Source organism: Paracoccus zhejiangensis (assembly GCF_002847445.1).
Lineage (GTDB): Bacteria > Pseudomonadota > Alphaproteobacteria > Rhodobacterales > Rhodobacteraceae > Paracoccus > Paracoccus zhejiangensis.
The window spans coordinates 2,357,960-2,471,172 of sequence record NZ_CP025430.1 but is presented as its reverse complement, the minus strand read 5'-3'; the positions used below and the strand labels follow the sequence as shown (position 1 = coordinate 2,471,172).

Sequence of the window (113,213 nt, the reverse complement as noted above, 5' to 3'; positions counted from 1 at the left end):
GCCATCGGCGATCTGCCCGATTTCTCCTGCGCCGATGGCGTGCCGGTGCCGGTCACGCAGGACGGACAGCCGGTCACCGATCCGGTGCCGGGCATGACCTGCGACCGACCCTCGCTTCTGGACAACGGACTGGGCTCCGATGGCCAATGCGTGCCGCATTCCCGCATCCTGAACCTTTCGACCGAGCGGATGATGGTCTCGGTCATGTGCCGCCAGAAGGTCATTCGCGCGGCGGACAGTCTGGACTTCGACGAGATCGACGTGATCGCCCACAACCCCGCGACCGGGGCGACCTGCTGGTTCCAGGCCTCGGGGCGTGACGGGCAACCGGTGTCGGGCCGGGCGGTGCGCTCGCCCGTGGCGGAACAGGATAACGGATTCTGGACCGCGCCGGAGGACGTGGCCACGGATGGCTGCGGCACCTGCCACGACAACGACCCCTTCATGTATTCGCCCTTCGTCGGGCAGGTCATCTCGGAACTGCCGGCTGCGCCCTTCGGCCCCTATTTCCATGTCGGCCCGGAATTCGGCTTTGACGCATGGCCGACCCGGACCTTTGATCTCGCGGACAACACCTGCCTCTCGTGCCACCGCATCGGCACCGACCAGACCTGCGGCGCGCTGACCCGGGTAATGACCGGCCAGACTGTCCCGACCGGGGCGGATGCGCTGGCCCGCAGCTATGCCTTTACCCACGCCATGCCACCGGATTTCAATCAGGATATAGAAACTTGGACGACAATCTACGGCCCTGCCATCGACCAGATCCGCTCTTGCTGCCTCGATCCCGATCAGGCCGCCTGCCGACCGACCTTGCTGCCACGGGCCGATCGGTGAGGAACAGCACGGCCTTTCCCAATCTCCTGCGGGCGAACATCCTGGCGAACCTGCCCGACGAGACCAGAACCAGTTTCATCGACCAGTGCCTCGTCCGCAGCCACAGCTCGCCAGTCGAGATCCTGACGCAAGGCGTGCCCGCGGCGGGGCTGTTTCTCGTCGCCCACGGACGGGTTGAGGTCAGCCATTGCGATGAGGACGGAAACAGCTCTCTGATCTATATCGCCGGGGCCGGTGAGGTTCTGGGCGAGGTCGAGGCGCTGACCGACAATCCCTGCGCGGCAAGCTGCACCACGCTTCCGAACACCACGCTTCTGTTCTGCCCGACCGCCCAGATCATCGAGCGCATCGGCTCGGTCCAGTTCTTCCGCAACATTCTGTCGACCATGTATGAACGGCTGATGCGCGACAACCGGCTGCTGATCATCAACCAGTTCTATACGCTGGATCAGCGGCTTTGCATCTACCTGGGTCAGCTGAGCAGTCCGAAGCGGCCGGATGTGGAAATCAGTCAGGCGCAGCTGGCCGGGATGATCGGCTGCTCGCGTCAGGCGATCAATCGCAAGCTGGCGAAGCTGCAGGACGAGGGCCTGATCGGGCTTGGCAAGGGAAAGATCCGCGTGCTGGACCGCGAAGGGCTGGAGCGGATGGGTGACGTGGTACGCTAGGGCGCGCGGTGTCATCTCGCGTGTTGCATCGGCCCGTGCCTTCGCCACAGCATGACCGGGGAAGCCGCGCCGGAGGATTCGCGTGATCGACAAGCTGGAAATGTTCCTCGCCGTCGCCAAGGAAGGCCATTTCGGCCGCGCGGCGCAAAGCCTCGGGATCACCCAGCCCTCGCTGTCCGCCGGGATCAAGCAGCTTGAGGGGCAGCTGGGCGTTCTGTTGATCCTGCGCGGCTCGCGCTATGGCGGGCTGACGCCCGAGGGCGAGACGGCGCTGCTTTGGGCCAAGCGCATCGTCGGCGATGCCCGGCAGTTGCGCGAGGAAATGCGGGTCGCGCGGCATGGTCTGGCCGGCCGTTTGCGCATCGCCGTGATCCCGACCGCGCTGCCCTGGGCCGCCCGCATCTCGGCGCATTTCCGCAAGGCGCATCCCCATGTGGAATTCACCTTCCTGTCGCGGACCTCGATCGAGATCCTGCAGATGCTGGACGGGCTCGAGGTGGATGCCGGGATCTCCTACCTGGACAACGAACCCCTGGGAAAGGTGACGTCGGTCAGGCTCTACAACGAGCGTTACATGATCATCGCCCGCGAGGATCATCCCTTTGCGAAGGCCGATTCGCTGCCCTGGTCGGCGCTGGACGGGCAGCCCCTATGCCTCTTGACCGCCGACATGCAGAACCGCCGGATCATCAATCGCGCCTTTGCCGAGGCCGGGATCGTGCCCCGGGTGGCGGTCGAGGCGAACTCGACCATCGTCATGGTCTCGCAGGTCCTGGCCGAGAACGCGCTGACCATCCTGCCCGAGGGCATCGCCGCGTTCCTGACCGAGGGAAAACCCTTGAAACTGATCGCCTTGGAGGGCGCGACGCCCAATCACGCCGTTGGCCTGATCGCCCCCTGGCGCGACCCCGAACCGCCGGCGATCAAGGCGCTGCTGACCGAGACAAGGCGTCTGGTCAGGGCTTCGGACGATAGCTGATCCCTATCGATTAACGGATCATCGATATTGATTTGGCGTGCGACTAACGGCTTAGCTGCCCCATCCATTTCGATGAAAGGCCAGCTATGCTTGATCGAGCGCAAGCCCCATCCACCGAGGAGATCCGCGAGGTCGTGATGCCGCTCGCCGGGCTCGAGGGTCCGCTGCTGCCGATGCTGCACGCCTTGCAGGACACCTATGGCCTGATCCCCGAGGGCGCCGTGCCGGTGCTGGCCGATCTCCTGAACCTTGGCCGGGCAGAGGTGCATGGCGTCATCAGCTTCTACCACGATTTCCGCGATCACCCGACCGGGCGGCATGTGCTGAAGATCTGTCGGGCCGAGGCCTGCCAGTCGATGGGCGGCAATGCGCTGGCCGCCGCGACGCTGAAGAAGCTGGGGGTCGACTGGCATGGGACCACCGCCGATGGCGCGGTGACGGTCGAGCCGATCTATTGCCTTGGCCTCTGCGCCTGCGCACCGGCGGCGATGCTGGATGGCCGCGTGGTCGGGCGGCTGGACGAGGATCGGATGGGCAAGCTGCTGGCGGAGGTCCGGGCATGAAGATCTATGTTCCGATGGACAGCGCCGCCACGGCGCTTGGTGCCGACGAGGTGGCCGAGGTGCTGGCGCGCGAGATCGCGGCGCGGGGCATCGACGCCCAGATCATCCGCAACGGCACGCGCGGCATGATCTGGCTGGAGCCGCTGGTCGAGATCGACCGGGGCGATGGACGTATCGGCTATGGCCCGGTGACGCCCGCCGATGTGCCGGCGATCCTTGACGGTAGCGCGGAGAGCCTTGGACGGGTCGAAGAGATCCCCTTCTTCGCCAACCAGACCCGGCTGACCTTTGCCCGCTGCGGGGTGATCGATCCGCTGGACCTGGATGACTACGCGGCCCATGGCGGGCTGGCGGGTCTGACCCGTGCCATTGCCATGAGCTCGGCAGAAATCGTGCAGGAGGTTGCCGATAGCGGGCTTCGCGGGCGCGGCGGGGCGGGGTTCCCGACCGGCATCAAGTGGAAGACCGTCGCCGAGGCCGCAGCCGATCAGAAATACATCGTCTGCAATGCCGACGAGGGCGACAGTGGCACCTTTGCCGACCGGATGATCATGGAGGGCGATCCCTTCACGCTGATCGAGGGCATGGCCATCGCCGGTCTCGGCGTCGGCGCGACGCGCGGCTATGTCTATTTGCGCAGCGAATATCCCGATGCCATCCGGGTGATGCGCGCGGCGGTGAAGATCGCCCGCCAGCGCGGCATGCTGGGCGCGGATGTGCTGGGTTCGGGCCGGGCCTTCGACATGGAGATCCGGCAGGGCGCCGGGGCCTATGTCTGCGGCGAGGAAACCAGCCTGCTGAACAGCCTCGAGGGCAAGCGCGGCGTGGTCCGTGCCAAGCCGCCGCTGCCGGCGCTGGAAGGGTTTCTGGGCAAGCCCACGGTCGTCAACAACGTCATCAGCCTCGCCACCGTGCCGGTCATCTTCGAGAAGGGCGCGAAGCACTATGCCGATTTCGGCCTTGGCCGGTCGCGCGGCACGGTGACGCTGCAGATCGCCGGGAACGTCAAGCATGGCGGGCTCTATGAAACGGCCTTCGGCTTGACGCTTGGCGAGGTGGTGAATGGCATCGGCGGCGGCACGGCCACGGGCCGGCCGGTCAAGGCGGTGCAGGTCGGCGGGCCGCTGGGCGCCTATATGCCGGTCAGCAAGTTCGACACGCCGGTCGGATATGAGGAATTCGACAAGAACGGCGGGCTCATCGGCCATGCCGGGCTGGTGGTCTTTGACGACAGCGCCGACATGCTGCAGATGGCCCGCTTCGCCATGGAGTTCTGTGCCGTGGAAAGCTGCGGCAAATGCACCCCCTGCCGCATCGGCGCGGTGCGCGGGGTCGAGACCATCGACCGCATCGCCGCCGGCGATCCCGGTGCCGCCGACCTCTTGACCGACCTTTGCGAAACGATGAAGGACGGCTCGCTTTGCGCCTTGGGGGGCTTCACCCCCTTCCCGGTCATGTCGGCGCTGACGCAATTCCCCGATGACTTCGCCTGCCAGAAGGAAGCCGCCGAATGAAGGATTTCATCATCCCCCAATTCGCCCCCGGCGATGATCGCGACATGGGCACCCCCGCCCGCACCGGCGCGCCCGTCACCCTGCTGATCGACGGCTTCCCCGTCACCGTGGCCGAGGGCACATCGGTGATGCGCGCCGCCTTCGAGGCCGGGATCGAGGTTCCGAAGCTGTGCGCCAGCGACAACCTAGAAGCCTTCGGCTCCTGCAGGCTCTGCGTGGTCGAGATCGAGGGGCGGCGCGGGCTGCCGGCCTCCTGCACCACGCCTGTCAGCGAGGGCATGGTGGTCCATACCCAGTCCGAGAAGGTCCGCAAGATCCGCCGCGGGGTGATGGAGCTGTATATCAGCGATCATCCGCTGGACTGCCTGACCTGCTCGGCCAATGGCGATTGCGAGTTGCAGGACGCGGCGGGTCAGGTGGGTCTGCGCGATGTGCGCTATACGCCGGGCGAGAACCATTTCGACCCTTCGGGAACCGGCGCGCGTAGCCAGTCCGAGGCGCGTCTCAGGATGCCCACGGGCGAGGCCAATCCGCTGTTCACCCCCAAGGATAACAGCAACCCCTATTTCAGCTTCGATTCCTCGAAATGCATCGTCTGCTCGCGTTGCGTTCGGGCCTGCGAAGAGGTGCAGGGCACCTTTGCCCTGACCATCGAGGGAAGGGGCTTTGACAGTCGGGTCAAGGCCGGGGCGGTCGGGGATGATTTCCTCAGCTCGGATTGCGTCAGCTGCGGCGCTTGCGTGCAGGCTTGCCCGACCGCGACCCTGCAGGAGAAATCGGTCATCAGCATGGGCACGCCCACGCGCTCGATCATCACGACCTGCGCCTATTGCGGGGTCGGCTGCTCGTTCAAGGCAGAGCTGAACGGCGATCAGCTGGTGCGCATGGTGCCTTACAAGCACGGCAAGGCCAATCGCGGGCATAGCTGCGTCAAGGGCCGCTTTGCCTATGGCTATGCCGCGCACAAGGACCGCATCCTGAAGCCGATGATCCGCGAGACCATCGACCAGCCCTGGCGCGAGGTCAGCTGGGACGAGGCGCTGAGCTTTGCCGCCAACCGGATGAAGGGGTTGCAGGAACAATACGGGCGCCAGTCGATCGGCGTCATCACCTCGTCGCGCTGCACTAATGAAGAAACCTACCTGGTGCAGAAGCTGACCCGCGCGGTCTTCAAGAACAACAACACCGATACCTGCGCCCGCGTCTGCCATTCGCCCACCGGCTATGGCCTCGGCAAGACCTATGGCACCTCGGCCGGCACGCAGGATTTCGACAGCGTCGAAGAGACCGATGTGGTCGTCATCATCGGCGCAAACCCGACCGATGGTCACCCGGTCTTTGCCAGCCGGCTGAAGAAGCGGCTGCGCGCCGGGGCGAAACTGATCGTCATCGACCCGCGCCGCACCGATATCGTCCGCTCGGCCCATATCGAGGCGCAGTATCATCTGCCGCTGCGCCCCGGCACCAATGTCGCCGTGGTCTCGGCCATCGCCCATGTGATCGTGACCGAGGGCCTCTTCAACGAGGATTTCATCCGCACGCGCTGTGACTGGGAAGAGTTCCAGTTCTATGCCGAGTTCATCAGCGACCCGCGCCACAGCCCCGAAGCGACCCAGCTGCTGACCGGGGTGCCGGCCGCTGATCTGCGCGCCGCCGCGCGGCTCTATGCCACCGGCGGGAACGGCTCGATCTATTACGGCCTCGGCGTGACCGAGCACAGCCAGGGCTCGACCACGGTCATGGGCATCGCCAACCTTGCCATGCTGACCGGCAATATCGGCCGGCCCGGCGTGGGGGTGAACCCGCTGCGCGGCCAGAACAACGTGCAGGGCTCCTGCGACATGGGGTCCTTCCCGCACGAACTGCCGGGCTATCGCCATGTGAAGCTGCCCGATGTGCGGGCGATCTTCGAGAAGGCCTGGGGCGTCGAGATCGATCCCGAACCGGGCCTGCGCATCCCCAACATGCTGGACGCCGCCGTCGAGGGCCGGTTCAAGGGTCTCTACTGCCAGGGCGAAGACATCCTGCAATCGGACCCCGACACCCATCACGTCGCGGCGGGGCTTGCGGCCATGGACTGTGTCATCGTCCATGACCTGTTCCTGAACGAGACGGCGAATTACGCGCATGTCTTCCTGCCGGGTTCCTCTTTCCTTGAAAAGGACGGCACCTTCACCAATGCCGAGCGCCGGATCAACCGCGTGCGCAAGGTCATGGCACCGCTGAACGGTTACGAGGACTGGGAGGTGACACAGCTTCTGGCCAATGCCATGGGTGCGGACTGGCATTACACCCATCCGAGCCAGATCATGGACGAGATCGCGGCGACCACGCCCAGCTTTGCCGGGGTGAATTACGAGATGCTCGAGGAAAAGGGCTCGGTGCAATGGCCCTGCAACGAGGCGGTGCCCGATGGCACGCCGCTGATGCATGTCGATGGCTTCGTCTCGGGCAAGGGCCGGTTCATGGTCACCGAATATGTCGCCACCGATGAACGTACCGGCCCGCGCTTCCCGCTGTTGCTGACCACCGGGCGGATCCTGTCGCATTACAATGTCGGCGCGCAGACGCGGCGCACGGATAACGTGGCCTGGCATCCCGAGGATCTTCTGGAGATCCATCCCCATGATGCCGAGGTGCGCGGCGTGAAAGAGGGCGACTGGGTGCGGCTGGCCAGTCGGGCGGGCGAAACCACCCTGCGCGCCACCCTGACCGACCGGGTCAGCCCGGGCGTGGTCTATACCACCTTCCACCACCCGACGACGCAGGCCAATGTCATCACCACCGATTTCTCGGACTGGGCGACCAATTGCCCGGAATACAAGGTGACGGCAGTGCAGATCAGTCCGTCGAACGGGCCGTCCGAATGGCAGGAACGCTATAACGAGCAGGCCGAGCGCTCGCGCCGCATCCTGCCGGCGGCGGAATGACCATGATCCCCGCCGCCGCCACTACCTCGTTCGCCACGCATTTTCGCGCGGGCCGCCAGGCGCAGATGGTTCATGCCCTGCCCGAAGAGACCGCCATTTCGATGGTCTATGACGGCAGCGCCCATGCGGTGATGATGGCCAGCCCCGCCGATCTCGAGGATTTCGCCACCGGCTTCACCCTGACCGAAGGCATCATCGAGAGCGCCGACCAGATCAGCAAGATCGACCTTGTTGCCCATGACAAGGGTGTCGAGGTGCAGATGTGGCTGGAGGGTGATCGTGGGCTGCAACTGGCGGCGCGGCGCCGAACCATGGCCGGGCCGGTCGGCTGCGGGCTGTGCGGCATTGAGAGCCTCGATCAGGCGGTGCGCGAGCTGCCCGATTGTTCGGATGTCGGGGCGCAGTTCAGCGTCGACGAGGTGACGGCGGCGACCGCCGCGCTGCGTGACTGGCAGCCGCTGCATGACCGCACCCGCGCGGTGCACGCGGCGGGCTTCCTGCTGCCCGGTCAGGGGATCGTTCTGGCCCGCGAGGATGTCGGTCGCCACAACGCACTGGACAAGCTGATCGGCGCACTGGCCCGTCAGGGCATCGATGCGGGCGCTGGCGCGATCGTCCTGACCAGCCGGGTCTCCGTCGAGATGGTACAGAAGACCGCCATGGCGCGCTGCGGCACGCTGATCGCCGTTTCGGCCCCCACCGCCCATGCCCTGCGTCTTGCCGCCGGCGCGGGCCTTACCCTTGCCGCCTATGCCCGCGCCGAGGGCTTCGACCTGTTTTCCAACCCGCACCGCCTGTCGCACGAGGTCGCCGATGTCGCCTGAAAAGATGGTCATGATGGCCAACCAGATCGCCACCTTCTTCGACAGCCAGCCGGGCGATCCGGCCACCGCCATCGCCGGCCATCTCAGCGATTACTGGGACCCGCACATGCGGCGGCAATTGGCGGATTATGTCGGCGAGGGCGGTGACCGCTTGCTGCCGACCGTGCGCGAGGCAGTGGCACGGCTGGTCGAGACGGCACGGGCGTGACGCCGGGCCGGCCCCGGCAGGGTCAGGCCGAGACTTCAACAATCAACTGCAGGTGAAGGGCCAGCGGGCCGTATCGCCTTGGGTTGACCTTATCGGCTGGAGGTTTCAGGCTGACATTTGAGCGAAAATTGTTCGCTCTGGCCTGACATCCAGACCCGATAAGGAGCATTTCATGACCAGTGAACCGGTCCGCGATCCGAAAGCCGACGCGCTGCTGACGCCGCAGAACGCCACCTTTGTCATCATCGATTACCAGCCCGTCCAGGTGAATTCGATCGCCTCGATGGACCGACAGCTTTTGATCAACAACATCGTCGGTTGCGCGCGGGCGGCCGTGGTCTATGGTCTGCCGATCGTCCATTCGACGGTGAACGTGAAGACCGGCCTGAACAAGCCGCCGATCCCGCAGATCCGCAAGGCACTGGACGGCGTGCCGACCATCGATCGCACCACGATCAACTCGTGGGAGGATGTGGAATTCCGGAAGGCGGTAAAGGATGCAGGCCGCAAGAAGCTGATCATGACCGCGCTCTGGACCGAGGCCTGCCTGACCTTCCCGGCGTTGGATGCGCTCAGCGAGGGATACGAGGTCTATGTGCCGATCGATGCCGTCGGCGGCACCTCGTCTGCCGCGCATGAGGCCGGGCTGCGCCGGATCGAACAGGCGGGCGGCAAGATGATCAGCGTGCCGCAGCTGTTCTGCGAATTGCAGCGCGACTGGAACCGGGCCGAGACCGTGCCCGCCTTCATGGACCTGTTCATCCAGACCGGCGGCACGGCGGGCATCCAGTTCTCCTACGACCGCACCGAATAGATCGGCAATGGCCCGCCCCGGATCGGGGCGGGCCCTCTGGCTTAGAGGAACTTGCCCGGCAGTTTAGGCCGGTACATGAACAGCGTCAGCAGCGCGGTCAGCGCCAGCGCGATCCCCAGCAGCAGGAACATGTCGGCATAGGCCAGCACGAAGGCCTCGCGCTGAACCGTCCCGGCCAGCATCGCCGTCGCCTGATCTGCGGCCAGCGCCGGATCGATCGCCTGCGCCTCGAGTGTGGCGGCGGTGGCATCGATCCGCCCCTGCACCAGCGCCGAACCGCTTTCGACATGCTGCCCCAGCAGGGCCGAATGCAGCTGCTCCTGCTTGCGGGTGAAGGTTGCGACCAGCGCCAGACCGGCCGCCGAGGCGACCGTGCGGGTGATGTGGACCAGCGAGGCGATCCAGGGGATCTCGCGGATGGTGATCTCTTCGGTCATCAGCACCATCAGCGGCACGGCGATGAAGGGCGCCGCGAGCGACTGCACCAACAGCGCCGGCAGCAACTGCTCGCCCGCCTACAGATGCGTCAGGTCGGTCAGCATCAAGGTGCCGGCGGCGAAGACCAGAAGCCCAAAGGCCACCAGGTTGCGCGGATCGAGGCGATAGACCAGCCAGGCGACAAAGGGCGTCAGCACCAGCTGCGGCAGGGCCGAGACCCAGAACACCGTGCCACTTTCCAGCGCCCGGAACCCCTGAACGCGGATCAGGTATTGCGGGATCAGGTAGGCCGAGCTCATCAGCCCGATCCGCATGACGAACATCACGAGAAGGCTCAGCCCGATATTGTCGCGGGCCAGCAGCCGCGGGCTGACCACCGGGTCGCGGTGGCGCAGGGCATGGACCAGGTAGATGACCAGCAAGAAGGCAGCCGAGGCGAGCAGCCCGTTGATCAGCCCAGAACCCAGCCAGTCGAGCCGGTTGCCCTGATCCAGTGCCGTGACCAGCGCGGCCAGACCCAGCGACAGGGCCAGAAGGCCGAACCCGTCATGACGGCGGAAGCGCAGGAACTTGATCGGATCATTTGCCAGGCCATAGGCCCCGGCCAGCAGCGTCAGGCTGCCCGGAATGACGTTGATCCAGAACAGGTATTCCCAGCTGAAATGGACCATGATCCAGCCTTCGATACTTGCGGCCAGTGCCGGCGTCAGCGACGAGACCAGCGCATAGAAGGACAGCGCGTAAAGCCTCAGCGGCTGCGGCATGTGGCGCATGACCACGGCATAGGCCATCGGCATCAGGATCCCGGCGCTGAGGCCGCGAATGGCCTGAAAGGCGATCAGCACCTGAAGGTTCGGGCTGAAGGGCGCAAGGAACGAGGCCACGGTGAAGATCAGCGAACCGATCAGCACGCCACGCGCCGGCGACAGGATCGAGCGCAGCCAGACCGCCGAGGGGATCGCCGCGACCTCGGCCACGACATAGGCGGTGGTCAGCCAGCTGGCCTCGTCCATGCCGACGCCAAGGGCGCCGCGGATGTCGGCGAGCCCGATATCGGTCAGGCGGGAGTTCAGAAGCGAGGTCAAGGTGCCCAGAAGAACCGCGCCCACACCGATCAGGGCGCGCAGGTCAGGCAGCTTGACGGCAGGTGCCGCAGGGGCGGCTGTCGTGGTGGACATGACACAAACTCCATCCCTGGGCCGCCTGTCACCCGGACAGGCGGCGGCTTCGGGTCAGCGGGTCGGGTTCAGCGGATTTGGGCCAGCTTGGTCTCGTCTGCGGCGTCGCGGTCGGTATGCACCGTCGCCTCGACCGACATGCCGGGGCGCAACAGGCCCTCGAGCCCGGCCTCGTCATCCAGCGCGATGCGGACACTGACCCGCTGCGCGATCTTGGTGAAATTGCCGGTGGCATTGTCAGCCGGCAGCAGACTGAAGATCGAGCCGGTGGCGGGGGCCAGCCGTTCGACATGGCCGGTTAGGCTCTTGCCCGGGAAACTGTCGACCGAGACGCTGACCGCCTGGCCGGGCCGAAGCTTGGCCAGCTGGGTTTCCTTGAAATTCGCGGTCACATAGAGATCGGCCATCGGCACGACCGACACGAGTTGCGAACCGGCGCGGACATATTGCCCCGCGCGCACGCCGCTGGTGCCGACGATGCCATCGACCGGCGCGGTGATCCGGGTGCGGCCCAGTTCGATCTCGGCCACCTTCAGCGCGGCGGAGCGGCTGCCACGCTCGGCCTCGGCCTGTTCGGCCTCGCTGGCCAGCACGTTCAGCTGTTCGCGCTCGGCGGCGATGGCCGCCTGTTGCTCGATGATCGAGGCGGCGATGCGTTTCTGATCGGCGATGGCGGCCTCGACCTTCTGGCCGCTGGCCCAGCCCCCTTCCTTCAGCGTTGCCTGCCGCTGGTTCTCGCTGTCGATCCGCTCGCGGTCGGCCTCCAGCGCGGCCAGACCGGCCTCGGCCTGTTCGATCACCCGATGCTGCAACGCGATGCGGCTTTCGATATTGTGAATCGCCGCCTCGGCCGCGACGGCGCCTGCACGGGCCTGATCAACGCGCGCTTGGTATTCGGTCGGATCGATTTCCATCAGCAGCGTCCCGGCCCTGACCTCCTGGTAGTCGTCGACCAGAAGCCGGGTGATCCGGCCCTCGACCTCGGCGCTGACCGGGGTGGTATCGGCGCGCAGCGAGGCGTTGTTGGTGCTCTGGTTGGTCAGACCCGCGACCCAGCTGCCCCAGCCAAGCGGCACGACCACCGCAAGACCGATCCCGGCCACGATGACCGAGGCGCGGGCCAGCGTCAGCATGGCACGTTTGCGCGGCTTCTTTGCCGCCACAGGAATGGCGGTGGGGGCTTCGGGTTTGGGTACGATTTGGACGACCGGCTTATTCATCGGATCGGCTCCCTCGATCGGTTGTCTGGGATAGGGCGGCATCTCGACCGGCCCCGGTTGAGGCAGATATAGGGCTGGCCTTGACATGAGTGAAATGAATTGGTCGAATTTGAAGCATGAACGGCATTCATACAACTGACCTGAACCTCATCCGTGTCTTCGATGCCCTGATGGAAGAAAGGTCCGTGACCCGTGCTGGCGAGCGGCTGGGGCTCAGCCAGTCGGCGGTCAGCCATGCGCTGGCCAAGCTGCGCCTACTTCTGTCGGACGAGCTGTTCGTGCGCGGACCCGACGGGATGCATCCGACACCGCGGGCGATGGAGCTGGCCGATCCGCTGCGGTCGGCCCTGGCCCAGATTTCGACTGCTCTGTCTGCGCCGCGCTTTGACCCGGCCACATCGGACATGACCTTCGTCGTCGCCACCTCGGATTATTACATCGGCGCGTTGTTTCCCAAGGTCATGGCCCGCATCCGGCGCGAGGCGCCGCGCATCCGGCTGTGGCTCAGGATGTTCAACGACATCAACCTGGTCGAGGAACTGGATCGCGGCACGCTGCACCTGGTCGTGGGGGCTTTCGGCCGCATCCCCGGGCGCTTCCGCCGCGAGACGCTGGCCCCGGTCGAGATGGTCTGGATCATGCGCCGCGACCACCCCGCCGCCGGATCACCCCTGACGCTGGAAACACTCGGCCACTGGCCACATGTCGATATTCTGCTGTCGGGACGCGCGACACCCGAGGCGCCGGGGATGCAGGATCAGGAGGGGCTGGAGCGGTCCTTCGTGACCAGCAACCCCACGCATCTCGAGGCGCTGCTGCGCGAGGCCGGGTTGACCCGGCAGGTCGGCGCCACGGTGCCGCTGATCCTCGCCGTGCCGCCGCTGGTCGCTGCCAGTGACATGGTCGCCATGGTCCCGCGCGAGGTGGCCGAGACCCATCGCGACAGCTATGGACTTGCGATCTTCGACAGCCCCTATGCGCGCCCGCCGACGCAGATCGACATGCTGTCCCATAACAGCCATGGCGCGCATCCGGCCGTTCTCTGGCTGCGCCGGATCCTCGACGAGGTCGGGCGCGCCTGACGCCCAACCACGACCCGCCCCCCCGCGCCGGTCCGGCTCAGGCCTGCAGGCTGCGAACCCCGACCTCGCCCTCGCCGCGCGACTTGATCGCGGCCACGGCGGCGATGCTGCCTGCCGCCGTCGTGTAATAGGGGATCTTGTCATAAAGCGCGACGGCCCGGATCTCGCGCGAGTCCTGGATCGCCTGCGCGCCCTCGGTGGTGTTCAGTACCATCGCGATCTCGCCGTTCTTCAGCCGGTCGACGATGTTGGGACGGCCCTCATAGACCTTGTTCACGCGCTGGCTTTCCACCCCGTTGGCGGCAAGGAAATCGGCCGTGCCGCTGGTGGCGACAATGGTGAAGCCCATGGCGATCAGGTCGCGCGCGGCGGCGGCCAGTTCGGCGCTCTTGTCGGCATCCTTGATCGAGATGAAGACCAGACCCTCCTGCGGCAGGGTGGTGCCGGCGCCCAGCTGCGCCTTCAGGAAGGCGCGGGGGAAGTTGCGGTCCCAGCCCATGACCTCGCCGGTCGAGCGCATTTCCGGCCCCAGCAGCGTGTCGACACCGGGGAAGCGCGCGAAGGGCATCACCGCCTCCTTGACCGAGAACCACGGGGTTTTCGGATCGGCAAGGGTCAGCGGATCGGCGAAGGGCAGGTCATCTTCGGGACCGACCCCCTCGGGATAGGGCGGACGCGCGGGGAAGTTCGACATCGGCTCACCCGCCATCAGCCGGGCGGCGATGCTGGCAATGGCGCTGTCGGTGGCCTTGGCGACGAAGGGCACGGTGCGCGAGGCGCGCGGGTTCACCTCGAGCACGAAGATCTGCCCGTCCTTCAGCGCGAATTGCACGTTCATCAGCCCGACGACGCGCAGCGCGCGCGCCATGGCAACCGTCTGGCGCTTCAACTCCTCGACGGTCGCGGCATCCAGCGTATGCGGCGGCAGCGAGCAGGCCGAGTCGCCCGAATGGACGCCGGCTTCCTCGATATGCTCCATGATCCCGGCGACATGGACGGTTTCGCCATCGCTCAGCGCATCGACATCGACCTCGATCGCGCCCGAGAGATAGCTGTCGAGCAGCACCGGGTTCTTGCCCGAGACCTTCACCGCCTCGGTGATATAGCGGTTCAGATGGTCCATATCGCGCACGATCTCCATCGCGCGGCCGCCCAGCACATAGGAGGGGCGGATGACCAGCGGGAAGCCGATCCGCTCGGCGATCTCGATCGCCTCGGCCGGGCTGTGGGCGATGCCGTTGATCGGCTGTTTCAGGTTCAGGTCGTTCAGGAGCTTCTGGAACCGCTCGCGATCCTCGGCCAGATCGATGGCATCGGGGGTGGTGCCGAGGATCGGAATGCCCTCGGCCTCCAGCGCGTCGGCCAGTTTCAGCGGCGTCTGGCCGCCGAACTGCACGATCACGCCGTGTAGCGTGCCGTTCTCCTGTTCGACCCGCAGGATCTCCAGCACATGTTCCAGCGTCAGCGGCTCGAAATAGAGCCGGTCCGAGGTGTCATAATCGGTGCTGACCGTTTCCGGGTTGCAGTTGATCATGATCGTCTCATAGCCGGCTTTGGTCAGCGCAAAGCAGGCATGGCAGCAGCAATAGTCGAACTCGATCCCCTGGCCGATCCGGTTCGGGCCACCCCCAAGGATGACCACCTTTTTGGCATTGCTGGGCCGCGCCTCGTTTTCCACATCGCCCATCGCCGGGGCTTCATAGGTGGAATACATGTAGGGGGTCTGGGCCTCGAACTCGGCGGCGCAGGTGTCGATGCGCTTGAAGACCGGGCGGATCTCCAGCGCGGCGCGGGCACGGCGGATCTCGGCCTCGTCACGCCCGGTCAGGGTGGCCAGACGCGCATCGGTGAAGCCCATCATCTTCAGCGCGCGCAGCCCCTTGGCATCCGTCGGCAGACCATCCGCGCGGACGGTGTTCTCGGCATCGACGATCTCGCGGATGCGGCTGAGGAACCACGGATCGAAGCTGGTGACGCGCTGGATCTCGTCATCCGTCAGACCAAAGCGCATGGCCTCGGCGATGACCCGCAGCCGGTCGGGCGTCTGTTTCGACAGCGCGGCGATGACGGCAGGCTTGCCCTGGTCGGACGCGCCCTCGATGGCGATCTCGTCGAGCCCGGTCAGCCCGTTCTCCATCGAGGTCAGCGCCTTTTGCAGAGATTCGTGGAAGCTGCGGCCGATGGCCATGACCTCGCCCACCGATTTCATCGCCGTGGTCAGCTCGGGCTTCGAGCCGGGGAATTTCTCGAAGGCAAAGCGCGGGATCTTGGTCACGACATAATCGATCGACGGCTCGAACGAGGCCGGCGTGACCTTGGTGATGTCATTGTCCAGCTCGTCCAGCGTATAGCCGACGGCCAGTTTCGCGGCGATCTTGGCGATCGGGAAGCCCGTGGCCTTCGAGGCCAGTGCCGAGGAGCGGCTGACCCGCGGGTTCATCTCGATCACCACCATGCGGCCGTCCGCCGGGTTGATCGCCCATTGCACGTTCGAGCCACCGGTCTCGACCCCGATCTCGCGCAGCACCGCGATCGAGCCGTTGCGCATGATCTGGTATTCGCGGTCAGTCAGCGTCAGGGCCGGGGCGACGGTGATCGAATCGCCGGTATGCACGCCCATCGGATCGACGTTCTCGATGGCGCAGACGATGATGGCATTGTCGTTGCGATCCCGCACGACCTCCATCTCGAATTCCTTCCAGCCGAGCAGGCTTTCATCAACCAGCACCTGTGCGACCGGCGAGGCATCGAGGCCCGAACGCACGATGCGTTCGTAATCGTCGCGGTTATAGGCAACGCCGCCGCCGGTCCCGCCGAGGGTGAAGGCCGGACGGATGATCGCCGGCAGGCCGATCTCTTCCAGCGCCTCCATCGCCTGCGCAACACCGGCCGAGATGTCGTATTTGCCATTGGCGTGTTTCGGGGCCGAAACGATGGTGGCGCGCGGGTTTTCCAGACCGATCCGGTCCATCGCCTCGCGGAACAGCTTGCGGTCCTCGGCCATCTCGATGGCCGAGCGCTGCGCCCCGATCAGTTCGACGCCATAGCGGTTCAGCACCCCGGCATCGGCCAGCGCCAGGGCCGTGTTCAGCCCGGTCTGTCCGCCCATGGTCGGCAGCAGCGCGTCGGGGCGTTCCTTGGCGATGATCTTTTCGACGATCTCGGGCGTGATCGGCTCGATATAGGTGGCGTCGGCCATTTCCGGATCGGTCATGATCGTCGCCGGGTTCGAGTTCACCAGCACGACCCGATAACCTTCCTCGCGCAGGGCCTTGCAGGCCTGGGCGCCGGAATAGTCGAATTCACAGGCCTGACCGATAACGATGGGCCCGGCACCGATGATCAGAATGGATTTGATATCGGTTCTCTTCGGCATGGTGACCCCGGCTTGTCATGGATTGGCGCAAATCGTCCGGGGTTATAGCCATGCAGGGCCGGGGCGCAAGGCGCGTTGGTGGGTGCCGGGTGCGAATCTCTGCGGCACCGGTGCGCCGCCAGACCGGGGCGCCGCGCGGGGATGCTGGCAGAGTGGTCGTGCTGCACCGGGACCCCAGCAAGGCTCAGCCCCCTCTGCGCAGCAAGGTCAGGGCGGTGGCAAAGGGCGATGTCGCCGCGCTGTCGGATATTTGCGCGCGCAGAAGAAAGCGCTGAACCAGCTTCTCGATCCCGGCTTCTGACGCGATCACCTTGAAAGAGGAACTGCCAAAGAGCGATGTCGCGCCGGCGGTGAATTCCGCCAGCTGCCGGTCGATCGGCAGTCTCCCGTAGGCCTGGCCAAAGCCGAAGGCCTGTTCGAACACCTTGCGTAGCTGCGTGTTGCCCAGAACCTCGTACCAGAGGGTCGCCTCGGTTGACGCGCGGTCGGTCATCTGGCGAAGTTCGCGCTGGGCATTGAGCGCGAGACGCAGGTTCGGGTCGCCTTCACCCACGCGGCGCTCGAATTCCCTCTCGAGGTAGAGCGCCGAGATCTGCTCGCCAAACCCGGAGGAGGAGACCATCTGGTTGCCCTGGTCATAACCGAAGGCGGCGGCGAGCTTCTGATAGCGCTTGTCCACCATCCGGTTGGCCAGCGACCTGTCATCGCCGCGCGGCTCGTCCAGGACCTTGCGAATGAAGGCCTTGCTGGCGATCTGGCTCTCCAACCCGTAGGCGCCAAGGGCGACGGTCATCAGCCGATGGTCCGAAACGAGATCATCGGCCCCCGCCGTGCGCCCGATCGTCTCGCGGAAATAGCGGGTCGTGCGTGCCACGACCGGATCGGCCGCCAGCATTTCCTTTTGCCGGGACGCGGTGCGCTGCAGGAGCTTCCACCCCGCGAGGCCACCCGTGCCCAAGTGAATCGCCGCCGTCATTGTGGTCGTGCCGACAGCATGCGCGCCTCACGCGGGAGCAGATCGCGCAACCGCCGCAGCGCCTGATAGGCATTGCCGGACAGCGCGCTTTGGCTGGCCGCGGCCAGCAGCCGGCGGCTGTCGGGATCGTCGAAGACCTGCGACAGCTGTTCGATCCCGCGCAACAGCTGTCTGCCGCCCTCGTCAGGCTCGGTGTCCCCGGAGAGGATCAACTGGGCGACGTAGCAGACCCGGGCGACAGGGCTGCGGACTGCCTCGGGGTGGATGGCGTCCTTCAGGCGCAGCACATTGGCATTGGGGGTCTTGATGGCGATCTTCGAGCGCTTGTCGCCATTCTCGATGACGGCACCATTGATCAGGATCCGTTCCTTCGGTGCCAGCTTGATGACCAGCCCGCTCATTCCGGCACCGTGCCGCGCAGGCCTTTCATGATGGCAACGTTCACGTCGATCAGCGGATCGATGTCGCCGGTACCGTTCAGAACCGCATGGCCCTGACGAATTGCGAAGCCGGCCAGCGAGATCAGCCCCGCCCGGGTTTCCACCGGCAGCTGGTTCCCGGGCTGCGCCAGATCCGTGGCGAGCGTGGTCCAGAGCTCGTTATTCCTGTGGATGGCCATGACCTGGACGGGTTCGAGCGGACCTTGGCTTGCGGCCCGCATCATCCGGGTGATCTGCGAGAACGCCTCGTATTCAATGTCGCGTTCGGTGCGAATCCCGTGGGATCGATAGGGGCCATAGTCGTTCATAGGCGTAACCGCGTTCAACGTGTTCATTCCCGGTTGCTAGGAGGAGGGGACGCTGGCGGCGGGGTGTCGAGTTGGCACCCCGCCTCCGATATCACGAAGACTTCGTCAGCCGCGAAACAGTGCCAGGATCGACTGCGGCGCCTGGTTGGCGATCGACAGCGACTGGATGCCCAACTGCTGCTGGGTCTGCAGCGCCTGCAGGCGGGCCGAGGCTTCCTCCATGTTGGCGTCGACCAGCGAACCGATGCCGAGTTTCAGCGAATCGGCCAGCAGCCCCATGAAGTCCGACTGGTTGGCAATGCGCTTGCCGAAGGAACCGAGTTCTGCCGCGGCATCGACCACGGTATTCAGATACCCTTCGATCTCGCCAAGCGCGGTCGCCGCCGTGGCCGCGTCGGTGATCGCCGTGACCCCGGCGGTAAGGGCGGCCTCGAGATCCTGTCCGGTCACGTCGATGGACACCATGGTCGTGGTGCCGCCGGCGCCCGAGCGATTCAGCGACGAGATGACCGAGAAATCCGTGCCGCCATTGCCGTCGACGTCGGTTGCCAGCAGGTTGATGCCGTTCATCTGCGTGGCCGAAATGATGTCGTTGATTTCCGTCATCTTCGCCTGGATATCGGTATCGATCTTGGCGAAATCAGCGGTGTCGCTGGAGCCGCCGACGGCCAGGTTCTTCATTTCCTTCAGCAGCCCGCTGATACGCTCGGCTCCCGCGCGCGAGGTTGCCACCGTCGCGTCGGCGACGTTCAGCTGGGACTGGATGCTCTGGAAGGACGAAACGTCGGTGTCCATGATCTGGGCGATGGCCCAGATGGCCGCATTGTCCTTGGCGTTGGCGATGGACTTGCCGGTCGAGATTTCACTCTGGGCCTTGGCGAGGCCGGCATTGGTCCCTTTCAGGGTCTGCAGCGCGACGATGGCGCTGCTGTTGGTCAGAATGCTGGACATGGTGTCCTCCTGTTCATCGAACGATTTGCGTTCGGGGGTTGTGAGAGACCGGCCATTCTGAACCGTCGGGTCCTGCGACCCCGCATCTTCGCTGCGATCCCCCTTTTATCGGGGGATGATTGATGATCGGTGAAATCGCGCTGCGCTTCAAAGCTTAAGCCCCGCGCATTTGAGTCAATATCGCCGGATTTGCGGGGCGGCCGTATCGGTGACTCTGCGCGCGCCCTGATTGTCATAGGTTTCGAGCGACTGCGCGGCGTGAAGAATCTCCCGTATCTGTTCGGCGGCACCTTTTGCGCCCTGAAGCGCGGCCTCGGCCAGAAGGCGCAATTCGGCCAGCTTGGCCTCGATCAGGTCGCGATCTTCCGCTACCGGCGGGTCGTTCCGGATCAGATCCGTAAGATGCTCGACATCTTCCTGGGCGTCCCATGCCCGGCCTGCCATGATCAGCGTCCTGATGCGCTTGATCTGCCGCAGAATCACCTGTCGGCTCATTCGGTGCCCGCCCCCTCGACGCGCAGGCCGAAATCCAGGTCCTGCGACAGGATTACTGCATATTCGCGGGTCAAGAAGCTCGAGAACTGGTCTTCTCCTGCGCCGCCGCCAAACCCGTCATACGAGGGCTTCGGGCCAGCGTATTTCAGCATTTCTTCAAGGAAGGCCTTTTCAAGCTGGTCACTCGCCCGGGTCGAGGATGACGGATCAGGCCGGGTCGCGGGGGTAATCGGGGTGCTGAGCATTTTTACCTTTCCCATGGGAGATCGGGCCATCTTCGCTTCGGGCGGTAAATATTCCGTAACCCGATGCCGCTATCCTGACCCGGTCAGACGAAGGGCAGGGGATATGGAGAACGTGATGAATCCTGCGACGACTTTCCTGCCACAGGGCGGCGCGCGGCCAGAGGGGACAGGTTTGCCGATCGAAGCCGGGGCAGGGACCGGTGCCGGTTTCGAGGCCCTGATGGCTGGGGATCAGGTGCGATTGCCGGGTCAGCCCGTCCTGCTGCCCGAGGGCAGCGACGGTTCTAATGCGGCTGTCCCGGACCTGCGCAACGCGGAACCCGAACCGGTTCTGCTGTCTGTGGACGAATCGGCTTCGGCGGATGACGAGCTGATGACAGGCGCAGGAACGGACGAGGCCCTGCTGGTCGAAGAGGCGGATGAAGGGTACGCCGTCCTGCAAGGTGACGCGCCCGTGGAAGATCCGGTACGGGATGCAAGGGACGAATGCGGTGTTGACGCGCCCGGCCTGCCTTTGGCGGTGAACGTTCATTCTCCGCAGGCCCCGCAGCCGCAGGAGGCAGCGGCGGCGCAACGGCCGGGACCGGCGCTGGTCGCGCGTCCGGTGCAGGCCGGGACGGAGGGCCCGACGGCCTACACCGCCGGCACCTTGGGCGAGGCGAAGACAGACGCGCCAGATCCATCGCCGGCAGCGATCGAGCCTCGGGCCGTCGCCTCCGGGGCGGATCAGCCTGTCCGCCGCGAAACTGTCCCCGTCGCGATCCCGCTACCCGATGCCGGAAGCCCAGGAGCGCGCGAGATAGAGCCGAGCATCACGCCGAGCGTCAGCTCCGGTCTGGCACGCCCGGTCCTCGCGGAAGGCCGGTTGTTGGCCTTTCCGCCGACGCTGCAGCCGCTTTTTCCGGGTCAGGTCCCGACTGGGGGCGACACGAGCGGCGCATTTGACCTGCTGGAAAGAATGGGTGCTTTGCCGCCCTTTGTGCTGACGGCCGCCGCCGAAGCATCCCACCCCGTCGCGCATGGGATCGGCCCCATCCCGGTTTCGGCCGAGACGCTGTGCCGCCAGGTGGGTGAAGCGGCGCTGAGGATGCAGGATGACCGGATCGAGATCGCGCTCAGCCCCGAAGAACTTGGCTCGGTACGGCTGGTCCTGTCGCGCGGCGAGGCCGGCGCGGCCCTGACGGTCTGGGTCGAGCGGCCCGAGGTGCTGGAGATGCTGCGCCGACATGCCGATCTGCTGATGGGCGATCTGCGCAACAGCGGTCTGGGCGAGGCGAGCCTGTCCTTTCGGGATGGGACCGGTGGTCAGTCCGGAAGTGGCGCCTATTCGGCACCCGGGGGACCTTGGGCAGCGAACATGCGCAATGCCGACGCGGTGGGTATCAATGCTGGCGACAGGCTGTCGTCGCGCGGCCAGCGCAGCCTTGCCGATGGCGGCAGGCTGGATATTCGCGTTTAGAACGGAAGGAGATGATCATGGTCGATCCGGTATCGGGCGGCATGGCGGCGCGAGGCGCTGCGCGCCAGACGAGCGCGGCGCAGGACGGGGCAGGTGGTCAGCAGATGTTTGCAAAGGGGGATTTCCAGACCTTCCTGCGCATGCTGACGGCGCAGCTGAAGAACCAGGATCCGATGAACCCGATGCAGGGCTCTGATTTCGCGGTCCAGTTGGCGACCTTCTCGGGGGTGGAGCAGCAGGCGCAGACGAACAAGCTGCTGACGCAACTCACCCAGCAGATGGGCGGTGGGCTGGGCCAGCTGTCGGACTGGCTGGGTCGCGAAGTGCGGGTGGCCGGACCGGTCTGGTTCGGCGAGAAACCCCTGACGCTGGATGTCGCGCCGGACCCGCGGGCCGACAGCGTGCAGCTGGTGGTCCTGACCGCCAACGGGCGCGAGCTGTCACGCGAGGAGATCGGCGCGGGCAGGGGGCAGGTTGACTGGTTCGGGCGCGACGCGCTGGAGGCGAAACTGCCCGACGGGCTCTACCAGTTCCGGGTGGAAAGTCGGCAGGATGGCACGCTGATCGGGCAGGATGAGGTTGGCGCCTATTCCCGGGTGGTCGAGGCCGAACTGGTGCCGGGCGGGGTGCAGCTGGTGCTGGAAGGCGGGGTCACCGCCGGAAGCGACCAGATCGAAGCGGTGCGCGAGGGTGTCATGAAGTGACCGCTGCCGCCTGGCTCTGGTGCCTTCAGCCATCACAGATGACCGAGCGAGGGCCTGACCGTTCTGGTCGTTTCCGCAGCGAGATGGTCTGACGGGGCAAACGGAGCGACAGACATGCGGCACCCTTCGGACGCCAGTGCCTTAGGGCCGCATCGGGGTCAAGCCCGGCTCAGGAGAGCAGCGGCTTGCGGTTCTGCAGGTGACGGTTGGCCAGCTTGCGTGCCTGCCGACCCGAGGCCAGCATCCGGGCCGCGATAACGTCACTGGGGTCGATGTCGCGCAGATGCGGGAAGAGCGTATAGATTTCCCTCCGCGCGGCACGACCGACCGAGCGCAGAGCCTCGGGACCGGGATAGAGCGATTCGCTGAGCGCACCGTTGGAGCGGATCACCTCGTGCTGGTCGAAGACCAGGTGGTAGTACCGGAACTCATCGAGGTCAGAGGCAATGTCGATGCCCTCGAGCTGCAGAAGCTGCTTGGCGGCAACCAGCACCTCGTCGGTGCCGAACATTCGCTGCGCGATCTTCGAGCGGATCAGGATGCGATGCTGGGGTGACACCAAGAGGTCGCGGTCGGGCAGGTCAGCGCCGAGGGCTCCGACCGAAATGCGGATCGGGCGCAGCTCGGGCTGGCGCGCAAGCTGGGCCGGGGTGACTTCGGAATAGAGCGACAGGCGCAAGGGAATGGCGCCGCGATCGGCCGAGTTGATCAGGTCTCCGGCCGCAAGGGTTTCAACCGCACGCGGCCCTGCAACGGTCTCGATCATGGTGCCGCTGACGAAACAGATCGGGTTCGGGCCAAGCGTTCCGGGGAAATAGGGGCTGAAATTGCCGACGCCACCCTTGTACCCGGGGATGGCGAGGATCTCGAATGACGGATCGCTTGGGACCAGCGGGACAGGCTCGTGGAGAGAGATGAGGACGGCCGAAGTGCTCGACTCGATGCCCTGGCCAGAGGTTGAATAGCCCGCCGTGTCTTCGAGGCCATGGTCGTCGTAGTCGGTCTGGGAGGTGCCCAGGTAACCCTGGTTGTTCGAGGGGGCGAAGGCGGAAGTTAGCGTGCCATCGCTGATCGCCTGGTTCAGCGCAGTGCGAAGCTCCTGCGCACCGACCTTGTCATCGGTCGGGTTGTTATCGATGATCTTGAGATCATAGATGCTCGGGTCAAGAAGAGCGTTGAATTCAGCCTGAGTGCCGAAAAAAACCAGAACCTCAACTGTCTGCGAACTATCGACGGTCCATATCTCGGTGTTTCCGGCGGTCCGTGTCATTGGTGTCAGATACCAGGTAACAGTGCCCATCGTAAAAACTCCCATATCACGCGCGGTGAAGCAGCGGCGGTAGAGTAAAGACTACGATCGAACGGCTAGCCTCCTAAGAAAAAAATCTTGAAAGGCCGCGAAATCTGTCCAATTGGACAGATGTTTCGCGGTAGCGTTTGCGTCAGTCAACTGAAACTTCACGGAAATCCGGGCATGGAATCGCAGGTGCCCGGCCATGCCGCGACAGATTGCCGCTCAGTTCAGAAGCAGCCCCACGGCCATACCCACGGCCAGGCAGGTCGCGGCAATCCACCCAAGCGGTGCGCGGAGCGGCGGGGGTGCGGCCTCGATCTCGGCCCGGTGGATGCGGTTCCACAGCGCCTGATCGACCACCTGCGGCAAGAGCGGCGCATAGCGGCTGATGGTCTGGGCGATGCGCCGGGCATCCTGCGCCATGGCGCGGGGGCCAAGATTGTCGCGGATGTAATCGGTCACCACCGGCCGCGCCGATTCCCACATGTTCAATTGCGGATCAAGCGAGCGGGCGACGCCCTCGACCACCACCATGGTACGCTGCAACAGGATCAGCTCGGTCCGCGTCTGCATCCCGAACCGCTCGGTCACCTCGAAGAGATAGGAGAGCAGCCCGGCCATCGAGATCTGGCTGGCATCGGCGCCGAAGATCGGCTCGCCCACCACCCGCAAGGCGCGGGCGAATTCGGCCTCGTCGCGGTCGCGGGGGACATAGCCGGCCTCGAAATGCACCCGGGCGACGCGGCGGTAATCGCGCTGGATGAAGCCCATCAGGATCTCGGCATAGACCCGGCGGGTATATTCGTCGATCTCGCCCATGATGCCGAAATCATAGACGATCAGGTCGCCATTGGCGGCGACCTTCAGGTTGCCGTGATGCATGTCGGCATGGAAGAAGCCGTCGCGCAGCGCGTGCTGCAGGAACAACTGGATCACCCGGCGGCCCAGGTCGACGGTGTCGTGACCGGCCTCCATGATCGCCCGGCGGTCGCCAAGCGGAATGCCCTCGGCCCAATCGGCGGTCAGCACCCGGCGCGAACTCAGGTGCCAGTCGGGCAAGGGCAGCGCGAGGCCGGCATCTTCCTTGGTGTTCTCGTAGAATTCCGAGGCAGATGCCGCCTCGAGCCGCAGGTCCAGCTCGCCCGAGACCACCGATTCGAAATGGCTGACCACGTCGCGCGGTCGCAACCGGCGAGTGGCGGGCAGCAACCGCTCGATCAGGTTGGCGCCGAAATGGAAGGCGTCGATGTCGCGGCGAAAGGCGGCCTCGATGCCGGGACGCAGCACCTTGACCGCCACGTCCTTGCCGTTGCCGCGCAGCGTGGCGCGGTGGACCTGCGCGATCGAGGCGGCGGCGACCGGCTCGGAGAACTCGCTGAAGATGAGATCGACGGGTTGGTGCAGCTCGACCTCGACGATCTGCCGCGCCGCCTCGGTCGGGAAGGGCGGCAGCTTGTCCTGCAACATGCGCAGCTGGTCGGCCAGTTCGGTGCCGACCACATCGGCGCGGGTCGAGAGGATCTGGCCGAACTTGATATAGGCCGGCCCCAGCGCGGTAATGGCGCGGGTGACCGGCGGCAGGTTCGGATCGCCCTTGTAGCCCAGCCAGCGGAAGGGCCAGCCCAGCATCCGCGCCGCCATGCGCAGCCGCGGCGGCGCGTCCACCGCATCCAGCGCGACGCCCATCGCGCCCGTGCGTTCGAAGGTGGCGCCGGTCCGGATCAGGCGCCAGATATTGTGCGGGCCGCGCATGGTTACAGCTTCCAGCCCGAATGCAGGGCGGCAATGCCCATGGAGATGTTGCGGAATTTCACCCGCTCGAACCCGGCCTGCCGGATCATCGTGGCGAAAGCCTCCTGATCGGGGAAGCGACGGATCGATTCGACCAGATACTGATAGCTGTCGCGGTCGCCGGTCACCGCCTTGCCCATGGCCGGGATGACGTTGAAGGAATAGCGGTCATAGGCCCATTGCAGCGCCGGGCTGGGCAGCTGCGAGAATTCCAGCACCATCAGCCGGCCACCCGGGCGCAGCACGCGGAAGGCCTCGGCCAGCGCGTCGGGGATGCGGGTCACGTTGCGGATGCCGAAGCTGATCGTGTAGCGGTCAAAGCTGTTGTCAGCGAAGGGCAGGGCCATGGCGTCGCCGGTGACCCAGCCAAGCCGGTCGGCCAAACGCGCGGCCTCGGCCCGCTTGCGGCCCTCGATCAGCATCGACTCGGTCATATCGCAGACCACGACCTCGGCTTCTGGTGCGCGTTCGAGGAAGCGGAAGGCGACATCGCCGGTGCCGCCGGCCACATCCAGCAGGCGTTGACCATTACGCGGCGCCAGCCAGTCCATCATCGCCGCTTTCCAGACCCGGTGAATGCCCACGCTCATCAGGTCGTTCATCACGTCATAGCGCGAGGCGACGCTGGTGAAGACCTCGTGGACCTTGCCGGCCTTCTGGTCCTCGTCCACCGTCTGAAAGCCGAAATGCGTGGTTTTCTTGTCACTCATGCGCTTGCCGTTCTGTGTCTGCACCGCCAGATAAAGGCCGCGCGCCGCCGGCACAATGCGTCGAAAGGTAATCAATTGCCAGAACTGCCCGAAGTCGAGACCGTCCGCCGTGGCCTGATCCCGCATCTCGAGGGCCGGGTGATCGCCCGGGCCGAGGCGCGCCGACCGGATCTGCGCTGGCCGCTGCCGGTCGATCTGGTACAGGTTCTGACCGGCGCGCGGGTGACGGCGCTGCGTCGCCGTTCGAAATACCTGCTTCTGGATCTGGACCGGGGCGGGGTGCTGTTGATGCATCTGGGCATGTCGGGCCGGCTGCTGGTCGAAGGCGCGGGGCTGGCCGGGTTTCACCGCGATCCTTCGATCCTGTCGCGGCACGATCATGTCGTGCTGACCACCGACGAAGGCACCAGCATCACCTTCAACGATGCCCGCCGCTTCGGCATGGTCGATCTGATCCGCGAGGGCGAGGCGCATCCGCTCTTGGGCCATCTCGGCCCCGAGCCGCTGGAACCCGATTTCAGCGCCGCCTATCTGCAGGCGTCCTTCGGCGGCAAGAAGGCCCCCGTGAAACAGGCGCTTCTTGATCAGCGCATCGTGGCGGGGCTTGGCAATATCTATGTCAGCGAGGCGCTGTATCGCGCCGGGATCGATCCGCGCCGGCAGGCCGGGCGGATCGGTGCTGCCCGCATCGAGGCACTGGTCGGCCATGTCCGCGAGGTGCTGGCCGAGGCGATCGCGGCGGGCGGCAGCAGCCTGCGCGATCACCGGCAGGCGACCGGGGAACTGGGCTATTTCCAGCACAGTTTTCGCGTCTATGACCGCGAGGGCGCGCCCTGTCCGACATCGGGCTGCAGCGGCACCATTCGGCGGGTGGTGCAATCGGGGCGATCCAGCTTCTATTGCCCGACCTGCCAGCACTGAGGGCAGACAGCCAGAATTGAACAGATGCGTCTGTTACTGGTCACCGCGGGCCGAGCCTGTTAGGACTCGCCCGAAATCGCACTATCACAGGGGTTGAGCCCATGGCTTATGACTGCATCATCGTCGAGATCGAAGACGAGGTCGCGCTGATCCGCCTGAACCGTCCCGAGGCGCTGAACGCGCTGAACAAGCAATTGCTGGAAGAGCTGGCTCAGGCACTGACCGAGGCCGACCAGAACGACAAGGTGCGCTGCATCGTGCTGACCGGCAGCGAAAAGGCCTTCGCCGCCGGCGCTGACATCAAGGAAATGGCCGAGAAGAGCTTTGTCGATGTCTTCGTGGGCGATCTCTTCACCGCTCCGACCGAGGCGATCCTGCGCGTGCGCAAGCCGATCATCGCGGCGGTCAGCGGCTATGCGCTGGGGGGCGGCTGCGAGCTGGCGATGACCTGCGATTTCATCATCGCCGCAGAAAATGCCAAGTTCGGCCAGCCCGAGATCAACCTGGGCGTCATCGCCGGCATCGGCGGCACGCAGCGCCTGACCCGCTTTGTCGGCAAGTCCAAGGCCATGGACATGAACCTGACCGGTCGTTTCATGGATGCGGCCGAGGCCGAGCGTTCGGGGCTGGTCAGCCGTGTAGTGCCCACCGCCAAGCTGATCCCCGAGGCCATGGCCATCGCCGGCAAGATCGCCGAGAAGTCGCAGGTCGCCGTCCGTGCCGCCAAGGAGGCGGTGAACCGCTCTTACGAGACCACCCTGCGTGAGGGGCTGCTGTATGAGCGCCGGCTGTTCCACTCGCTGTTTGCGACCGAGGACCAGACCGAGGGCATGGCCGCCTTCCTCGAGAAGCGCGAGCCGCAATTCCGCGACAAATAGGGGTTTTCTTCAGCACCGGCTTGCCTTATAGGCCGGTGCCACATGCGCGTGGGCCCGCTTAGGCAAGAATCATGTCCGTTTCCTTTCGGGGAATGGCGGCCTTGGGTCCTTTGCGCAACCGAGATGCAGATAGACCGATAGGACCGAAGACATGGCCAATACCCTCCAATCCAAGAAGCGCGCCCGCCAGACCGAGCGCGTCACCGCCATCAACAAGGCGCGCCGTTCGCGCATCCGCACCTTCCTGCGCAAGGTCGAGGAAGCGATCGCCGGCGGCAATGCCGAGGCGGCTGCCGAGGCCCTGAAAGTGGCCCAGCCCGAACTGATGCGCGGCGTCACCAAGGGCGTCTACCACAAGAACACCGCCTCGCGGAAAATCTCGCGCTTGGCCTCGCGCGTGAAGGCGCTGTCCAAGGCCTGAGTCGGCCTCCGCGTCCTTCTGACGCGGCGTTATTTGCGCAGCCTGCAGAGGTTTCGCGGAGAGAGATCAGAACAGGGGCGCGGGCGTGAAGCTCGCGCCCCTGTTTCGTTCTCGGATTCATATCTGGCTGATAAGAAACACTTAATTGGGTCGTTTGGATTTTATCCTTGCCCGTCAGGGGGCTGCGCAGATTCGTCCGGTGGCGGATGCTGTCAAGCGCATTGATCTGTTGCGCGCCTGCAAGCGGGGTTGCTAACTTCCCTTCAGCGATTCACCTCGCGCCTGGGGGATTGTCGCGAAAAGTGACCTTGGCTGCCGCTTCGGGTCATCATCGAGACAAGGCAAACGGGATGGCAACATCCCTGCATGAGTTCCCGTTGGCGGGCTGCCACCTGCCGTTGGGAAGACTTGTGATCTGGTACGGCCTGACGGCTTCGGCTGCGACATATTCTGTCGCCGGCCTTTCCTGTCTGCTGCCAGAGGCTGAGACCATGGCGCGTCGGCAAGGATCGCGGCTGTCACCCCGAACGGGGGGCAGAACCGGGGCAGAAGAAACGACAAGGCGTTGGCTAATGGACAGTATCTGGGGGCAGGCATGCGGAAATTTGAAGAATTCCGTCGGCGCAAATAACTATAATCACTGGATCAAGCCGCTGCGTCTGGTCAGCCTTGACGACGGCATCGCCGAATTCGCGGCGCCGACCCGATTCATGTCGGACTGGGTCAACCGCCATTTCGCCACCGCGATCCTGGGCGAATTGCAGCGCAGCGGCCACCGGGCCGAGCGTCTGCGCTTCACCATCTCGGCCAATCGCCCGACCAGCCCGGCTGCGGCCGCGCCGGCCGCCGCGCCCGCGCGTGCAGGGCGGATGACCGCCTCGGCGGTCGAGCCGGCCAGCGCCGAGGCCGCCGCCAGCGCCGCCACCCGCACCGTCGATCTGGGCGCGCCGCTGGATGCGCGCTTCACCTTCGAGAATTTCGTCGTCGGCAAGCCGAACGAGCTGGCCCATGCCGCCGCGCGCCGGGTGGCCGAGGGAGGGCCGGTCAGCTTCAACCCGCTGTTCCTCTATGGCGGCGTCGGTCTGGGCAAGACCCACCTGATGCACGCCATCGCCAGCGAATACATTGCCCGTCATCCCGATGCGAAAGTGATGTATCTCTCGGCCGAACAGTTCATGTACCGCTTTGTCCAGGCGCTGAAGGACAAGAGCATCCTCGATTTCAAGGAGATGTTCCGTTCGGTCAATCTCCTGATGGTCGATGATGTGCATTTCATCGCCGGCAAGGAATCGACACAGGAGGAATTCTTCCACACCTTCAACGCGCTGGTCGATCAGGGCAAGCAGATCGTCATCTCGGCCGATCGCGCGCCGGGCGAGATCAAGGGGCTGGAGGAGCGCATCAAGTCGCGCCTCAGCTGCGGGCTTCTGGCCGATGTCCACCCGACCACCTACGAGCTGCGCCTTGGCATCCTGCAGTCCAAGACCGAGGCGTTCCGCCAGCAATATCCCGGCCTCGAGATGGCGCCCGGCGTGCTGGAATTTCTCGCCCACCGCATCACCTCGAACGTCCGGGTGCTGGAAGGCGCGCTGCAGCGTCTCTTCGCCTTCGCCAGCCTGATCGGGCGCGAGATCACGCTCGACATGACGCAGGAATGCCTGACCGACATCCTGCGCGCCTCGGATCGCCGGGTCTCGATCGAAGAGATCCAGCGCAAGGTGGCCGAGCATTACAACATCCGTCTGGCCGACCTGATCGGGCCCAAGCGCGTGCGCAATGTCGCCCGGCCGCGCCAGATCGCCATGTACCTGTCCAAGCAGCTGACCAACCGCTCGCTGCCCGAGATCGGCCGCCGCTTTGGCGGGCGGGATCACACCACCATCATGCATGGGGTGAAGAAGATCGAGGAACTGGCTGCCAGCGACGAGGCGCTGTCCGAGGATCTGGACCTGTTGAAGCGCCTGCTCGAGGCTTGACCGCCCCCGCTTTTGAATTGAAATTCTTGTGACCGCCCGCAAGGGCGGCTACAAAGCGGGTCCGGGCAAGGGGTCCGGCAAGGTGAGGGACGGACATGAAATTCTCGATCGAGCGCGCGGTTCTGGTCAAGGCCGTCTCACAGGCCCAATCCGTCGTCGAACGCCGCAACACCATCCCGATCCTCGCCAATGTGCTGATCGAGGCGACGGCCGAGGGCGTCAGCTTCCGCGCCACCGATCTGGATACCGAGGTGGTCGATCGCGCCCCCGCGCAGGTCGAACGTCCCGGTGCCACCACGGTCAGCGCCGCCATGCTGAACGAGATTGCCCGCAAGCTGCCCGATGGGTCGCTGGTCAACATCGCCTCGGATGACGCGGCGGGCCGGCTGACGGTGCAGGCGGGCAAGTCGAATTTCAGCCTCGCGACCCTGCCGCGCGAGGATTTCCCGGTCATGGCCTCGACCGAATATGCCGCCAATTTCAGCGCCCCGGCGGGTGTGCTGCGGCGACTGTTCGACAAGTCGAAATTCGCCATCTCGACCGAGGAGACGCGCTATTATCTGAACGGCGTCTACATGCATGTGGCACAGTCCGAGGAGGGTCCGGTGCTTCGCTGCGTGGCGACCGATGGCCACCGTCTGGCCCGGATCGATGCGCCCCTGCCCGAGGGCGCGGCGAACATGCCCGGCGTCATCGTACCGCGGAAGACCGTGGCCGAGCTGCGCAAGCTGCTGGATGAAGACGATGCCGCCATCGCGGTCTCGGTCAGCGAGACCAAGGTGCGTTTCGCCACCGCCACCATTACCCTGACCTCCAAGGTCATCGACGGCACCTTCCCCGATTACAGCCGCGTCATTCCCTCGGGCAATACCCGCAAGCTCGAGGTCGATGCCGGCGATTTCGCCAAGGCCGTGGACCGCGTGGCCACCGTCAGCAGCGAACGCTCGCGCGCGGTCAAGCTGGCGCTGGACGAGGACCGGCTGATCCTGTCGGTCAACGCCCCCGATGCCGGTGCTGCGGATGAGGAGCTGGCCGTGGCCTATGCCGATGACCCGCTGGAAATCGGCTTCAACGCCAAGTACCTGCAGGAGATCGCCAGCCAGGTGGACCGCGAGAATGCCGTCTTCCTGTTCAACGGCTCGGGCGATGCCGCGCTGATCCGCGAGGGCGGCGATACCAGCGCCGTCTATGTCGTCATGCCGATGCGGGTGTGACGCTCAGCCACCTGTCCCTGGCGCAGTTCCGGTCATGGCCGCGCCTCGCCCTCGACCTGGATCACCGCCCCGTTGCGATCTATGGCGCGAACGGATCGGGCAAGACCAATATTCTTGAAGCCCTGTCGATGCTGGCCCCGGGCCGTGGTCTGCGCAATGCTGCGCCGGGCGATCAGGCGCGGCAGGGAGTGGACGCCGGCTGGCGCATTCGCGCCGGGATCGGGGACCAGCAGGTCGGGACCGAGGCGCTCCCGGGGCAAAGCCGTTCCGTCCTAATCGACGACAAGCCCGCGCCGCAGGTGGCGCTTGGCCGGCTGATCCGGGTGATCTGGCTGGTGCCGGCGATGGACCGGCTGTGGTCGGACGCGCCCGAGACGCGGCGGCGCTTTCTTGACAGGGTGACGCTGAGCCTGATCCCCGACCATGCCGAGATCGCCCTGGCCTATGACAAGGCGATGCGCGAGCGGAACCGACTGCTCCGTGACCAGATCGGCGATCCGGGCTGGTATCGGGCGCTCGAGGCGCAGATGGCAGAATCGGGCGCGGCGCTGACCCGCAACCGCCTGTCGGCCATCGCCGCGATCAGCGCCGCGCAGGGCGAGGGGGCGACACAGTTTCCCGCCGCCACCCTGACGCTGCTGTCGGGCGAGGGCTTTGCCGATGATGCCGATCCGTCCAGCATCGCCGCGCGCATGGCCACGATGCGCCCCCGCGATCTGGCCGCCGGGCGCAGCCTGACCGGCCCGCACCGCGCCGATCTGGGTGCGCATTGGGGGCCGCAGGACATGCCGGCCGCCCTGTCCTCGACCGGAGAGCAGAAGGCGCTGCTGCTGTCGCTGATCCTCGCCAATGCGCGCGCGCTGACGGATCAGCCGGTCGTGCTGCTGCTCGACGAGGTTGCGGCGCATCTTGACGCCGACCGCCGCGCCGCGCTTTACGCCGAGATTGCCGCGCTGCCGGCACAATCCCTGCTGACCGGAACCGGGGCCGAGTTGTTCGAGGCCTTCGGTCCCGAGGCGAGGCGGCTCAATGTGACGAAGACGGGCGGTGCCTCTGCCGCCGAGGAGACCGAATGACTCTCTCTGCCGAATCGATCTGGCTCTATGCCGGGGCCATGGTGGCGATCTGGCTGACCCCCGGCCCGGTCTGGGTGGCGATCATGGCGCGGGCGCTGTCCTCGGGCTTTGCCGGGGTCTGGCCGCTGGCGATCGGCGTGGCGATTGGGGACATGATCTGGCCGCTTGTGGCGATCTTCGGTCTGTCGGTGATCGTGGCGCAAAGCGCCTTTCTGCTCGAGGCGCTGCGCTGGGTCGCCGCCGCCGTCTTCATCGGCATGGGCATCCTGCTGATCCGCAGCGCCAGCCAGCCCGTGGGCAGCGACAGCAGGCTGACCAAGCGCGGGCGTTGGGCGGGATTTACAGCGGGCCTGCTGGCCATTGCGGGAAATCCCAAGGCGGCGCTGTTCTATATCGGCGTGCTGCCGGGTTTCTTCGGCCTGGCGCAGATCACGGCGGGTGACGTTGTGCTGATCGTCGCCATGTCGGCGGCAATTCCGTTTGTCCTGAACATGGGCATGGGGGCCGCCGTGGCGGCAGCGCGGCAGAGGCTGGCGACACCCTCGGGGATGCGGATGATGAACATGGTTTCGGGCGGTCTGTTGATCGCCGTCGGCAGCGTCATCGGGCTGAGCCAGTTGCTCGCCGGCTGAGGCGCGCTACAGCAGCCACTCGATCGGCAGCACGTTCAGCACATAGACCGCCACCCGATCTAGGAAATCCAGATCGGGTTCGTGCTCAAGGGTGATCACGCTGCCATCGGGCTGCGGATCGCGCCAGACCATCTTGTTCCCGTCCAGCTCCGGCTGGAAGCTGCGCTTGGACAGCCCGTCGGTCAGGGCGGTGCTGCCGGCCTTCGCGATGGCGGGGCTGTCGATCAGAAAGCCCATCTCGCAATTCAGCGCGGCCGAGCGGGGATCGAAATTGAACGAGCCGATGAAGACCCGCGCATCATCGGCCGAAAATGTCTTGGCGTGCAGGCTCGAGCCCGAGAAGCCGCTGGGGCGCAACTCGGCTCGACCCTGCGCGATGCCCTCGATCGGCTTCAATTCATAAAGGGTAACGCCCGATTCCAGCAGTTCGCGCCGGTATTTCACATAGCCCGCATGGACCATCGGCACATCGGTCGCCTGCCAGGAATTGGTCATGATGCGGACATCCACGCCCGATTCCGCCAGTTTCGCAAAGAAGCCGCTGCCCGCCTTGCCCGGCACGAAATAGGCCGAGATCAGGTCAAGCCGCGCGGTCACGCTGCCAAGGATCGCGCCGAGCCGCGACATCATCAGATCCTCGCGCGAATGCGTGCCCATCCCCTTGATCGGGTCATCTGCGACCACCTGCACTTCGGTCCATTCCATCGGCGGCGCGTTGCGGCGGACCATCCGCTCGCCGGCGCTGGCCTCGGCCTTGATCACCGTCTGCGCCTCGGGCGTCGCCTCGGCCTCGGCCACAGCCTTGTCAAAGGCCGCCATGTCGCCCGGACCCGCGATCACCTGCTCCAGCGCCAGAACAGGTTGGCTGTTCCAGTACTGGTCGAAGATCGCGGCGGTGTCGGTGACCACGTCGCCCACGCCCAGCACATCCAGGTCCAGGTAGGCCGGCACATCGCCGATGGCGAAATACTCGTCGCCGATATTCCTGCCGCCGACGATCGCCACCGCGCCATCCACGAGAAACGCCTTGTTGTGCATCCGCCGGTTCATCCTGAGCGGATAGAGCACATAGCCCAGACCCTTCGGATTGCGCACCGTCGAGGGGTTGAACAGCCGCACCGAGAAATTCGGCAGGGCATCCAGTGCCGCCAGCATCTGATCCATCCCGGCAATGCCGTTGTCGTCCAGAAGCAGCCGCACCCGCACGCCCCGTTCGGCGGCATCGCGCAGCGCGTCCAGCAGCAGCAGTCCCGAGGTGTCGTCGTGCCAGATGTAATACATCGCATCGATCGAGCGTTCCGCCCCCTCGGCCAGCTTCATCCGGCTCATCAGCGCGCCTTGGCCGTCGGGCAGCGGCACCACGCCGCTTTTCCCGGCATGGGCCGACATCGCCTCGACCGCCTGCGGACCAAGCGTGGTGGTCGGGTCAAAGGGAATGGCCCTTTCGACCGCGCGCCCTTCAGTCGAGGGCACGGCAAAGATCATCCGTCCCGCGACCCAGACCAGCAGCAGGGCCAGAAGGATGACCAGTAAAATCCGAATCCAGCGCATCATTGGCACCCGTTCCCGTCCCCTGTCCGGCCCTTTTAGACGCCGATCCGCAGGCTTGCGCAAGAATTCGCGTTTAAGCCGCCAAATACCCCGAAATACAGTGCCTTTCCCGTGACTTTACCCCGGCGAATGACTATATCGGGCGCAGATGAACAGGAATTTTCTCGCATGACCGACACCGCCCCCCAGCCCGTTGAATACGGCGCCGATTCGATCAAGGTTCTCAAGGGGTTGGAAGCCGTCCGCAAACGCCCCGGCATGTATATCGGCGATACGGATGACGGCTCGGGCCTGCATCACATGGTCTACGAGGTCGTGGATAACGGCATCGACGAGGCGCTGGCGGGACATGCCGACTTCGTCAAGGTCAAGATCCATGCCGATAACAGCGTCTCGGTGCGCGACAATGGCCGCGGCATCCCGGTGGACCTGCACCCGACCGAGGGCGTTTCGGCGGCCGAGGTCATCATGACCCAGCTGCACGCCGGGGGGAAATTCGACCAGAACAGCTACAAGGTCTCGGGCGGGTTGCACGGGGTCGGCGTCTCGGTGGTGAACGCGCTCAGCGACTGGCTGGAACTGCGCGTCTGGCGCAATGGCCGCGAACATTACGCTCGCTTCGAGAAGGGCGAGACGGTCGAGCATCTGCGCGTGGTGGGCGATGCCCAACCGGGCGAGAAGGGGACCGAGGTGCGCTTTCTCGCCTCGAACCGCCAGACCGATCCGAACGGCACCTTCAGCAATCTCGATTACGTCTTCAAGACGCTGGAAAACCGGTTGCGCGAACTGGCCTTCCTGAACAGCGGTGTGAAGATCATCCTCGAGGATGACCGCCCGGCCGAGCCGCTGCACACCGAACTGTTCTACGAGGGCGGCGTGCGCGAATTCGTGCGCTATCTCGACCGCTCGAAAACCTCGGTCATGCCCGACCCGATCTTCATGACCGGCGAGAAGAACGGCATCGGCGTCGAAGTGGCGATGTGGTGGAACGACAGCTACCACGAAACCGTGCTGCCCTTTACCAACAACATCCCGCAGCGCGACGGTGGCACCCATCTGGCGGGTTTCCGTGGCGCGCTGACCCGGGTGATCACCAAATACGCGCAGGACAGCGGCATCGCCAAGCGCGAGAAGATCGACTTCACCGGCGATGACGCCCGCGAGGGCCTGACCTGCGTCTTGTCGGTCAAGGTGCCCGATCCGAAATTCTCCAGCCAGACCAAGGACAAGCTGGTGTCCTCGGAAGTCCGTCCGGCGGTCGAGGGTCTGGTGGGCGAGAAGCTGTCGGAATGGTTCGAGGAGAACCCGGCCGAGGCGCGCCAGATCATCGGCAAGATCGTCGAAGCGGCGCTGGCCCGCGAGGCGGCGCGCAAGGCCCGCGAACTGACCCGGCGCAAGACCGCGATGGACGTGGCCAGCCTGCCGGGCAAGCTGGCCGACTGCCAGGAAAAGGACCCGGCGCTTTCGGAACTGTTCATCGTCGAGGGTGACTCGGCCGGCGGCTCGGCCAAGCAGGGTCGCTCGCGCAAGAACCAGGCGGTCCTGCCCCTGCGCGGCAAGATCCTGAACGTCGAGCGCGCGCGCTTCGACCGGATGCTCTCAAGCGAACAGATCGGCACGCTGATCACCGCGCTAGGCACCGGCATTGGCCGCGACGAGTTCAACCTGGACAAGCTGCGCTACCACAAGATCGTCATCATGACCGATGCCGACGTGGACGGCGCACATATCCGGACGCTGCTTCTGACCTTCTTCTTCCGGCAGATGCCCGAGCTGATCGAGGCCGGCCATCTCTACATCGCGCAGCCGCCGCTCTATAAGGTCGGTCGCGGCCGCTCCGAGGTCTATCTGAAGAACGAGGCGGCGCTGGAAGATTACCTGATCGAGCAGGGTCTCGATGGCGCGTCGCTGGTTCTGGCCGGGGGCGAGCAGCTGACCGGCAACGACCTGCGCCGCGTGGTCGAAGAGGCGCGGCTGGTGCGGCGCATCCTGCGCACCTACCCGACCCATTACCCGCCCCATATCACCGAACAGGCGGCCATCGCCGGCGCGCTGCTGCCGGGCCGGGTCGATGCCGATGCGCAGGGCGTGGCCAATGCCGTCGCCGCGCGGCTCGATCTGATCGGGGCGGAATACGAGCGCGGCTGGTCGGGCCGTCCAACGCAGGATGGCGGCATCCGCTTGTCGCGGATGCTGCGCGGGGTCGAGGAAAACCGCACGCTGGACGGGCCGATGCTGCGCAGCGGGGAAAGCCGCCGTCTGGGTGAGATGACCAAGGCGCTGCAGGATGTCTATGGTGCGACCGCGCATCTGGTGCGCAAGGACCGCGACCTGCCGATCCACGGCCCGCTTGGGCTGTTGCAGGCGATCTTCCTCGAAGGCGAGAAGGGCCTGTCGCTGCAGCGCTACAAGGGTCTGGGCGAGATGAACCCGGAACAGCTGTGGGAAACCACGCTGGACCCCGATGCCCGCACCATGCTGCAGGTGAAGATCGAGGATCTGGCCGAGGCCGAGGATCTCTTCACCAAGCTGATGGGTGACGTGGTCGAACCGCGGCGCGAGTTCATCCAGCAGAATGCGCTGAGCGTTGAGAACCTGGATATCTAGATCTACCGGGGCGCGAAAATCCGCGCATTTCCTGTGTCGAATATGCCGCGATCTGCCGTAAAATCCGGCGGATCGCAAAAGGTGCTGGCCGCGAGCCGGCGCAAAGGTGCATCCTAACGGCAGCTTTCCCGCCGCAGGGCGCCGCCTATTTCGCATGCGCCGGCCAGACCTGAAGGAGCAGTTTCATGTTCACGATTTCCAAAACCCCCTTTGCCGCCGCCGCCGCTCTCGCGCTGCTGGCACCCGTTGCCCATGCCGGCGGTTATACCGCCCCGGTCGAGCCCGCGCCGGTCATCGCCCCGGTGACCGCTGCGCCCGCACCCTGGGCCGGTGCCTATGCCGGGCTGGGTCTGGGCTATGCCTTCGGCGCCGATGACGTGGTTGGGGTCAGCGACGCCACCGATACCCTGCTGGGCAGCCCCGGCTCGGTCGATCTCAAGGGCATGACCTACGGCCTGCATCTGGGTTACCGCTGGCAGCGGGATGTCGGCGGTCGCCAGGTCGTCTTCGGTCCCGAACTGGCCTATGAGGCCAGCAATGCCGACGCCTCCTTCGATACCGGCACCGCCAACGCGATGGCCGAGATGGACAATTTCGTCGCCCTGCGGATGAAGACTGGCGTGCTGAACGCTGCCGGCGACACGCTGTTCTACGGCATCGCCGGTATCGGCCGTGGCGATTTCAACTATGCCGTCGAAGGCCTCGGCATGGATTACGACGGCAGCTACAAGGACAATGCCTGGATCCTCGGCCTCGGTGCCGAGCGCCGTCTGTCCGAGCGGATGTCGATCTTCGGCGAATGGGAATTCCGCGGTTTCGGCAAGACCACGCTGACCGATGCCAATGGCTTCATGACCGAAGCCACGCCCGAGCATCATCACGTCAAGCTGGGCGTGAACTTCAGCTTCTGATCGATCACGACACGTCATCGGTGAAGGCCGGCCGCCATCAGGCGCGCCGGCCTTTCTCATGTGCGGTTCCTACGCCCGATGGCGTTGCCCGATCGGCATTGCCAGCGCCCGCGCACCGCAGGCCACGGCCAGCCCCTCGGGCACCAGCGCCGCCAGTGCCGGATGATCGGCGATCAGCCCGCCAGTATAGGCACCGAAGGCCGGCAGGATCAGGTGGTCCTGCCCGATCAGGAAACAGCGCCGCCTTTGCCCGGCCAGCCTGATGCAGGGGTGGAAATGCCCGGACATGTCCGGCCCCGCGCCCGCCTCGTGGCGCAGGGTGATACCGGCGTCCAGCTCGGGCAGGGTCCGGCCCGGCATTCGCTTCGGCACCGCTCCGGGATCGTGGTTGCCGGTGATCCAGACCCAGTCGCGTCCCTCGGCCAGCCGGTGCAGCCGGTCGCACAGCCCATCGGGCAACTCCCGCCCCGCCGCATCATCATCGAACCCGTCGCCTAGGCTGATGACCGCCGCCGGTTCCAGCGCAGCGATTTCGGCCTCGAGCCGGTCCAGCGTCGCCGCGACCTCGTAGGGGGGCAGCAAGGCACCGCCCCGCCGGGCCATGCGTTCGGATTTCCCGAGATGCAGGTCAGCCACGACCAGCCAGCGGCGGTCCGGCCACCACAGCGCGCCCGAGGCCCGGGCCTCCAGCCGCTGCCCGGCAAAGTTGAATCCATATCCCGTCACGCCAGTCCCGCCTCTGCCATCAGCGCCGCAGCCTCGGCCTCGGCCAGCCGCTCGCGCCCCTGACCGGCGATCGGCACGCGGCCCACCTCCAGCAGCAAGGGTGCAGCCAGTGGCGAGACCCGATCCAGCATCCGGTGATCCAGCCGGGGCGAGCGGTCCAGCATCTCCTCGATCCGGTCGAAATCCACAAGGCCCCGCCGCGCCTCGTCGGTGGTGATGCGCAGCATCAGGTGATCCGGGTCGTATTTCCTCAACGTGTCGTAGAGGATATCGCTGGAAAAGGTCGCCTGCCGCCCGGTCTTGCGCAGTCCCGGCAGGTTGCGCTGGATCAGCCCGGCAATGGTGGCGACGGTCCGAAAGGTCCGCTTCATTACCGCATTGCTGCCGAGCCAATCACCCAGACCCGCCCGCAGCCCCGCGCGGTCCAGCAGCGGCGCGGGATCGGTCACAGGGTCCAAGGACCAGATCAGCAGCGCGTAATCGGTGGACAGGAACCCCAGCGGCCCCAGCCCGGCCTCTTCCATCATCCGGGTCATCAAGAGGCCAAGCGTCTGCAGCGCGTTGCGCCCGGCAAAGCCGTAAAGCGCAAAATGCCACATGCCGTCATGGCGAAAGCTCTCGCTTTGCAGCACGCCGGGACGGGGCAGGGCGCTGACCTCGGCCTGCAGCGCCAGCCAGTCGCGGGTGTTGCCGGGCAGGGCGTGGTGGCGCGATGGATCGCCGATCAGTGCCTGAACCCGATGCGACAACTGCGTCGAGGTCGCCAGCTTCACCCCCGAAAAGACGGCAATCTTTGGCTTGCGAGTCGGCTGCTTCGTCACCTCGACCACCATCTCGCGCAGGCCCTCATAGCGCACGGTCTGGCCGCCGATCAGGAAGGTGTCGCCGGGTTCGAGACTGGCGGCAAAGGCCTCCTCGACCTCGCCCAGTGGCGCGCCGCCGCGCCCGCGAAAGCGCACCTTCAGCATCTCGGCCTCGACGATGGTGCCGATGTTCATGCGCAGATCGCGCGCCGCGCGCGGATCGCGCAACCGCCACAGCCCGTCGCGCAGCATCAGCCGCTGCCAGCGGTCATAGGCCCGAAGCGCATAGCCCCCGGTCGCGGCGAAATCGAGGCAGGCATCGAAATCGGCGCGGCTCAGGGCGCGATAGGGGCCGGCGGTGATCACCTCGGCGTAAAGCACATCGGCCTCGAACGGCCCGGCGCAGGCGGTCAGCAGGATGTGCTGGCAGAGCACGTCCAACGGCCCCGGCCCGCGCGGGTCGCCGTCGAGATCGCGTTCGGCGACCGCCTCCAGCGCCGCGACGCATTCGATCACCTCGAAGCGGTTCGCCGGCACGATCCGGGCGCGCGAGGGGGCGTTGTAGCGGTGGTTCGCCCGCCCGATCCGCTGCACCAGCCGCTTCACGTTCTTCGGCGCGCCGACCTGGATCACCAGGTCGACCGCGCCCCAGTCGATGCCCAGATCCAGGCTGCCCGTCGCCACCACCGCCCTCAACTGCCCCGCCGCCATCGCCGCCTCGACCCGCTGCCTTGCCTCGCGCGCCAAGCTGCCGTGATGCAACCCGATGGGCAGGTTTTCGTCATTGGCGGCCCAGAGTGCCTGGAAGAACAGCTCGGCCTGTGCGCGGGTATTGATGAAGATGATGGTGGTGTTGGCCTGCCGCACCTGCTCCAGCACCTCGGGAATGGCGTGATGCCCGCCACCCCCTGCCCATGGCGCGGGGCTGGCGGTGGGAAGCATGGCAATGTCGGGAGCGGGGCCAGGATCGGCCTCGAGCACCCGCGCGCCGCCCATGAACCCGGCCAGCGCCTGCGGGTCCTCGACCGTTGCCGAAAGGCCGGTGACCTGCAGGCCGGGCGCAAGGCTGCGCAGCCGCGCCAGGCCCAGCATCAGCTGATCGCCGCGCTTGTTCTCGGTCAGTGCGTGGAGTTCGTCCAGCACGACACGGCGAAGCCCGCCAAAGATTGCCGGTGCCTCGGGATAGGACAGCATCAGCGCCAGCGATTCCGGCGTGGTCAGCAGGATATCGGGCGGATCGACCCGCTGCCGCGCCCGTTGCGCCGGGCGGGTGTCGCCGGTGCGATCCTCGATGCGGATCGCCAGCCCCAGGTCGGCGACAGGCCGGGCGAGGTTGCGCGCGATATCCGCCGTCAGCGCCTTCAGCGGCGAGACGTAAAGCGTGTGCATCCCCCGATGCGCCCCACCGGCCAGATCGACAAGGCTGGGCAGGAACCCCGCCAGCGTCTTGCCGCCCCCGGTCGGCGCGATCAGCAGCGTGTCACCTTGCGCCTCGAGCAGCGCCAGCTGATGCGGATGCGGCTGCCAGCCCTGCCGGGCGAACCAGTCCTGAAAGCGCGGCGGCAGCGTCATCTTGACCTACCCCCTGCATGCGCCCCTGTCGCGGTTCTCGCCTCCATGCTAATCTGGTGGTGAACGACCACAGGTCTGATTTGACGGAGTTTTCTGCGGCGATGACGTGGCGTCTGCTGCTGTGCCTGCTGGCCCTGACCGCCTGCATGTCCGCCCCGCCCGGCGCCGGCACGGGCCCGGCGCGCATCCTCGTGATCGGCGATTCGCTGATGGCCTGGAACCGCCTGCGCGGCGCCTCGGTCGCCGAGGCGCTGGCGGCAGAGCTGGGCGAGCCGGTCAAGGACAATTCGGTCTCGGGTGCGGTCCATGATCTCGGTGGCAAGCCCGCGGCGCAGGGCAGTCACGCCACCATCGCGCGGCAATACCGGCGCGGAAACTGGGACTGGGTGGTGATGGATGGCGGCGGCAACAACCTGCTGTTCGGCTGTGGTTGCAGGGGTTGCGGGCCGCAGCTTGACGCGCTGATCTCGGCCGATGCGACGCAGGGTGCAATCCCCATGCTGGTGGCGCAGATCAGGGCAGATGGCGCGCAGGTCATCCATACCGGCTACCTGCGCAGCCCCGGCTTTACCTCGCCGATCGAGCATTGCGGCCCGATCGGGGACGAGCTTGATCGCCGCCTTGCGCGGCTGGATGCCCGCGATCCGGGCATGGTCTTCCTCAGGCTGTTGGACCTGGTGCCGACGCCCGGCGACACCTCCTACCACGCGCTCGACCGCATCCACCCCTCGGCCAAGGGCAGCGCGGCGATTGCCGCGCGCATCGCCGCGATCATCCGGCCCTGACGGGAAAAGGCGCCGGCTCATCCGATCATCGCCTTCAGGGTCTCCAGCCGGTCGGCCTCGGCGGCCGGCTTGTCCAACCGGATGCGGCTGATCCGGGGAAAGCGCATGGCGACGCCGGATTTGTGGCGGGTCGAGGCGTTCACGCCCTCGAAGGCTACCTCCAGCACCAGTTTCGGTTCAAGCGCTCGCACCGGGCCGAAGCGGTCGATGGTGTGATTGCGCACGAAGCGGTCAAGTTCGCGCAGCTCCTCGTCGGTAAAGCCGAAATAGGCCTTGCCGACCGGCAGCAACTGATCGCCCGACCACAGGCCAAAGGTGAAATCGCTGTAAAAGCCCGAGCGTTTGCCATGCCCGCGTTGCGCGTAAAGCAGCACCGCATCGACCACCATCGGATCGCGCTTCCACTTGAACCACGGCCCGCGCGGACGCCCGCCGACATAGGCAGAATCGCGGCGCTTGATCATCACCCCCTCGATCACCGCATCTGGCGGCGCGGCCCGCAGCGCCGCCAGATCGTCCCATGTGGCAAAGTCCAGCCGGGGCGAGATGTCGATGCAGTCGCTGCCGAAATCCGCGCCTTCCAGCACCGCCCTGCGCCCGGATAGCGGCAGGTCGCGCAGGTCGCGTCCCTGCCAGATCATCAGGTCATAGAGGCGCAACCCCGCCGGGTGGCTGGCCAGCATCGCCTTGCTGACCGCCTTGCGGCCAAGGCGCTTCTGCAGGTCGCCGAAGGGCGCGACCTCGGCCCCGCGCCGCACCAAGAGCTCGCCATCCGCCGCGCCATCGAAATTCAGCGCCGCGATCACATCGGGAAAGCTGGCCGAGATCTCTTCGCCGGTGCGCGAGAACAGCCGCCGCACGCCGCCGTCATTGATCGCCTGCACCCGGATGCCGTCCCATTTCCATTCGGCCAGATAGTCGCCGGGATCGAGCGCGCGAAGCTGATCCAGATCAATGGGTGTCGACAGCATCACCGGGCGGAACGGCGCCAACGCCGCCTGTTCCGGGCGCACCCCGCCGCCGATCCAGTCGAAAAGCGGCTGATAGGGCGGGGTCAACCCGTGCCAGATCTCCTCGATCTCGGCCACCTCCGGCCCGCCCATCTGCGCCAGCGCCATCCGCGCCATCCGCGCCGACAGGCCGACGCGCATATTGCCGGTGGCAAGTTTCAGGAAGGCCAGACGCTGCGACGGCCCGAGCTGGTCGAGCATGGCGGCGATGGCGGCGGGCAGGGCGGCTTTCCCGGTGCCCTGCAACAGGTCCACGGCCGCGTGCAGCGGCACATCCTCGTCGCGGTCGCTGTCCCATAGCAGGGCGATCGTCTCGGCCAGATCGCCGACGAAATCGTAACTCAAGGCGAAAAGCTGGGCGTCCACCCGTTCCGCCACCAAACCGCGCAACAGGCTGGGCGTCACCGCGCGCAGGCTCAGATCGCCGGTCAGCGCCGCCAGCGCATAGCCGCGATCCGGGTCGGGCGTGACCTCGAGGTAATGCCGCAGCAGCCGCAGCTTGGCATTCCGCGCCGGGGTAAAGGCCAGCCGTTCCAGCAGGGCCGCGAAAGCCCTCATTCCGGCTCGTCCTCATAGCCCACCAGCCGCAGCGGGCGGGCGGCAAAGCCCTCGAGCTCGCACCAGCGCATCAGCCCGTCCTCGGTGCCGTGGGTGATCCAGACCTCTTCGGGGGCAAGCTCGCGGATGGTTGCCGTCACCTGCGGCCAGTCGACATGATCGCTGATGACCAGCGGCAGTTCGACGCCCCGCTGCCGCGCACGGGCGCGCACCGCCATCCAGCCCGAGGCGAAGCCGATGACCGGGTCGGCGAAACGCTGAACCCAGGAGCTGGCGAAGGCCGAGGGCGGGGCGATGACCAGTTGCGCATCCACCTGATCCGCCGTCGCCGGGACCAGCGGGCCAAGTTCGATCCCCTGTTCCACATGATAATCACAGAGACGCTGCATCGCACCGTGGATGGCAATCGACCCGTCGATCCCCGCCGCCCGCGCCAGCGCGATGACCCGCTGCGCCTTGCCAAGTGCATAGGCGCCGATCAGATGCGGGCGCTCGGGAAACTCCGCCATGCTGGCCCGCAGCCGGGCCATCTCGTCCATCGGATCGGGATGGCGAAAGACCGGCAGGCCAAAGGTCGCCTCGGTCACGAAGATGTCGCAGGCCACCGGCTCGAAGGGGGCGCAGGTTGGGTTCGGGGTGCGGCAGTAATCGCCCGAAACCACGATCTTCGGCCCCTTGTCGGGCATGACGGCGATCTGGGCCGAGCCGAGGATATGGCCGGCCGGGTGAAAGCTGACGGTCACATCGCCGATGCGGATCGCGCCCTCGGCCGCCTGCCGCTGCCCGGCGAAATCATCGCCATAGCGGATCGCCATGATGTCCAGCGTCTGCCGCGTCGCCAGCACCGACCCATGCCCGGCCCGCGCATGGTCGCCATGTCCATGCGTGATCAGCGCGCGCGGCACCGGCCGCAGCGGATCGATGTAGAAATCCCCTTGCGGGCAATAGAGGCCCGCCGGCGTGGGGCGCAGGATCTGGTCGGCGCGCATAGGGGAAATATGCGGAACATTTCGTGAAAATCAACGCGGGATGCGCAGGGGCCGGGCGTCGAAGATGGTTTCCATCGAGAAAACCCCGGTCACGCGCTCCAGATCCATGTCCGCGATCAGCGCCTTATAGCAACGGTCATAGCCTGCCATCGAGGTCGTCACCAGTTTCGCCATGTAGTCCCATTCGCCGCCGATGCGGTGAAACTCGGTGATCTCGGGGATCGATTCGACCCGTGCGCGGAACTTGCGCGCCCAGGCATCGTCATGGTGACGGGTGCGGATCATCACGAAGACGGTCAGGTGCAGGCCGACGCGGCCCGCATCGATCACCGCGCGGCTGCCTTGCAGAACCCCGGCCTCGGTCAGCCGCTGCAACCGCCGCCAGCAGGCGTTTTGCGACAGTCCGATGCGCTCGGCCAGCGCACGTTGCGACAGAGTGGCATCCTGTTGCAGCGCGGCAAGGATGCGGTGGTCAATATCGTCTAGTGAAGTAGAATTGTCGTTCATTTGATCGATAATATGACAAATCATCCGAAAGAAAGGAACATCTGATCGCCGCGCCACGGGTCATGATGCGGAAAATCAGCGAGGACGGCATGACATTCTTTGATCGGTTTCGGGCGGGGCTGGGCGGCATCGAGATGCTGCACCACGGTATCATCGGCCGCGATGCGGTGATCGAGGGACCGTTCGGGCCGAAACGGATGATCTATGCTGATTACGTCGCCTCGGGCCGGGCGCTGCGGCAGGTCGAAACCACGATCATGGAAGAGGTGCTGCCCTGGTATGCCAACAGCCATACCGAGGCCAGCCATTGCGGCGGGATGATGACCCGTCTGCGCCGCGCCGCGCGGGCCGAGATCCTGCGCTGCGTGGGCGGCGGTGCGGATCATGCGGTGGTTTTCACCGGCTCGGGCGCGACGGCAGGGCTGAACCGGCTGGTGCATCTTTTCGGGGTCGGGCCGGGCTGGACCGTGCTGATCGGGCCCTATGAGCATCATTCGAACATCCTGCCCTGGCGCGAAAGCGGGGCAAGGGTGATCGAGATCCCCGAGGCGGCGACGGGTGGGCCGGACATGGGCGCGCTGCAAGCGGCGCTGGCGGCGGCTGACGGGCCGGTGCTCGGCTCGTTCTCTGCGGCCTCGAACGTCACCGGGACGCTGACCGATGTTGCCGCGGTGACGCGCATTCTGAAACAGGCCGGGGCGCTGTCGGTCTGGGACTATGCCGGCGGCGCGCCCTATCTGCCGATCGACATGGGGCTGGGCATGGATGCCGTCGTCGCCTCTCCGCACAAGTTCATCGGCGGACCGGGCGCCTCGGGCGTGATGATCCTGCGCCGTGCATCGGTGGTGGCCGATCGGCCCACGCTGCCCGGTGGCGGCACGGTGCGCTTCGTCAATGACAGCGGCCATGACTATGCGCTCAATGTCGAGGCGCGCGAGGAGGCCGGGACGCCGAACGTGGTCGGCGATATCCGCGCCTCGCTGGTCTTTGCGCTGAAGGATGCAATCGGTCAGGCGGCCATCGACGCCCGCCATGCCGACTGGCTGGCCCGGGCCGAACGGCTGCGCGCCGTGCCGAACCTGCATCTCCTGGGCAATCCTGAGGCCGCGCATCTGCCGATCCTCGCCTTCCGCATTGGCGACGGGCAGGGCGGATTCATTCATCAGCAGTTGGCGACGCGGATGCTGTCGGACCTCTACGGCGTGCAGGCACGCGGCGGCTGCGCCTGCGCCGGCCCCTATGTCCATCGCCTGCTGGGCATCGGTGAGGGTGAATCGCAGCGGTTGCGCAGCGCGATCTTGGCTGGCGAGGAAATCGAGAAACCCGGATTCGTCCGCCTGAACCTCTGCTGGGCCGCCCCGGCGACCGAGATCGAGGCGATCCTTGATGCCATCACCGATCTGGCCGCCCATGCCGGCCGGCATCTGGACCGCTATCGCGTCGATCCGGCAACGGCGATCTTTACCCCTGTGGCGGCGTGAGATGCGATTCCTCGCGGCGGGCCTGGCGATAGTCACGCAGTAAGGCCACCCGCCGCGGCCGGAAGCTTTCGCCCGATTGCCGCAGCGCGGTGATCCGGTTGATATGGAACATGCGGAAATCCATCCGCAGTCGACAATGCGCCAGAACCAGCAGCGAGCGTTCGGAATAGCTGAGCCCCAGCGGCCAGATCACCCGCGTGCTGGTCGCGCCGTTGAGGTCGGTATAGTCGATCTCGATCGCCTGTTCCTGCCAGCAGGCCTCGCGGATCGCCGCAAGATCGACCTGCGGCGGCGCGCGGTCGGGCTGGGGGGCGAAACTGTGCATGATCGCGTGCAGCGCCTGCTGTGACTGGCGCTCGGGCAGGGTGGCGATGATCCGCGCCAGCGCCGCAGCGCCGGCATCGGTCAGATCGTCATCGCCGATCCGGCCAAGTGCCATCATCGCCAGATGCAGCGCTTCAATCTCGAGCCGCGAGAAACTTTGCGGCGGCAAGGCCGGGTCTTCGGTCAGGCGATAACCCAGCCCTGCCTCGCCATCGATCAGCGCGCCGCCCGCGCGCAGCGTGGCGATGTCGCGGTAAAGCTGGCGCGGCGAGACGCCGGTTTCCTCGGCCAGCCGCGCGGCGGTCACCGGGGCGGGCAGGCGGCGCATGGTGTCCATCAGCCGCATCAGCCGGTCGGTCCGGGCCATCCTGTCACCTTCTGTCAGCAGAACCGGGCTAGACCATGCGCATCAAAGGCGAAGGAGACAAGCCATGCTGACATTTTATCACGCCCCGAACAGCCGCTCGACCAGCATCCGGCAGCTGATCCACGAGCTGGGCGCGGGCGATGAGATCAAGACGGTCGAGGTCACGATCCCGCGTCAGGACGGCTCGGGCGGGCGCGATCCGGCGAACCCGCATCCGGAAGGCAAGGTGCCCTATCTGGTGGAGGACGAGGATTTCGTGCGCGAACGGGCGGCGATCGTCCTCTACTTGACCGACCGCTTTCCCGCTGCCGGTCTCGGCCGCCCGGTCGGCGATCCCAAGCGCGGGCGCTATCTCTCGTGGCTGACCTGGTATCAGGGCGTGTTCGAGCCGGTGGCGATCCTCAGTTGGGCAGAGGTGGATCATCCGGCAATCAAGGCGAGCCTGCGCGACTATGACACCGCCATCCAGCGGCTGGACGAGGTGCTGTCGCAGCAGCCGTATCTGTTGGGCGACGACTACAGCGCCGCCGACCTGCTTTGCGCCGGACCTTTCGCGTGGTTCGGCGACCAGCTGCCCTCGACACCGGCGATCAGGGACTGGGTGGCGCGCTGCCTCGACCGCGACTCGGTGCGAGCCACCGGCGAACGCTAAGGTCTATACTCGGTCCAGCACAATGTCCGCGCCCCGCCAGCCCATCAGGATGGCCGGGGCGTTGGTATTGCCGCCGGGCAGGCTGGGGAAGGCCGAGGCATCGCAGACGCGAAGCCCCTCGACCCCGCGCACCCGCAATTGCGCATCCAGCACCGACAAGACCGGATCGCCGCCCATCCGCGCAGTGCAACTGGGGTGATAGACGGTCCCCGAGCGCGAGCGCAGGTCGTCGATCAGCGCGTCGTCGTCCTGCTTTTCTGGACCGGGCCGCAATTCCTCGGCGATCAGCGCACGCATGGCGGGTTGCGCGGCGATGACCCGCAGGAACTTCACCGCCGCCAGCATCTCGGCCACGTCCTCGGCATGGGAATAGGCATTGGCGGTGATGCGGGGCGCGGCCAAGGGATCAGGCGAGGCGAGCGTGATCGCACCCCGCGAACGGGGGCGGCAGTTCGACAGACCGATGGAAAAGCCCGAGAACGGGTCCGGCGACAGGATCGGCCGCTCGCCCGCGCGCGGCAACAGCGTCGAGAAGGCCTGGAAATACAGCTGCATATTCGGCCGCGCCTGACCCGGATCGGTGCGAAAGAACCCGCCCGCATGGTTGATCGAGCGCGCCAGCACCCCCCGCCGCAGCGCCAGCCATTCGGCCCCCACCCGCAGCTTGCCCCACCACGGGCGCAACAAGTCGTTCAGGCTGGGGATCGTCGCGCGCCAGGTATAGTTGATGCCCTGATGATCGCTCAGATGCGCGCCGACATTGGCATTCTCCACGCGCACCGGCAGGCCCATCGCCCGCAGCGCCGCCCCCGGCCCGATGCCCGAGAGCATCAGCAGTTGCGGCGTGTTGATCGCCCCGCCCGACAGGATCACCTCGCCGCCGCGTGCCTGATGCAGCGCGCCGCCCTGCCGGTATTCCACCCCGACCGCCCGCGACCCCTCGAAGACCACCCGCGTGACCTGCGCGCCGGTCGTCACCTTCAGCCCCCGGTGTTTCAGCGCCGGGCGCAGAAAGGCGCGGGCCGCGCTGTTCCGGCGCCCGCCCTTGACCGTCTGCTGATAGGGGCCGACCCCTTCCATCGCGCGACCATTGAAATCGGGGTTCTGCGGCAGCCCGGCCTGACCGGCCGCCGCCAGAAAGGCCCGGGTCAGCGGGTGCATCCCGTCACGGCAGGCGGCGATGTGCAAGGGGCCGCCGGTGCCGCGCCAGTCATCCGCGCCAGCCTCGTTATCCTCCAGCGCGCGGAAGGCCGGAAGGACATCCGACCAGCCCCAGCCGGTCGCCCCCGCCGCCGCCCAATCGTCGTAATCGCCGGGATGGCCGCGGATCCAGACCATGGCGTTGATCGAGGATGACCCGCCCAGCACCTTCCCGCGCGGCCAGTGGTCGCGGATACCGTTCAGCCCCGGATCGGGCTCGGCGGCGTAATTCCAGTTGACGCCGGGGTCCATGAACAGCTTGCCATAGCCAAGCGGCATCTCAACGAACAGCCGCCGGTCGCTGCCCCCGGCCTCGATCAGCAGCACCCGCCGCCCGGCCTCGGCCAGACGCGCGGCCAGCACCGAGCCGGACGAGCCGGCGCCGACGATGATGTGATCCCAGTCGCCTTGCACGCTGGCTCAGAAATCCGTGGGCGCGCCGCCCTCGGCCTTCCGCCTGGCGACGAAATCCGACAGTTCCTCGCGGATCCCCTCATCCATCGGAGGCGGGGTGAAATTCTCGATGATCTCGCGGGAAATGCGATGGCCGCGGGCAATGCTGTCCTCGGCCCCGGCCAGTTCCCAGGCCTCGTAATTGCGCCAGTCCGAGGCGATGGGCGAATAGAAGGCCTTGGTATAGCGTTCCTGTGTATGGGCGCAGCCGAAGTAATGGCCGTTCGGCCCGACCTCGGCGATGGCATCCAGCGCGATATCCTCGGGCGCGGTCTGCCACAGCGGCGGCTCCATATAGCGCTGGATCATCTGCAGCACCTCGCAATCCAGCACGAATTTCTCGGGGCTGGCGATCAGCCCGCCCTCGAGCCAGCCGGCCGCGTGATAGACGAGGTTCGAGCCAGATTGCACCGCCGCCCAAAGCGAATTCGAGGTTTCCCACATCGCCTGTGCATCGGGGATATTGGAGGTGCAGGTGCCCGAGGAGCGCAGGGGCAGGCCATAGAAGCGCGCCATCTGGCCGCTGATCTGGGTGGCGCGCATGTATTCCGGCGTGCCAAAGGCCGGCGCGCCGGATTTCATGTCGACATTCGAGGTGAAGGTGCCGAAACCCACCGGACAGCCGGGCGCCGCATATTGCAGAAGCGCGATCGCCGACAGCCCCTCGGCCAAGGACAGGGCCACCGCACCCGCCAGCGTCACCGGCGCCATGGCACCCGCCAGCGTGAAGGGGGTGACGATCACCGCCTGCCCGGCACGGGCGCAGCGCAGCGCGCCGTCGATCATCGGGAAGTCATGCTTCAGCGGGCTGACCGAGTTGATGTTCGTATACATGCGCGGGGTGTCGCGAAAAGCCTCGTCGGACAGGCCACCGGCGATGCGCACCATCTCCATCACATCCTCGACCCGCTCGCGCCCCAGCGAATAGGCATGGACCACCTTGTCGGTCAGCGTCAGCTTTTCGTAGAGGCAATCGAGATGGCGGACCGAGGGGTGGATGTCGATCGGTTCCACCGGATAGCCGCCGGCGACATGGATGCAGTTGAAATACTGCGTCAGCTTCATGAAGTCGCGGAAGGTGTCGAAATCGCCCGAGCGCTTGCCCCGGATCATGTCCCAGCTGTTCGGCGGCGAGCTGACATTGACGAAAACGATATGCTTGCCGCCGATGATGATCTGGCGGTCGGGATTGCGCGGGGTGATGGGGAAGGGTCCGGGCGCCCGGTCCAGCATCTCCATCACGAAATCCTCGTCCATGCGGACGTTCTGGCCCTCGACCTTGCAGCCGGCCTGCCGGAACAGGGCCAGCGCCTCGTCGTTCAGGAATTCGATGCCGATATCGCGCAGGATCGCCATCACCCCGCGATGGATCGCCTCTACTCCGTCGGGTCCGATGGGTTCGGTCGGCGCGTCGGTGTTCAGCGGAATGCGCCAGGGCATCTGCTCGAGTGCACCGGCCTGACGCGGAGCGCGGCGGCCACGGCGGGCATGGGAGGTCTCGTTCATCGGCGGCCGTCCTGATCTGATGGCGCGATGATCGGCCTGTGCCGGCTTTCGCGCAATCGGGTAAGTTGGAACACCATTGTTGACCAAAGTCACAGTTTGCGCAGAAAGTCCCCGACCTCATGCGCCTGAACCGTGGCGGCGCGCACCTGCCCGTCAAAGCCGTGGACCAGGTCGCGGATGGTCTGGCGGGCGCGGATCATCAGGTAGATGTCACCGGCAAAGATCGCCGCGCGCTGGTAGCCGAACAGCAGCTGCGGCAGCAGGAAGCCCCGAAGCCCGTCATAGAGATAGAGCCGAAAGCTGGGATAGAGCTCGTCGAGGATATCGGCCATATGCGTCAGCTGAGCCCGTCGCTGGTCGCGGCTGAGCCCGCGCCAAAGGCCCGCGCCCACGGCGAATTCCTGCATCCGCTGGACCGAAAGGCACATCTCCAGATCGGATTCCGCCTGCCGGACATGGCCCAGTTGTAGGGCGGTCAGCGCCTCGGCCCTTTCACGGGCGTCGGGCGCGCCGGCGGTCTCGAAGGCGATGACATCGGCAGTGCGCAGCATGGCGGGCAGGCGCGAGGGGACCGAGCGCACCTTTTGGCCGAGCGTTTCCTGGTGCCATTGCTGGATCAGCGCCGGATCGGCATGGCCGTCGCTGGGTTGGACCTCCATCCGGTCGGTGGTTTCGGTTGCGATGGCCGGATCGGCGGCAAGGCCCAGCAGCCAGTCGGTCGAGACATTGAAGCCTGCCGACAGTGCCACCAGCGTCTCGGCACGCGGCAACCGCACCTCGCGGCCTGACAGAAGCTGTGACAGGGCCGAACGGTCGATGCCGATGCGGGTGGCGAAAGCCGATTGCGACAGCCCGTCCTGCGCCTGCAGTTGCAGGAGACGCTGGCGGAAGATTTCCGAAGTGTCGCGCTTGTCCATGCTGCCCCGCTGGTGAATTGGTTCATCATACTGTGACTTCAGGAAACAAATCACGTCTTTTGTTACGATAATCTTCTTGCGGCACAGGGCTGCACTTCGCACACTCATCTGATCCTTCAGGGAGTCGCGATGAAAGTCGAATGGCCGACGGTCGCCCTGACCGTCGTCACTTATGGGCTGTGGATTGCCGCCGGCGCGATGCTGTGGCCGGCCTCTCCGGTCCTTGCGCTGGTGCTGATGACACTGACCACGGCGCTGCATTCCTCGCTGGTCCATGAGAACCTGCACGGCCATCCGACCCGGAAGCGTTGGCTGAACGAGGTGCTGGTGGCGGTCAATCCCGGTCTCGTCTATCCCTATCGCCGCTACCGCGAGACGCATCTGCGCCACCATCACGACGCAAGGCTGACCGATCCCTTCGAGGACCCCGAAAGCTATTACAAGGCGGCGTGGCGTTACCGGCAGATGCCGGGCTGGCTGCGCGCGGTGCTGCAGGCGAACAACACGCTGGTCGGGCGGATGGTGCTGGGGCCGGTGCTGGGGGGCGCGGGCTTTCTGGCGGGCGAGGTCCGGGGGATCTGGCGGAATGCGCCGGGCATCCGGCTTGCTTGGCTGCTGAACCTGCTGGGCTGCCTGCCGGTGATCGCCGCGCTGGTCTGGTGGGGCATCCCGGTCTGGCTTTATCTCGTGGCCGTGGTCTGGGGCAGCCTCGCGCTGATCTCGATCCGCACCTTTGCCGAACATCGCTGGCACGAAACGCCCGAGGGCCGCACCATCATCGTCGAACGCTCGCCGCTGTCGCTGCTGTTCCTGAACAACAACCTGCACATCGTCCATCACAAGCTGCCCGGTGCGCCCTGGTACCGGCTTCCGCATCTCTATCACGAGCAGCGGCTGGAATGGCTGGCGATCAATCAGGGCTATGTCTATCCCAATTACTGGGCGCTGTTCCGCGCCCATGCCCTGCACCGGAAAGAGCCCGTCGAGCATCCCGTTCTTTATCGTGAGAGACTGCCATGACCGGACGCGCCGCCCTGCCCATGTATGACTGGCCCGAGGTCCGTGACCGCACAAACGCCTTCTGGCAGGGGCTCCGCGACCGCGTCGCCGGCTTGCCCGAACTGTCGCACCCGGTCGAGATGGAGGATCTGCTGGCGATCTGGCGCGATCCGGCGACAGTGATGACCGAATGCTGCTGGGGCACGGTCGATCTGGGCATGTGCACGGTTCAGCAGATCCTGGCGCAGCGGAATTACGACGGCGTCCTTGGCGGCGAGGGGATCAATTATCGCTCGGCACTGGTGATGCGTCAGGGCGAGGTGGCGCAGCCGGCGGCGGGGGCGGTGCTGCCCCAAGGGATCGAGGGGCTGAAATGGGCGGCGAACCAGCCCGACAGCCGCTCGGGCTGGCTGGGCATCGCTGAGGATGCGGCGCTGTCGGCGGAGGAGGTGCTGTGGACCGGCGCGCATCGGGAATCGATCCGCATGGTGGCCACGGGGCAGGCCGACATCGCCGCAATCGACTGCCTTAGCTGGGAACTGGCGCAGGCCTACGAGCCGGCGGCGCGCGATCTTGTGGTGGTCGGCTGGACCGCACCGCGCCCCGGCATCTTCTTCACCACCGGCATAGACACCCCGCCGGAGCTTGCGCGGGCGCTGCGCGCGGCGCTGCTGGCGATGAACCAATATCCTGCGCAGGAGCCGGCGCATGTCTGAGCGGTATGACGCCATCATCATCGGTGCCGGGGTCATCGGCAATGCCATCGCCTTCGAACTCGCCAAGCTGGGCTGGCGCACGCTGTCCTTGGACAAGGGGCCGGATGCGGGGTCGGGTTCGACCTCCTCCTCGAGCGCCATCATCCGCACCTATTACTCGGTCGAGGCCTCCTGCGCGCTGGCCTATGAGGGCTGGCATTACTGGCGGGACTGGGCCGCGCATGTGAACCTGCCCGAGGGCGTACCGTTGATCCGTTACAACGAGACCGGCTGCCTGGTGGTGAAAGGGCCGGCCAACAAGGATCTGGTCCATGTCATGCGGATGATGGACCATATCGGCTGCCCCTATCAGGAGGTGCCGACCGAACGCATCGCCGATTACCTGCCCGGCGTCGATCTGCGCGCCTATTACCCGCCGAAACGCCCCGAGGAGGATGGCTTCTGCGAGCCGACCGGGGGCGAGATCGCGGGGGCGGTGTTCTTTCCGCAGGGCGGCTTCGTCAACGATCCGAAACTGGCGGCCGAGAACCTGAAGCAGGCGGCCGAGGCGCAAGGCGCGCGCTTCCTGTTCCGCGCCGCCGTGGCCGAGATCCGGCAGGAGGGCGGCCGGGTGGCCGGCGTCACGCTGGCGGACGGGCGGCAGATCGATGCGCCGGTGGTGATCAATGCCGGTGGGCCGTGGTCATCCAAGCTGAACGAACTCGCAGGGGTGACGCGGGGCATGAACATATCGACCCGGGCGAACCGGCAGGAGGTGGCCTATATCCCCGGGCCGCGGAATTTCGACTTCGGCACGAATGGCTATATCTATTCCGATGGCGATACCGAGACCTACGCCCGCCCGGACAGTCCCGGCATCATCTGCATCGGCTCGGGTGATCCGCAATGCGATCCGCGCGAATGGGTGGATGATCCCGACAGTCTGACGCAGGATTTCACCGATCAGTGGACGGTGAATGTGATGCGTACGGCGCAGCGCTTTCCCGAATTGCCGATCCCCGGACATGCCAAGGGCATTGTCGCCCTGTATGACGTGAGCGACGACTGGTTGCCGATCTATGACCGTTCGGACCTGCCGGGCTTCTACATGGCCTGCGGCACCAGCGGGAACCAGTTCAAGAATGCCCCGGTGGCGGGCAAGATCATGGCCCATATCGTGACCTCCTGCGAGGCGGGCCATGACCATGATGCAGACCCGCTGCAATTCCATCTCGCGCGGATCGATCGGGTGATCGATCTTGGCACCTATTCGCGCAAGCGCGAGGTCAACCCCAATTCCAGCTTCTCGGTGATCGGATGAGTGACAGGAACGTTCGTGTGGTGGTGATCGGCGGCGGAGTCGTCGGCTGTTCGGTGCTGTTCCATCTGGCCAAGGCGGGCTGGACCGACAGCCTGCTGATCGAGCGCTCGGAACTGACCTCGGGGTCAAGCTGGCACGCGGCAGGCGGGTTTCATACGCTGAACGGCGATCCGAACGTGGCGAAGCTGCAAGCCTATACGGTCGGGCTTTATGACGAGCTGGAAAAACTTTCCGGTCAGGCCTGCGGGCTGCATTTGACCGGCGGCGTGATGATGGCCGACAGCGAGGAACGCATGGACTGGCTGCGCATGACCCATGCGCGCGGCCGGGTGCTGGGGATGGAGACCGAGCTGATCACCCCCAGCGAGGCCAAGGCGATGTTCCCGCTGATGGACGAGACGCAATTCGTGGGCGCCTTGTGGGATCCGGTCGAGGGGCATCTGGACCCCTCGGGCACCACCCATGCCTATGCCAAGGCGGCCCGCGCGCTTGGCGCGCAGATCGAGTTGAGGAACCCGGTCAAGGAGCTGACGCAGGACGCCGACGGGACCTGGAATGTCATCACCCAGAACGGCACCATCCGGGCCGAGCATGTGGTGAATGCCGGCGGTCTCTGGGCGCGCGAGATCGGGCGCATGGTCGGGCTGGAACTGCCGGTGCTGGCGATGGAGCATATGTATCTCCTGACCGAGGACATGCCCGAGGTCATGGAATTCAACGCTAGGACCGGGCGCGAGTTGGTCGGTGTCATCGACTTCAAGGGCGAGATCTACACCCGGCAAGAGCGCAACGGTATCCTGCTGGGCACCTATGAGAAGGCGGCGAAGCCCTGGTCGCCGGTGACGACGCCCTGGGATTTCGGTCATGAACTGCTGGAACCCGATCTGGACCGCATCGCCCCTTCGCTGGAAGTGGGCTTCCGGCATTTCCCGCCCTATGAGCGCGCCGGGATCAAGACGGTCATCAACGGCCCCTTCACCTTCGCGCCCGACGGCAACCCGCTGGTCGGGCCGGTGCCGGGGCTGACGAATTTCTGGTCGGCCTGCGCGGTGATGGCGGGCTTCAGCCAAGGCGGCGGCGTCGGGCTGGTGCTGGCGAACTGGATGACCACGGGCGATCCGGGGCATGATGTCTTTGCCATGGACGTGGCGCGTTACGGCGAATGGGCGACGCTGCGCCATACCAATGCCAAGGTGCGCGAGAATTATTCGCGCCGCTTCTCGATCCGTTTCCCGAACGAGGAGCTGCCCGCCGCCCGGCCGCAGGAAACCACGCCGATCTATGACATCCTGACCCGCGACAAGCATGCGGTCATGGGCGACAACTGGGGGCTGGAGGCGCCCCTGTGGTTCGCGCCCTCGGCGGATGAGGCGCATGACGTGCCGATGTTCCACCGCTCGAACGATTTCGCCCATGTCGGTGCCGAGGTCAGGGCGGTGCGCGAGGGGGTGGGCGTCACCGAGATCTCGAACTTCGCCAAGTACGAGGTGACGGGGCCGGGGGCCGAGGCCTTCCTTGACCGGTTGATGACCAATCACATGCCGAAGCAGGGGCGGCTGGTGCTGACGCCGATGCTGAACCCCGAGGGCAAGCTGATCGGCGATTTCACCATTGCCCGCGCCGCGCCCGAGCGCTTCCTGATCTGGGGCAGCATCGCCGCCAGCAAGTATCACATGCGCTGGTTCGAGAGCCATTTGCCGGGCGACGGCTCGGTGCGACTGCACCGCTTTGGCACCGATCTCGTGGGGCTTTCCATCGCCGGCCCGAAATCGCGCGAACTGGTGCAACGCCTGACCGATGCCGATGTCAGCAATGCCGGTTTCCGCTTCATGGATTTCCGCGAGATGGACATTGCCGGCTCGCCCTGCCTGGTGAACCGCATCACCTATACCGGCGATCTGGGCTACGAGATCTGGATGCGCCCGGCCTTCCAGCGCCGGGTCTACCTGGCAATCCACGAGGCCGGGGCGGATCTGGGGCTGGTCGATTTCGGCATGCGGGCGCTGTTGTCCATGCGGCTCGAGAAGAACTTTCCGACATGGTTCGCGGAACTGCGCCCGATCTATGGCCCCTACGAGGCCGGGATGGAGCGGTTTGTCAGGCTGGACAAGGATTTCATTGGTCGAGACGCGGCGGCGCGGGAAAAGGCCGAGGGGCCGAAGCTCAAACGGGTGTCGCTGATCGTCGAGGCCGAGACCGCCGATGTGCTGGGCGACGAGCCGATCTGGGCGCGCATCCCGGCGCCCTCGGGCGCGATCACCCCGCCGCATGATTTCGGGGCGCCGCGCTTTGACGCCGAGGGGCGCGAGACCGCGCGGGTGCAGATCCAGACCGATGGCGACTGGTCGGTGGCGGGCTGGGTGACCTCGGGTGGTTATGCCCATGGGGTCGGGGCCTCGATGGCGCAGGGCTATCTGCCCGCGGCGCTGGCCGAGGCCGGGCAGGAGCCTGAATTCGAGGTCGAGATTCTGGGTCGGCGCTATTCCGCCCGCATCGCCCACGAGCCGCCCTTCGATCCGGCAGGTGACCGGATGCGGGCGTAAATCGCCAATGTTGCGCCGGTTTTTTGCCTCGCATCCAGAAAACTTGCTGCTACGCTAGGGCTAACAACAGCGCGGCCGCGAAGCCGCCAGCATATCAACCGGAGGACAAGACGACATGCCCAAAGACATCAAGTTCCCGTCCCTGCATCCCAAGGCGTGGATGTACGCGGCAGAGGCGAAGGCCGGCCAGCTGAGCCGGCGCGAGTTCCTGACGCGCGCCACCGCGCTTGGCGTCACCGCCACCGCCGCCTACGGGATGATCGGCCTGACCGCGCCCGCCAAGGCGCAGCCGGCCGGCGATCCGGTCACCGGCGGCAGCATCAAGATGCAGATGTATATCAAGGCGCAGAAGGACCCCCGCACCTGGGACTGGTCTGAACACGCCAATGTCTGCCGCGGCTGGCTTGAATACCTTGCCAGCTATGAAAACGACGGTTCGGTCCTGCCGGTGCTGCTGGAAAGCTGGGACGTGAACGAGGATGCCACCGAATACACGCTGCATGTTCGCCCGGGCGTGACCTGGAACAACGGCGATGCCTTCGTCGCCGATCACATTCGGCACAATATCGAGCGTTGGTGCGACGGCACGGTCGAGGGCAACTCGATGGCCTCGCGCTTCTCGACCATGGTTGACCCGGCGACCAACAAGATGCGCGCCGATGCGGTCGAAGTCGTCGATGACATGACGCTGAAGCTGAAGCTGTCGGCGCCCGATATCACCATCATCGTCGGCTGTGCCGACTACCCGGCGGCGGTCACCCACCCGTCCTTCACCGGCAGCGACCCGGTGGCCGAGCCGATCGGCACCGGCCCCTATCGCCCGGTCAGCCACGAGGCGGGCGTCGGCGCGGTGATCGAACGGAACCCGGACCACAAATGGTGGAACGAGGGCAAGGGCGCCTATCTGGACCAGATCGAATTCGTCGATCTGGGCACCGATCCGGCGGCCTGGCTGGCCGCAGCCGAGGGCGGCGAGATCGATCTGGACTATAACACCATCGGCGATTTCGTCGATCTGTTCGACGGCATCGGCTGGGTCAAGTCCGAGGCGCTGACGGCGAACACGCTGGCCGTGCGCTTCAACCAGGAGCAGGAACCCTTCACCAATCCCGAGGTCCGCAAGGCCGTGCAGATGGCGGTGGACAATAACAAGGTGCTGGAACTGGGCTATGACGGTCAGGGCACGGCGGGCGCGAACCACCATGTCTGCCCGATCCATCCCGAATATGCCGATATCGGCCCGGCGCCCCTTGATCCGGCGGCGGCCAAGGCGGCCTATGACGCCGCAGGCGCCCCGGCGATCGAACTGGTGTCGCTGGACGAGGATTATCAGGCGGCAACCTGCGACGCCATCGCCGCGCAGCTGCGCGAGGCGGGCTTTACCATCGAGCGCAAGATCCTGCCCGGCGCGACCTATTGGAACGACTGGCTGAAATTCCCCTTCAGCGCGACCGAGTGGAACATGCGTCCGCTTGGCGTGCAGGTGATGAAGCTGGCCTATCACAGCGGCGCCGCCTGGAACGAATCCGCCTATCGCAAGCCGGAATTCGACGCGCTTCTGGATCAGGCCATGGCGACGCCCGATGTCGAGGCGCGCAAGGCGATCATGGGTCAGGCCGAGCAGATGATGCGCGATGATGGCGTGGTGATCCTGCCCTTCTGGCGCAACACCTATCGCCACGCCAAGCCCAATATCGGCGGCGCGGCGATCCACCCGACCTTCGAGGTGCGTTACCAGTATTACTGGGTCGCCCCCGAGTAAGCCCTGTATCGGCGGCCCTGCAAGGGGCCGCCGCTTTCCTGTTCGGAGGGATATGCCGTGCTGCGCTTCGTGATCCGCCGACTGCTGACCATCATAGCCTCGGCGCTGGTATTGACCTTCGTGGTCTTCGCCCTGACCAACCTGCAACCCAACCTGGAAAAGCTGGCCAAGGGGCAGGGTTCCGCCCGGATGTCGGATGCCGAGGTGACCAGTTGGCTGGCCGGCAATGGCTATGACCGGCCGATGCTGACCCGCTATGGCGAATGGCTGGGCGTGGTGCCCGGCTGGACCGGCGAGGACAGCAACGGCAATCCGCGCGGCCGCTGTGTCGACCAGGCCGAGGACAAGGCCAATGCCCCAAGCTATTGCGGCATCCTGCAGGGCGAATGGGGCTGGTCCACGCGCTTCAAGGCGCCCGTTTCGGAAATCATCGCGGACCGGCTGGCGGCGACCGGCAAGCTGATGTTCTGGGTCATGGTGGTCATGGTGCCCTCGGCCCTTCTGCTGGGTGTCGTCGCCGGGATGCGCGAGGGCTCGCGCACCGACCGGACGCTGTCGACCTTCGCCATCGCCTCGACATCTACCCCGGAATACGTGCTGGGGGTGCTGCTGGTTGCGGCGCTGGCCAGTTCGCAGGTGGGACTGTCGCCCCTGCTGAAGGACTGGGGGCTGATCTCGACCCCGGTGCTGTTCCAAGGGAATGCCCGGTCTGCCGTGGATGACGCGAATTTCTGGAACTTCACCCTGCCGGTGATGACCGTGGCGCTTTATGGCATGGGCTATATCGCCCGGATGACCCGCGCCTCGATGACCGAGGTGATGACCCAGCAATATATTCGCACTGCGCGGCTGAAGGGTGTGCCCTTCCGGCAGGTGGTGATGAAACATGCGCTGCGGAACGCGCTGATCGCGCCCTTCACCGTCATCATGCTGCAATTCCCCTGGCTCCTGAACGGCGTGGTCATCGTCGAGGTGCTGTTCAGCTATCCCGGCTTTGGCTGGACGCTGGTCGAGGCGGCGGGAAACAATGACATCGAACTCTTGCTGGCCTGCTCGGTCGTTGCCGTGGTGCTGGTGCTGATCACCCAGCTGATCAGCGATCTCGGCTATGCCTGGCTGAACCCCCGCATAAGGATCTCGTGATGGAGGAAATCGGCTGGTTCTCGATCATCGGGCGGATGGCGGCTGTGCTGTGGCCCGTCTGGCTGGGTATGGCACTGGTCTTTGCCCTGTCGATCACCTTCAAGCGGCGGCTGGGGCTTTACGGCAAGCTGTTTGATTCCAATATCGGCATGGTCGGCTTCGCGCTGGTGCTGTTCTGGCTGCTGGTCGCCGTCTTCGCGCCGCAGATCGCCACGCATGATCCCTTGACGCAGTTGTCGGGGATGAAGAACGCCGTGCCGGGCACGCCGACGGGGCAGGAGGGGGGCTATCCCTATTACCTGCTCGGCGGCGATTCACTGGCGCGCGACGTCTTCTCGCGGATGATCATGGGCGCGCGGGATGTGCTGAAGATCGCCCCGGCAGCCGCGCTGATCGCCTATGCGGTGGGCATCTGCCTCGGCCTGCCGGCGGGCTATATCGGCGGCTGGTGGGATGACCTTCTGTCTTTCCTCGCCAACCTGGTGCTGGCCTTCCCGGTGATCCTGCTGTTCTTCCTGCTGGTCACGCCCGAGATCCGCGCCACCGGCATTCCGAACATCATGGCCGCCGTGCTGTTCGCCATTCCACTGGTTCTGATCGGGCTGATGATCCAGACCCGCTTCGTCACCCAGCCCGGCAAGAAATGGGGCTGGCTGGCGGTGCTGGGCGTGCTGGGGATCTGGGCCTATCTGGGGCTCGCGTTCAATGCCGATCCGCTTGGCGTCTGGCGGATGCCGCCGAACCTTCTGAACGTGTTCATCGCGGTCGTCTTCGTCAATGCGCCCACGGTCTTCCGCATCGTGCGCGGGATTACCATGGATATCCGCAACCGCGACTATGTCGCCGCCGCCCAGACCCGGGGGGAAAGCAGCGCCTATATCATGCTGTGGGAGATCCTGCCCAATGCCCGCGGCCCGCTGATCGTCGATTTCTGCCTGCGCATCGGCTATACGACGATCCTTCTGGGGACGCTTGGCTTCTTCGGCCTCGGCGTCTCGCCCGAGAGCCCGGACTGGGGCTCGACCATAAACGAGGGGCGACGGCTTCTGACCGCCTATCCCCATGCCGCGCTGGCGCCGGCCATCGCGCTGATGTCGCTGGTATTGGGCCTGAACCTGCTGGCCGACGGGCTGCGCGAGGAAAGTCTGAGGGATTGAGACCATGACCGAGACAGCCACCCAACAGGGCAGCGATCAACCGATCCTCGAGATCGACAAGCTCTCCATCAGCTTCTTCACCCGCCTCAGGGAAATTCCGGCGGTGATGGATTTTTCCTGCACGGTCATGCCCGGCGAGGCGGTGGGGCTGGTGGGGGAATCCGGTTGCGGCAAGTCCACCGTGGCGCTGGGGGTGATGCAGGATCTGGGCGTCAATGGCCGGATCGTCGGCGGATCGATCAAGTTCCGAGGCCGCGACATGACCCAGATGACGCAGGAGGAATTGCGCCAGATCCGCGGCAGCCAGATCGCCATGATCTACCAGGAGCCGATGGCCAGCCTGAACCCGGCCATGCGCATCGGTGACCAGCTGGCCGAAGTGCCGATGCTGCATGAAAAGACCAGCAAGGCCGAGGCGATGAAGCTGGCGCGGCAGCTGGTCGCCGATGTGCGCCTGCCCGACCCCGACCGCATCCTGCGCAGCTATCCGCACCAGCTGTCGGGCGGGCAGCAGCAGCGCATCGTCATCGCCATGGCGCTGATGTCGAAGCCGGCGCTGTTGATCCTTGACGAGCCGACCACCGCGCTTGACGTGACGGTCGAGGCCGGGATCGTCGAGTTGGTGAAGGACCTGGGCCGGAAATACGGCACCTCGATGCTGTTCATCAGCCATAACCTTGGCCTGATCCTCGAAACCTGCGACCGTATCTGCGTGATGTATTCGGGCGAAGCGGTCGAGACTGGCAGCGTCGAACAGGTGTTCGACCATATGCGTCACCCCTATACGCAGGCGCTGTTCCGCTCGATCCCGCTGCCCGGCGCGAACAAGAACAGCCGGCCTCTGGTGGCGATTCCGGGCAACTTCCCCTTGCCGCATGAACGCCCGCAGGGCTGCAATTTCGGCCCGCGCTGCGACTACTTCGTCGAGGGCGTCTGCAATGTCGCGGATATCCACATGCAGCCGGTGCCGGGCGAGGCGCGGCATGACACCCGCTGCCTGCGCTTTGAGCAGATCGATTGGGACGCGCCGGTGAAGGCGGCGGTGGCGGTCGAGAAGACCCAGATCGGCGAGGTCGTCCTGAAGATGGACGATGTGCGCAAATACTATCAGACCAGCGCCGGCATGTTCGGCGGCGGCGATGCGCAGGTGGTCAAGGCCAATGAATCGCTGTCCTTCGACGCGCGCGAGGGCGAGACGCTGGCCATCGTGGGCGAATCCGGCTGTGGCAAGTCGACCTTTGCCAAGGTGCTGATGGGGCTTGAGACCGCGACGGCGGGAGAGATCCTGCTCTACGACCAGTCGATCGAGAATACCCCGATCCAGAAGCGCGCTACCGATACGGTCTCCTCGGTGCAGATGGTGTTCCAGAACCCCTTCGACACGCTGAACCCCTCGATGACCGTGGGCCGGCAGATCATCCGCGCGCTGGAGATCTTTGGCGAGGGCAGGACCGATGCCGAGCGGCGCGACCGGATGCTGCAGCTTCTGGATCTGGTGAAGCTGCCCCGCGCCTTCGCCGAGCGGATGCCGCGGCAATTGTCGGGTGGGCAGAAGCAGCGGGTGGGCATTGCCCGCGCCTTTGCCGGTGGCGCCAAGATCGTGGTGGCGGACGAGCCGGTTTCGGCGCTGGATGTCTCGGTTCAGGCGGCGGTGACGCAGCTTCTGATGGATATCCAGCGCGAGAACGGCACGACGCTGCTGTTCATCAGCCATGACCTCAGCATCGTCCGCTATCTCTCGGACCGGGTGATGGTGATGTATCTGGGCCATGTGGTCGAACTCGGCACGACCGACCAGGTCTTTGCCCCGCCCTACCACCCCTATACCGAGGCGCTGCTGTCGGCGGTGCCGATCGCCGATACCCATGTGAAGAAGCGCAAGATCGTGCTGGAAGGCGACATTCCCTCAGCGGTGAACCCGCCGCCGGGCTGCCCGTTCCAGACCCGCTGCCGCTGGAAGTCGCAGGTGCCGGGCGGGCTTTGCGAGACCGAGATGCCGCCCCTGAAGGAGTTCCCGGGCGGGCATCGGATCAAGTGTCATCTGAGCGATGCGCAGATGGCGGCGATGGAGCCGGTTTTCAGCGTCGAGCCGACGGCGGCAGAGTAGGGTCGGGCGCGGCCCGTGCTGGTCGCACGGGCCAAAGGCAGTTCAGGCCCGCATTTCGGCCATGATCGATTCTGCCAGTTCCGCCGCGGCTTCCGGTCCGGGCAGGGTGTCGTTCAAGAGGAAATACCAGATCATCGAGATGATCCGCTGCTCGGCCCGCCTTGCGGTGACGGCGGGATTGAGCTGTCCCCGCTCCTCTGCGCGGCGAATGATGTTTTCCAGCAGCAGCCAGCGTTCGCGGCGTTCGCGGTGCAGCGCCTCGCGGATGGTGGGGTCGCTTTGCGCCTCGGCGATCAGCAGGCGCAGCATCGGGGCCAGAGGCTCCTGCCCCTCGCTGCCCTGCATCTGGCGCAGCATCTGGGCGATGAAGGCGGTCACGTCGCTGGTCAGATCGCCGGTATCGATCTCGCCAAGCGAGGATTTCGCCCGCGAGTACAGCGCCAGCAGCAGGTGCCCCCGGCTTGGCCACCAGCGATAGAGCGTGGCCTTGCCGGCACGGGCGCGACGGGCCACGGCCTCCATCGTCAGCTTCTGATAGCCTTCCTCGGCAATGATCTCGGCGGCGGCGTCCATCACCGCCTGTTCGGTGTCGGGATTGCGGCGGGCACCGACCGAGGTGCGGGGAGGTTCGACAGCCATTTTTCTCACATTGCCCATTGCGATACGATACGTTCCGTTCTATATCATCGATACGAAACGTTCATATTGGTATTTGCCATGTCCGCACAAGCTTCTCAACCCTCCCGCATCCGCTTTGCGATGCTTGTTTTTGCCTTTGTCTATCCGCTGGTCACGCTGGGGCTGATGGTCCTGATGCCACTGACCCAGGGCTGGCCGGTGCCGGCCCGCACCCTGATCCTGGTGCCGATCATCGTCGGTGCTATGATCTGGGGGATCATCCCGCTGATCCACACGCGGCTGCGCCACCTGCTGTAAGCCCGGCGCGAGACAATGAAGAACGGCGGGACCGCAAGGCCCCGCCGTTTGTCGTTCCGGCGCTGTAGTGCCTAGAGCAGCAACAGGAGCCCGCCGATGACCACGCCGGTGATCAGCAGATGCACCACGCAGAAGCCCATGATGTCACGCGGCTTCAGCCCGGCAATGCCCAACATCGGCAGCGCCCAGAAGGGCTGCAACAGGTTGGTCCAGGCATCGCCCCAGGCCACGCCCATCACCACGCGCGGCATGTCGGCGCCAAGGGCCGCCGCAGCCGGCAGCATGACCGGCGCCTGCACCGCCCATTGACCGCCGCCCGAAGGCACGAAGATATTGACGATGCCCGCCGAGATGAAGCTCCAGAAGGGCAGGGTGGTGGCGGTCGAGATCGAGACGAACCATTCCGACAGGCTGGCCGCCAGCCCGCTTTGGGTCATGATCGCCATGATCCCGGCATAGAAGGGGAACTGGATCACGATCCCGGCCCCGCCGCGCACGCCCTCGTCCAGTGCCGCCAGCAGGCTGCGGGCCGTGCCGTGGCAGAGGATGCCGACGAAGAGGAAGAGGAAGTTCACCACGTTGAGGTTGATTGCCCCGCCGCCGATGAAATGCAGCGCCAGCCAGATCACCCCCGGAATGCCGATGGCCCACATCAAGAGCCGGCTGTTCTCCAGCCGCTCAGCCGGGGTGGCATTGGCGGGCAGGGGCGCGGGGGCGGCGTCATTGCCAAGCTTGGCAGGATCGACCAGCACCTGCTCCGATTCGGGCGGCAGCATCCCGCGATTGACCAGCGGCACGATGATGAACAGCGCCGCGACGATGGCGAGGTTCCAGACCGAGAAGATCGTGTCCGAGGTCGAGATCACCCCGATCTGGTCTTCGGTGAAATGCCCCGGCGTGGCGATGGTCAGCGGGATCGAGCCCGACATGCCGCCATGCCAGATGACGAAGCCGGAATAGGCGGCGGCGACCAGGAGCCGGTAATCGACCTTGATCTGCCGCGCCAGTTCCTTGGCGAAGATCGCGCCCACCACCAGACCGAAGCCCCAGTTGATCCAGCTTGCCGCCAGCGAGACGATGCTGACGAGGATGATCGCCGAGCCGCGCGAGGTGGCCAGACCGGCCAGCCGCTGCAGGATCTTCCGCACCGGCGGCGACGAGGCGAGGATGAAACCGGTGACCAGCACCAGCAGCATCTGCATCGAGAAGGCCAGAAGCTCCCAGAAGCCGTTGCCCCACATGCGGATCAGCTCGACCGGGTTGGTGCCCTCGCTGACGATGGCCGCCAGCGCGGCCACCAGCGTCAGGACGATGACGAAGATGAAGGCATCGGGCAGCCACCGTTCCATCAGGCGGGTGGCTGGCCGGGATAGGGCTCTAAGCATAGGTTACTCCTCACATTTCCCTTGCGACGTTGGGCGAAGGAACCTGTGAAGGCAAGGCGCAGAGGCGATGTTAGCGCATCAGCTTTCGCGGAAGGCGCGGTTGAAGTAATCGGCCAGCGGTTTCACCAGGTAATCCATCGGGCTGCGTTCGCCGGTCTGGATATAGACCTCGACAGGCATGCCCGGGATCAGTTCCAGCCCCTTCAGCTTGTCCATCTCGTGGGGCAGGATGGTGACCTCGGCGCGGTAATAGGGGGTGCGCGTCGCCTCGTCCATCAGCGCATCGGCCGAGACCCGCAGCAACTGCCCGTCGATCTCGGGCGTGGTGCGCGAGGAGAAGGAGGAGAAGCGCAGCATCACCTCTTGCCCCGGCCGAACCTCGTCGACGTTGATCGTGGCCAGACGCGCACCGATGATCAGCGGGCGGTCCTGCGGGATGATGTACATCACCGGATCGGCCGGCCGGATGACCGAGCGGGGCGTGGTGAACAGCAGCTGGTGGATGATGCCCGAAACAGGCGCGCGGATCTCGAGCCGGCTGACCTGTTCGGTGAGGCTTCGGCGGCGCTCGGCCAGTTCCAGTTCGCGATAGCCGAGATCGCGCAATTCGGTCTCGGCGGTCTCGCGGCGCTCGGCATTCAGCCGCAGCTTCTCGATGCCGATCTCGGTCTGCCGGGTCTCGGCCTGGGCACGCATGGCCTGCATCTCGCCCAATTGACCGTCCAGCCGCGCCGCTTCGCGTTCCAGGGCCAGCACGCGCGAGGCCTGTGCCAGTCCCTTGTCCAGCAGCGAGCGCTGGTCGGTCAGCTCTTGCGCGATCAGGTCGCGCTGCGCGCCGAGGGCGACGAACTGCGCGTCGATGCCTTCGATTTGCTGCGTCAGCTGTTCCTCCTGCTTGGACAACTGTTCCAGCGATTGCTGGATGGTGTCGCGGCGGGCGTCGAACAGGCTCTGCTGCCCCTCCATCAGCTCGACCAATTGCGGGTCGGTCTTGGCGGAGTCCATCAGATCGGCCGGAAACTCGATCGTCGCGGCATCTGCCCGCTCGGCTTCCAGCCGGCCACGGCGGGCGAGGATCTCGAAATACTGGCCCTCGACGATGGTCAGCTCGGTTTGCAGCAGGTTTCCATCCAGACGGATCAGCGGTTGACCGGCCTCGACCGTCTCGCCCTCGGTGACGAGAATCTCGGAGATCACCCCGCCATCGGGGTGCTGCACGACCTGGCGTTGTTGCTCGACCTCGACCTGGCCGGGGGCGACCACCGCGCCGGCGATGCGGGTGAGCATCGCCCAGGCCCCGAACCCGCCGAACAGCAGGAAGATGCCCAGAAGCCCGACAAAGACCGCGCCGCGCACCGGCCAGCGCTTGGCCGCCTCGGCCTTGCTGACGCCGACCTTGATCGCGGGCGGGGGAGGCGGCGGCGGGCCGGGATCGACCAGTTCGGCGTCCGGAATGGCCTGCTGCTGCTTGATCGGCTGAATCCGGGCCATCGGCTGGCCCTTGGGCTGGTCCTGTCCGCTCATGTGATGCCCCCGCTCTGGCCCGCGCCCTGCGACTGGCGGATCTGTTCGGCGTTCTTGACCATGGATTTCAGCACCTCGTCACGCGGACCGAAGGCGCGGCGCTGACCCTGGTCCAGCATCAGCAGCAATTCGCATTCGGCGATGGCGGCGGGCCGGTGGGCCATGATGATCACCGCGCCACCGCGCGCCTTGATCGAGCGGATGGCAAGGTTCAGCGCCTCGGAGCCCTGATTGTCGAGATTCGAGTTCGGCTCGTCCAGCACGAACAGCACCGGCTGCGGATAGAGCGCGCGGGCAAGGCCGATGCGCTGGATCTGGCCGCCCGACAACCGGCCGCCGGACTGGCTGATCACCGTGTCATAGCCCTGCGGCAGGTCGAGGATCATCTGGTGCGCGGCGGCGGCCTGGGCCGCGGCGACGACGCGCTGGGGATCGGGGTTCGGGCTCATCCGGGCGATGTTCTCGGCGATGGTGCCATCGAACAACGTCACCTGCTGCGGCAGATAGCCGATCAGGCTGCCCAGCACGTCGGGATCATACTGGTCCAGCGTCGCGCCGCCGAGGCGGATCGAGCCGGCGGCAATCGGCCAGCCGCCGATGATGGCACGGGCCATCGTGGTCTTGCCGGCACCCGAGGGGCCGATAACGCCGACCGCCTGACCGGGGGCGAGCGAAAAGCTGACGCCGCGCAGCGTCGGTTGACCCTGGCCCGGCGGGACCACGGAAAGCTGCCGCACGTCCAGTTGCGCCTTGGGTCGGGGCAGGGGCGTGCGCTCGGGCTGCGGCGGGCGGCGCGACAACAGCTCGCTGATCCGCGCCCAGCCATCCTGTGCGCGCTGGACCACGGACCAGCCGCCCACCACCTGGTCGATCGGCGCCAACGCCCGACCCATCAGGATCGAACTGGCGATCATCGCGCCCGGGGTCAGTTCCTGCCGCAGAACCAGCCATGCGCCGGCGGCCAGCATGGCACTTTGCAGGAACAGCCGGAAGGTCCGCGAAAACACCGTGAAGGTCGAGGTTCGGTCGGTGCCCAGCATCTGCTGCTCGGTCGCCTCGCTGCGGGCCTTGCGCCAGCGTTCGAAGGCGGCGCCGCGCATCCCCAGCGAGCCGATCAGCTCGCCCTCGTCGCGGTAAAGATCCGACATCCGCTCGGCCCGCTGCTGGGCGACCGCCGAATGTTGCAGGGGCGCGCGGCTGAGCCATTGATTCATCAGTGTGGCGATGACCACGATCCCGCCGCCGACCACGGCAACCACGCCCAGAAGCGGGTGGAAGATGAAGACGGCGGCGAGAAAGACTGGTGCCCAGGGCAGGTCGAACAGTGCCAGCAGGACCGGAGAGGCGAAGAAGCGATGAACCGCCTCGAGATCGCGCATGCCGCCACGCACGGCCACATCGTTGCCCGAGCCGGCGCCTTCTGCCAGCGCGGCGGTAAAGACCCGCGGCTCCATCCGGTTCAGGAAGCGGGCGGCGACGCGCGCCATCACCCGGTTGCGCGCGATGTCGAGCACGCCCATCAGCAGGAACAGGAACACCACCAGCGCAAACAGGGCCGTCAGCGTCTCGACCGAACGCGAGGCCAGCACCCGGTCATAGACCTGCAGCATGAACAGCGGGCCGGTCAGCATCAGGATGTTCACCGCGGCCGAGAACAGCCCCACGATGATGAACAACTGCCATCCCTCGCCCCGCGCCGCGCGAAGTTCGGCCCTGCCGCGTTGACTGTCAGGCGCTCTTGCCATGCTGCCATCCGTCTTGTCTGTTGCGCTCTTGCGGGTCATCCCGGCTGGCGGCCTGCGCCATCGGCAGACCTCCACCGGCCAGGTTTGCCCGCGCTTGCCCTGCCGTCCGATCAGTTCTATGCGAGTTCAAACGATTATAACAGGCCGTTTCGCCAGCGGGGCGCGCCTCGGACAAGGTGGTAAATTCGTCCGCCAGAGAGGACCGACTTGCACGCATGCCGCGCCCTGCCACGCGCCGCCACCCTGCTGGCCGCCACCCTGCTGATCGCGGGTTGCGCGGCGCAGGCCCCCGCCGATCCCGAGGCGGTGAACGATCCGTTCGAGGCGGCCAACCGTCGGGTCCATGCCTTCAACAAGGGCGTCGACACGACCCTGATCCGGCCACTGACCGGCGGCAAGAAGGATGAGGCGGTTGCGGGCGAGCTTGCGGGCGAAGCGGACGGCAGCGCGATGGATGTTCTGGGCAATGTCGGCGCCAACCTGTCGCTGCCCGGCAAGGTGCTGAACCAGATCCTGCAGGGCCGGCCCGGTCCGGCGCTGAAGAACACCGCCCGCTTTGCCGTCAACAGCACGCTGGGGTTGGGCGGGTTGCACGATCCGGCGGGCCGCGAGTTCGCGCTGACCGAGGTGGATACCGATTTCGGCGAGACGCTGCATGTCTGGGGCGTGCCGGAAGGCGCCTATCTTGAACTGCCGGTGCTCGGGCCCTCGACCATGCGGGACGCGACCGGCAAGGTCGTCGATCTGGCCATCGATCCCTGGGATTTCTGGCTCGATGAGGATGAATACTGGGGCACCTTCGCGATCCGGGCCGCCTCAAAAGCCGGTGAGCGGGCGCGTTTCGGGGATACGGTGGATAGCGTTCTTTACGAAAGTGCGGATAGTTACAGCCAATTGCGGCTGATCTATCTCATGCATCGGCGCCACGAATTGTCACAAGGGGGGGCATCGGAAGATCCCTATGTCATTGATCCGTATGAAACCGAACCTGCCGCCGCTGCCGCAACCGATGCCTTCGCCATCGACCCCTATGAAGACTAGGCGGGGCTTTCTTGCCCTGTCGGGTGCCGCTGCCGTCCTGCTGGCGCTGCGGCCCGTGGGTGCGCTGGCGCTGAACACCGACCAGTCCCGCGCGCTGATCGAGACGGCGCTTGGCGAAGTCTATTCGGTGATCAATTCCGGCCAGGCCCCGGCGCAGATGTATCGCCAGTTCGAGACCATCTTCGCCCGATATGCCGATGTCGGGATCATCGCCCGCTCGGCCCTCGGCCCGGCGGCGCGCCAGGTCGGCGGGGCTGAGTTCGCCGCCTACCAGCAAGCCTTCCAGGGCTATGTCGGCCGCAAATACGGCAAGCGCTTCCGCGAGTTCATCGGCTCGAAGATCGAGGTGACCGGTGCGCGACCGCTGAAAAGCTTCTTCGCCGTCACCTCGGTCGCCTACCTGAACGGCCGCTCGCCGATGCAGGTGGAATGGCATGTCTCGGACAAGTCGGGGCAAAGCAAGTTCTTCAACATCATCATCGAGGGTGTGAACATGCTGGCGACGGAACGCAGCGAGATCGGCGCCATGCTGGCCCGGCGCAATGGCGACATTGCCGCACTGACCGCCGATCTGCAGCAGGCGGGCTGATCCCGCCGCGCCCCCCGTCCCGGCGGGCTTCACCGCAAATTAAGCTCTCTGCCTTATGACCGTCGCCATGCCTTGCAGGAAGGGTGGATGGCGTGAAGGGTATGGTCTTCAGCGAGCTGATCGAGATGGCCGACGAGCTTCTGGGCGAAGCGGCAGTCGATGAGGTCCTCTCCAGCGGTGATTTCAGCTCGGGCGGGGCCTATACCTCGGTCGGCTTCTATCCCTGCGACGAGTTCATGGCGCTGGTGCAGGCCTTCAGTGACCGCAGCGCGCTGCCGCTGAACGACTATCTGCGCCGATTCGGCCATTGGATGTTCTGGCGCTACAGCGCGCGCTATTCCCAGTTCTTCGCCGACAAGACCGATGTGCTGACCATGCTCGAATCGATCGAGACCGAGGTGCATATCGAGGTGCGAAAGCTTTATCCCGGGGTCGAGTTGCCGCGCTTCGAAAGCCGACGCCTGGCTAGCGGAGACGGGCTGGAACTGACCTATCACTCACCGCGCCCGCTTGGCGATTTCTGTCACGGGTTGGTCGAGACCTGCATCGAGTATTTCGGCCGCCCGGCGCGGGTGGAGCGTCAGGATCTGACCGTGCCCGAGGGCATGTGTGTCCGCTTCACCATCCGGATGGAGGGCTGAGCGGTCATGTCTCGTGACGGCGATCCGGCGAGCCGGGCTGCGGGACCGGTGTCGCGTGCGCGCTTCGAACGCGAGCGGCGGGCGCGGCACGAGGCCGAGGCGCTGCTCGAGACCTATAGCCGACAGGTCTACGAGGGCAATCAGCGGCTGCACCTGCAAGCCGAGATGCTGGAAGAAACCGTGCGCCAGCGGACCATGGATCTCGAGGCGGCGCGGATCGAGGCGGATGCCGCCAACCAGGCCAAGTCGATCTTCCTTGCGCATATGAGCCACGAGATCAGGACGCCGATGAACGGCGTTCTGGGCATGGCCGAGGAGCTGCGCGAGACCGGGCTGACCCCTGCACAGCAGGATATCCTGTCGGTCATCATCGAATCGGGCGATCTTCTGCTGTCGGTCATCAGCGACGTGCTGGACCTGTCGAAGATCGAGGCCGGCCAGGTCACGCTGGAGCATCTGCCCTGCAATCTGGCCGAGATTGTCGCCTCGGCGAAGCGACTGTTCGGACCCAAGGCGGCGGCCAAGGGGCTGGCCTTCCAGGTTCCGGACATGGCCGCGCTCTGGGTTGACAGCGATCCGACACGGCTGCGGCAGATCGTCGGCAATCTGCTGTCGAACGCCATCAAGTTCACCGACCGGGGCGTTGTATCAATGCGGTTGGACTATCGCCCCGGTGCCGTCGCTGACCTGCCGGGCGAACTGCAGATCGTGGTCGAGGACAGCGGCATCGGCATGACGCCGGAACAGCTTTCGCGGCTTTTCACCCCTTATATGCAGGCCGATGCCAGCATCGCGCGGACCCATGGCGGGTCCGGGCTGGGCCTGGCCATCGCGCGGCAGTTCTGCCGGATCATGGGCGGCGACCTGACGGCGGAGAGCATACCGGGTCGGGGCAGCCACTTTCGCGCGCGGGTTAGTGCCCTCCTGACCAATGAACGCCCGGCAGCGCGCAGCCAGGTCAGTCTGGAGCGCGACCTGGCGGAGCGGCTGAAGACGGGCGGGCTGGATGTGCTGGCCGCCGAGGACAACCAGACCAACCAGCTGGTTCTGGTCAGCATGTTGCGGCGGCTGGGGCTGAGCGCGCGACTGGTCGAGACCGGCACGGCACTGGTCGAGGCATGGCGCGCGCAGCAGCCGGATCTGATCCTGATGGATGTGCAGATGCCCGGCATGTGCGGCATCGAGGCGACGCGGGCGATTCGGCGGGCCGAGGCCGAGGGCGGGTTGCCGCGCACGCCGATCATTGCGCTGTCGGCCAATGCCATGACCCATCACCTGGACGAATATCTTGCCTGCGGCATGGATGCGAGCGTGCCGAAGCCGATCCGTCGCGCGGCGCTGGTCGAGGCGATGCTGGCGGTTCTGCCCGCGCGGCCCTGCGATGGGGGTGGGGCCGGAAACGGCTCGGCTACGGGCGGAATGCCGGACGGCTGATCCGGCAGCAGGCGGCGGGTTTTGCGGTTTCTGCTTTTGACGGCGGCTGGCCGAGCGGGTGGCGACAGATCCCGCGACGTCCGCGATGGTGATGAGCGGCAAGGATGACTGGTCGCGGCCCGCAGTTCATTCCTCGAACCGCCCGCCCGTATCGCGATCGGTCGTGTATTCCCTCATGCCCGCAAATCGTGGCAGCCAGGCCGCGCGGCGGCAGGTCCAGAGCTCATAGGTCGGGACGAACTGGTCGGGCGCGTCCAGTGATCCCAGGTTCACCTCGATCTCGTCCCCGGACCGGCCAAAGACCGGCGAGCCGCAGGTCGGGCAGAAGAACCGCCCCTGGTAGTCGTGCGCCTCGCCCTCGATGGTGACTGCATCCTCGGCAAAGATGGCCGAAGCATGAAACAGCGCGCCGTGATGCTTGCGGCAGTCGCGGCAATGACAAAGGCCGACCCGATAGGGCCGGCCTGTTGCCGTGATGCGAAGTTTGCCGCAGAGACAGCCGCCGGTAACTCGTTCCATGGCCTGCCCCCTTGATCGCCCGGATTGCGGGCGGAATCAGTTCCCGCCCAGAATCCCGTTCAGCGCCTGGCTTAGCGCATCATCGCCCGAGCTGCTCGAGCTACTGGCGCCCGGAGTCTGCGGCGCGGGGGCCGGTGCCTGCTGCGCGGGTTGCTGTGCCGGCTGGTTGTCGCGGATCGCCTCGGCCAGTGCCGCAGCCAGCGGGTCATCGGCCGAGCCGCTGGTGACGATCTGCTGCTCACCCGAGGTGCCGACGATGACACCGCTGCCATCGGGCGAGACGGTCGAGAGCGGCAGGGCCGGCAGACCGTCATGGATCTCGGTCATCACCGCCTGCCAGATCTCGGCCGGCAGACCACCGCCGGTCACGCCCTTCAGCGGCGTGTTGTCGTCATAACCCATCCAGACGCCGGTCACGTATTGCTCGGTGAAGCCGATGAACCAGGCGTCGCGATAGGAGGAGGTGGTGCCGGTCTTGCCGGCGGCCTCGCGGCCCGGCAGCCGGGCGCGGGTGCCGGTGCCGTGCTCGATCACCTGTTCCATCATGTAGATCAACTGGCCGGCGGCGCGTTGGCTGATGACGCGCTCGCCCATGCCGCCCGACTGGCCCATCAGCGGCTGGTCATCGCCCTTGATGCGCAGCTCGATCAAGCCATAGGGGCTGACGGCGGTGCCGCCATTGCGGATGCCGGCATAGGCCCCGGTCATTTCCAGAAGCGTGCTTTCCGATACGCCCAGACCTAGCGAGGGGCCGTTGGCCATGTTGCTGGCGAAGCCGAAATCCTCGGCCACCTTGCGCACCATGTCACGGCCAGCCGATTCCTGAAGCCGGATCGTCGCGGTGTTCAGTGAATTCTGCAGTGCCTGGGTCAGCGTGACATTGCCCTTATAGTTGCGGGTATAGTTCTTCGGCGACCACGGGCCCGAGCCCTTGACGTTGATGGTCAGCGGCCCGTCCAGCACCACGTCGTTCGGCGAATAGCCCAGTTCCAGCGCGGCGGCATAGACGAAGGGTTTGAAGGACGAACCCGGCTGGCGCTTGGCCTGGGTGGCGCGGTTGAAGGCACCGTTCACGGTCGAATCGCGCCCTCCGATCATCGCCCGGACGGCGCCATCGGCACTCATCACCACAACGGCGGCCTCGGCCTTGCTGCCATCCTTGACCTTCTCGTCAAAGATATTGGTCAGCGCCCGTTCCGCCGCGCGCTGGATACGCTGGTCGAACGTGGTCATGATGGTGACGTCTTCGGTGGTTTCGCTGGTCAGGAAGCCGGGACCCGATTCCATCACCCAATCGGCGAAGTAGCCACCGGCGCGGGCCGCTGCCGCGCGGCTCAGCACCGCAGGCTCGGCCTTGGCGGCCGCCAGCTGCTGATTGTCCAGGTAGCCCTCTTCGTGCATCACCCCGAGGATGACACTGGCGCGGTCCTGCGCCCGCTGCAGGTTCGAGGTCGGCGCGTAATAGCTGGGTGCGCGCAGAAGGCCCGCCAGCATGGCGGCTTCCGACGCGGTGACATCGCTGGCCGGCTTGTTGAAGTACCGCTGCGACGCCGCTTCGAAGCCGCGCGCGCCACCGCCCAGGTAAGAGCGGTTCATGTAGATGTTGAGGATGTCGTCCTTGGAATACTTGGCTTCCAGCGCCAGCGCGAAGGGGACTTCCTTGACCTTGCGCCACAGGCTCGACTTGCGGCACTCGGCCTCGTAATCGGCCTCGTTCTTCCAGCGGATCGGGTCGAAGGTCTCGCCCAGGCACAGGAGCTTGGCGACCTGCGTGGTGATGGTCGAACCGCCGTGACCCTCCAGGGGTCCGCGTCCCTCGGCCATGTTGATGCGCATGGCGCCGGCGATGCCGATCGGGTCGACGCCGAGATGGGTGTAGAACCGGCGGTCCTCGGTGGCGATCACCGCCTCTTTCAGCACCGGGGCGATCTTGTCGGAGCTGACCGTGCCGAAGGTCTCACCGCGCCAGGCAAAAACCCGGCCGTCGCGGTCCAGCATGGTGACCGAGCCACGGGCGCGGCCGTCAAACAGCGCCGAGGCCTCGGGCAGACCGCTGTAATAGTAGAACGAGGCCGCGCCGATGATCAGGGCCATGACCAGCGCCAGACGCCAGAAACTGCCCCAGATCACCCGCCAGACCAGGCTGACGAATCCGCTGACGCCACGGGTCACCATGTTGCCGCGCTTGGGCGGTGCGGGCTTGCGTCGCGTGGAGGCCTTGGTCGGCTCAGGCTCGGTGAAGCTGCGCTTGTCGGCAACAGGGCTGCGCCCCGAGCGTTTCGGTGTATCGGTCGTTCGTTTCATGCCTGCGTTCCTGCCCGGCCGATTGATCCGACCCGATTGGCGCAGAGCATACAGGAAGAATCGTCTGGATGGAATGTGGCTGACCAATCCGTGATGGCTGCTGAACCGTCCGGTTTCTGCCGCATTTTGCGGCACTCAACTTCTGGTTTGCCAATCGGGCGGGCAGGGGAAGTTTCTGCACTGCGGAAAAGGGCGGCAATCTTGTCGCGCGCGGATCGGAACGGCCTTGTGGCGATGACGCAGCCTCGTGCTGCCAAAAGATGCCACAGCGAAAGGTGACACCTGATGAGACGCACGCTTTTCCCCACCCTGCTGGCCCTGGGGGCGCTGACCGCGCTGCCGGCGCTGGCGCAGGATGCCGCCGTGCCGGTGCCGGACAAGGGTGACACGACCTGGATGATGGTGTCGGCCATTCTGGTGATGATGATGACCCTGCCGGGGCTGGCGCTGTTCTATGGCGGTCTGGTGCGCTCGAAGAACGTGCTGTCGGTGCTGATGCAGGTGCTGGCGACCTTCTGCGTAATGGCGCTGCTCTGGGTGATCTACGGCTATTCGCTGGCCTTCACCGGCGCCGGATCGGCCGAGGATGCGGGTTTCCTGACCCCCTACATCGGCAATCTCTCCAAGGCTTTCCTGTCGGGCGTCACCACCTCGAGCATCGCCGAGACCTTCTCGGCCGGGGTCTATATCCCCGAGCTTTCCTTCGTGATCTTCCAGATGGCCTTCGCCTGCATCGCCCCGGCGCTTATCGTCGGCGCGACGGCCGAGCGGATGAAGTTCCCGGCCATCCTCGCCTTCGTGGTGCTGTGGTTCACCTTTTCCTACCTGCCGATGGCCCATATGGTCTGGTGGTGGGGCGGTCCCTCGGCCTATGACGCGCCGTCGGGGCTGCTGTTTGGCCATGGCGCGCTGGACTTTGCCGGCGGTACCGTCATCCACATCAATGCGGGTATTGCCGGTCTGGTCGCTGCACTGGTCGCCGGTCCCCGGCTCGGCTATCGCCGCGAGCTGATCGCGCCCCATAACCTGACCTTCACCCTGATCGGTGGCTGCCTGCTGTTCATCGGCTGGTTCGGCTTCAACGCCGGCTCGAACCTCGAGGCCAACGGCCTTGCCGCGCTGGCGATCCTGAACACGGTCGTGGCCACCGCTGCCGCGGCGCTGGCCTGGGCCTTTGGCGAATGGATCATGCGCGGCCATCCCTCGCTGCTGGGTGCGGTTTCGGGCGCGATTGCCGGTCTGGTCGGTGTTACCCCGGCCGCGGGTTTCGTCGGCCCGATGGGCGCCATCGCCATCGGCCTGATCGCCGGCCTTGCCTGCATGTGGGTCGTCGTCTCGCTGAAATCCAAGATCGGCATCGATGACAGTCTCGACGTGTTCGGCATCCACGGCGTCGGCGGCATCATCGGCGCGATCCTGACCGGCGTCTTCGCCTCGCCCTCGCTGGGTGGCGCCGGGGTCTGGGACTATGCCACCGGCGCGGTTGCCGAGTTCAACATGGGCGGGCAGGTCTATGCCCAGACCCTCGGCGTGGTGATCTGCATCATCTGGTCGGGCGTGGTCAGCTTCATCGCCATCCATCTGGTCAAGGCGGTGATGGGGCTGCGCGTCGCCGATACCGACGAGCGCCAGGGTCTGGATGTCACCACCCACGGGGAAAACGCCTACAACTGAGGCAGCTTATGCCTTCCCCCCGGCCCGGCCTCGAAAGGGGCCGGGTTCTTTCATGTAGGGACTTCGCTCAGGCCACGCGGGCGACGACGAAATCGGCCAGATCATCCAGCATGGCGCGGATCTCGTTCCCGGGCAGCAGGGTCAGCGCCGCCTTGGCCTTGGCGACCCAGCCAAGCGCATCGGCCCGCGCCGCCTCCATCGCGCCATGCCGCGCCATGATCGCCAGCGCCTCTTCCAGGTCGCCCTCGCGCTGGTCGCCGACCTCGATGGTGCGGACCCAGAAGGCGCGCTCCTCGGCATCGGCGCGGGCGACGGCCTTGATCACCGGCAGGGTCAACTTGCGCTCACGGAAATCATCGCCGATATTCTTGCCGATGGTGGCGCTGACGCCGCCGTAATCCAGGAGGTCGTCGACGATCTGGAAGGCGATCCCCAGCGCGTCGCCATAGTCGAAAAGCGCCCGCACCTGCGCCTCGGGCGCGCCGGCAATCACCCCGCCCACCTCGGTCGCGGCGGAAAACAGTGCCGCTGTCTTGCCCCGCACCACCTGCAGATAGATGGATTCGTCGGTGCGCAGATCCTGCGCGGCGGTCAGTTGCAGCACCTCGCCCTCGGCGATGGTGGCGCTGGCATTGGCGAGGATGTCCAGCACTCGCAGGCTGCCGGTCTCGACCATCAGCTGGAAGCTGCGGGCGAACAGGTAATCGCCGACCAGCACGCTGGACTTGTTGTCCCAGAGCAGGTTGGCGGTCGGCCGACCGCGGCGCTGGCGGCTTTCATCGACCACGTCATCATGCAGCAGCGTGGCGGTGTGGATGAACTCGACCGTCGCGGCCAGCTTGACGTGATCCTGCCCCGGATAGGAGAGCAGCCGGGCGGCGGCCAGCGTCAGCATCGGGCGCAGGCGTTTTCCCCCGGCCTCGACCAGATGGGCGGTCACCTCGGGGATGCGCGGGGCGTGGCGGCTAGCCATGCGGGCGCGGATCAGGATGTTCACCTGCTCCATATCGCCGGCAAGGCGCTCGGAGAGGCGGTCCAGCGGCGTCGAGGCGCTGTCGGTGGTGGTGGTGATCATCGGTGGCCCCTTTCGCGTCCTGCCATTGCCACGCCATCGACATCGGTGCAACCGCCCCATAACATCAAGGGCATGAAAGAACTGCTTCGTACCACCGATCCGCTGCGTCTGGCCCGTGCGCTGGACCTTCTGGAGCAACATGATATCCCCGCCTTCCAGTTCGACCAGCATATGAGCGTGCTGGAAGGTTCGATCGGTGCGCTGCTGCCGCAGCGGCTGATGGTGGCGGACCGAGACCATTTCATGGCCGGCGCCATCCTGCGCGATGCCGGTCTGGATGAGTGACCTCACCTCTGACGATTTCCTGGATGGCCGGTTGACGATTGCCCAGCCCCGGCACGGCTATCGCTCGGGCGCGGATGCGGTGATGCTGGCGGCGGCCTGTCCGGCAAGCCCGGGTGAAAGCGTGCTGGAACTGGGCTGCGGGGCCGGGGTGGCGAGCCTTTGTCTGGGCTGGCGGGTGCCGGGTGCGGTGCTGACCGGGCTGGAGCGGCAGGGGGACTATGCCGAACTGGCGCGGCAGAACGCCGCACGGAACGCGATCCCGCTGCGGGTGATCACGGGCGATCTGGCGCGGATGCCGGCGGAACTCAGGTCCGAGAGCTTTGACCATATCATCGCCAACCCGCCCTTCTTCCAGGGCGGCACGGCACCCGGGGATGCCGGCCGGGGCGAGGCGCGGCACGAGGAAACGCCGATGGCCGGCTGGATCGATGCCGCTCTGCGCCGGCTGCGGCCGGGCGGGGTGGTGACGCTGATCCAGCGGGCTGACCGGCTGGACTCGCTGATCTTGGCACTGGCCGGCCGGGCGGGTGGTGTCACCATCCTGCCGATTGCCGCGCGGACGGGGCGCGAGGCGGGCCGCGTGATCGTGGCTGCGCGCAAGGGCGCACGCGCGCCGCTGCGGCTGCTGGCACCCTTCGTCATGCATGCCGAATCGAGCCATCTGAAGGATGGCGAGGACCTCTCGCCGGCGGCCGCAGCGGTCCTGCGCGAAGGCCAGCCGATCAACCTCTGGTAGTGTGAAACTCTCGTGACAGAATCGAAATTCTGTGCTCGACTGCCCCTCACTCGCAAGACACAAAGGGAGAACGATATGTCGGTTGCTTCTCATGTCGAGGAACTGCGCAAAAAGCACAACGCATTGTCCGAGGCTGTTGAAAAGGCTCAAAGAAGCCCCGGAACCAACGATCAGGACATCATGGTGATGAAGCGCGAAAAGCTGCGGCTGAAGGAAGAAATCAACCGCCTGTCGTGACGATCCGACCGGTTTTCCAGAATGTGAAACGGCCCGCGAAACTCGCGGGCCGTTGTGTTTTCCGACAAATTTTCTTGAACGGGCTCAGACGAAGAATTGGCCGCCGTTGGCGCTGATAGTCGAGCCTGTGATGAAGCCGGCATCGTCCGAGGCCAGGAAGACCACGGCGCGGGCGATTTCCTCGGGCTCACCCAGGCGACCGACCGGGATCTGCGGGATGATCCGCTCGTTCAGCACCTTCTCGTCGATGGCACGCACCATCTCGGTTCCGATATAGCCCGGGCAGATGGCGTTCACGGTGATGCCGGCGCGGGCACCTTCTTGCGCCAGGGCCTTGGTGAAGCCCAGATCGCCGGCCTTGGCCGCCGAATAGTTGGCCTGGCCCGCCTGGCCCTTCTGCCCGTTGATCGAGCTGATATTGACGATGCGGCCGAACTTGCGGTCGCGCATCCCGGTCCAGACCGGGTGGGTCATGTTGAAAAGCCCGGTCAGGTTGGTGTCCATGACCTCTTTCCACTGCTGCGGCGTCATCTTGTGGAACATGGCGTCGCGGGTGATGCCCGCATTGTTCACCAGAACAGCGATCGGACCCAGCTCGTCCTCGACCTGCTTGATGCCGGCGGTGCAGGCATCGTAATCGGCGACCGACCATTTGTAGGTCTTGATGCCGGTCTCGTCGGTGAAGGCCTTGGCGGCCTCGTCATTGCCGGCATAGTTCGCGGCAACGGTATAGCCCGCGTCCTTCAGCGCCTTCGAGATGGCGGCGCCAATGCCGCGCGATCCGCCCGTGACAACTGCAACTTTACTCATTCTGGTCCCCTCGCGTTTCCGTTGAGTTGAAATCTTGTTATCCAAGCCGTGACCTGCGCGCAAGATCATTGCGCGCAGGAAATTCGGCCGGATAGTCCCCGATCAACGCTCGAGGCAGAGGGCGACGCCCATGCCGCCGCCGATGCACAGCGTGGCGATGCCCTTCTTGGCGTCGCGGCGGCCCATCTCGAAGATCAGGCTGTTCAGGATGCGCGCGCCCGAGGCACCGATCGGGTGGCCGATGGCGATGGCGCCGCCGTTCACGTTCACGATCTCGGGGTCCCAGCCCATCTCCTTGTTCACCGCCAGCGCCTGCGCGGCAAAGGCCTCGTTCGCCTCGATAAGGTCCAGATCGCCGACCTTCCAGCCGGCTTTCTCCAGCGCCTTGCGGCTCGCATAGACCGGGCCCACGCCCATGATCGCCGGGTCGAGGCCGGCGGTCGCGTAGGAGGCGATGCGAGCCAGCGGGGTCAGGCCGCGGCGGGCGGCCTCTTCCTCGGACATGACCATAACGGCGGCGGCGCCGTCATTCAGGCCCGAAGCGTTGCCGGCAGTCACCGAACCGTCGCGGGTGAAGGCCGGGCGCAGCTTCTGCATCGCCTCCAGCGTGGCGCCGTGGCGGATATACTCGTCCTTGTCGACGACCGTGTCGCCCTTGCGGGTCTTGACGGTATAGCCGACGATCTCGTCATCGAACTTGCCGGCCTTCTGCGCGGCCTCGGCCTTGTTCTGGCTGGAGACGGCGAATTCGTCCTGCGCCTCTCGGGTGATCTGGAACTTCTCGGCCACGTTCTCGGCGGTCTGGCCCATGTGATAGTTGTTGAACGCGTCCCAGAGGCCGTCGCGGATCATCGTGTCGATGGCCTGCATGTCGCCCATCTTCTGACCGGCGCGCAGGTAAGAGGCGTGCGGCGACAGCGACATGCTTTCCTGGCCGCCGGCAATGACGATCTCGGCATCGCCAAGGCTGACCTGCTGGGCGGCCAGTGCCACCGCGCGCAGACCCGAACCGCAGACCTGGTTGAGACCCCAGGCCGCCGATTCCTTCGGCAGACCGGCATTGATATGGGCCTGACGCGCGGGGTTCTGGCCCTGCGCCGCGGTCAGCACCTGGCCGAGGATGGTTTCGCTGACTTCGGCGGGATCGACGCCGGCGCGCTCGACCACGGCCTTCAGCACGGTGGCACCCAGGTCATGCGCCGGAACATTGGCGAAGGATCCCAGGAAGCTGCCAACCGGCGTGCGGGCAGCGGAAACGATAACGGCTTTCGTCATGAGGGGGCTCCTTCCCATCCAGGTTTGCCGGCGGGGCCGGCGTCGGCGCCTAGGATGCGATTTCGCGACGTGGCGTCAAGGCCGGGACGGGGGGAATACGGAACTTGCGCGAGATTGGTTGGCGGGCGGCGGAGCCCGGCGACCGGCTTGCAGCGGCTGAGGCCTTGTCCGTCGCGGCGCTGGCACATCGGCTTCTCTGGCCGACAGCGGCCGCCAACTGCGACGATCGGCCCCGAGCGTGGTGGCCGATCCCGGGTTCTAGCGCTGCGCCTTTGCCGGGGGACTTTTCCACGGCGGTGCAATCGTCGGCGCGCCGAAATAGTAACCCTGCAGGCAATCGATCCCGAGATCGATCAGAAAGGCCGCGTCCTCGGCGGTCTCGACCGATTCGGCGACGGTGAACATGTCGAAATGGATGGCGATGGATTGCAGCGCGCGGGTCAGCACCTGGTTGTCGGGGTTCTGGCTGATCTCGCGGATGAACTGTCCGTCTATCTTGATCATATCAAAGCAGAAATCGCGCAGATAGCGGAACGAGGTATAGCCGGCGCCGAAATCGTCCAGCGCCAGGCTGACGCCATAGCCCTGGACCTCGCGCATGAAATGCCCGACCTCGGCCGGCAGCTGGATGGCCGAGCTTTCGGTGATTTCCAGGATCAGCCGTTCGGCGATTTCGGGCGCGTTTCCGAGGCCAGAGCGCAGGGTCTGGATCCAGTGCGGATAGCCGATGGACCGCGCCGACATGTTGATCGAGAGGCGCAGCGAGGGCTCCTCGGCCAGCGCGGTCAGACCGAGTTGCAGCGACAGGCAGTCGATCTGGCGGCCCAGTTCCATCGTCTCGGCCACCGGCATGAAATCCTTCAGCGGAACGATGCGACCGGAATCGTCGACCACCCGGATGAGGCCCTCGTAAAAGGCCGGTCGCCCGGTCCGGCCGGATTGCACCACCGGCTGATAGGCCAGAAGGGCATGGCCCTGGGCCACGGCGGCCTGAACCGCGGGCATGGTGATTCGGGTCTGCTGGTCGATGGCGAAATCCAGCGGTGATCCCATATCCGACTGATTGCCCCCGCTCACATCGCGACTCCTGCATGTCCTGCCTTTGCAGCATGGTCATGATGGCCTAACTTCCGGTTAAACCCGCCCCTTTTCTGGAAATCAGGTTAACCCATCATGACCGAACGCTGCCCCTGGTGCGGGACCGATCCGCTTTACGTCGCCTATCACGACAGCGAATGGGGCGTGCCCGAGCGCGATCCCCGCGCCTTGTGGGAGAAGCTGGTTCTGGACGGGTTTCAGGCCGGGCTCAGCTGGATCACCATCCTGCGCAAGCGCGACAGTTTCCGCGAGGAATTCGAGGGTTTCGATCCCGAGCGCGTGGCCCGGTGGGACGAGGCGCGGATCGAGCAGGCCCTGCAGAATCCGGGCATCATCCGCCATCGCGGCAAGATCGCCGCAACGGTCAAGGGCGCACGGCTGTTCCTGGAGATCGAGGGGGCCGAGGGCTTCACCCCCTATATCTGGGGCTTCACCGGCGGCGAGGTGATCCAGAACCGCCCGGCGGCGATGAGCGACGTGGCCACCGCCACGCCCGAATCGACCGAAATGTCCAAATCGCTGAAAAAGCGCGGCTTCAACTTCTGCGGGCCGGTCATCACCTATGCCTTCATGCAGGCCTGCGGGCTGGTGAACGACCACCTGACCGGCTGCCCGCGCCATGCCGAGGTCAGGGCGCTGTCAACTCCCGGATGACCTGCTTGGCGGCGTCCGAGGCCCAGTCCGCATCGCCGGGCAGGCGGGCGACCTCCTGCCCCTCGGGCGAGATCAGCACCGTCACCGGCAGGCCCAGCACGCCCATGTCGCGGGCCAGTTGCTGCCGGGCATCGGTCAGGATCGGCAGGTGTTCCACGCCGGTTTCCGCGTAGAACTTGTCGATCGCCTCGCGCGCATTGCGCCCGGTGGCCACGGTCAGTACCTGGAACTCGTCACCGCCGAGCTCGCCCTGCAATTCGTCCAGCGCCGGCATTTCCTCGCGGCAGGGGGCGCACCATGTCGCCCAGAAGTTCAACAGGATCGCCTTGCCCTGGTAATCGGACAGCCGGACCTCATTACCATCTGCATCGAGAAACACCGTATCGGGCAGATCGGTCGGCTCGGTCTCGACCAGCTTGGCTAATCCGTTCGCCTTGGCAGCCTCGAAGTCGATGGCCCCGGCGAAAGCCGCATTTGCACCGAAAACCAGCGCCGTATAAAGCAGAAGCGAACGCAGCATGAGACCTCCGAAGGATCGCCGATGACCGACCAGACCAAATCCGCCAACACGATGTGGGGCGGGCGCTTCGCTGCCGGGCCGGACGCGATCATGGAACAGATCAACGCCTCGATCGGCTTCGACAAGCGCTTGTATGCCCAGGACATCCGGGGCAGCCGGGCCCACGCCGCCATGTTGGCCGCGCAAGGCATCATCAGCGATAGCGACGCCACCGCCATCCGGGAAGGGCTGCTCACGGTCTTGTCAGAGATCGAGGGCGGAAATTTCCCCTTCTCCAGCGCGCTTGAGGACATTCACATGAATGTCGAGGCGCGGCTGAAAGAGCTGATCGGCGAGCCGGCGGGGCGGCTGCATACCGGCCGCTCGCGCAACGACCAGGTGGCGACCGATTTCCGGCTCTGGGTGCGCGATCAGTGCGATGCGGCGATCGAGGGGCTTCGCGCGCTGATCGGCGCGGCGCTGGCCCAGGCCGAAGCGGGGGCTGACTGGGTCATGCCCGGCTTCACCCATCTGCAGACCGCGCAGCCGGTGACCTGGGGCCATCACATGATGGCCTATGTCGAGATGTTCGGCCGCGACCTGTCGCGCTTTCAGGATGCGCGCAGGCGGATGAACGAATCGCCCCTCGGCGCGGCCGCGCTGGCCGGGACCGGCTATCCGCTGGACCGCGCGGCGACCGCGAAGGCGCTGGATTTCGACCGGCCGATGGCCAACAGCCTCGACGCGGTCAGCGACCGGGATTTCGCGCTGGAATTCCTGTCGGCCTCGTCGATCTGCGCGGTTCACCTGTCGCGACTGGCGGAAGAACTGGTCATCTGGTCCTCGGCCCAGTTCCGCTTTGTCTCGATGTCGGACAAATGGTCCACCGGCTCGTCGATCATGCCGCAGAAGCGCAATCCCGACGCGGCCGAACTGATCCGGGCCAAGATCGGCCGCATCCTCGGCGCGACGGTCGCCCTCTTCACGGTGATGAAGGGCCTGCCCTTGGCCTATTCCAAGGACATGCAGGAGGACAAGGAACAGGTCTTTGACGCCGCCGACCACCTGATGCTGGCCTTGGCGGCGATGACCGGGATGCTGTCGGACCTGACCGCCAATCGCGAGAAGATGGAGGCCGCCGCCTCGGCCGGCTTCTCGACCGCCACCGATCTCGCCGACTGGCTGGTGCGCGAGGCGGGCTTGCCCTTCCGTGACGCCCATCACGCGACCGGCGCGTTGGTGGCGATGGCGGAAAAGAAGGGCGTCGACCTGGACGAGCTGACCATGGCCGAGATGCAGACGGTCAATCCGGCGATCAACCAGTCGGTTTACTCGGTTCTGGGGGTGCACAACTCGGTCGCCTCGCGGCAAAGCTATGGCGGCACCGCGCCTGACCAGGTGCGGGCGCAGATCGCGCGCTGGAAAGAGGTGTTGGCATGAAACTTATTGCGCTGATCGCGCTTGCGGCGCTGGCTGCCTGTGGTGTTGACGGCCCGCCGGAACGTCCGGTCGAGCCGAAACCGCAGCCCGGCGTGACGGTCTCGGGCGAGGCGCGGATCGGGATGCAGGCGACGCTGTAAATGGATCACTTCAACTATCAGAATGGTCATCTCTGCGCCGAGGACGTCCGGCTGTCGCGCATCGCGGCCGAGGTCGGCACCCCCGTCTATGTCTATTCCACGGCCACGCTGACCCGGCATTTCGGCCTGTTCCAGCAAGCGCTCGAGTGGACGCCGCATCTGGTCTGCTACGCGGTGAAGGCCAATTCCAACCTCGCCATCCTGAAGCTGATGGGCGATCTGGGGGCGGGGATGGATGTGGTCTCGGGCGGCGAATATGCCCGCGCCAAGGCGGCCGGGGTGCCGGGCGAGCGGATCGTCTTTTCCGGCGTCGGCAAGACCATCGCCGAGATGCGCATGGCGCTGGAGGGCGGTATCCGCCAGTTCAACGTCGAAAGCGAGGCGGAATTGCAGGCGCTGTCGCAACTGGCCGACAGCATGGGCGCGGTTGCCCCCATCGCCATCCGGGTGAACCCGGACGTGGACGCCAAGACCCATGAGAAGATCGCCACCGGCAAGTCGGAAAACAAGTTCGGCATTCCCATCGCCAAGGCGCGGGAGGTCTATGCCGAGGCCGCGCGTCTGCCGGGGCTGCAGGTCGTGGGCGTGGACATGCATATCGGCAGCCAGCTGACCGATCTCGACCCCTACCGCCAAGCCTATGCCAAGATGGCCGACCTGGTCCGGGCGCTGCGGGGCGACGGCCACACGATCACCCGCCTCGACATGGGCGGCGGTCTGGGTATCCCCTATCGCCGCGACAACAATGCGCCGCCCTTGCCCATCGAATACGGGCAGGTGATCCGCGACGCGGTGGGCGATCTCGGCTGCGAGATCGAGATCGAGCCGGGGCGCAACATCGTCGGCAATGCCGGGATCCTGCTGGCCTCGGTCATCTACCTGAAAGAGGGAGAGGGGCGCGATTTCCTGATCCTCGACGCGGCGATGAATGACCTGCTGCGCCCGGCCATGTATGGCGCGCATCATGACATCGTACCGGTGAACGAGCCTACGCTCGGGGCCGAGGTCAGCGCCATGGATGTGGTCGGCCCGGTCTGCGAGACCGGCGACACCTTCCAGAAGGGCACACAGCTGCCGGCGATGATGGCGGGCGATCTGGTCGCCTTCCGCTCGGCCGGGGCTTACGGCGCGGCCATGGCCTCGGAATACAACACCCGTCCGCTTGTGCCCGAGGTGCTGGTCAGCGGCGATCAATTTGCCGTCATCCGGGCCAGACCGAGCATTGAGGAAATCCTCGCCCGCGATACCATCCCGGAATGGCTATAGGGCGGTTCCTGCGACGGCGAGAGGAGCCGGGGGTTTCCCACCCCCGGGCCCCGGAGGATATTTCTTCCAGGATGAAGGTCGACGCGCCGGTTGTCGTGCGTGCGCTGCGGTTGACCCATGCCGGCATGGTCTGGGAGCAGGTGGCGCGGGCCTTCTGGCCCCTCGCGGCGCTGGCGGCGGTAGTCTTTGCCGCCTTCTGGCTGGGGCTCATTAGCTCCTTGCCAGCGGCGGTTCTGCCGTGGCTTTTGGGCGCTGCGGTGCTGGCGCTGGTCGTCGCGGCGGTCCGGGGCGGATTGCGCTTTGGCCGCGTGGGCGAGGCGGCGGCACTGGCGCGCGTGGATGCGACCCTGCCGGGGCGGCCCCTCTCGGCCTTGCGCGATCAGGCGGCCCTGGGCGGCGAGGGCGCGCTGTGGCAGGCCCATCAGGCGCAGATGCGGGCGCGGGCCGAAGCCGCGCGGGCCGTTGCCCCCGATGCCGGGCTGAACCGCCGCGATCCGCTGGCGCTACGGCTGGCGGCGATGGTGGCGCTGGTCATGGCCCTGATCTTTGGCGGGGCGGGCAATCTGGGGCAGGGACTCTCGGCCGTGGCCGCGACCTTCCGGCCTCCCGCAAGCCAGATGCCGGACATTGCCACCGGGCCAAGCTGGGAAGGCTGGGCCGAGCCGCCCGCCTATACCCGCCGCCCGACGATCTATCTGAACGCCCTGCCCGAGGGCGAGGTGCTGGAACTGCCCAAGGGCAGCGCCGTCAGCTTCCGGCTCTACGGCGAGGGCGCGGGCGTGACGCAGGATATCGGCCCCGCGCAGGGCAACGAGGCGCAGGCCCCGGCCTTCGAGGCGATGCAGAGCGGGGTGATCGAAGTGGCCGGGCGGCGTTTCGACGTGACCGTGCTGCCCGATGCCGCCCCGCGCATCCGCCCCGGCGATGCTCCGACCCGGCGGGCGGATGGCCGACTGGTGCAGGATTTCACCGCCGATGACGATCATGGCGTGGTCGCTGGCAGCGCCGGGATCGAACTTGATCTGGCCTCGGTGCCGCGGACCTTCGGACTCGCCATCGATCCCGAGCCGCGCGAGCCCATCGCGCTGGAATTGCCGATGCCCAATGGCGCGCGGAAAGAGGTTCAGGCCCAGCTGGTGCAGGATCTGGCGCGGCATCCCTGGGCCAACCTGCCGGTGACGGTGCGGCTGTCGGTGCTGGACGGGATCGATCAGGAGGGTCTCTCCGAGCCGATGCAGACCATCCTGCCGGGCCGGCGCTTCTTTGACCCGCTGGCCGCCGCGCTGATCGAGATGCGCCGCGATCTCTTGTGGTCGCGCGAGAACGCCCGCCGCAGCGCCGAAATCCTGCGCGCTGTGACATGGCAGCCCGAGGGCTATGTTGACCAGCCGCTGTACCTGCAACTGCGCGCCGGCGTGGGCGTGCTGGAGGCCGGTCCGCTGACCCCCGAGGCGCGCGACAAGCTGGCCGAGGCCCTGTGGCAGGCGGCGATCCAGCTGGAGGATGGTGGGCTGGCCGATGCGCTGGAGGCGATGAAGCAGGCGCAGGAAAAGCTGTCCGAGGCGATCCGCAACGGCGCCAGCCCCGACGAGATCCAGCGGCTGATGGACGAGTTGAAGGAAGCCACGGACAACTATACCCGGATGCTGGCCGAACAGGGCCAGCCCGACCCCGCCGACCGCTTCACCCAGAACCAGCAGTCGCAGGTCGTCACCGGCGACATGATCCAGCAGATGATGGACGAGATCCAGCGGCTGATGAACGAGGGCCGCATGGCCGAGGCCCAGCAATTGCTGGAGCAGTTCAACCGGATGATGGAGAACCTGCAGGTGACGCAGGGCCAGTCGGGCGGTCAGGGCCAGCAGGGTCAGGGGCAGGAGGGCAACCAGTCGATGAACCGGCTGGCCGATACGCTGCGCGAACAGCAGCGCCTGTCCGACGAGGCCTTCCGCGAGATGCAGGAACAGTTCGGCCAAGGCGGCCAGCAGGGCAGCCAGGATCTGGCCGAGCGTCAGGGCCAGCTGCGCGAGGAACTGGGACAACAGCAGGGGCTGATGCCCGGGCAGGGCTCGGAACAGGGCGATGCGGCGCGGCAGTCGCTGGACGAGGCTGGGCGCTCGATGGATCAGGCCGAACAGGCGCTGCGCGAGGGCGACATGTCGGGCGCGCTGGAACGGCAGGCCGATGCCATCCAGTCGATGCGCGAGGGAATGCGGGCGCTTGGCGACATGCTGGGACAGGGCCAGCGCGGGGCCGAGGGGCCGGACGGGCAGCAGCCGGGGCAGGAGGGCCAGCAGCCGGGCGGTCAGGCCGGACAGGCGATGCGCGATGGCGAGAACGGCCTGCCCTATGACCGCCGGGCGCAGCGCGATCCCTTGGGCCGCCAGCTCTCCGGCAATGGCAATACCATCACCGATGGCGATCCTCTGGCCGAGGGCATCGATCCGGCGCGGCGGGCGCGTGATCTCTTGGACGAGATCCGCCGCCGCAGCGGCGAGCGCACGCGGCCCGAGGATGAGCGCGACTACCTGGGCCGCTTGCTGGACCGGTTCTGATCGGGGCTATTCGCCGGTGCCGAAGACGCTCTGATGCAGCCAGACGCGACCGTCATCCACCGCGACGCGGAACGCCGCCAACTGGCCCTGATCACCGGTGCCGGGCGTCAGGACATAGGCCAAGAGCAGGCTGGCCGCGACAGCGAGCGACAGGGCGAAGCCGCGCAGGTAGCCAGCGCGATCCTTGGCCCCCGCTTCCTCTTCGTGCAGCGGGTTGACCGTCCGCGCATGGCCGTGGGGCGTGGTGCGGTTGACCGTGACCTCCAGCTTGTCCTGCGCAGGTGCGCTGTCGCCGGGACGCTGCGGCCGGTCGTTGATATGGCGCGAGGGTGCCGGGCCGGCCATCGGCGGGTCGGTGGTCAGGATGACCGTCGACTCTTCCGGCTCGACCGCCTCGCCGCGCTGGCGGCGGGCCAACTCGGCCTCTTCCCGCAGAACCGACAGCACCGAATCGGGCAGGGGTCGGTTCAGCCTCGGGCCGGTCTCGGGCGCAGCCGTCATCGGCCCTTTCGGGACAGCCGCACCCGGTTCGTGCCAGCCATGCCCGCAGGAGGAACATTCGACATCGCGGCCATCCGCAGGGATCGCACTGGCATCGACCCGGTACTCGGCCCCGCATTCCGGGCATGTCAGACGTATTTCACCCATCCCGCCCTCTCGCATTCGGCGCCCTGCTGTTCTATCAAGCCCACGCCCGGCTTCCAAGTCGCCGGGCGCGAAGGGGGTGCCTTTTGATCGAGATGCAGGATGCCGGGTTCGGCTATCAGGGCGGAGAACCGTTGCTCTCTGGCATGACGCTGAGCCTGCAGCCGGGGTCATTCCATTTCCTCACCGGGCCGTCGGGCTCGGGCAAGACCACCTTCATGCGGCTGTGCTATGCCGATCTCTTGCCGAGTTCGGGGCGGATGACGGCGCTGGGGCAGGATCTGCGCGGGCTGACCCGTGACGGCATCGCCGCGCTGCGCCGCAAGGTCGGCGTGGTGCATCAGGACCCGCAGTTCCTGGATCATCTGCCGGTGGCCGAGAATGTCGCGCTGCCGCTGACCATTTCCGGCCAGCCGGTCGATATGGCCGCCATGCGCGATCTTCTGGGCTGGGTTGGCCTTGCGCAACAGGCCCGGGTGCTGCCCGGCTCGCTGTCAGGCGGCGAGCGGCAGCGGGTGGCCTTGGCGCGGGCAGTGATCCTGTCGCCCGACCTGGTGCTGGCGGACGAGCCGACCGGCAACCTGGACTGGGACATGTCGATGCGGCTGATGCAGCTCTTGATCGAGTTGAACCGGTCGGGAAAGACGGTGATGGTGGCCACGCATGACCTGAACCTGATCCGCGCCACCAAGGCGCAGGTCGCGGCGCGGGTGCTGCGGATTGCCAACGGGACATTGCAACTGGCGGGGGCGGATCTGTGAAACTGCCGAAACTCTCGGGCGGGTCGGTCAAGGGGCTGGATCTCAGGGCGCTGGTCACCAGCCTGACCGGCGATGGCGCCTCGGGCGACCGGATCGTGCCGCCGACCGGCTTCACCGCGCAACTGACGCTGTTCGCCGCCGGGGCCATGGCCTTTCTGGCGGTGTTTGCGCTGGCGCTGTCGCTGGCGACCGGGCGGCTGGCCGACCGTTGGGCCGAGTCGCTGGCGCAGACCGTGACCGTGCGGGTCTCGGCCCCCTCGACCGAGGTCGAGGCGCAGACCGAGAACGTGATGCAGATCCTGCGCGCCACCCCCGGCGTGGGCGAGCCGCGTCTGCTCGATGACGCGGAAATCGCCGACCTGCTAACCCCGTGGTTCGGCCCGGACGTGCCGGTCGATGCCCTGCCGGTGCCGCGGCTGATCGAGCTGCCGATCATCGATGCAAGCGACTTCGACGCGGCGGGGCTGCGCCTGAGGCTCGAGGGCGAGGTGCCGAATGCTGTCTTGGACGACCATACCGAATGGCGCCGGCCGCTGGTCTCGGCAGCCAGCCGCTTGCAGATGCTGGGGATCTTCTCGCTCTTGCTGATCGCGGCGGCCTCGGCGGCGATGATCACGCTGGCGGCGCGGGCGGCGCTGGCGGCGAATGGGCAGGTGATCCGGGTGCTGCGGCTGATCGGCGCGCGCGACATCACCATCGCCACCGCCTTTGTCCGCCGCTTTACCCGCCGCGCCGCCCTGGGTGCGAGCGTGGGGACGGTGCTGGGCCTGCTGGCGGTCATCGCCCTGCCGGATATGGAGGACAGCGGCCAGTTCCTGACCGGGCTCGGCTTTCAGGGTTGGGGCTGGCTCTGGGCGCTGCTGATCCCGCTGGTCGCCGCCGCCGTGGGCTTTCTGGCCACCCGTTGGGCGGCGCTGACCATGCTGGGACAGGTGCGATGAGCGCCGCCTTCTCGCCCCAGCCGGGGCGGCTGACGCTCTGGCAATATGTCCAGAACGTGCTCTTCTATCTCCATATCGGCCTCGCCACGCTGATCATCGGCTTCTGGGGCCTGTTCGTGGTGCTGCGCCGGGGCGAAGAGGGGGCCAATCATGTCGCCTCGACCTGGATCGGCTATCTGGTGCGCGCGGCGCGCTGGCATCTGGGGCTGATCTGCGAGGTGCGCGGCACCCCGCCCACCCATGACTGCATTGTCGCCGCCAAGCATCAGTGCTTCTGGGACATCCTCGTGCTGGCCCATTCCGTGCCGCGCCGCGCCTTCATCATGAAGCGCGAGGTGATGCGCGTGCCGATCATGGGCTGGTATGCGAAGAAGGTGGGCAGCGTGCCGATCGACCGCTCGCGCGGGAAGGATGCGATGAAGGCGATCTCGGCGCGCATCCGCGAGCGGATGCAGCGCGGCGTGCTGGGCCAGCTGATCATCTATCCCGAGGGCACGCGGACGCTGCCGGGGCAGCGCAAGCCCTACAAGCATGGCGTCGCCACCATCCGCGCCGCGACCGGCTTGGAGGTCATTCCAGTGGCGGTGAATACGGGCCTGTTCTGGCCGCGCAAGGGCTGGGGCATCCGTCCGGGGCGCGCGGTGATCGAGTTCCTCCCGGCGGTTCCGGCAGATCTGCCGAGCGATCGGGTCATTCCCTGGCTGGAAGAGGCGATCGAGACCCGGTCGGACCAGCTGATGGCGGAAGCGGGGTTCAAGGCATGAAGTGGTTGTCCGAAGGTGATCTGGCGGGGATCTATGGCACGCCCGTCGCGGCAGCATTGCGCAAGGTCACCGATCGGCTGACGCCAGATTATGAAGCCTTTATAAAGGCTTCCCGGTTCTGTGTGCTGTCGACGGTTGGCCCGGAGGGCACCGATGCCAGCCCGCGCGGGGATGATGGCCCGGTGGTGCGCATCCTCGACGAGAAGCATCTGGTCCTGCCCGACTGGCGAGGGAACGAGCGGATCGATTCGCTGAAAAATATCGCCCGCGATGGCCGGGTCAGCCTGATGTTCCTGATCCGTGGGTCCAATACGGTGATCCGGGTGAACGGGCAGGCGCGGCTGACCGACGATGCGGATCTGTGCCAAGCCTTTGAACGCGATGGAAAACTGCCGCGCACGGTCATCGTGCTGCAGATCGGCGAGGTCTATTTCCAATGCGCCCGCGCGGTGATGCGGGCGGGGCTGTGGGCTGGCGCCGATGACAGCGACGGGCTGGCCACAGCCGGGCAGATCCTTGCGGGTCTGACCGATGGCGAGGTCGGCGGCGCGACCTACGATGCCGAATGGCCCGGACGCGCCGCCCTGACTCTGTGGTAGGGCGGCGCGCCGGCGCGGTTCAGTAGTGGTTCCAGTAGCGCGGCGGCTCGGCCGGGATATGGGGCAGAAGCCCCAGATCACGCCTGAGATGCGGGCTGATCTGCTCGGTCGGCAGCATCCGATGCCGCCTACGGCGCTTGCGGCCCGGGCGCAGCAGCGCCATCACCATGCCCATCAGCACCGCCCGGGTACCATGCCGGGCGATCAGCCGTTCAAGCGCCGCGCGTGGGGGGACCGCCCCCAGTGGCAATCTTGCAATCATGTCAGTCACCTGCGGACCCGCGCATGGGCGGGCCCTTGTCAAAAGGAGGATACAGGTCAGGCGCAGCCGAAACGGTCTGCGTCAGTCACCCGGATTTTGTGGGGATTGGCCCTGAGGCCGATCAGCAGCGGCGCAATACGCCGGTGCCAGTCCACGAGGCCGCCAGATCAAAGGCGCGTCGGATCGAGTAATGATGCATGGTCGCCCTCCTCTTGTCAGGCTGGTGGAAAGTCTTTGCAACCTGACCGGGTGGGCGAGTCGCGGCAAGAAAAAACCGGTCACGGGATCGTGACCGGATCGGGGTGTTGCCGATGGGTGACAGGGGCCCGCCTTGGCCGCCGGATCACGCCAGCTTCAGCGCCGCGATCCCGGCGACGATCAACCCGATCCCGGCCAGCTTCAGCGGCGCTGTGGATTCGCCCAGCCAGAGGATGCCCAGCACCGCCACGCCAAGCGCGCCGATGCCGGTCCAGACCGCATAGGCGGTGCCGGCGGGCAGGTGGCGCAGGGCGGCGGCCAGCAGCCAGAAGCTGGCGGCGGCGGCGATGATGGTGACGATCGAGGGCACCAGCCGGGTGAAGCCGTCGGAATATTTCAGCGACAGCGCCCAGACCACCTCGAGCAGACCGGCGAGAGTCAGAAGGACCCAGGGGTTCATCAGGCGGGCAATCCCTTGTTACCCATCGCCAGGAACTTGGCGCGGCGGTCGCGGATCAGCTGCGCGGGCTTCTGGCCCGACAGCTCTTTCAGCATGGCAGCGATGTCCTTGCCCACGGCCTTGATCGTCTCGCCCGGATGGCGCTGCGCGCCGCCCATCGGCTCGGCGATGATGCGATCGATGATGCCCAGTTCCTTCAGGTCCTGCGCGGTCAGGCGCAGCGCCTGCGCCGCCTCGCGCATCTTCTCGGCATCCTTCCACAGGATCGAGGCGCAGCCTTCGGGCGAAATCACCGAATAGATCGAATGTTCCAGCATGGCGATGCGGTTCGCGGTCGCAAAGGCCACGGCCCCGCCCGAGCCGCCCTCGCCGATGATGACCGAGACCAGCGGCACGCCGATCTCGAGGCATTTCTGGGTGCAGCGGGCGATGGCCTCGCTTTGCCCGCGTTCCTCGGCGCCCTTGCCGGGATAGGCACCCGGCGTGTCGACGAGCGTGATGACGGGCAGGCCGAAGCGGCTGGCCATGTCCATCAGCCGGATCGCCTTGCGATAGCCCTCGGGCCGGGCCATGCCGAAATTGTGGTGGATGCGCGACTTGGTGTCATTGCCCTTTTCATGGCCGATGATGACGCAGGGCGCATCGTTGAAACGGGCGAGGCCGCCCATCACCGCATGGTCGTCGCCAAAGGCGCGGTCGCCGGCCAGCGGCGTGTATTCGGTAAAGAGCGCGTTGATATAGTCGCTGCAATGCGGCCGGTCGGCATGGCGTGCGACCTGGGTTTTCCGCCACGGATCGAGGCTCTTGTAGAGATCCTTCAGCATCCCGCTGGCCTTCTTGTCCAGCGCGGCGGCCTCTTTCTCGACATCCACGGCATTCTCGTCCTTGCGGGCGAGGGCGCGCAGCTCTTCGGCCTTGCCCTCGATATCAGCCAAGGGCTTTTCGAATTCGAGATAGGTCATGTGATCGGACTCCGGTCAGCGGTTGCGGACTATATGATCGCATGGCCGGGTGATTGCAACGCGGGCCGGCCATGAGGCGGGATCAGGGCCGGATCTCGACCTCGGTGCCGATCTTGGCGGCGGCAAAGAGTTCGCGGATCTCGGCATCGCTGACGGCGATGCAGCCCGCCGTCCAGTCGCCCGCCAACACCTCGCCATCGGGTCGCTGGTTCGGTTGGCCGTGGATGAAGATGTCGCCGCCCGGATCGACGCCCGCTGCTTTCGCCCGGTCGCGGTCCTGTGGCCGGGGATAGTCGATGCCGAGCGACAGGTGATAGGCGCTGGCATCATTGCGGCGGTCGATGCGGAACAGGCCCTCGGGCGTGCGGCCGTCGCCCTGCCGCAGCTTGGTGCCATCGGGCTGGAAGCCCAGCCCGATGCGATAGGTCTTGAGGCTTTCGCCGTCCCGAAACACCGTCATGCGCCGGGCCGATTTCTCGATCAGGATGCGGTCGACCTGCCCTTGCAGTGCCGCCTGTGGCCGCTCTGGCCTGGTCTCGGGGCGCTGCGGCACGGTGACGACCGGCGCATCGTGGCGCGGGGTCAAGTCGGGGGCCAGCACCAGCCAGACCCCCCAGAGGATCAGCGCCAGACAGAGCGCCGAAAAGACCCGCGCCAGTCGCCTCATTGCAGGTCTTTGAACGCCTGCTGCAGCCGCGCGACCGCCTCGGCCACGCGGGCGCGGGGGGTGGCGAGGTTGAAGCGCAGGAAATCCTCGCCGCCCGAGCCGAAGGTGGTGCCGTGATTGGCGGCGATGGCGGCCTGATCCTGCACCCGGGCGGTGAATTCGTCGCGGGTCATGCCGGTGCCCGAGAAATCGACCCAGGCCAGATAGGTCGCCTCGAGCGGCATCGAGCGGAGGCCGGGAATGGCGCTTACCCCCTCGTCGAACAGCCGCCGGTTGCCGTCGATATACGCGACCAGCGCGTCGACCCATGCCGCCCCCTCGGGCGAATAGGCGGCGGCGACCATGTCCTGACCAAAGAGCCCGGGCGAGAGGCCAAGCGCCATCTGCCGGGCCTGGTAGGCGGCGCGCAGCCTGGGATCGGCGATGATCGCATTGCCGATATGGGCGCCGGCGATGTTGAAGGTCTTGGTCGCGGCGGTCAGGGTGATCAGCCGGTCGGCGACATCAGGCGCGGCCAGCGCGGTGACGATGTGGCGCGGCGCGTCGGGCATCACCAGATCGGCATGGATCTCGTCCGAGACGAGGATCAGGTCATGCGCCTTGCAGAAATCCGCGACCTGCCGCAGCTCCTCGGCCGTCCAGACCCGCCCGCCGGGATTATGCGGCGAGCAGAGAATCAGCATCTTCTCGCGCCCGGTCAGTTGCCCGGCCCAGTTCTCCCAATCCATCTGGTAGAGGCCAGCGCCATCCTGACGCAGCGGGAATTCCGCCACCTCACGGCCATTCGCGCGGATGACGCGGGCAAAGGCGTGATAGACCGGCGTCATCAGGATTACCCGGTCGCCGGGCTGGGTGAAGACATCGACGGCCAGCGCCGTGCCATTGACCAGACCGGCGGCGGTCAGGATCCAGTCGGGCTGAACCTCCCAGCCATGCCGGTTCGACATCCACCAGCGGATCGCGTCCAGATAGGGCTGGTTCTTGCCGGGATAGCCATAGACGCCATGATCGACCGTCGCCTCGACCGCGCGCTGGACGGCGGCGGGCGGGCGGAAATCCATGTCGGCCACCCACATCGAGATGCCCGTCTGCGGGTCGACGCCGTAATGGCTTTGCATGTCATCCCATTTCGAGCAGCGGGTGCCGATGCGGTCGATCACTTCGTCAAAATCGGGACGTGCCATGCCTTACCTCTGATTTCCTTTAAGCACCTGCATACGCGGCTTGTTGCGCAGGGCCAAGGCTTGCCCTATCTCAGCTTGCATGAGCCTGCGCCCGATCCTGATCCATCCCGACCCGCGCCTGAAAAAGGTGGCGGAGCCCGTTGCCCGCGTCACGCCCGAGATCGAGGCGCTGGCCGATGACATGCTGGCCACCATGTATGACGCGCCGGGCATCGGCCTTGCCGGTCCGCAGGTGGGCGTGCTGCAACGCATTTTCGTCATGGATGCCAGCCGTGAGCCCGATGCCGCGCCGCGTCCGATGGTGCTGTTGAACCCCGAGATCGACTGGTCATCGGACGAGCAGAACACCTATGACGAGGGTTGCCTGTCCATCCCCGAGCAATATGCCGATGTGACCCGGCCGAAGCAGGTGCGGATGCGCTGGCTCGGCCTCGACGGCAAGACCCATGTCGAGGAGTTCGACGGGCTCTGGGCGACCTGTGCGCAGCACGAGCTGGACCACCTGAACGGGGTGCTGTTCATCGACCATATCTCGGCCATCAAGCGGCAGATGATCACCCGCCGCATGGTCAAGCTGAAGCGCGAGCGCGCCCGTGCCTGACGGCTTGCCCCCGGGGGTTCTGCGGCCCATCGTCCTGCATCCCGATCCGGTGCTGCAGCAGCGTTGCGCGCCGGCGGGTTACCTGACCGGGCCCGATCTGCGGCAACTCGCCGCCGACATGCTGGCGACCATGTATGACGCCGAGGGGCGTGGCCTCGCCGCACCGCAGGTGGGGCTGCTGCGCCGGCTGTTCGTCATGGATGCCGGCTGGAAACAGGGCGCTGCGGAACCGCTGGTGCTGCTGGACCCCGAGATCATCGCCCGCCACGGCCCGCTGGAAGAGGCCGAGGAACGCTGCCTCTCGATCCCCGACCGCCCGGTGCAGGTGGTGCGCGCGGCCCGCATCGAGATCCGCTGGTTCGACCTGAATGGCAAGGTCCAGCAGCGCGAGATGGAGGGCGACGCCGCCCGCATCGCCCAGCACGAGGCCGATCATCTGGATGGCCGGCTGATCATCGACATTCCGCCGCTCGACAGCGCGGGCCAGATCGGGACGATGCAATGACCGTTCGCCCCTTCATCGCCTATACCGACCCGCGCTTGCACCGCCCGGCCGAGCCGGTGGCCGAGATCACCGAGACGGTGCGGATGATCTGGGACGACATGACCGACACGATGGAGGCGATGCCGGGCGTCGGTCTGGCCGCGCCGCAGATCGGGATCATGCTGCGGCTGGCGGTCGTCGATGCCTCGGAGAAGCGGGGCGAGGTGGTGCGCATGGCCAATCCCGAGGTGCTGCACGCCTCGGTCAAGCTGCGCGGCCATGACGAGGCCAGCCCCAACCTGCCCGGCGTCTTTGCCAAGATCGAACGCCCCCGCGCGGTGACGGTGCGCTTCCTGAACGATCAGGGCGAGATCGAGGAACGCGATTTCGTCGGCCTCTGGGCGACCTCGGTGCAGCACCAGATCGACCATCTGAACGGCAAGGTCTATGTCGACCACCTGTCGCCCCTGCGCCGCAAGATGCTGGTGCAGAAATCGGGCAAGCTGGCGCGGCGGTGAGGGTTTGTGCTGGGGCTCTGCCCCAGACCCCGGGATATTTATGCCAAGATGAAAGGGGCTGCCATGCGCGTGATCTTCATGGGGACGCCGGATTTCTCGGTGCCGGCGCTCAGGGCCATTGCTGCCCAGCATGAGGTGGTGGCGGTCTATTCGCAGCCGCCGCGCGCGGCGGGGCGCGGGCAGAAGCCGCGACCTTCGCCGGTGCAGCTTGCCGCCGAGGAGTTAGGGATTCCGATGCGGGTGCCGGTCAGTTTGAAGGGGGCCGAGGCGCAGGCCGAGTTCGCGGAGCTGGTGGCGGATGTGGCCGTGGTCGTGGCCTATGGGCTGATCCTGCCGCAAGCGGTGCTGAATGCGCCGCGCCTGGGGTGCCTGAACATCCACGCGAGCCTGCTACCGCGCTGGCGCGGGGCTGCGCCGATCCATCGCGCGGTGATGTCGGGCGATGCCGAGACGGGCGTTGCTATCATGCAGATGGAGGCGGGGCTGGATACCGGCCCGGTTCTCGCCGAGGCGCGCACCGCCATCAAGGCCGGGGAGACCACGGCAGACCTGCATGACCGGCTGTCGGTGATGGGGGCCGAACTGGTGGTCGATGTGCTGGGGCGATTGCCCCTGCCCGCCAAGCCGCAGCCCGAGGATGGCGTGACCTATGCGCAGAAGATCGACAAGGCCGAGGCGCGGGTCGACTGGAAACAGCCCGTCGCCGAAGTGGACCGGCTGATCCGGGGGCTGTCGCCCTTTCCCGGCGCCTGGTGCGAGGTGGCGGGCGAGCGGGTGAAACTGCTGCGCAGCCGTGTGGCCCAAGGCAGCGGCGCGCCGGGACAGGTGCTGGGCGGGTTCACCGTGGCTTGCGGAGATGGCGCGGTCGAGGTGCTGGAGGCGCAGCGGGCCGGCAAGAAGCCGATGGCGGCTGCGGAGTTGCTGAAGGGCTGGGAGCTGCCGGCGCAGCTTGACTGACTACCCCGTTGCGTCGCGTGTCTGCCGGCGCGGCCGCAGCAGTTTCCGGCGCAGATGATCGCGCAGGGGCCTCTCGAGCAGCAGGTAGACCGCCACCGCCAGCAGGTTCACGAGCACAAGTGACAGGACCAGTGCCAGCATCTGCTGGGTCGGCGTGCCGCTGAACCAATGGGTCACCTTGTCGAAGACCTGGATCACGTAGGGATGGGTCAGGTAGAGCGCATAGCTGGCCCCGCCAAGGGTCAGCAGAAGCGGCGGCAGGGTCTTGTCAGCGAACATGATCAGCGCCAGTGCGATCAGCACCGCCGCCGGCAGCCCGAAGATGTAGAAGCGATGCGCGAAGCTGTCATCCGACAGCGCCGCCGCCAGCAACAGGATCGCCACCAGCATGGCCGCCTGATCCAGCGATCGCTCGGCCAGAAGCAGGTAGACCAGCATCCCCAGCACGAACTCGTAGACGATGAAATTGTGGTAGACCTGCAGCGGAAAGCTGTCCGATCCGGCGCCGATCAGCCAGACGGCAAAGATGCCGAGCGCGGCAAGCGGGGCGCGATAGCGATGCGAGATGGTCAGCGCGATGGCGAAGACCAGGTAGAAATACATCTCGTAGTTCAGCGTCCAGCCCAGGAACAGCACCGGCAGATGGCCGGCGCCGTTCTTGTCGAAGGGGATGAAGGCCAGGGATTTCAGCAGGTGTTCGACATTGGCGGTGGTGTTGTTCAGAAGCCCGGGCAGAACAAGCGCAATGGCGAAGACGCCTAGGGTGAAAAGCCAATAGGTCGGCACGATGCGGATCAGGCGCTTGAGAAAGAACTGCTCGCCCGAGACCCGGGTGGACAGCATCATCACGAAGCCGCTGATGATGAAGAAGGCATCGACGCCGAAATGCCCGGCCCGAACGGTCGGGATATGGACGAAGACGACCGACATGGCGGCGAAGAAACGCAGCGCCTCGATGATGTCGAGCTTTGCGGTGGGGGATCGGGTCATCGGACAGGGGACCTTCTGACGCGCTGCCTTGCCGGGGCATGGCAGCCTGAACACAACAGTTACACACGCAGGCGGGTCTGATCGGCTGCGACACCCCTTGGCATCGGCCTCTGGGTGCACTCGGTCAATGGCGGGATACCTTTCCCGGCGGGTTGCCGCCGCTGGATTGCGGGGCAAACTGGCGGAATGATGCCATGCGGGTGGCGCTCATCTCCTTGACGCTGTGCCGGGACTGTCGAACTCGCCCGATACGCCGTAGGCCGGGGAGCGCCTTGCCCGCTCAGGGACTGTGCCGCGACGTCGAGACGAGGATGATCCTATGCAAGCAGTAGACCATAAGGGCATCAGCCTGATGACCGAAACTCTTGGCCAGCCGGGGGATCCGGCGGTGGTTCTGGTCATGGGCGCGACGGCCTCGATGCTGGGCTGGCCGGATGATTTCTGCACCGCACTGGTCGAGCGGGGCCTATTCGTGATCCGCTTCGATCATCGCGACACCGGCGGCAGTACGACGCTTCCACCGGGCGAAGCGACCTATGCCGTCGAGGATATGGCGGGCGATGTGCTGGCCATTCTGGATGCCTATGGGCTGGCGCGGGCGCATGTCGTGGGCATGTCACTGGGCGGCTATATCGCGCAGATGCTGACCCTCAAGCATCCGGACAGGGCGGCATCGCTGGTGCTGATCGCGTCCGAGCCGCTGGGCTGGGACGGCGCACCCTTGCCGCATATCTCCGGCGCGTTTCTGGATCACTTTGCCGGTCTCGGGACATTGGACTGGACCGATGATGCGGCAGTGACCGAGTTCCTGCTTGCCAGCGAGCGGCTGTCGGCGGGAACGGCGGTTCCGTTCGACGAGCAGGGCCAGCGCAGCCGGATCGCGCGGGTTCTGGCGCGTACTGACAGCCCGGCCAGCATGTTCAACCATGCCGGCCTGACCCTGCGCGAGGATTGGACCGGGCGCTTTCGCGACATCGCCGGCCCGGTCTCGGTGATCCATGGCGACGAAGACCCGATCCTGCCGGTCGCCAACGGGCGTGCGATTGCCGAGGGCATTGCCGGCGCAAGGCTTCTGCTGCTTCCGGGCATCGGGCACGAGCTGCCGTCTCCGGTCCTGCCGTTGATCGCCGACGAGATTGCGGCGCAGGTCCGCGCGGCAGGCGCGTAGGGGAGCCTTGCGGCGGAATGATCAGATCGCACAGTGGCGGTATGGCCGGGTGATTTTGATTGACTTTAAATGCGGGTATGAACAAAACGAGAACAAATGATGCGCGATGCCGGCTGCGTCGCGCGAAGCCGGAGGGTGCGATGTCCAGCGATTTCGATTTCGAGTTTGGCCGATGGCATGTGCGGCATCGCCGGCTGCGCGAGCGGCTGGTCGGCTGCGAGGAGTGGGACGAGTTTTCCGGCACCTCGGAGGCGCGTCCGGTTCTGGGCGGCAATGGCAATATCGAAGATAACCTGATCCACTTTCCCGATGGCGCCTATCGGGCCATCGCGATCCGGGCCTTTGATCCGGCGAACGAGTCCTGGGCGATCTGGTGGCTGTCGTCGGCCAGCCCGCACCAGCTGGATGTGCCAGTCATCGGCCGCTTCAAGGACGGAGTTGGCAGCTTTTATGCCGAGGACAAGCTGCAGGGCCGCCCGATCACCGTCAGGTTCCTGTGGCTGAACACCGAAAGCGGGTCGCCGCGATGGGAACAGGCCATGTCCGCCGATGGCGGCGCGACCTGGGAAACCAACTGGGTGATGGAGTTCGAGCGCGCCTGAACGGCGCGCCGACCTTTTTCAGGACCGCAGGGACGGCGCGATCAGATCGCGCCGTGGCAGTGCTTGAACTTCTTGCCCGAGCCGCAGGGGCAGGGGTCGTTGCGCGAGGGGTTGCCCCAGGTGTCGGGGTTCTGCTCGTCAAAGCCCTGGACCAGCGGGGCGGGTTTGTTGGCATCGTCTTCCGACTGGTGCTCGTCGCCATGCTCCATGGTCAGGTGGCTTTGCGCCGCCTTCTGCTGCTCGGCCATCTGTCGCAGCATCTCCTGCCGCTCGTCGTCGGTCAGCGGACGGATCTGGGCGAGACGCTGGGTCACGTCGCCGCGCAGCCCGTCGAGCAGGGTTTCGAACAGCTGGAATGCCTCGGTCTTGTATTCCGACAGCGGGTCGCGCTGCGCATAGCCGCGGAAGCCCACGACCGAGCGCAGATGTTCCAGCGTCACCAGATGCTCGCGCCATTTCTGGTCGATCATCTGCAGCAGCACCTGCTTTTCGATCTGGCGCATGTTCTCGGCGCCGAAGGCCGCGGTCTTCTCGGCCATGTAGGTGTCGGTGGCGGCCTCGATGCGCTCGGCCATGACCTCCTGGTCGACGCCTTCCTCGGCGGCCCAATCGGCGATGGGCAGGTTCATGTTCAGCTTGTCGCGCGCCGCCGTGGTCAGCCCGGCCACGTCCCACTGCTCGGCATAGGCCTTGGGCGGCAGGTGCTCGTCGACCAGGTCGTCGATCAGCTGGTGGCGCATGTCGGCGGCGATTTCCTCGACCTCGCCCGATTCCATGATCTCGCGGCGCTGGCTGAAGATCGCCTTGCGCTGGTCGTTCATCACGTCGTCGAATTTCAGCAGCTGCTTGCGGATGTCGAAGTTCCGGCCCTCGACTTTGGCCTGCGCGCGCTCCAGCGACTTGTTCACCCAAGGGTGGATGATCGCCTCGCCATCCTTCATGCCGAGCTTCGACAGGACCGAATCCAGCCGCTCCGAGCCGAAGATGCGCATCAGGTCGTCGTCGAGCGACAGGAAGAACAGCGAGCGGCCGGGGTCGCCCTGACGGCCCGAGCGACCGCGCAACTGGTTGTCGATGCGGCGGCTTTCATGGCGCTCGGTGGCCAGTACGAAGAGACCGCCCGATTCCAGCACCTTCTGCTTGTCGCCGGCATGTTCGGCCTCGATCCGCGCGCGCAGCTCGTCGGGATGGGCGTCGGGATTGGCCTTCAAGGCCTCCATCACCTTCATCTCGACATTGCCGCCCAGCTGGATGTCGGTGCCGCGACCGGCCATGTTGGTGGCGATGGTCACCGCGCCGGGCTTGCCGGCATCGGCGACGATCTGCGCCTCGGCCTCGTGCTGGCGTGCGTTCAGCACGTTATGGGCGATACCGGCCTGGGTCAGCATCTGCGACAGCAGTTCCGATTTCTCGATCGAGGTGGTGCCGACCAGCGTCGGCTGGCCCTTGGCGTGCGATTCCTTGACCGCATCGATCACGGCGGCGAATTTCTCGGCCGCGGTGCGATAGACGCGGTCGTGCTCATCCTCGCGCGAGACCGGGCGGTTGGTCGGAACCTCGACCACGCCCAGCTTGTAGATCTCGGCGAATTCCTCGGCCTCGGTGGCGGCGGTGCCGGTCATGCCCGCCAGCTTGTCATAGAGGCGGAAGTAGTTCTGGAAGGTCACGCTGGCCAGCGTCACGTTCTCGGGCTGGATCGCCACGCGCTCCTTGGCCTCGATGGCCTGATGCAGACCGTCCGAGAGGCGGCGGCCCTTCATCATCCGGCCGGTGAATTCGTCGATCAGGACGATCTCGCCATCGCGCACGATATATTGCTGGTCCTTCTGGAACAGCTTGTGGGCGCGCAGCGCCTGGTTGGCATGGTGGACGATGGTGGTCGATTCGGGATCATAGAGCGTCTGGCCCTCGGGCAGGATGCCCGCGGCACTCAGCATCTGTTCCATCCGCTCGTTGCCATCCTCGGTATAGGTCGCGTTGCGGGTCTTTTCGTCCAGCTTGTAATCGGCTTCGGTCAGCTGCGGGATGAACTGGTCCAGCGCCATGTAAAGTTCGCTGCGGTCCTGCGACGGCCCTGAGATGATCAGCGGCGTCCGGGCCTCGTCGATCAGGATCGAATCGACCTCGTCGACGATGGCGAAGTAATGGCCGCGCTGGACCATCTCGGCCAGTGTGCCCTTCATGTTGTCGCGCAGATAGTCGAAACCCAGCTCATTATTGGTCGAATAGGCGACGTCGGCCTGATAGGCGGCGCGCTTCTCGGCCTCGGGCTGGAAGGGATAGACGGCGCCGGTGGTCATGCCGAGCTGGGCAAAGACCTTGCCCATCCATTCGGCGTCACGCTTGGCGAGGTAGTCGTTGACGGTGACGACATGCACGGGCTTGCCGGTCAGCGCGTTCAGATAGGCCGGGAATGTGGCGACCAGCGTCTTGCCCTCGCCGGTCTTCATCTCGGCGATATTGCCCTGGTGCAGGAAGATCCCGCCCATCAGCTGCACGTCGAAGGCGCGCAGGCCAAGCGCGCGGCGGGCGCCCTCGCGGCAGTTGGCGAACGCCTCGGGCAGCAGCGCATCCAGCGATTCGCCACCCTGCGCACGGGCCTGCAGCGCCCGCGTGGCCGCGATCAGCTCGTCATCGCTGCGGGCCTTGGCCTCGTCTTCGAGAGCGTTGATGCGCGCCACCAGCGGACGGACGGATTTTACCTTGCGGTCATTGGGGGTGCCAAAGACCATCTTCGCCAGATTGCCGATCATGTTACCTTCACAGCTTTGGGAAAGCGCGTGGCCGGTGGGCCACTTGCCCGCACCCTCCGCCTTGCCGTATCAGGGGCCGGAACGAAAAGCGGCGGGTGCGCCTTTCTTGGTTGCGCCGGATGTATGCGTGCCCCGCCAAAGTGTCAACGCCAGAGCCCCGTCACAAGGCCGGGATCGGCCTGTCCGACAAAGGAATTCCCATGCTGAAACGTACCGTCACCGCCGCCCTCTTCGCGCTTGCCCTGCCCTTTGCCCCGGCCATGGCGCAGGACGCGGACACCGTGGTCGCCAAGGTCAACGGCCTCGACATCACCCTGGGCGAGATGATCACCATGGGCCAGCGCATGGGCGCCGAAGGTCAGCCGATCACCGCCGATGACGCGACCTGGCAGATGATGCTGGATCAGCTGGTGCGCCAGACCGCCGTGGCCTCGGCCAAGGGCGACACGCTGACCGCGGCCGACCGCGCCAACCTGGAACTGCAGCGCCGCGCCTACCTGGCCTCGGCGGCGCTGGAAAAGGTGGCCGAGCCCGAGCCGACCGACGAGGAAATCAAGGCGGCCTATGACAAGTATTTCGGCGCGACCGAGCCGAAGACCGAATACTCGGCCGCCCATATCCTCGTCGAGACCGAAGAGGACGCCAAGGCGGTGAAGGCCGAACTGGATGGCGGCGCCGATTTCGGCACCGTGGCTGAGGAACGCTCGACCGGGCCGTCGGGGCCGAACAAGGGCGATCTCGGCTGGTTTGCCGCCGACCAGATGGTGCCGGCCTTTGCCGAAGCGGTTCAGGCGATGGAGAAGGGCCAGGTCTCGGACCCGGTGCAGACCGAATTCGGCTGGCATGTCATCAAGCTGAACGACACCCGCACCGCCGAGCCGCCGAAGCTTGACGAGGTGAAGGAGCAACTGGTCCAGCAGGTCCGCCGCGACAAGGTCGATGCCGAGATCGAGCGGCTGGTGACCGAGGCCAAGGTGGAAAAGACCGAAGGGCTGGACCCGAAACTGCTGGAAAACGCGGAACTGCTTGACGCGGAATGATCCAGCTTGTTGATCTGACGCCGGTAATGACCTGACGGAGCGCGCGATGGCCAAGGACAAGAAGAAAGACAAGTCGGACAAGGCCGGTAAGAAGGCGCGCAAATCCGACAAGGTGAAGCAGATCGAGGCCGAGATGGCCGAGGTGAAGACCGCCTCGGCCAAGCTGGTCTCGCCGCTGGCACCGGCGGCCTTCCCCGATCTGCCCGCGATCGAGGGCGTCGATTTCGCCAGCGCCTCGGCCGGGATCAAGTATCAGGGGCGCACCGATGTGACGCTGATGCGGATTGCGCCGGGATCGTCGATCGCCGGGGTCTTCACCCGGTCCTCGACCCGCGCGGCCTGCGTGCTTGACAATCAGGCGAAGCTCGCAGGGCCGCAGGACATCTCGCGCGGCGCGGCCATCATCGTCAATTCCGGCAATGCCAATGCCTTTACCGGCGCGCTGGGGCAGAAATCCGTCGATGCTGTGACCGGCGCCGTGGCGAAGAAGCTGGGGATGCCGATCGAGCGGGTGTTCTCCTCCTCGACCGGGGTGATCGGCGAGCCGCTGAAGGCCGAGCGCATCACCGCCGTCATCGACCAGCTGGCCGGCGGGCTGGACCCGGCGGGCATCGCCGGGGCGGCGCGTGCCATCATGACCACCGACACTTTCCCCAAGGGTGCCTTCGCCGAGATCGAGGGCGAGGGCGGGGTGATCCGCATCACCGGCATCGCCAAGGGCTCGGGCATGATCGCACCCGACATGGCGACCATGCTGGTCTATATCTTTACCGATGCCGCCATCGCGCCCGAGCTGCTGCAGAAATTCCTGTCGGCGCGCGTCGACGGCACCTTCAACAGCATCACCGTGGACAGCGACACCTCGACCTCGGACGCGCTGATCATGGCGGCGACCGGGCGCTCGGCGGCAAAGCCGATCACCAGCGCCAGCTCGGCCACGGGCAAGGCCTTCTCGGCGGCGCTGGACAGTGTCATGCTGGACCTGGCCAAGCAGGTGGTGCGCGACGGCGAGGGGGCGACGAAGTTCGTCGAGGTCCGGGTGACCGGTGCGGCCAGCAAGGCCGACGCCCGCAAGATCGCCAGCGCCATCGCCAATTCGCCGCTGGTGAAGACAGCCATCGCCGGCGAGGACGCCAACTGGGGCCGGGTGGTCGCCGCCGTCGGCAAGTCCGGCGCCAAGGCCGACCGCGACAAGCTGTCGATCAGCTTTGGCGACATGGTTCTGGCCCGCGACGGCTGGCGCTCGCCGGATTACGACGAGACCAAGGCCAGTATATACATGAAGCGGCAGGAGCTGGTGATCGGCGTCGATCTGGGGCTGGGCAAGGGCGAGCAGACCATGTGGACCTGCGACCTGACCCACCGCTACATCGACATCAACGCCGATTACCGGTCGTGAAGGTCGGTTCGGAGATGCGCCTGTGAAAGTCGTACTGGTTTCCGCCGTCCTGCTGATCGACCCTGACGGGCGCGTGCTTCTGGCACAGCGCCCCGAGGGCAAATCGATGGCCGGTCTGTGGGAGTTTCCGGGCGGCAAGGTCGAGCCGGGCGAGACCCCCGAGGCGGCGCTGATCCGCGAATTGCACGAGGAACTGGGGATCGAGACGTGGCAATCCTGCCTCGCCCCCATGGCCTTCGCCAGCCACAGCTATGCCGATTTCCACCTGCTGATGCCGCTGTTTGCCTGCCGAAAATGGAACGGCATCGTGCAGCCGCGCGAGGGGCAGGGGCTGGCCTGGGTGCGGCCCGAAAAGTTGACCGACTATCCGATGCCGCCCGCCGACATCCCGCTGATCCCGCAGATTCGTCTGTGGCTTTAATGCCGCAAAACGCCGGGTACCTCGAGAAAAGTTAATGTTTCACAACCCCCTTGTGAAATCCCCATTCCCGCAAGGGGTGGGTCGCGGCATTCTGATTCCACCATGAAGTCAATGCAATGGGATGGACATGATTCGCACGATCACGATCGGTAGCTGTATCTCGGTCCAGGGGGTGTTCGAACGCAAAGACCCGAACGGCAAGATCGCCGTGCGGGTCGGTGACAAGATTTATGTCGGCAAGCCGGTAGGCGCCTGACAACGACCCTCGTTTTTACGAGTTTGAAAAACGAGAAAGGGCGCCGGGGAGGGCGCCCTTTCTGCTTTTGGGGTCTGGGGATGGCGAGCGCCGCTTACAGCTTGCGCTCGACCTCCTCGCGCTCGAAGATCTCGATGACATCGCCCGGGCGGATGTCGTCGTAATTCTCGAAGGCCATGCCGCATTCCTGGCCGGACTGCACTTCCTTGACCTCGTCCTTGAAGCGCTTCAGCGTCTTCAGCGTGCCTTCGTGGATCACCACGTTGTCGCGCAGCAGGCGGACGCCGGCCGAGCGGCGGGCAACGCCCTCGGTGACCAGACAGCCGGCAACCTTGCCAACGCCGGTGACCTTGAAGACCTCGCGGATCTCGGCATAGCCGATGAAGGTCTCGCGGACTTCGGCCGACAGAAGGCCCGAAGCGGCGGCTTTGATGTCATCCACCAGATCATAGATGATCGAGTAGTAACGGATCTCGACACCCTTCTGGTTGGCGGCATTGCGGGCGGGCGCATTGGCCCGGACGTTGAAGCCGATGACCGGCGCGCCCGAAGCCTCGGCAAGGCCCACATCGCTTTCGGTGATGGCGCCGACGCCGTAATGCAGCACGCGGACGCGCACCTCGTCATTGCCGACCTTTTCCAGCGCCTGAACGATCGCCTCGGCCGAGCCCTGCACGTCGGCCTTCACCACCACCGGCAGTTCGGCAACGCTCTGGTCGGCCTTGGCCTTGGCCATCATCTGGTCCAGCGTGACGGCGGCACCGGCAGCGGCGCGTTTGTCCTTGGCGGCCTGGATGCGGTAGTCGGCGATCTCGCGGGCCTGCGCCTCGGTCTCGACCACGTTCAGAACGTCGCCAGCCTCGGGCGTACCATTGAGACCCAGAACCTCGACCGGAACCGAGGGACCGGCCTCTTCGACGCGCTCGCCCTTGTCGTTGATCAGCGCGCGCACCTTGCCCCACTGCTCGCCGACGACGAAGATGTCGCCGCGCTTCAGCGTGCCGTTCTGCACCAGAACGGTGGCGACCGGGCCACGGCCCACGTCAAGCTGCGCCTCGATCACTGCGCCCTGTGCGGCGCGCTCGGGATTGGCACGCAGTTCGAGGATCTCGGCCTGCAGCGCAATGGCTTCCAGCAACTGGTCCAGCCCCTGGCCGGTCTTGGCCGAAACCTCGACATCCTGCACGTCGCCCGACATCTGCTCGACCACGACTTCGTGCTGCAGCAGAGCGGTGCGGACCTTGTTGGGGTCGGCAGCCGGTTTGTCGACCTTGTTGATCGCCACGATCATCGGCACCTTGGCGGCCTTGGCGTGGTTGATCGCCTCGACCGTCTGCGGCATCACCGCGTCATCGGCGGCGACCACCAGCACGACGATATCGGTGACATTGGCACCGCGCGCGCGCATCGAGGTAAACGCCGCGTGGCCCGGCGTGTCGAGGAAGGTCAGCACCGCGCCGCCATCGGTGGTCACCTGGTAGGCACCGATATGCTGGGTGATGCCGCCGGCCTCGCCCGAGACCACGTTGGCGTGGCGGATGGCGTCCAGAAGCGAGGTCTTGCCGTGGTCGACATGGCCCATGATGGTGATGATCGGCGGCCGGGGCTGGCGATCCTCGTCCTTGTCCTCGACCGTGTCGATGACCTGTTCCACATCCGAATCCGAGACGCGGACGGCGCGGTGGCCGAATTCCTCGATCACCAGTTCGGCGGTGTCGGCATCGATCGGCTGGTTGATCGAGACCATCATGCCCATCTGCATCAGCGACTTGACCACATCGGCGGCGCGTTCCGCCATCCGGTTGGCCAGTTCCGAAACCACGATGGTTTCCGGCAGCTGCACGTCGCGCACCTGCTTTTCGGCCCGGACCGACTGGCCCATGGCTTTCTGCTTGGCCCGCTCCTGCTTGCGCTTCATCGCCGCAAGGCTGCGTTGACGGCCGCCTTCGCCACCGGACAGCGCGTCATTCAGCGACAGCTTGCCGGCGCGCCGGTTGTCGCGCTCGCCGGCGCGGCCGGCGGGTGCACCGCGGTCGGCGCCGCGTTCCGGGCGGTCGCGTTCGGATTTGCGCGGGCCGGTGGTCGAGACACCCTTGGCCTCGGCGCGTGCGGCGGCGGCCTCGACCGCGGCCTGGTCAGCCGGGGTCGCCGGCTTCTCGGCGGCGGCGGGCTTGCGCACTTCGGCCTTCTTCTGCTCGCGCAGCTGTGCCTCTTCGGCGCGGCGGGCATCCTCGTCGGCCTTGGCCTTCAGGGCCTCTTCGCGCTCGCGATCCTCGCGCTCCTTGGCCTCGGCCTCGGCGCGGCGGCGCTCGCGTTCTTCCTCGCGGGCCTTTTCCTCGGCGGCGCGGGTCGCAGCTTCCTCGGCCTCACGCGCCTTGGCGGCAGCCAAAGCCTTCAGCCGGCGCTCCATCTCGGCATCGGTGATGCCGGCGGGACGCCGCGACCCGGCAGCAGAGACCTGAGCCACGGTCGGAGCGATGCCAGCAGGCTTTTCGGCAGCAGCGCCGGGCTTGGGCACCACGACGCGCTTGCGCTTGGTCTCGACGACCACACTCTTGGTCCGGCCGTGGCTGAAGCTCTGCTTCACCTGACCCGAACGCCCGCCGATGCCCAATGTCTTGTTACCGTCTTTATCGCTCATCTCGCGTCCGTATCCTTTCCGGCGGCCACGCCGCCGTCATGCTCGCGCAGACCCGTCAGTCTGCCCGCATCGTTGATTACACTGTCGGTCAGCCCACCCGGCGCAAGCGCGCCGTGTATGACATGATCGCGACCGAAGGACAAACCCAATTCTGCCGCCGTCAGGCAGCCAAACCAGCGTCCACCCTCGGGTGTCCACAGCTTGCCTTTTCCCCGGTCGGACCCGTCGCTGGCCTGCAACAGAACCTTTGCCTGCCCGGCTGCAAGCCAGGACTTTACCTTCTCGAACCCGGCCACTGCGCGGCCCGCCTTGCGCGCCAGAGACACCAGATCCACGACCCTCTGCGCCATGCCCGCCTCGACCAGCGCGCCCAGACCTTCGGGCGTCGTCACCGGGGCCTTAAACCCGCGCGCAAACAGCCCCTTCGTGGCCGCCTTGTCGATCGCGGCGCGATCCGCAACCACCCAGACCCCGCGACCCGGCAGCTTTTCGGCCAGATCAGGCACCACCATGTTGTCGGGCCCCAGCACGAAGCGGACAAGGCCGCGCTTCGGCTGGACCTCGCCCGTGACGATGCAGCGCCTCTCGCTCGGCGCTTCGCGGTCCTTGTCCCGGCCCCCGCGGCTCATCCTGCGGACCTCCAGGGCTTACGCCCCGGCCTCCTCGGTTGCGGTGTCCTCGTCGTCGCTGTCGTCGTCCTTCGGCTCCAGTTCGGTCGGATCGACCCAGCCCAGCATCACGCGGGCGGTCATCACCATGGTCTGCGCATCTTCCAGCGAGACATTGAAGGGTTCCAGAAGGCCGTCATCCTTGACGCGCTGGCCGTCGACCGTGGTCCAGCCACCGGCCAGTTCCCAGTCCGCACAGGTGGCGAAGTCTTCCAGCGTCTTCACGCCATCCTTGGCCAATGCCTCTACCATCTGGGGCGTCAGGCCCTCGAATTCAATGAGGCTGTCCTCGGCGCCAAGGGCACGGGCATTTTCCAGCGCGGCCTTGTTGGCGGCCTCCAGCACGTCGCGGGCGCGGGCCTGCAACTCTTCGGCGGTGCCTTCGTCGACGCCATCGATCGCCAGCAGCTCGTCCAGATCGACGTAGGCCACTTCTTCCAGATTGGTGAAGCCCTCGGCCACCAGCAGCTGGGCGAAGAATTCGTCCAGATCCAGCTTGTCCATGAACAACTGGGTGCGCGAATTGAACTCGGCCTGACGGCGCTTGGATTCTTCTTCCTCGGTCAGGATGTCGATGTCGAGCCCGGTCAGCTGGCTGGCCAGGCGCACGTTCTGGCCGCGACGACCGATGGCGAGCGACAGTTGCTCGTCGGGCACCACGACCTCGATGCTGGTCGAATCCTCGTCGAAGACGACCTTCGAGACCTCGGCCGGCTGCAGTGCGTTCACCAGGAAGGTGGCTTGATCGTCATTCCACGGAATGATGTCGATCTTCTCGCCCTGCAATTCGCCGACAACAGCCTGCACGCGCGAACCGCGCATACCGACACAGGCACCGACGGGGTCGATCGAGTTGTCATAGGAGATCACGGCGATCTTGGCGCGCGAACCCGGATCACGGGCCACGGCCTTGATCTCGATCACGCCGTCATAGATTTCCGGCACTTCCATCTTGAACAGCTCGGCCATGAACTGCGGATCGGTGCGCGACAGGAAGATCTGCGGGCCACGGGCCTCGCGGCGCACATCCTTGACATAGGCGCGGATGCGGTCGTTCGGGCGATAGCTTTCGCGGCCGATCTTCTCGTTGCGGCGCAGGATCGCCTCGCCACGGCCGACATCGACGATGATGTTGCCATATTCCTCGCGCTTGACGACACCGTTGATGATGGTGCCGGCGCGGTCCTTGAATTCCTCGTACTGGCGATCGCGCTCGGCCTCGCGGACGCGCTGCAGGATCACCTGCTTGGCCGATTGCGCGGCAATGCGGCCCAGATCGACCGGCGGCACCTGCTCCTCGAAAACGTCGCCGGCTTGCGGGGTGTTGCCCTTGAACTCGCTGATCGCCACGCCCTCGCGCAGCCAGATGGCGCGGCCATCCTTGGACGGCTCGAAATAGGGGCGGGCCTGATCGGCGGTGAATTCGGCCTGGTAGTTCTCGACGGCCTCGTCCTCGACCACGGTGCGGGCGCGGGTGAAGGTGGCATTGCCGGTCTTGCGGTCGATGCGGACGCGGATGTCCATCTCGGCGCCATAGCGCGACTTGGCTGCACGGGCGAGGCTGTCTTCCATCGCTTCGATGACCAACTCGGGCTCGATCATCTTCTCGCGGGCGACGGCCTCGGCGGTTTGCAGCAGTTCA

Annotated in this window: 105 protein-coding genes (2 of these 105 running past the window's edge); 60 read left to right on the top strand and 45 right to left on the bottom strand. The window is 66.1% G+C overall.

Features of this window, described 5'->3' with window-relative positions:
• The 9 genes from CX676_RS22560 to CX676_RS11920 form a co-directional block, all read left to right on the top strand.
• Positions 1–837, top strand: partial view of a hypothetical protein gene (locus CX676_RS22560; RefSeq protein WP_157935915.1) — the 3' portion only. Its footprint begins 102 nt before the window's first position; the window shows 837 of its 939 coding nt (coding positions 103–939); its start codon lies beyond the left edge, outside the window; it ends in the stop codon at positions 835–837.
• On the top strand, positions 834–1,505 hold the full coding sequence (locus CX676_RS11955; protein ID WP_157935914.1) for a Crp/Fnr family transcriptional regulator: 672 nt from the start codon (positions 834–836) through the stop codon (positions 1,503–1,505). Before CX676_RS22560 ends, CX676_RS11955 begins: the two co-directional genes overlap by 4 nt.
• A gap of 82 nt (positions 1,506–1,587) precedes the next feature.
• Entirely contained in the window at positions 1,588–2,484 is an 897-nt protein-coding gene (locus CX676_RS11950; protein WP_101752820.1) for a LysR family transcriptional regulator, read from the top strand.
• An 86-nt stretch (positions 2,485–2,570) separates the two neighbouring features.
• On the top strand, positions 2,571–3,047 hold the full coding sequence (locus CX676_RS11945) for a formate dehydrogenase subunit gamma (RefSeq protein ID WP_101752819.1): 477 nt from the start codon (positions 2,571–2,573) through the stop codon (positions 3,045–3,047).
• Positions 3,044–4,561, top strand: a complete 1,518-nt coding sequence (locus tag CX676_RS11940; protein WP_101752818.1) for a formate dehydrogenase beta subunit — start codon at positions 3,044–3,046, stop codon at positions 4,559–4,561. The genes CX676_RS11945 and CX676_RS11940 overlap by 4 nt, the downstream gene beginning before the upstream one ends.
• Positions 4,558–7,491, top strand: a complete 2,934-nt coding sequence (gene fdhF, locus CX676_RS11935) for a formate dehydrogenase subunit alpha (RefSeq protein ID WP_101752817.1) — start codon at positions 4,558–4,560, stop codon at positions 7,489–7,491. Before CX676_RS11940 ends, fdhF begins: the two co-directional genes overlap by 4 nt.
• 2 nt (positions 7,492–7,493) lie before the next feature.
• Positions 7,494–8,315, top strand: coding sequence for a formate dehydrogenase accessory sulfurtransferase FdhD (fdhD, locus tag CX676_RS11930; protein WP_232816653.1), 822 nt, complete (start codon positions 7,494–7,496; stop codon positions 8,313–8,315).
• 13 nt (positions 8,316–8,328) lie between these two features.
• A complete protein-coding gene (locus CX676_RS11925; RefSeq protein WP_332872929.1) occupies positions 8,329–8,523 on the top strand; it encodes a formate dehydrogenase subunit delta in 195 nt (64 codons plus the stop codon).
• 172 nt (positions 8,524–8,695) lie between these two features.
• Entirely contained in the window at positions 8,696–9,337 is a 642-nt protein-coding gene (locus tag CX676_RS11920; RefSeq protein WP_101752814.1) for a hydrolase, read from the top strand.
• Positions 9,338–9,378: 41 nt separating this feature from the next.
• Here the strand turns inward: CX676_RS11920 and CX676_RS11915 are convergent, their stop codons facing one another.
• From CX676_RS11915 to CX676_RS11905, 3 genes are all read right to left on the bottom strand, one after another.
• Positions 9,379–9,822, bottom strand: coding sequence for a hypothetical protein (locus tag CX676_RS11915; RefSeq protein WP_157935913.1), 444 nt, complete (start codon positions 9,820–9,822; stop codon positions 9,379–9,381).
• Positions 9,823–9,852: 30 nt separating this feature from the next.
• The gene (locus CX676_RS11910; protein WP_101752812.1) at positions 9,853–10,953 is read right to left on the bottom strand and encodes an MFS transporter; all 1,101 of its coding nucleotides are present in this window, start codon (positions 10,951–10,953) and stop codon (positions 9,853–9,855) included.
• A gap of 68 nt (positions 10,954–11,021) precedes the next feature.
• Positions 11,022–12,173, bottom strand: a complete 1,152-nt coding sequence (locus CX676_RS11905) for an HlyD family secretion protein (RefSeq protein ID WP_157935912.1) — start codon at positions 12,171–12,173, stop codon at positions 11,022–11,024.
• Positions 12,174–12,358: 185 nt separating this feature from the next.
• Here CX676_RS11905 and CX676_RS11900 point away from each other — a divergent pair, with 185 nt between their 5' ends.
• Positions 12,359–13,255 carry a LysR family transcriptional regulator gene (locus CX676_RS11900; protein WP_232816437.1) on the top strand — a complete coding sequence of 299 codons (897 nt, stop codon included), beginning with the start codon at positions 12,359–12,361 and terminating at the stop codon, positions 13,253–13,255.
• 37 nt (positions 13,256–13,292) lie between these two features.
• Here the strand turns inward: CX676_RS11900 and carB are convergent, their stop codons facing one another.
• From carB to CX676_RS11865, 7 genes are all read right to left on the bottom strand, one after another.
• Positions 13,293–16,631, bottom strand: a complete 3,339-nt coding sequence (gene carB, locus CX676_RS11895; RefSeq protein WP_101752809.1) for a carbamoyl-phosphate synthase large subunit — start codon at positions 16,629–16,631, stop codon at positions 13,293–13,295.
• Between the two features lie 184 nt (positions 16,632–16,815).
• Positions 16,816–17,526 (bottom strand): DUF1217 domain-containing protein, encoded by a 711-nt coding sequence (locus CX676_RS11890; protein ID WP_232816436.1) that lies wholly within the window; start codon positions 17,524–17,526, stop codon positions 16,816–16,818.
• A 77-nt stretch (positions 17,527–17,603) separates the two neighbouring features.
• The gene (gene flbT / locus CX676_RS11885; RefSeq protein WP_101752807.1) at positions 17,604–18,008 is read right to left on the bottom strand and encodes a flagellar biosynthesis repressor FlbT; all 405 of its coding nucleotides are present in this window, start codon (positions 18,006–18,008) and stop codon (positions 17,604–17,606) included.
• Positions 18,005–18,382, bottom strand: a complete 378-nt coding sequence (flaF, locus tag CX676_RS11880) for a flagellar biosynthesis regulator FlaF (RefSeq protein WP_101752806.1) — start codon at positions 18,380–18,382, stop codon at positions 18,005–18,007. The genes flbT and flaF overlap by 4 nt, the downstream gene beginning before the upstream one ends.
• A gap of 78 nt (positions 18,383–18,460) precedes the next feature.
• Positions 18,461–19,306, bottom strand: coding sequence for a flagellin N-terminal helical domain-containing protein (locus CX676_RS11875; protein WP_101752805.1), 846 nt, complete (start codon positions 19,304–19,306; stop codon positions 18,461–18,463).
• Positions 19,307–19,480: 174 nt separating this feature from the next.
• The gene (locus tag CX676_RS11870) at positions 19,481–19,789 is read right to left on the bottom strand and encodes a hypothetical protein (protein WP_157935910.1); all 309 of its coding nucleotides are present in this window, start codon (positions 19,787–19,789) and stop codon (positions 19,481–19,483) included.
• An 8-nt stretch (positions 19,790–19,797) separates the two neighbouring features.
• Positions 19,798–20,046, bottom strand: coding sequence for a rod-binding protein (locus tag CX676_RS11865; RefSeq protein ID WP_101754297.1), 249 nt, complete (start codon positions 20,044–20,046; stop codon positions 19,798–19,800).
• 103 nt (positions 20,047–20,149) lie between these two features.
• Between CX676_RS11865 and fliK the strand changes: the two genes are divergently transcribed.
• A complete protein-coding gene (gene fliK, locus CX676_RS11860) occupies positions 20,150–21,505 on the top strand; it encodes a flagellar hook-length control protein FliK (RefSeq protein ID WP_157935909.1) in 1,356 nt (451 codons plus the stop codon).
• A gap of 17 nt (positions 21,506–21,522) precedes the next feature.
• Entirely contained in the window at positions 21,523–22,209 is a 687-nt protein-coding gene (locus CX676_RS11855; RefSeq protein WP_198590185.1) for a flagellar hook capping FlgD N-terminal domain-containing protein, read from the top strand.
• A gap of 169 nt (positions 22,210–22,378) precedes the next feature.
• Here CX676_RS11855 and CX676_RS11850 read toward each other — a convergent pair whose 3' ends face one another.
• From CX676_RS11850 to ubiE, 3 genes are all read right to left on the bottom strand, one after another.
• Positions 22,379–23,509, bottom strand: a complete 1,131-nt coding sequence (locus tag CX676_RS11850; RefSeq protein ID WP_232816435.1) for a Hint domain-containing protein — start codon at positions 23,507–23,509, stop codon at positions 22,379–22,381.
• A gap of 216 nt (positions 23,510–23,725) precedes the next feature.
• Positions 23,726–25,255: a 2-polyprenylphenol 6-hydroxylase gene (ubiB, locus tag CX676_RS11845; protein ID WP_101752800.1), complete on the bottom strand. Its 1,530-nt coding sequence runs from the start codon at positions 25,253–25,255 to the stop codon at positions 23,726–23,728.
• A 2-nt stretch (positions 25,256–25,257) separates the two neighbouring features.
• Positions 25,258–26,004, bottom strand: a complete 747-nt coding sequence (gene ubiE, locus CX676_RS11840; protein WP_101754296.1) for a bifunctional demethylmenaquinone methyltransferase/2-methoxy-6-polyprenyl-1,4-benzoquinol methylase UbiE — start codon at positions 26,002–26,004, stop codon at positions 25,258–25,260.
• Positions 26,005–26,079: 75 nt separating this feature from the next.
• Here ubiE and mutM point away from each other — a divergent pair, with 75 nt between their 5' ends.
• From mutM to CX676_RS11805, 7 genes are all read left to right on the top strand, one after another.
• On the top strand, positions 26,080–26,925 hold the full coding sequence (gene mutM, locus CX676_RS11835) for a bifunctional DNA-formamidopyrimidine glycosylase/DNA-(apurinic or apyrimidinic site) lyase (protein ID WP_101752799.1): 846 nt from the start codon (positions 26,080–26,082) through the stop codon (positions 26,923–26,925).
• Between the two features lie 101 nt (positions 26,926–27,026).
• Positions 27,027–27,803, top strand: a complete 777-nt coding sequence (locus CX676_RS11830; protein WP_101752798.1) for an enoyl-CoA hydratase — start codon at positions 27,027–27,029, stop codon at positions 27,801–27,803.
• Between the two features lie 151 nt (positions 27,804–27,954).
• Entirely contained in the window at positions 27,955–28,224 is a 270-nt protein-coding gene (gene rpsT, locus CX676_RS11825; protein WP_101752797.1) for a 30S ribosomal protein S20, read from the top strand.
• A gap of 572 nt (positions 28,225–28,796) precedes the next feature.
• Entirely contained in the window at positions 28,797–30,200 is a 1,404-nt protein-coding gene (gene dnaA, locus CX676_RS11820; RefSeq protein ID WP_101752796.1) for a chromosomal replication initiator protein DnaA, read from the top strand.
• 95 nt (positions 30,201–30,295) lie between these two features.
• Complete coding sequence (dnaN, locus tag CX676_RS11815) at positions 30,296–31,414, top strand: DNA polymerase III subunit beta (RefSeq protein WP_101752795.1); 1,119 nt, start codon at positions 30,296–30,298, stop codon at positions 31,412–31,414.
• Entirely contained in the window at positions 31,411–32,490 is a 1,080-nt protein-coding gene (gene recF, locus CX676_RS11810) for a DNA replication/repair protein RecF (protein ID WP_101752794.1), read from the top strand. The genes dnaN and recF overlap by 4 nt, the downstream gene beginning before the upstream one ends.
• Positions 32,487–33,122, top strand: a complete 636-nt coding sequence (locus CX676_RS11805; RefSeq protein WP_101752793.1) for a LysE family translocator — start codon at positions 32,487–32,489, stop codon at positions 33,120–33,122. The genes recF and CX676_RS11805 overlap by 4 nt, the downstream gene beginning before the upstream one ends.
• A 6-nt stretch (positions 33,123–33,128) precedes the next feature.
• Here CX676_RS11805 and CX676_RS11800 read toward each other — a convergent pair whose 3' ends face one another.
• Positions 33,129–34,676, bottom strand: a complete 1,548-nt coding sequence (locus CX676_RS11800) for a phospholipase D family protein (protein WP_101752792.1) — start codon at positions 34,674–34,676, stop codon at positions 33,129–33,131.
• A 165-nt stretch (positions 34,677–34,841) separates the two neighbouring features.
• Here CX676_RS11800 and gyrB point away from each other — a divergent pair, with 165 nt between their 5' ends.
• Together gyrB and CX676_RS11790 are read left to right on the top strand one after the other, a co-directional pair.
• Positions 34,842–37,280 carry a DNA topoisomerase (ATP-hydrolyzing) subunit B gene (gene gyrB, locus CX676_RS11795; RefSeq protein ID WP_101752791.1) on the top strand — a complete coding sequence of 813 codons (2,439 nt, stop codon included), beginning with the start codon at positions 34,842–34,844 and terminating at the stop codon, positions 37,278–37,280.
• Positions 37,281–37,465: 185 nt separating this feature from the next.
• Positions 37,466–38,191 carry an outer membrane protein gene (locus CX676_RS11790; RefSeq protein WP_101752790.1) on the top strand — a complete coding sequence of 242 codons (726 nt, stop codon included), beginning with the start codon at positions 37,466–37,468 and terminating at the stop codon, positions 38,189–38,191.
• A gap of 69 nt (positions 38,192–38,260) precedes the next feature.
• On the opposite strand, the gene pdeM is transcribed toward CX676_RS11790, so the two are convergent.
• Together pdeM and CX676_RS11780 are read right to left on the bottom strand one after the other, a co-directional pair.
• Complete coding sequence (pdeM, locus tag CX676_RS11785; protein WP_101752789.1) at positions 38,261–38,917, bottom strand: ligase-associated DNA damage response endonuclease PdeM; 657 nt, start codon at positions 38,915–38,917, stop codon at positions 38,261–38,263.
• On the bottom strand, positions 38,914–41,292 hold the full coding sequence (locus tag CX676_RS11780) for a ligase-associated DNA damage response DEXH box helicase (RefSeq protein ID WP_101752788.1): 2,379 nt from the start codon (positions 41,290–41,292) through the stop codon (positions 38,914–38,916). Before CX676_RS11780 ends, pdeM begins: the two co-directional genes overlap by 4 nt.
• 101 nt (positions 41,293–41,393) lie before the next feature.
• Here CX676_RS11780 and CX676_RS11775 point away from each other — a divergent pair, with 101 nt between their 5' ends.
• The gene (locus CX676_RS11775) at positions 41,394–42,077 is read left to right on the top strand and encodes an SGNH/GDSL hydrolase family protein (RefSeq protein ID WP_101752787.1); all 684 of its coding nucleotides are present in this window, start codon (positions 41,394–41,396) and stop codon (positions 42,075–42,077) included.
• Between the two features lie 17 nt (positions 42,078–42,094).
• On the opposite strand, the gene CX676_RS11770 is transcribed toward CX676_RS11775, so the two are convergent.
• Genes CX676_RS11770 through CX676_RS11760 form a run of 3 tightly spaced genes read right to left on the bottom strand, consistent with a single transcriptional unit; the run spans position 42,095 to position 45,141 of the window.
• Positions 42,095–43,645 (bottom strand): cisplatin damage response ATP-dependent DNA ligase, encoded by a 1,551-nt coding sequence (locus CX676_RS11770; RefSeq protein ID WP_101752786.1) that lies wholly within the window; start codon positions 43,643–43,645, stop codon positions 42,095–42,097.
• Positions 43,642–44,634: a ligase-associated DNA damage response exonuclease gene (locus CX676_RS11765; RefSeq protein WP_101752785.1), complete on the bottom strand. Its 993-nt coding sequence runs from the start codon at positions 44,632–44,634 to the stop codon at positions 43,642–43,644. Before CX676_RS11765 ends, CX676_RS11770 begins: the two co-directional genes overlap by 4 nt.
• Before the next feature lie 30 nt (positions 44,635–44,664).
• Complete coding sequence (locus tag CX676_RS11760) at positions 44,665–45,141, bottom strand: Lrp/AsnC family transcriptional regulator (protein ID WP_101752784.1); 477 nt, start codon at positions 45,139–45,141, stop codon at positions 44,665–44,667.
• 89 nt (positions 45,142–45,230) lie between these two features.
• Here CX676_RS11760 and CX676_RS11755 point away from each other — a divergent pair, with 89 nt between their 5' ends.
• Positions 45,231–46,622, top strand: coding sequence for an aminotransferase class V-fold PLP-dependent enzyme (locus CX676_RS11755; protein WP_232816434.1), 1,392 nt, complete (start codon positions 45,231–45,233; stop codon positions 46,620–46,622).
• Here the strand turns inward: CX676_RS11755 and CX676_RS11750 are convergent.
• Positions 46,603–47,313: a helix-turn-helix transcriptional regulator gene (locus CX676_RS11750; protein WP_101752782.1), complete on the bottom strand. Its 711-nt coding sequence runs from the start codon at positions 47,311–47,313 to the stop codon at positions 46,603–46,605. The genes CX676_RS11755 and CX676_RS11750 overlap by 20 nt on opposite strands.
• 64 nt (positions 47,314–47,377) lie before the next feature.
• Here CX676_RS11750 and CX676_RS11745 point away from each other — a divergent pair, with 64 nt between their 5' ends.
• A complete protein-coding gene (locus CX676_RS11745) occupies positions 47,378–47,965 on the top strand; it encodes a glutathione S-transferase family protein (protein WP_101752781.1) in 588 nt (195 codons plus the stop codon).
• Positions 47,966–47,968: 3 nt separating this feature from the next.
• Here CX676_RS11745 and CX676_RS11740 read toward each other — a convergent pair whose 3' ends face one another.
• The 3 genes from CX676_RS11740 to CX676_RS11730 all read right to left on the bottom strand — a co-directional run bounded on the left by CX676_RS11740 (position 47,969) and on the right by CX676_RS11730 (position 52,041).
• Positions 47,969–49,579, bottom strand: coding sequence for a GMC family oxidoreductase (locus tag CX676_RS11740; protein WP_101752780.1), 1,611 nt, complete (start codon positions 49,577–49,579; stop codon positions 47,969–47,971).
• Between the two features lie 6 nt (positions 49,580–49,585).
• On the bottom strand, positions 49,586–51,124 hold the full coding sequence (locus CX676_RS11735) for a trimethylamine methyltransferase family protein (protein WP_101752779.1): 1,539 nt from the start codon (positions 51,122–51,124) through the stop codon (positions 49,586–49,588).
• Between the two features lie 89 nt (positions 51,125–51,213).
• Positions 51,214–52,041, bottom strand: a complete 828-nt coding sequence (locus tag CX676_RS11730) for a helix-turn-helix domain-containing protein (protein ID WP_157935908.1) — start codon at positions 52,039–52,041, stop codon at positions 51,214–51,216.
• Between the two features lie 129 nt (positions 52,042–52,170).
• On the opposite strand from CX676_RS11730, the gene CX676_RS11725 reads away from it, so the two are divergent.
• The 8 genes from CX676_RS11725 to CX676_RS11690 all read left to right on the top strand — a co-directional run bounded on the left by CX676_RS11725 (position 52,171) and on the right by CX676_RS11690 (position 63,768).
• Positions 52,171–53,061, top strand: a complete 891-nt coding sequence (locus CX676_RS11725) for a fatty acid desaturase (RefSeq protein WP_198590184.1) — start codon at positions 52,171–52,173, stop codon at positions 53,059–53,061.
• Entirely contained in the window at positions 53,058–53,756 is a 699-nt protein-coding gene (locus CX676_RS11720) for a phosphate/phosphite/phosphonate ABC transporter substrate-binding protein (protein WP_198590183.1), read from the top strand. The genes CX676_RS11725 and CX676_RS11720 overlap by 4 nt, the downstream gene beginning before the upstream one ends.
• Positions 53,749–55,056, top strand: a complete 1,308-nt coding sequence (locus CX676_RS11715) for an NAD(P)/FAD-dependent oxidoreductase (protein ID WP_101752776.1) — start codon at positions 53,749–53,751, stop codon at positions 55,054–55,056. The genes CX676_RS11720 and CX676_RS11715 overlap by 8 nt, the downstream gene beginning before the upstream one ends.
• The gene (locus CX676_RS11710; protein ID WP_101752775.1) at positions 55,053–57,599 is read left to right on the top strand and encodes a GcvT family protein; all 2,547 of its coding nucleotides are present in this window, start codon (positions 55,053–55,055) and stop codon (positions 57,597–57,599) included. The genes CX676_RS11715 and CX676_RS11710 overlap by 4 nt, the downstream gene beginning before the upstream one ends.
• Positions 57,600–57,714: 115 nt before the next feature.
• Positions 57,715–59,361, top strand: coding sequence for an ABC transporter substrate-binding protein (locus CX676_RS11705; RefSeq protein WP_232816433.1), 1,647 nt, complete (start codon positions 57,715–57,717; stop codon positions 59,359–59,361).
• Positions 59,362–59,418: 57 nt separating this feature from the next.
• A complete protein-coding gene (locus CX676_RS11700; protein ID WP_101752774.1) occupies positions 59,419–60,504 on the top strand; it encodes an ABC transporter permease in 1,086 nt (361 codons plus the stop codon).
• On the top strand, positions 60,504–61,661 hold the full coding sequence (locus CX676_RS11695; RefSeq protein WP_101752773.1) for an ABC transporter permease: 1,158 nt from the start codon (positions 60,504–60,506) through the stop codon (positions 61,659–61,661). Before CX676_RS11700 ends, CX676_RS11695 begins: the two co-directional genes overlap by 1 nt.
• A 4-nt stretch (positions 61,662–61,665) precedes the next feature.
• Complete coding sequence (locus CX676_RS11690) at positions 61,666–63,768, top strand: ABC transporter ATP-binding protein (RefSeq protein ID WP_101752772.1); 2,103 nt, start codon at positions 61,666–61,668, stop codon at positions 63,766–63,768.
• A gap of 42 nt (positions 63,769–63,810) precedes the next feature.
• On the opposite strand, the gene CX676_RS11685 is transcribed toward CX676_RS11690, so the two are convergent.
• On the bottom strand, positions 63,811–64,407 hold the full coding sequence (locus CX676_RS11685) for a TetR/AcrR family transcriptional regulator (RefSeq protein ID WP_198590182.1): 597 nt from the start codon (positions 64,405–64,407) through the stop codon (positions 63,811–63,813).
• A 120-nt stretch (positions 64,408–64,527) separates the two neighbouring features.
• Here CX676_RS11685 and CX676_RS11680 point away from each other — a divergent pair, with 120 nt between their 5' ends.
• Positions 64,528–64,704 carry a hypothetical protein gene (locus tag CX676_RS11680; protein ID WP_232816432.1) on the top strand — a complete coding sequence of 59 codons (177 nt, stop codon included), beginning with the start codon at positions 64,528–64,530 and terminating at the stop codon, positions 64,702–64,704.
• A gap of 71 nt (positions 64,705–64,775) precedes the next feature.
• On the opposite strand, the gene CX676_RS11675 is transcribed toward CX676_RS11680, so the two are convergent.
• The 3 genes from CX676_RS11675 to CX676_RS11665 all read right to left on the bottom strand — a co-directional run bounded on the left by CX676_RS11675 (position 64,776) and on the right by CX676_RS11665 (position 69,358).
• Positions 64,776–66,053 (bottom strand): short-chain fatty acid transporter, encoded by a 1,278-nt coding sequence (locus tag CX676_RS11675; protein WP_232816431.1) that lies wholly within the window; start codon positions 66,051–66,053, stop codon positions 64,776–64,778.
• A gap of 114 nt (positions 66,054–66,167) precedes the next feature.
• Entirely contained in the window at positions 66,168–67,613 is a 1,446-nt protein-coding gene (locus CX676_RS11670) for an HlyD family type I secretion periplasmic adaptor subunit (RefSeq protein WP_232816430.1), read from the bottom strand.
• Positions 67,610–69,358, bottom strand: coding sequence for a type I secretion system permease/ATPase (locus CX676_RS11665; RefSeq protein ID WP_101754293.1), 1,749 nt, complete (start codon positions 69,356–69,358; stop codon positions 67,610–67,612). The genes CX676_RS11670 and CX676_RS11665 overlap by 4 nt, the downstream gene beginning before the upstream one ends.
• 207 nt (positions 69,359–69,565) lie before the next feature.
• On the opposite strand from CX676_RS11665, the gene CX676_RS11660 reads away from it, so the two are divergent.
• The 4 genes from CX676_RS11660 to CX676_RS11645 all read left to right on the top strand — a co-directional run bounded on the left by CX676_RS11660 (position 69,566) and on the right by CX676_RS11645 (position 73,063).
• Entirely contained in the window at positions 69,566–70,399 is an 834-nt protein-coding gene (locus CX676_RS11660) for an MlaA family lipoprotein (protein ID WP_232816429.1), read from the top strand.
• A complete protein-coding gene (locus CX676_RS11655) occupies positions 70,389–70,988 on the top strand; it encodes an MlaC/ttg2D family ABC transporter substrate-binding protein (protein ID WP_232816428.1) in 600 nt (199 codons plus the stop codon). The genes CX676_RS11660 and CX676_RS11655 overlap by 11 nt, the downstream gene beginning before the upstream one ends.
• Positions 70,989–71,089: 101 nt before the next feature.
• Positions 71,090–71,629: a heme NO-binding domain-containing protein gene (locus tag CX676_RS11650; RefSeq protein ID WP_101752768.1), complete on the top strand. Its 540-nt coding sequence runs from the start codon at positions 71,090–71,092 to the stop codon at positions 71,627–71,629.
• Between the two features lie 6 nt (positions 71,630–71,635).
• A complete protein-coding gene (locus CX676_RS11645; protein ID WP_101752767.1) occupies positions 71,636–73,063 on the top strand; it encodes an ATP-binding protein in 1,428 nt (475 codons plus the stop codon).
• Positions 73,064–73,189: 126 nt separating this feature from the next.
• Here CX676_RS11645 and CX676_RS11640 read toward each other — a convergent pair whose 3' ends face one another.
• The gene (locus CX676_RS11640; RefSeq protein ID WP_101752766.1) at positions 73,190–73,582 is read right to left on the bottom strand and encodes a GFA family protein; all 393 of its coding nucleotides are present in this window, start codon (positions 73,580–73,582) and stop codon (positions 73,190–73,192) included.
• Positions 73,583–73,618: 36 nt separating this feature from the next.
• Positions 73,619–75,886 (bottom strand): transglycosylase domain-containing protein, encoded by a 2,268-nt coding sequence (locus tag CX676_RS11635; protein WP_101752765.1) that lies wholly within the window; start codon positions 75,884–75,886, stop codon positions 73,619–73,621.
• Between the two features lie 285 nt (positions 75,887–76,171).
• On the opposite strand from CX676_RS11635, the gene CX676_RS11630 reads away from it, so the two are divergent.
• Positions 76,172–77,560 carry an ammonium transporter gene (locus CX676_RS11630; protein ID WP_101752764.1) on the top strand — a complete coding sequence of 463 codons (1,389 nt, stop codon included), beginning with the start codon at positions 76,172–76,174 and terminating at the stop codon, positions 77,558–77,560.
• A 67-nt stretch (positions 77,561–77,627) separates the two neighbouring features.
• Here CX676_RS11630 and CX676_RS11625 read toward each other — a convergent pair whose 3' ends face one another.
• Entirely contained in the window at positions 77,628–78,635 is a 1,008-nt protein-coding gene (locus CX676_RS11625) for a polyprenyl synthetase family protein (RefSeq protein ID WP_101752763.1), read from the bottom strand.
• Between the two features lie 72 nt (positions 78,636–78,707).
• On the opposite strand from CX676_RS11625, the gene CX676_RS11620 reads away from it, so the two are divergent.
• The 3 genes from CX676_RS11620 (at position 78,708) to CX676_RS11610 (ending at position 79,893) form a co-directional block, all read left to right on the top strand.
• Positions 78,708–78,920, top strand: coding sequence for a putative signal transducing protein (locus CX676_RS11620; protein ID WP_101752762.1), 213 nt, complete (start codon positions 78,708–78,710; stop codon positions 78,918–78,920).
• Positions 78,913–79,656 (top strand): tRNA1(Val) (adenine(37)-N6)-methyltransferase, encoded by a 744-nt coding sequence (locus CX676_RS11615; protein WP_101752761.1) that lies wholly within the window; start codon positions 78,913–78,915, stop codon positions 79,654–79,656. The genes CX676_RS11620 and CX676_RS11615 overlap by 8 nt, the downstream gene beginning before the upstream one ends.
• 75 nt (positions 79,657–79,731) lie before the next feature.
• Complete coding sequence (locus CX676_RS11610) at positions 79,732–79,893, top strand: YdcH family protein (protein ID WP_101752760.1); 162 nt, start codon at positions 79,732–79,734, stop codon at positions 79,891–79,893.
• An 84-nt stretch (positions 79,894–79,977) separates the two neighbouring features.
• Here the strand turns inward: CX676_RS11610 and phbB are convergent, their stop codons facing one another.
• The 3 genes from phbB to CX676_RS11595 form a co-directional block, all read right to left on the bottom strand.
• Positions 79,978–80,703: an acetoacetyl-CoA reductase gene (gene phbB, locus CX676_RS11605; RefSeq protein WP_101752759.1), complete on the bottom strand. Its 726-nt coding sequence runs from the start codon at positions 80,701–80,703 to the stop codon at positions 79,978–79,980.
• A 102-nt stretch (positions 80,704–80,805) separates the two neighbouring features.
• Complete coding sequence (locus CX676_RS11600; RefSeq protein ID WP_101752758.1) at positions 80,806–81,978, bottom strand: acetyl-CoA C-acetyltransferase; 1,173 nt, start codon at positions 81,976–81,978, stop codon at positions 80,806–80,808.
• Positions 81,979–82,236: 258 nt separating this feature from the next.
• Positions 82,237–83,031, bottom strand: coding sequence for an EAL domain-containing protein (locus CX676_RS11595; RefSeq protein WP_101752757.1), 795 nt, complete (start codon positions 83,029–83,031; stop codon positions 82,237–82,239).
• 120 nt (positions 83,032–83,151) lie between these two features.
• Between CX676_RS11595 and CX676_RS11590 the strand changes: the two genes are divergently transcribed.
• Positions 83,152–83,730 carry a DNA-3-methyladenine glycosylase I gene (locus CX676_RS11590; protein WP_101752756.1) on the top strand — a complete coding sequence of 193 codons (579 nt, stop codon included), beginning with the start codon at positions 83,152–83,154 and terminating at the stop codon, positions 83,728–83,730.
• Here the strand turns inward: CX676_RS11590 and CX676_RS11585 are convergent.
• Positions 83,705–84,250 carry a TlpA disulfide reductase family protein gene (locus CX676_RS11585; RefSeq protein WP_101752755.1) on the bottom strand — a complete coding sequence of 182 codons (546 nt, stop codon included), beginning with the start codon at positions 84,248–84,250 and terminating at the stop codon, positions 83,705–83,707. The genes CX676_RS11590 and CX676_RS11585 overlap by 26 nt on opposite strands.
• Before the next feature lie 21 nt (positions 84,251–84,271).
• Between CX676_RS11585 and argH the strand changes: the two genes are divergently transcribed.
• The 4 genes from argH to CX676_RS11570 all read left to right on the top strand — a co-directional run bounded on the left by argH (position 84,272) and on the right by CX676_RS11570 (position 89,630).
• The gene (gene argH / locus CX676_RS11580; RefSeq protein WP_101752754.1) at positions 84,272–85,669 is read left to right on the top strand and encodes an argininosuccinate lyase; all 1,398 of its coding nucleotides are present in this window, start codon (positions 84,272–84,274) and stop codon (positions 85,667–85,669) included.
• Entirely contained in the window at positions 85,666–85,809 is a 144-nt protein-coding gene (locus CX676_RS22775) for a lipoprotein (RefSeq protein WP_198590181.1), read from the top strand. Before argH ends, CX676_RS22775 begins: the two co-directional genes overlap by 4 nt.
• Positions 85,810–87,075, top strand: a complete 1,266-nt coding sequence (lysA, locus tag CX676_RS11575; RefSeq protein ID WP_101752753.1) for a diaminopimelate decarboxylase — start codon at positions 85,810–85,812, stop codon at positions 87,073–87,075.
• Between the two features lie 71 nt (positions 87,076–87,146).
• Positions 87,147–89,630, top strand: coding sequence for a DUF4175 domain-containing protein (locus tag CX676_RS11570; RefSeq protein ID WP_101752752.1), 2,484 nt, complete (start codon positions 87,147–87,149; stop codon positions 89,628–89,630).
• A gap of 6 nt (positions 89,631–89,636) precedes the next feature.
• On the opposite strand, the gene CX676_RS11565 is transcribed toward CX676_RS11570, so the two are convergent.
• The gene (locus CX676_RS11565; RefSeq protein WP_232816427.1) at positions 89,637–90,278 is read right to left on the bottom strand and encodes a zinc-ribbon domain-containing protein; all 642 of its coding nucleotides are present in this window, start codon (positions 90,276–90,278) and stop codon (positions 89,637–89,639) included.
• An 83-nt stretch (positions 90,279–90,361) separates the two neighbouring features.
• On the opposite strand from CX676_RS11565, the gene CX676_RS11560 reads away from it, so the two are divergent.
• The 4 genes from CX676_RS11560 to CX676_RS11545 are packed head-to-tail and all read left to right on the top strand — an operon-like array spanning position 90,362 to position 93,340.
• The gene (locus CX676_RS11560; protein WP_101752751.1) at positions 90,362–91,036 is read left to right on the top strand and encodes a cell division ATP-binding protein FtsE; all 675 of its coding nucleotides are present in this window, start codon (positions 90,362–90,364) and stop codon (positions 91,034–91,036) included.
• Positions 91,037–91,038: 2 nt separating this feature from the next.
• The gene (locus tag CX676_RS11555; protein ID WP_408634490.1) at positions 91,039–91,977 is read left to right on the top strand and encodes a cell division protein FtsX; all 939 of its coding nucleotides are present in this window, start codon (positions 91,039–91,041) and stop codon (positions 91,975–91,977) included.
• Positions 91,974–92,741: a lysophospholipid acyltransferase family protein gene (locus tag CX676_RS11550; RefSeq protein ID WP_101752750.1), complete on the top strand. Its 768-nt coding sequence runs from the start codon at positions 91,974–91,976 to the stop codon at positions 92,739–92,741. The genes CX676_RS11555 and CX676_RS11550 overlap by 4 nt, the downstream gene beginning before the upstream one ends.
• Positions 92,738–93,340: a pyridoxamine 5'-phosphate oxidase family protein gene (locus CX676_RS11545; RefSeq protein ID WP_101752749.1), complete on the top strand. Its 603-nt coding sequence runs from the start codon at positions 92,738–92,740 to the stop codon at positions 93,338–93,340. The genes CX676_RS11550 and CX676_RS11545 overlap by 4 nt, the downstream gene beginning before the upstream one ends.
• A 19-nt stretch (positions 93,341–93,359) precedes the next feature.
• Here the strand turns inward: CX676_RS11545 and CX676_RS11540 are convergent, their stop codons facing one another.
• From CX676_RS11540 to CX676_RS11520, 5 genes are all read right to left on the bottom strand, one after another.
• Entirely contained in the window at positions 93,360–93,602 is a 243-nt protein-coding gene (locus CX676_RS11540; protein ID WP_101752748.1) for a hypothetical protein, read from the bottom strand.
• Between the two features lie 343 nt (positions 93,603–93,945).
• Complete coding sequence (gene sugE / locus CX676_RS11535) at positions 93,946–94,260, bottom strand: quaternary ammonium compound efflux SMR transporter SugE (protein ID WP_101752747.1); 315 nt, start codon at positions 94,258–94,260, stop codon at positions 93,946–93,948.
• On the bottom strand, positions 94,260–95,222 hold the full coding sequence (locus CX676_RS11530) for an acetyl-CoA carboxylase carboxyltransferase subunit alpha (RefSeq protein WP_101752746.1): 963 nt from the start codon (positions 95,220–95,222) through the stop codon (positions 94,260–94,262). Before CX676_RS11530 ends, sugE begins: the two co-directional genes overlap by 1 nt.
• An 82-nt stretch (positions 95,223–95,304) precedes the next feature.
• Complete coding sequence (locus tag CX676_RS11525; protein ID WP_101752745.1) at positions 95,305–95,889, bottom strand: L,D-transpeptidase family protein; 585 nt, start codon at positions 95,887–95,889, stop codon at positions 95,305–95,307.
• Positions 95,886–97,073 carry a MalY/PatB family protein gene (locus CX676_RS11520; RefSeq protein WP_101752744.1) on the bottom strand — a complete coding sequence of 396 codons (1,188 nt, stop codon included), beginning with the start codon at positions 97,071–97,073 and terminating at the stop codon, positions 95,886–95,888. Before CX676_RS11520 ends, CX676_RS11525 begins: the two co-directional genes overlap by 4 nt.
• Before the next feature lie 79 nt (positions 97,074–97,152).
• Here CX676_RS11520 and def (CX676_RS11515) point away from each other — a divergent pair, with 79 nt between their 5' ends.
• The 4 genes from def (CX676_RS11515) to fmt all read left to right on the top strand — a co-directional run bounded on the left by def (CX676_RS11515) (position 97,153) and on the right by fmt (position 99,633).
• On the top strand, positions 97,153–97,674 hold the full coding sequence (gene def, locus CX676_RS11515) for a peptide deformylase (RefSeq protein WP_101752743.1): 522 nt from the start codon (positions 97,153–97,155) through the stop codon (positions 97,672–97,674).
• The gene (def, locus tag CX676_RS11510; RefSeq protein WP_232816426.1) at positions 97,667–98,179 is read left to right on the top strand and encodes a peptide deformylase; all 513 of its coding nucleotides are present in this window, start codon (positions 97,667–97,669) and stop codon (positions 98,177–98,179) included. The genes def (CX676_RS11515) and def (CX676_RS11510) overlap by 8 nt, the downstream gene beginning before the upstream one ends.
• Positions 98,176–98,676 (top strand): peptide deformylase, encoded by a 501-nt coding sequence (gene def / locus CX676_RS11505; RefSeq protein ID WP_101752742.1) that lies wholly within the window; start codon positions 98,176–98,178, stop codon positions 98,674–98,676. The genes def (CX676_RS11510) and def (CX676_RS11505) overlap by 4 nt, the downstream gene beginning before the upstream one ends.
• Before the next feature lie 63 nt (positions 98,677–98,739).
• Positions 98,740–99,633 (top strand): methionyl-tRNA formyltransferase, encoded by an 894-nt coding sequence (fmt, locus tag CX676_RS11500; RefSeq protein ID WP_101752741.1) that lies wholly within the window; start codon positions 98,740–98,742, stop codon positions 99,631–99,633.
• Here the strand turns inward: fmt and CX676_RS11495 are convergent, their stop codons facing one another.
• Positions 99,634–100,623 (bottom strand): acyltransferase family protein, encoded by a 990-nt coding sequence (locus tag CX676_RS11495; protein WP_101752740.1) that lies wholly within the window; start codon positions 100,621–100,623, stop codon positions 99,634–99,636.
• 352 nt (positions 100,624–100,975) lie between these two features.
• Between CX676_RS11495 and CX676_RS11490 the strand changes: the two genes are divergently transcribed.
• Complete coding sequence (locus CX676_RS11490; protein ID WP_232816425.1) at positions 100,976–101,791, top strand: alpha/beta fold hydrolase; 816 nt, start codon at positions 100,976–100,978, stop codon at positions 101,789–101,791.
• 140 nt (positions 101,792–101,931) lie between these two features.
• Positions 101,932–102,393: a DUF1579 domain-containing protein gene (locus CX676_RS11485; RefSeq protein ID WP_101752738.1), complete on the top strand. Its 462-nt coding sequence runs from the start codon at positions 101,932–101,934 to the stop codon at positions 102,391–102,393.
• 41 nt (positions 102,394–102,434) lie between these two features.
• Here CX676_RS11485 and secA read toward each other — a convergent pair whose 3' ends face one another.
• Positions 102,435–105,146 (bottom strand): preprotein translocase subunit SecA, encoded by a 2,712-nt coding sequence (gene secA, locus CX676_RS11480; protein ID WP_101752737.1) that lies wholly within the window; start codon positions 105,144–105,146, stop codon positions 102,435–102,437.
• A 200-nt stretch (positions 105,147–105,346) separates the two neighbouring features.
• Here secA and CX676_RS11475 point away from each other — a divergent pair, with 200 nt between their 5' ends.
• The 4 genes from CX676_RS11475 (at position 105,347) to CX676_RS23215 (ending at position 108,262) form a co-directional block, all read left to right on the top strand.
• Entirely contained in the window at positions 105,347–106,186 is an 840-nt protein-coding gene (locus tag CX676_RS11475; protein ID WP_101752736.1) for a peptidylprolyl isomerase, read from the top strand.
• 46 nt (positions 106,187–106,232) lie between these two features.
• Positions 106,233–107,585: a bifunctional glutamate N-acetyltransferase/amino-acid acetyltransferase ArgJ gene (gene argJ, locus CX676_RS11470; RefSeq protein WP_101752735.1), complete on the top strand. Its 1,353-nt coding sequence runs from the start codon at positions 106,233–106,235 to the stop codon at positions 107,583–107,585.
• Between the two features lie 22 nt (positions 107,586–107,607).
• Positions 107,608–108,006: a (deoxy)nucleoside triphosphate pyrophosphohydrolase gene (locus CX676_RS11465; RefSeq protein WP_101752734.1), complete on the top strand. Its 399-nt coding sequence runs from the start codon at positions 107,608–107,610 to the stop codon at positions 108,004–108,006.
• Between the two features lie 127 nt (positions 108,007–108,133).
• Positions 108,134–108,262 carry a hypothetical protein gene (locus CX676_RS23215; RefSeq protein ID WP_269801957.1) on the top strand — a complete coding sequence of 43 codons (129 nt, stop codon included), beginning with the start codon at positions 108,134–108,136 and terminating at the stop codon, positions 108,260–108,262.
• A gap of 94 nt (positions 108,263–108,356) precedes the next feature.
• Here the strand turns inward: CX676_RS23215 and infB are convergent, their stop codons facing one another.
• The 3 genes in view from infB to nusA are tightly spaced (at most 18 nt apart) and all read right to left on the bottom strand, a layout consistent with a single transcriptional unit that may run on beyond the window.
• A complete protein-coding gene (gene infB, locus CX676_RS11460) occupies positions 108,357–110,903 on the bottom strand; it encodes a translation initiation factor IF-2 (protein ID WP_101752733.1) in 2,547 nt (848 codons plus the stop codon).
• A complete protein-coding gene (locus CX676_RS11455; RefSeq protein ID WP_101752732.1) occupies positions 110,900–111,532 on the bottom strand; it encodes an RNA-binding protein in 633 nt (210 codons plus the stop codon). The genes infB and CX676_RS11455 overlap by 4 nt, the downstream gene beginning before the upstream one ends.
• An 18-nt stretch (positions 111,533–111,550) precedes the next feature.
• Positions 111,551–113,213: the 3' portion of a transcription termination factor NusA gene (gene nusA, locus CX676_RS11450; RefSeq protein ID WP_101752731.1), read on the bottom strand. 26 nt of this gene lie beyond the right edge of the window; the window shows 1,663 of its 1,689 coding nt (coding positions 27–1,689); the start codon falls outside the window, past its right edge — the gene reads right to left on this strand; its stop codon occupies positions 111,551–111,553.

Bases quoted from the DNA above. Each gene is read 5' to 3' on its own strand.
- CX676_RS11850 (WP_232816435.1), bottom strand. From the start codon at position 23,509: ATGGGCACTGTTACCTGGTATCTGACACCAATGACACGGACCGCCGGA.
- CX676_RS11925 (WP_332872929.1), top strand. From the start codon at position 8,329: ATGGCCAACCAGATCGCCACCTTCTTCGACAGCCAGCCGGGCGATCCG.
- CX676_RS11570 (WP_101752752.1), top strand. From the start codon at position 87,147: ATGAAGGTCGACGCGCCGGTTGTCGTGCGTGCGCTGCGGTTGACCCAT.
- fdhF (WP_101752817.1), top strand. From the start codon at position 4,558: ATGAAGGATTTCATCATCCCCCAATTCGCCCCCGGCGATGATCGCGAC.
- CX676_RS11830 (WP_101752798.1), top strand. From the start codon at position 27,027: ATGGCTTATGACTGCATCATCGTCGAGATCGAAGACGAGGTCGCGCTG.
- CX676_RS11720 (WP_198590183.1), top strand. From the start codon at position 53,058: ATGACCGGACGCGCCGCCCTGCCCATGTATGACTGGCCCGAGGTCCGT.
- CX676_RS23215 (WP_269801957.1), top strand. From the start codon at position 108,134: ATGATTCGCACGATCACGATCGGTAGCTGTATCTCGGTCCAGGGGGTG.
- CX676_RS11635 (WP_101752765.1), bottom strand. From the start codon at position 75,886: ATGAAACGAACGACCGATACACCGAAACGCTCGGGGCGCAGCCCTGTT.
- CX676_RS11585 (WP_101752755.1), bottom strand. From the start codon at position 84,250: ATGCTGCGTTCGCTTCTGCTTTATACGGCGCTGGTTTTCGGTGCAAAT.
- CX676_RS11685 (WP_198590182.1), bottom strand. From the start codon at position 64,407: ATGGCTGTCGAACCTCCCCGCACCTCGGTCGGTGCCCGCCGCAATCCC.
- CX676_RS11750 (WP_101752782.1), bottom strand. From the start codon at position 47,313: ATGGCCCGGACCGACCGGCTGATGCGGCTGATGGACACCATGCGCCGC.
- CX676_RS11625 (WP_101752763.1), bottom strand. From the start codon at position 78,635: ATGATCACCACCACCACCGACAGCGCCTCGACGCCGCTGGACCGCCTC.
- CX676_RS11805 (WP_101752793.1), top strand. From the start codon at position 32,487: ATGACTCTCTCTGCCGAATCGATCTGGCTCTATGCCGGGGCCATGGTG.
- CX676_RS11855 (WP_198590185.1), top strand. From the start codon at position 21,523: ATGGTCGATCCGGTATCGGGCGGCATGGCGGCGCGAGGCGCTGCGCGC.
- CX676_RS11490 (WP_232816425.1), top strand. From the start codon at position 100,976: ATGACCGAAACTCTTGGCCAGCCGGGGGATCCGGCGGTGGTTCTGGTC.
- CX676_RS11765 (WP_101752785.1), bottom strand. From the start codon at position 44,634: ATGCGCGCCGACCAGATCCTGCGCCCCACGCCGGCGGGCCTCTATTGC.
- flbT (WP_101752807.1), bottom strand. From the start codon at position 18,008: ATGAGCGGGCTGGTCATCAAGCTGGCACCGAAGGAACGGATCCTGATC.
- argJ (WP_101752735.1), top strand. From the start codon at position 106,233: ATGGCCAAGGACAAGAAGAAAGACAAGTCGGACAAGGCCGGTAAGAAG.
- CX676_RS11695 (WP_101752773.1), top strand. From the start codon at position 60,504: ATGGAGGAAATCGGCTGGTTCTCGATCATCGGGCGGATGGCGGCTGTG.
- CX676_RS11590 (WP_101752756.1), top strand. From the start codon at position 83,152: ATGACCGAACGCTGCCCCTGGTGCGGGACCGATCCGCTTTACGTCGCC.
- ubiE (WP_101754296.1), bottom strand. From the start codon at position 26,004: ATGAGTGACAAGAAAACCACGCATTTCGGCTTTCAGACGGTGGACGAG.
- lysA (WP_101752753.1), top strand. From the start codon at position 85,810: ATGGATCACTTCAACTATCAGAATGGTCATCTCTGCGCCGAGGACGTC.
- CX676_RS11890 (WP_232816436.1), bottom strand. From the start codon at position 17,526: ATGCTGGCGGCCGATCCGGTCGTGGCACGCACGACCCGCTATTTCCGC.
- CX676_RS11595 (WP_101752757.1), bottom strand. From the start codon at position 83,031: ATGGGATCACCGCTGGATTTCGCCATCGACCAGCAGACCCGAATCACC.
- phbB (WP_101752759.1), bottom strand. From the start codon at position 80,703: ATGAGTAAAGTTGCAGTTGTCACGGGCGGATCGCGCGGCATTGGCGCC.
- ubiB (WP_101752800.1), bottom strand. From the start codon at position 25,255: ATGCGCGGCCCGCACAATATCTGGCGCCTGATCCGGACCGGCGCCACC.
- CX676_RS11645 (WP_101752767.1), top strand. From the start codon at position 71,636: ATGTCTCGTGACGGCGATCCGGCGAGCCGGGCTGCGGGACCGGTGTCG.
- CX676_RS11650 (WP_101752768.1), top strand. From the start codon at position 71,090: ATGGTCTTCAGCGAGCTGATCGAGATGGCCGACGAGCTTCTGGGCGAA.
- rpsT (WP_101752797.1), top strand. From the start codon at position 27,955: ATGGCCAATACCCTCCAATCCAAGAAGCGCGCCCGCCAGACCGAGCGC.
- secA (WP_101752737.1), bottom strand. From the start codon at position 105,146: ATGATCGGCAATCTGGCGAAGATGGTCTTTGGCACCCCCAATGACCGC.
- CX676_RS11705 (WP_232816433.1), top strand. From the start codon at position 57,715: ATGCCCAAAGACATCAAGTTCCCGTCCCTGCATCCCAAGGCGTGGATG.
- CX676_RS11670 (WP_232816430.1), bottom strand. From the start codon at position 67,613: ATGAGCGGACAGGACCAGCCCAAGGGCCAGCCGATGGCCCGGATTCAG.
- fmt (WP_101752741.1), top strand. From the start codon at position 98,740: ATGCGCGTGATCTTCATGGGGACGCCGGATTTCTCGGTGCCGGCGCTC.
- CX676_RS11620 (WP_101752762.1), top strand. From the start codon at position 78,708: ATGAAAGAACTGCTTCGTACCACCGATCCGCTGCGTCTGGCCCGTGCG.
- CX676_RS11565 (WP_232816427.1), bottom strand. From the start codon at position 90,278: ATGGGTGAAATACGTCTGACATGCCCGGAATGCGGGGCCGAGTACCGG.
- CX676_RS11690 (WP_101752772.1), top strand. From the start codon at position 61,666: ATGACCGAGACAGCCACCCAACAGGGCAGCGATCAACCGATCCTCGAG.
- CX676_RS11800 (WP_101752792.1), bottom strand. From the start codon at position 34,676: ATGATGCGCTGGATTCGGATTTTACTGGTCATCCTTCTGGCCCTGCTG.
- gyrB (WP_101752791.1), top strand. From the start codon at position 34,842: ATGACCGACACCGCCCCCCAGCCCGTTGAATACGGCGCCGATTCGATC.
- CX676_RS11550 (WP_101752750.1), top strand. From the start codon at position 91,974: ATGAGCGCCGCCTTCTCGCCCCAGCCGGGGCGGCTGACGCTCTGGCAA.
- CX676_RS11745 (WP_101752781.1), top strand. From the start codon at position 47,378: ATGCTGACATTTTATCACGCCCCGAACAGCCGCTCGACCAGCATCCGG.
- CX676_RS11680 (WP_232816432.1), top strand. From the start codon at position 64,528: ATGCTTGTTTTTGCCTTTGTCTATCCGCTGGTCACGCTGGGGCTGATG.
- CX676_RS11665 (WP_101754293.1), bottom strand. From the start codon at position 69,358: ATGGCAAGAGCGCCTGACAGTCAACGCGGCAGGGCCGAACTTCGCGCG.
- def (WP_101752742.1), top strand. From the start codon at position 98,176: ATGACCGTTCGCCCCTTCATCGCCTATACCGACCCGCGCTTGCACCGC.
- CX676_RS11725 (WP_198590184.1), top strand. From the start codon at position 52,171: ATGAAAGTCGAATGGCCGACGGTCGCCCTGACCGTCGTCACTTATGGG.
- CX676_RS22775 (WP_198590181.1), top strand. From the start codon at position 85,666: ATGAAACTTATTGCGCTGATCGCGCTTGCGGCGCTGGCTGCCTGTGGT.
- def (WP_101752743.1), top strand. From the start codon at position 97,153: ATGAGCCTGCGCCCGATCCTGATCCATCCCGACCCGCGCCTGAAAAAG.
- flaF (WP_101752806.1), bottom strand. From the start codon at position 18,382: ATGAACACGTTGAACGCGGTTACGCCTATGAACGACTATGGCCCCTAT.
- CX676_RS11600 (WP_101752758.1), bottom strand. From the start codon at position 81,978: ATGACGAAAGCCGTTATCGTTTCCGCTGCCCGCACGCCGGTTGGCAGC.
- CX676_RS11520 (WP_101752744.1), bottom strand. From the start codon at position 97,073: ATGGCACGTCCCGATTTTGACGAAGTGATCGACCGCATCGGCACCCGC.
- CX676_RS11910 (WP_101752812.1), bottom strand. From the start codon at position 10,953: ATGTCCACCACGACAGCCGCCCCTGCGGCACCTGCCGTCAAGCTGCCT.
- CX676_RS11710 (WP_101752775.1), top strand. From the start codon at position 55,053: ATGAGTGACAGGAACGTTCGTGTGGTGGTGATCGGCGGCGGAGTCGTC.
- CX676_RS11940 (WP_101752818.1), top strand. From the start codon at position 3,044: ATGAAGATCTATGTTCCGATGGACAGCGCCGCCACGGCGCTTGGTGCC.
- CX676_RS11790 (WP_101752790.1), top strand. From the start codon at position 37,466: ATGTTCACGATTTCCAAAACCCCCTTTGCCGCCGCCGCCGCTCTCGCG.
- CX676_RS11770 (WP_101752786.1), bottom strand. From the start codon at position 43,645: ATGAGGGCTTTCGCGGCCCTGCTGGAACGGCTGGCCTTTACCCCGGCG.
- CX676_RS11755 (WP_232816434.1), top strand. From the start codon at position 45,231: ATGACATTCTTTGATCGGTTTCGGGCGGGGCTGGGCGGCATCGAGATG.
- CX676_RS11945 (WP_101752819.1), top strand. From the start codon at position 2,571: ATGCTTGATCGAGCGCAAGCCCCATCCACCGAGGAGATCCGCGAGGTC.
- CX676_RS11485 (WP_101752738.1), top strand. From the start codon at position 101,932: ATGTCCAGCGATTTCGATTTCGAGTTTGGCCGATGGCATGTGCGGCAT.
- CX676_RS11675 (WP_232816431.1), bottom strand. From the start codon at position 66,053: ATGGAACGGTGGCTGCCCGATGCCTTCATCTTCGTCATCGTCCTGACG.
- CX676_RS11865 (WP_101754297.1), bottom strand. From the start codon at position 20,046: ATGCTCAGCACCCCGATTACCCCCGCGACCCGGCCTGATCCGTCATCC.
- carB (WP_101752809.1), bottom strand. From the start codon at position 16,631: ATGCCGAAGAGAACCGATATCAAATCCATTCTGATCATCGGTGCCGGG.
- CX676_RS11905 (WP_157935912.1), bottom strand. From the start codon at position 12,173: ATGAATAAGCCGGTCGTCCAAATCGTACCCAAACCCGAAGCCCCCACC.
- CX676_RS11540 (WP_101752748.1), bottom strand. From the start codon at position 93,602: ATGATTGCAAGATTGCCACTGGGGGCGGTCCCCCCACGCGCGGCGCTT.
- CX676_RS11920 (WP_101752814.1), top strand. From the start codon at position 8,696: ATGACCAGTGAACCGGTCCGCGATCCGAAAGCCGACGCGCTGCTGACG.
- CX676_RS11455 (WP_101752732.1), bottom strand. From the start codon at position 111,532: ATGAGCCGCGGGGGCCGGGACAAGGACCGCGAAGCGCCGAGCGAGAGG.
- infB (WP_101752733.1), bottom strand. From the start codon at position 110,903: ATGAGCGATAAAGACGGTAACAAGACATTGGGCATCGGCGGGCGTTCG.
- CX676_RS11495 (WP_101752740.1), bottom strand. From the start codon at position 100,623: ATGACCCGATCCCCCACCGCAAAGCTCGACATCATCGAGGCGCTGCGT.
- CX676_RS11875 (WP_101752805.1), bottom strand. From the start codon at position 19,306: ATGTCCAGCATTCTGACCAACAGCAGCGCCATCGTCGCGCTGCAGACC.
- fliK (WP_157935909.1), top strand. From the start codon at position 20,150: ATGGAGAACGTGATGAATCCTGCGACGACTTTCCTGCCACAGGGCGGC.
- CX676_RS11760 (WP_101752784.1), bottom strand. From the start codon at position 45,141: ATGAACGACAATTCTACTTCACTAGACGATATTGACCACCGCATCCTT.
- CX676_RS11630 (WP_101752764.1), top strand. From the start codon at position 76,172: ATGAGACGCACGCTTTTCCCCACCCTGCTGGCCCTGGGGGCGCTGACC.
- CX676_RS11640 (WP_101752766.1), bottom strand. From the start codon at position 73,582: ATGGAACGAGTTACCGGCGGCTGTCTCTGCGGCAAACTTCGCATCACG.
- argH (WP_101752754.1), top strand. From the start codon at position 84,272: ATGACCGACCAGACCAAATCCGCCAACACGATGTGGGGCGGGCGCTTC.
- CX676_RS11530 (WP_101752746.1), bottom strand. From the start codon at position 95,222: ATGACCTATCTCGAATTCGAAAAGCCCTTGGCTGATATCGAGGGCAAG.
- CX676_RS11475 (WP_101752736.1), top strand. From the start codon at position 105,347: ATGCTGAAACGTACCGTCACCGCCGCCCTCTTCGCGCTTGCCCTGCCC.
- dnaN (WP_101752795.1), top strand. From the start codon at position 30,296: ATGAAATTCTCGATCGAGCGCGCGGTTCTGGTCAAGGCCGTCTCACAG.
- CX676_RS11525 (WP_101752745.1), bottom strand. From the start codon at position 95,889: ATGAGGCGACTGGCGCGGGTCTTTTCGGCGCTCTGTCTGGCGCTGATC.
- fdhD (WP_232816653.1), top strand. From the start codon at position 7,494: ATGATCCCCGCCGCCGCCACTACCTCGTTCGCCACGCATTTTCGCGCG.
- dnaA (WP_101752796.1), top strand. From the start codon at position 28,797: ATGGACAGTATCTGGGGGCAGGCATGCGGAAATTTGAAGAATTCCGTC.
- CX676_RS11615 (WP_101752761.1), top strand. From the start codon at position 78,913: ATGAGTGACCTCACCTCTGACGATTTCCTGGATGGCCGGTTGACGATT.
- sugE (WP_101752747.1), bottom strand. From the start codon at position 94,260: ATGAACCCCTGGGTCCTTCTGACTCTCGCCGGTCTGCTCGAGGTGGTC.
- CX676_RS11730 (WP_157935908.1), bottom strand. From the start codon at position 52,041: ATGGACAAGCGCGACACTTCGGAAATCTTCCGCCAGCGTCTCCTGCAA.
- CX676_RS11610 (WP_101752760.1), top strand. From the start codon at position 79,732: ATGTCGGTTGCTTCTCATGTCGAGGAACTGCGCAAAAAGCACAACGCA.
- CX676_RS11780 (WP_101752788.1), bottom strand. From the start codon at position 41,292: ATGACGCTGCCGCCGCGCTTTCAGGACTGGTTCGCCCGGCAGGGCTGG.
- CX676_RS11715 (WP_101752776.1), top strand. From the start codon at position 53,749: ATGTCTGAGCGGTATGACGCCATCATCATCGGTGCCGGGGTCATCGGC.
- CX676_RS11735 (WP_101752779.1), bottom strand. From the start codon at position 51,124: ATGAACGAGACCTCCCATGCCCGCCGTGGCCGCCGCGCTCCGCGTCAG.
- CX676_RS11545 (WP_101752749.1), top strand. From the start codon at position 92,738: ATGAAGTGGTTGTCCGAAGGTGATCTGGCGGGGATCTATGGCACGCCC.
- CX676_RS11655 (WP_232816428.1), top strand. From the start codon at position 70,389: ATGAAGACTAGGCGGGGCTTTCTTGCCCTGTCGGGTGCCGCTGCCGTC.
- CX676_RS11775 (WP_101752787.1), top strand. From the start codon at position 41,394: ATGACGTGGCGTCTGCTGCTGTGCCTGCTGGCCCTGACCGCCTGCATG.